We start from the raw sequence: 115,343 nt of genomic DNA, 5'->3' as shown, positions 1-115,343 counted from the left end.
ATAAAACGAATTAAGAAAATAATTATAAAAGGATTATGGCGTCTCATTACGAAGCACCTATTAGAAGACCTTTAGTTATAGGGGAAAAATCATATCACGACGTTACTGTTGATGTGGCAAGGCCTGTAGAGGGTAAAGCAAATAAATCTTGGTGGATTGTATTTTCTATCGCACTTCTAGCTTTCCTTTGGGGAGTAGGGTGTATAATTTATACAGTTTCAACAGGTATTGGAACTTGGGGTTTGAATAAAACCGTAGGTTGGGCTTGGGATATTACTAACTTCGTTTGGTGGGTTGGTATTGGTCACGCAGGAACATTAATTTCCGCGGTACTTTTACTGTTCCGTCAAAAATGGAGAATGGCAATTAACCGATCGGCTGAAGCCATGACTATTTTTGCGGTTGTGCAAGCAGGTTTGTTTCCAATTATCCACATGGGTCGTCCATGGTTGGCGTATTGGGTATTACCAATTCCAAACCAATTTGGTTCTTTATGGGTTAACTTTAACTCTCCTTTACTTTGGGATGTATTTGCAATTTCAACTTATTTATCGGTGTCATTAGTTTTCTGGTGGACTGGTTTATTACCTGATTTTGCTATGCTTCGAGATAGAGCAGTGAAACCTTTCCAAAAGAAAATTTATTCTTTAGTAAGTTTTGGTTGGTCTGGTCGTGCTAAAGATTGGCAACGTTTTGAAGAAGTATCTTTGGTACTTGCAGGTTTAGCAACGCCATTAGTACTTTCTGTACATACTATTGTATCTTTTGATTTCGCTACCTCGGTTATACCAGGATGGCACACCACCATTTTCCCTCCATACTTTGTTGCTGGTGCAGTTTTCTCTGGATTTGCAATGGTGAATACCTTGTTAATTATCATGCGTAAAGTATGTAGTTTAGAGGATTATATCACAGTTCAACATATTGAATTAATGAACATCGTTATAATGATCACGGGATCTATTGTTGGTGTTGCATATATCACCGAGTTATTTGTAGCTTGGTATTCAGGAGTAGAATATGAACAATACGCATTCTTAAACAGAGCAACCGGACCTTATTGGTGGGCTTACTTATGTATGATGAGTTTTAACGTTTTTTCACCGCAATTTATGTGGTTTAAAAAATTGCGAACAAGTATTATGTTCTCTTTCTTTATATCCATCATTGTAAACATTGGAATGTGGTTTGAGCGTTTTGTAATTATCGTAACATCTTTACACCGTGATTACTTACCATCATCTTGGACTATGTTCTCACCAACATTTGTAGATATCGGTATTTTTATTGGAACCATTGGATTCTTCTTTGTATTATTCCTTTTATATGCAAGAACATTCCCAGTAATTGCTCAAGCGGAGATTAAAACGATTTTAAAATCTTCAGGAGAACGATACAAAAATATAAGAGAACGTGGTGAAAGTCTTGCAGGAACAGGAGCAGATACTAGAACATCTGGTGTGGTTGTAAATCCAGCAGTTCTAAAAACAACTCCCACTGTAGACCATATTGAAAAAACAAATAGTCTATTATTAAATATTGGTGCATTTGATCCGACAATCCAAACGGCGGACGATCTTCAGAAAATTAATGGTATTGGACCAAAAATGGAAGATGTTTTAAATGGCATTGGTATTTATACTTTTCTACAAGTTAGTAGAATGACGAAAATAGAATATGACTTGTTAGACGAAATTACCGGTTCATTCCCAGGAAGAGCTGAACGTGATGACTGGTCTGGACAAGCTAACCAACTAATAAACGAAGCGTAGATAATGGAAACATCAAAAGTAATTCACGCTTTTTATACAGATGACGACGTTTTAATGTCGGCTGTTAAAAGAGTTAAAGCTGAAAAGTATCATATCGAGGAAGTTTTTACGCCTTTTCCGGTTCATGGACTAGATAAAGCAATGGGATTAGAACCAACACGTTTGGCTATTACATCCTTTATTTATGGTTGTATTGGTTTAGTTGTTTCAATTGTTATGATGAACTATATTATGATTGAGGACTGGCCACAAGATATTGGTGGTAAACCAAGCTTTAGTTATATAGAAAACATGCCAGCGTTTATACCAATTATGTTCGAATTAACGGTATTTTTTGCAGCTCATTTAATGGTAATAACTTTTTACTTACGTAGTAGATTATGGCCATTTAAAACAGCTGAAAACCCGGATGTAAGAACGACAGATGATCATTTCTTAATGGAAATTGCTATTCATAATAATCAATTTGAATTAGAAAATTTACTAAAAGAAACTGGTGCAGTAGAAATTAATATTGTTGAAAAAGTAGAAGCACATTAATATGAAGGCCTTAATAAAAACAGCAATTATAGCATTAGTATTAGTAACGATTGTTTCTTGTAGTAAACAAGGAAGTCGAAACTATGAATACATGCCAAATATGTATGAAGACGTTGGTTATGATACCTATTCTGAATCAAGCGCTTTTAGAAATGGTATAGAAGCTCAACTTCCAGCTGAAGGATCAATTTCACGAGGGTATTTACCTTTTGATATAGATGATAGTTTAGACGGATATAACGAAGCGAAAGCAAACTTGACAAATCCTTTGGATTCTCTGCAATTTGATGGCATGAGAGGAAAAGAATTATATAACATTTACTGTGCTATTTGTCATGGACCAAAAGGTGATGGGCAAGGAAATTTAGTAAAGCGCGAAAAAATTCTTGGTATTCCTAGTTATTCGGATGTTGGAAGAGCAATTACTTCCGGAAGTACTTATCATACTATTTATTATGGTAAAAATGCTATGGGTTCTTATGCAAACCAATTGAACGAAGAAGAGCGTTGGCAAGTAGTAGCTTATGTTATGGAGCTGAAAGCTGATTTAGAAAAATAAGATAGATAAAGATTATATATAGATATGTACACATTCTCGAATAGATTAAAGACATTCTCTATTGCACTGATTATAATTGGAGCATTAGGTGTTGTTTATGGTTTTATGACATCTCATAAATCTTTTGAAGACGTTGAAACCATGCTTGCTACTGAAGCATCACACGGTGGTGGACACGGAGAAGAAGCATCACATGATGTTGCAACAACACATGATATGACGGCTGAAAATGCGGCTCTTACTGAAACAGGAGAAGCGCATGTAGATGAACATAAAGAACATGTAGAGCATGTACAACACCAATTGGCTAATAGACCTTGGTCCGCCATTTATGTTGCTGCATTTTTCTTTTTCATGATAGCATTAGGTGTTTTAGCATTCTATGCCATTCAGTTTGCATCACAAGCAGGTTGGTCACCAGTTCTATTTAGAGTTATGGAAGGTATTACAGCTTATGTATTACCAGGTGGTTTAATTGTTTTGGGTATTGCTGTAGCTTCAGGTACTATTGGTCATTATAACTTATTTGTATGGATGGATCCAGAAGTTGTTGCCAATGATAAATTAATTCAAAATAAAGAAAGCTACTTAAACTTACCTTGGTTTATTATAAGAGGTTTAATTTTTATTGCAGGATGGAGTTTATATAGACATTTCGCTCGTAAATTCTCAATAGCACAAGATAACGCAGATATTAACGATAATCGTAACTTTAAGAAATCATTTAGAATTGCAGCTGCTTTTCTAGTATTTTACATCTATACCGAGTCTATTATGTCTTGGGATTGGATTATGAGTGTAGATCCACACTGGTTTAGTACATTATTTGGATGGTACGTATTTTCAAGTATGTTTGTAAGTGGTATTACCGTAATTGCATTAATCTCAGTTTACTTAAAGTCAAGAGGATTCTTAACATTTGTTAATGATAGTCATATTCACGATTTAGCTAAGTTTATGTTTGGTATGAGTATTTTCTGGGCTTATTTGTGGTTTTCACAATTCATGCTTATTTGGTACTCAAACATACCGGAAGAGGTAACTTACTTCGTAACACGTTTTCAAGATTATCAATTACCATTTTTAGGTATGGTAGTTTTAAACTTTGTATTCCCGTTTTTACTTTTAATGAATAGTGATTATAAACGACTGCCTTGGTTTATCATTATGGCAGGTTTAGTTGTACTAGGAGGACATTATATTGATGTGTTTGTTATGATTATGCCTGCAACAGTAGGAGATAGATGGTTTATTGGAATCCCTGAAATTGGCGCTATATTATTGTTTGCTGGTCTGTTTATCATGGTGGTATTTACATCATTAACAAAAGCACCATTATTAGCCAAAGGAAATCCGTTTATTAAAGAAAGTGAAGATTTCCATTATTAAAAATTAATTAAAGTAGAGAAGAGACAATGACAGCTTTTTTAACAATTATAATAGTTCTTTTTGTTGCTATTGCCATTTGGCAAATGGTGAAAATATTTGATCTAGCACAAGTAGGTGTTTCAGATGACCAGGTAGCAAATGATAAAGACAACAAGATAAATGCATATTTAATGTTAGGTTTTTTAATCTTCATTTATGTACTAACCATCTTATGTTTTGTATTATGGGGTGATTTACCTTTGATGTCCAATGCGGCATCAGAACATGGTTCTGAAGTAGATAATTTAATGATGATCTCTATGATCGTTATTTTCGTAGTTCAGACTATTACGCAATTCTTATTACATTTCTTTGCCTACAAATATCGTGGTGAAAAAGGTAAAAAAGCATTGTACTATGCAGATAATAATACCCTGGAAGCAATTTGGACAATAATTCCAGTAATCGTTTTATCAGGTTTAATAATTTATGGTTTATTCACATGGACAAGCATTATGAATGTCAGTGAAGATGATGATCCATTAATAGTAGAATTATATGCGCAACAATTCAACTGGAAGGTACGCTACGGTGGAAATGATAATACATTAGGGAAAGCCAACGTACGTTTAATAGATATAGACAAAGCTAACATTTTAGGTGTTGATGAAGCAGATCCTAATGCGCAAGATGATATTATTGTAACAGAGTTACATTTACCAGTAGGAAAACCGGTTTTAATTAAAATGCGTTCACAAGACGTATTACATTCCGCTTACATGCCTCACTTTAGAGCGCAAATGAACTGTGTTCCAGGGATGATAACCCAGTTTGGATTTACGCCAGTTATCACCACAGCTGATATGAGATTGACACCTGAAATAATTGAAAAGGTGGATAATATTAACAATATCCGTGAGGAGAAAAGTATAGAGCTAGCAGCCAAAGGTGAAGCGGCACTTGATCCCTATGAATTTGATTTTCTTGTATTGTGTAATAAAATTTGTGGAAAATCTCATTACAACATGCAAATGAAGATCATAGTTGAAACTCAAGAGGAGTATGATGCTTGGATTGCGGAACAAAAAGAATTTAAAGATTCTTTAATTAAGTAAATAAAAACGGTTTTTAAAAAAAGTATATAGAAGATTATGTCAACACACGCAGATATTCACGCTCACGACGACGATCACGGACATCATCCTAAGGAAACATTCATGACTAAATACATATTTAGTCAAGACCATAAAATGATTGCTAAGCAATACCTTATTACAGGTACGCTTATGGGAATTATAGGTGTTTTAATGTCTATCATGTTCCGTATTCAAATTGCTTGGCCAGAAGAACCGAATATATTATTTGAAGCTCTATTAGGAAAATGGGCTCCAGGTGGTGTTATGGATGCTGATATTTATTTAGCATTAGTAACAATCCATGGTACTATCATGGTATTCTTTGTTTTAACAGCTGGTTTAAGTGGTACGTTTAGCAACCTTTTAATTCCATTGCAAATTGGTGCACGAGATATGGCATCAGGATTTTTAAACATGGTATCTTATTGGTTATTCTTCCTATCTAGTATTTTAATGGTATGTTCTTTATTCGTAGAGGCAGGACCTGCAGCAGCTGGTTGGACAATCTATCCGCCATTATCAGCCTTACCAATGGCTCAAGGTGGTTCAGGATTGGGTATGACTATTTGGTTAGTTTCTATGGCTATCTTCATTGCATCCTCATTGTTAGGGTCTTTAAATTACGTGGTTACAGTTATTAACTTACGTACTAAAGGTATGTCTATGACGCGTTTGCCATTAACAATTTGGGCCTTCTTTGTAACGGCTATTATTGGTTTGGTTTCGTTTCCGGTGCTATTATCAGCAGCTTTATTATTAATAATGGATAGAAGTTTTGGAACATCATTCTTCTTATCGGATATTTTTATTCAAGGTGAAGTATTACACTATCAAGGTGGTTCACCGGTATTATTCGAACATTTATTTTGGTTCCTTGGTCACCCTGAGGTTTATATTGTAATTCTGCCTGCTATGGGATTAGTATCCGAAATTATGGCTACCAACTCGCGTAAACCTATTTTTGGTTACCGAGCCATGATTGCTTCTATTTTGGCTATTGCATTCTTATCTACAATTGTTTGGGGTCACCATATGTTTGTATCTGGAATGAATCCATTTTTAGGATCAGTATTTACATTTACAACGCTATTAATTGCAATTCCTTCGGCTGTAAAAGCCTTTAACTGGATAACAACCCTTTGGCGCGGTAATATTCAAATGAATCCGGCTATGTTGTTTTCTATAGGTTTCGTTTCTACCTTTATTACAGGTGGTTTAACAGGAATTATTTTAGGAGATAGTGCTTTAGATATTAACGTACATGATACGTACTTCGTAATTGCGCATTTCCACCTAGTAATGGGTATATCTGCTCTTTATGGTATGTTTGCTGGTATTTATCACTGGTATCCAAAAATGTTTGGACGCATGTTAAATAAGAAAATGGGTTATATTCATTTCTGGATAACCGCAATTAGTGCTTATGGGGTGTTTTTCCCAATGCACTTTATTGGAATGGCAGGTTTACCAAGACGTTATTATTCTAACTCAAGTTTCCCATTATTTGATGATTTAGCAAACGTGAATGTTGTTATAACCATCTTTGCTATAATTGGTGGTGCCGTACAAATTATATATTTATACAACTTCTTTGCTAGTATGTTTTATGGTAAGAAAGCTGTTCAAAACCCTTGGAGATCGACTACTTTAGAGTGGACAACTCCAGTTGAACATTTACATGGGAACTGGCCAGGTGCTATTCCTCATGTATACCGCTGGTCTTATGATTATAGTAAACCAGGTCATGATACGGATTTTGTACCACAAAACGTTCCGTTAAAAGAAGGTGAAGAAGAGTTACATCACTAAACAAATCCCTTTGCAAAAATGGATCTTATAAAAGACATTCAAAAGACTAAAGCCTTTCTGTTAAAAGAAAGGCTTTTTTATTAATCCATTTATGCACAACAAAAGCATACTTAAAAGAGATTTAAAAGACTAAAGCCTTTCCATTAAATTGGAGAGGCTTTTTGTTATATTTGTTTAAGCTATTTAATGCAATCTTATAGTTACGTAAAATATTCGAATTTGCTTTTAAATCGAATTAAATAAAAGGATTCCCAATTTCATGGGAAGTAAACATGAACGAAAACCTAGATCCGACAAACGAAAATTTCACGCCAGAAGAAGTTGACGTTGAAAAAAAGTTAAGACCCTTATCCTTTGATGATTTTACAGGTCAAGATCAGGTGTTGGAAAATCTTAAAATATTTGTACAGGCTGCTAATGGTCGCGAAGAAGCATTAGATCATACCTTGTTTCATGGACCTCCAGGTTTAGGTAAAACCACCTTGGCACATATTTTAGCTAGTGAATTGGGTGTAAGTATTAAAGTCACGTCTGGTCCTGTTTTAGATAAACCAGGAGATTTAGCTGGACTGCTTACAAATCTAGATGAGCGTGACGTGCTTTTTATTGATGAAATTCATAGATTAAGTCCTATTGTGGAGGAGTATTTGTACTCCGCCATGGAAGACTATAAAATAGATATCATGATTGAGTCGGGACCAAATGCCAGAACCGTTCAGATAAATCTAAATCCATTCACCCTAATTGGTGCAACAACACGTTCTGGATTACTAACAGCACCTATGCGTGCACGTTTTGGAATCCAAAGCCGACTGCAGTATTATAACACCGAATTATTAACCACCATTGTACAACGAAGTGGGACTATTTTAAATGTACCAATTTCTATGGAGGCAGCAGTGGAAATAGCTGGTAGAAGTAGAGGAACACCACGTATTGCCAATGCGTTATTGCGTCGGGTTCGCGATTTTGCACAAATAAAAGGCAATGGAAGCATTGATATTAAAATAGCCCGTTTTGCATTAGAAGCTTTAAATGTGGATGCACACGGTCTTGATGAAATGGACAATAAGATTTTAACCACTATTATTGATAAATTTAAAGGTGGCCCAGTTGGAATTACAACCTTGGCAACAGCTGTAAGTGAAAGTGCCGAAACGATTGAAGAAGTGTATGAACCATTTTTAATTCAGCAAGGTTTTATCATGCGAACGCCACGCGGTCGTGAAGTTACGGAACAAGCTTATAAACATTTAGGTCGTGTTAAAGGTCCAACTCATGGAGGCTTATTTTAACTGATTGCATTGAGGTATGTTATAATTAATATGAAATATCTAATATCCCAAATTTGAAAACTCAAAACACCATACCGTCCGTTCCTTTAATTAAATTTTTGAAGCATACTTTAGAGATTCTTAAAAACCCCTTACCGTTTCATCATAAAAATTTTGAAGAGAAAGGCGATGTGTTCAAATTAAAAATAGGCTTTAAAAATAGTGTGGTTTTTAGTCGGGATGCCGCTTTTGCTGAATATGTACTTCAAACCAATCAGAAGAATTATAAGAAATCTAAAATTCAAACGGTAGATTTAGTCAAATATGTGGGTCGCGGTTTATTAACAGCTGAAGGTGAACATTGGAAAAAACAGCGAAAATTGATTCAACCCGCTTTTCATAAAAAACAATTAGAAAATCTTTTAGACAGTATAAAAGATGCCATTGTTTCAGAATATAAAAAAATCACACCTGAAAAGACTATTGATATATTCCCCATTCTAAACGATTTGGCTTTTCAAACCGTGGTAAAATCTCTTTTCAGTAGTGCTGCCAATCAAGATGATATTAACAGACTGCAACATATTACCGAAACAGCTCAAAAAATGCTGGTTAAAGAGTTACGCCAACCCTATTTAGGTTGGTGGTTCAAATATGGCGGAGAAATAGGTAAAACCTTGGAGTTAACTCAAGAAGCCCGTCAGATTTTAATACGGATTGTAAATGAACGTCGCGCCTCCCTAATTAAAGAAAACGATTTATTGGATATGCTTTTAGATGCCAAATACGATGATGGTTCATTTATGGAAGAAGAGCAATTAATAGATGAAATTTTAATTCTTTTTACAGCTGGACATGAAACCACCTCCAATGCGCTCACATTTACCGCACAATTATTGGCTTTAAATCCGGAATGGCAGGAGAAAATTTATAATGAGCGTCTCGTAATCCAAAAGGAAACTACCAATTTAATGGATTTGGTTTCTAAATCTAAAATCTGTCAGCAAGTTATAGAAGAAAGCATGCGACTATTTCCACCCGTTTATTTCATAGATCGGGTGAACATTGAACCGGACACTTTCAATAATTTAGATTATGAAGCGGGCTCCAATCTATTGTTTTCGGTTTATGAAATGCATCGTCATGAAAAATTATGGGAAAAACCTAATAACTTTATGCCCGAACGTTTTAATGAAGGTAGCCGAAAATTCTCATCCCAATATTTTCCTTTTGGCGCTGGCCCACGAAAATGCATCGGGAATAATTTTGCTATGTTTGAAATGATAATAGCCATTTCCGAATTAGTGTCAATTTATAAAGTTTCACCTAATTTTCAGGAAATAGATATTACACCGCTTATAACTTTAAAGCCTAAAAATGCTTTTTTAACGTTTCAGAAACGTAGCTAATGATCGACAATAGATCAAAATATACGGCAATGATTAAAACAGAAGCCAAACGACTCGGTTTTTTATCTTGTGGTATTAGTAAAGCGCAATTTTTAGAAGAAGAAGCGCCAAGGTTGGAGAATTGGCTAAACAAGAATATGAATGGTGAAATGTCCTACATGGAAAACCATTTTGATAAACGCCTAGATCCTACAAAATTAGTAGAAGGCTCTAAAAGTGTGGTTTCCTTGTTATTGAATTATTATCCATCTGAATTTCAAAATGATGATACCTATAAAATATCAAAATATGCCTATGGCACCGATTATCACTTCATAATAAAAGATAAATTAAAATCTTTATTGCATTTTATTCAAGAGGAAATTGGCGAAGTAGATGGCCGTGCTTTTGTAGATTCGGCACCCGTTTTAGATAAAGCTTGGGCCGCCAAATCAGGATTAGGATGGGTAGGCAAACACACCTTGCTATTAACCCAAAAATCCGGTTCGTTTCATTTTATTGCTGAACTCATCATCGATTTAGAATTAGAGTATGATTCTATTACAACCGATCATTGTGGTTCCTGTACCAAATGCATTGACGCTTGCCCTACACAAGCTATTACAGAACCTTATGTGGTAGATGGCAGCAAATGTATTTCCTATTTCACCATTGAATTAAAAGAAAATATTCCCACAGAATTTAAAGGCCAATTTAACGATTGGATGTTTGGTTGTGATATTTGCCAAGATGTGTGTCCTTGGAACCGTTTTTCAAAAGCGCATAGCGAACCGCTTTTTAATCCGCATCCTGAATTATTGGAAATGTCTAAGCAGGATTGGGAAGAGATAACCGAAGAAACCTTTCAAAAAGTATTTAAAAAGTCGGCTTTAAAACGTACAAAATTCACCGGATTAACCCGCAACATTGATTTTTTAAAATCCTAATGGCTTTATAAGTCTAAGTGCTTTTTTCTGTCATTTTGTATTCGAAAAATGTATATTTGTTAGTCGATAAAACAGAAATATATGAGCAAAGAAAGCAGAAGAAGAGAGGCATTAGTATATCACGCGAAACCTACACCTGGAAAAATAAAAGTCGTACCCACTAAAAAATACGCGAGTCAGCGCGATTTATCATTAGCCTATTCTCCTGGTGTTGCTGAACCTTGCCTTGAAATTGCCAAGGATGTTGACAACGTTTATAAGTATACAGCCAAAGGAAATTTAGTTGCCGTTATTACCAACGGGACGGCCGTTTTAGGACTTGGAAATATTGGACCTGAAGCCTCTAAACCGGTAATGGAAGGAAAAGGTTTGCTTTTCAAAATATTTGCAGATATTGATGTGTTTGATATTGAAGTGGATACGGAAGATGTGGAAGTTTTTATCCAAACCGTAAAAATGATTGCACCAACTTTTGGAGGAATTAATCTAGAAGATATTAAAGCACCTGAAGCTTTTGAAATAGAACGCCGACTGAAAGCTGAATTAGATATTCCGGTAATGCATGATGATCAGCATGGAACGGCTATTATCTCTGCAGCCGCTTTATTAAATGCTTTAGAATTAGCGGGTAAAAATATTGAAGATGCGCAGATTGTAATAAGTGGTGCCGGTGCCGCAGCAATTTCCTGTTCACGTTTGTACCAAGCTCTTGGTGCCACGCGTAAGAATATGGTTATGCTGGATAGTAAAGGCGTAATTCGTCAAGATCGGGACAGTTTAACACCTGAAAAAGCAGAATTTGCCACGCATAGAAAAATTGATACTATAGAAGAAGCCATGACAAATGCCGATGTATTTATCGGCTTATCAACTTCTAATATAGTTTCGCCAGGGATGTTATTAACTATGGCAGATAACCCTATAGTTTTCGCCATGGCCAACCCAGACCCGGAAATTGAATACGATTTAGCGGTTGCCACCCGAAAGGACCTTATTATGGCAACTGGCCGAAGTGATCATCCTAATCAAGTGAATAATGTTTTAGGTTTCCCATTTATTTTTAGAGGTGCTTTAGATGTGCGTGCCACGAAAATTAATGAAGAAATGAAAATGGCGGCTGTAAAAGCCTTGGCTAATTTAGCTAAAGAACCTGTTCCAGAGCAGGTAAACATTGCTTATGGTGAAACCCGTTTAACATTTGGTCGTGAATATATTATTCCAAAACCTTTTGATCCAAGATTAATTTCGCAAATACCACCAGCGGTTGCTAAAGCGGCCATTGAAAGTGGTGTGGCAAAACATCCTATTACTGATTGGGTAAAATATGAAAACGAACTTTTAGAACGTTCGGGCTCTGATAATAAAATAGTGCGTTTACTTTTAAACCGCGCCAAGTTAAGTCCAAAACGTGTTGTTTACGCTGAAGCCGATCATTTAGATGTTTTAAAAGCGGCTCAAATTGCACACGATGAAGGTATTGCTATGCCTATTTTATTAGGAAGACGTTCCGTTATTGAAAAACTGAAAGCAGAAATTGGATTTGATGCTGATGTGCCAATTATTGATCCAAAATCTGATGAAGAGGAACCGCGTTTAAAAGCCTATGCTGAAGTTTATTGGAAGCAACGTAAACGTAAAGGTGTAACCTTATATTCTGCAGAAAAAATGATGCGGGAGCGTAATTATTTTGCAGCTATGATGGTAAATGAAGGTGATGCAGATGCTTTAATTTCTGGATTTTCACGTAGTTATCCGTCTGTAGTAAAACCTATGTTAGAATTAATTGGTTTAGCGCCAGGATCAACTCGGATTGCTACAACCAATATCTTGATGACGCAGCGTGGTCCGTTATTTTTAAGTGATACGGCTATCAATATCAATCCATCAGCTGCCGATTTAACGAAAATCGCCCAAATGACGGCCGGTGTTGTAAAAATGTTTGGGATGGAACCGGTGATGGCTATGATTTCCTATTCAAACTTTGGTTCATCAAAAAACCAAACGGCTATTAAAGTGAGAGAAGCAGTTGCGTATTTACATCAAAGACATCCAGATTTATTGGTTGATGGTGAATTACAGGCCGATTTCGCATTAAATAGTGAGATGCTTCAAGATACGTTCCCGTTTTCAAAATTAGCGGGTAAGAAAGTAAATACCTTAATTTTTCCGAATTTAGAATCAGGAAATATAACTTATAAACTCTTGAAAGAATTAAATCAATCAGACTCCATTGGACCTATTATGATGGGTATGAGAAAACCGGTTCATATATTACAATTGGAAGCAAGTGTAGATGAAATTGTGAATATGACCGCTATTGCTGTCATTGATGCGCAACAAAAGGAAAAATTGGCTGAACTTTAAAAAGGGGATTCGGTTGATAAACACCTTTGTTTTGAAAATAATTTTATTACATTTGAGAGTTAATATAATGTTAATTCATGATTACACATATTCAAGGAAGACTTGTTGAAAAAAAGCCAACAGATGTTGTTATAGACTGCAACGGTGTTGGCTATTTTTTGAATATTTCCCTACATACATATTCGCAAATTCCAGACCAAGAAAATCTTAAATTGTACACCCATCTTCAAATTAAGGAAGATTCGCATACCTTGTTTGGATTTTCAACATTGGCCGAGCGTGAAATTTTTCGCATGTTATTGTCTGTAAGTGGCATTGGCGCCAGTACTGCACGCACCATGTTGTCTTCATTAACGCCCGTTCAAATACGTGAGGGCATTGCTTTGGGTGATGTGCCCTTAATTCAATCCGTGAAAGGTATTGGAGCAAAAACCGCTCAACGCGTTATTTTAGATTTAAAGGATAAAATCCTGAAAGTCTATGATATAGATGAAAATTCTACAGCACAAAGCAATACAAATAAAGATGAAGCGTTATCTGCTTTAGAAGTTTTGGGCTTCGTTAAAAAGCAGGCGGAGCGTGTGATAGACAAGTTTTTAAGTCAAGAGCCACAAGCAGATGTTGAGACCATTATTAAGCAAGCGTTAAAAAATTTATAATAGATTTTGAATACAACCAACCCTAATTTATTTAAATCCCTAAAAAACTTTGTACTTGTTTTCGGTGCTTTGCTATTTTCAGGATTAGCCTGGTCCCAAACGGAGCCAACAGCTCAAGATTCTACGCAAACCGGATTTAATTTTGGCAATATGCAAATGCCAAATCCAGCTAGTATTGAATCAAAATATAAATATGATCCCATCACGGATCGTTATATTTACACGGAAACGGTAGGTGAATTTAATATTAATTATCCCATAATTTTAACACCTGAAGAATATCAAGATTTAATTGTTAAGCAGAATTTACAGTCTTATTATAAACAAAAAATAGATGCTTTTGATGGTAAAAAGGAAGGAAGTGAAGAAGAACAAAAAAACTTATTACCTGAATTTTATGTGAATTCTGGTTTTTTTGAAACCATTTTTGGTAGTGATACTATAGAAGTTATTCCTCAAGGATCTGTTGAAATAGATTTAGGTGTTTTATTCACCAAACAAGATAATCCGGCGTTTTCACCTCGAAATAGAAGTAGTTTTACCTTTGACTTTGATCAGCGTATAAGTTTAAGTTTACTCGGTAAAGTAGGAACGCGTTTACAAGTTACTGCCAATTATGATACCGAATCCACTTTCGATTTTCAAAATTTAATTAAATTAGAATACACGCCAACTGAAGATGATATCATTCAGAAAATTGAAGTTGGTAACGTGAGTATGCCTTTAAATAGTTCGTTAATTACGGGCGCACAAAGTTTATTTGGTGTTAAAACACAATTACAATTTGGGAAAACCACCATTACGGGTGTATTTTCGGAACAAAAATCAGATAGAAGGACCGTTGTTGCCCAAGGTGGCGGTACGGTAGAAGAGTTTGATTTTTTTGCTAGAGATTATGATGAAAATCGCCACTTTTTTCTTTCACATTATTTTAGAGGAAAATACGATCAAGCTTTAGCAAATTATCCTTTTATTAATTCCAACGTTCAAATTACACGTATTGAAGTTTGGGTAACAAATAGAACCAACCGTACAGAAAACGTTAGAAATATTGTGGCACTTCAGGATTTAGGGGAATCCAATCCGAATCCAGCAGCTAATGATATATTATTAAATCCAATTCCACCGGGATTCTTAAATGCGGGTCCAAATGCATATCCAGATAACAAAAACAACGATTATGATCCAATGTCCATTGGGTCTGGTTCTGTTTTAAACAATAACATTCGGGATATTGCAACGGCACAGCAAGGTTTTGGAAGTCTATCTTCTGTTGTTAATGAAGGTTCTGATTATGCCAAATTAGAAAATGCACGTAAATTAACCGAAGGTCAAGAATATATTGTAGACACACAATTGGGTTATATTTCCTTAAACCAACGTTTAAATAATGACGAAGTAGTAGCCGTTGCCTTTCAATATACTGTAGGTGGAAAAGTGTATCAAGTTGGTGAATTCGCCAATGGTGGTATAGATCCAACAGGTGTTGATAATACAGGAACTATTACAACCGTAACCAACAATACTTTAATTTTAAAGTTATTGAAAAGTCCGATTACCAATGTGCAACAGCCTATTTGGGACTTAATGATGAAAAACATCTATGATACAGGCGCGTACCAATTGAGTCAAGATGATTTTAAACTAAATATTTTTTATAACGAAGCGTCACCTGTCAATTTTATTACACCAGTTTCTGGAACGCCATTTCCAGATTTTGAAGGTAATCCAATTCAAGAAACAACCTTATTGCGTTTATTCAATTTTGACAGATTAAATTTTAATAACGATCCACAAACCAACGGTGACGGATTTTTCGATTTTGTTCCAGGCATCACGGTCTTACCTCAAAATGGTAAAATTGTCTTTACGAAAGTGGAACCTTTTGGTGAGTATTTATTCAAAACCTTATCATTAGCAAATTCTGAAGATTATAGCAATACCGTAACTTATAACGCCAACCAAGCGAAATATGTTTATGATGTATTGTACAAAGAAACCAAATCGGCCGCTTTAGAAGAGGCTGATAAAAATAAATTCAAAATTAAAGGGCGTTATAAATCTGAAGGTGGTGATGGTATTCCAATTGGTGCGTTCAATGTACCTCGTGGATCAGTTACCGTTACAGCAGGTGGACGTACTTTGGTAGAGGGCATCGATTATACGGTGAATTACCAAGCTGGAACGGTTCAAATTTTAGATGAGGCTTTAAAAGCATCTAATACACCAATTCAAGTTTCAACAGAAAACAATGCGGTTTTTGGTCAACAAACGAAGCGTTTTACGGGTGTAAATGTTGAACACAAATTCAGTGAGAATTTTGTAATTGGTGGAACATGGCTTCATTTAAATGAACGACCAATCACTCAAAAAGCAAATTATAGTCAAGAGCCCATAAATAACCATATTTTCGGATTTAATGGAAACTATTCTACAGAAGTTCCATTTTTAACGCGTTTAGTAAATAAGCTTCCAAATATTGATACGGATGTTATGTCCAATCTGTCGGTTCGTGGAGAGTTTGCTTATTTAGCGCCAGGTTCACCGAAAGGAACAGATTTCCAAGGCGAAGCAACATCTTATGTGGATGATTTTGAAGGTTCGCAGAATAACATTGATTTAAAATCGCCACAATCTTGGTTTTTATCAAGTAGACCACGCGGTCTTAATAGTAATAATGACGACAGAAATGGTATTGAGCAAGGTTACGATCGTGCTTTATTAAACTGGTATACTATTGATCCTATTTTTTACAGCAATGGAAGTCCGGGTGGCATAACTGATGACGATATTTCTAGTTTATATACCAGCCGTGTTTTCATTAATGAATTGTTCCCGAATCAAGATATTGCACAAGGTCAAAGTACCGTTTTATATACGTTGGATTTAGCTTATTACCCAGAAGAACGCGGACCTTATAACTTCCAAACAAGTAATGTTAATATTTCTGATAATGAGTTAACCAATCCTACAAGAAGCTGGGCGGGTATAACGCGTGGATTAACATCAACAGACTTTGAACAAGCCAACGTGGAATATATTGAATTCTGGCTGCAAGATCCTTTTCAAGAAAATCAAACAAATCCAGGTGGAAAACTGGTGTTTAATTTAGGTAATATTTCTGAAGATGTTGTAAAAGACGGTCGTAAACTGTATGAAAACGGTTTACCAATTGACGGAAATGTTATTGGTGTTTTACCCCAATCTCCTTCTTGGAATACGGTTTATCCACAAAATCAATCGCTTATTTATGCCTTTGATACAACAGGACAAGAACGTACCAATCAAGATGTGGGTTATGATGGTTTAAATGATGCAGATGAACGCCTTGTGTTTCCAGATTATGGAATATTAGAAGATCCATCCAATGATAATTACACCTATTTTTTAAATGCAGATGGCGATATTTTTCAACGCTACAAACGCTATAACGGTGTAGAAGGCAACTCGCCAGACACTTTTTCTGATACCAATCGGGGTTCTACATCTCAACCAGATGTGGAAGATGTAAACCGCGATAATACCATGAATACTATTGATAGTTATTATGAGTATGAATTGGATATTAAACCGGGCGATTTAAATATTAACAACCCTTATATAGTTGATATTAAAGAAAATCAAATTAGAAGTTTACCAAACGGACAAACAGTTACTCCAAAATGGTATCAATTTAGAATTCCGGTTGATGATGTAAATAAAGCCGCTATTGGTGGAATTTCAGATTTACGTTCTGTGCGTTTTGCTAGAATGTATTTAAAAGGATTTACCGAACAAACAATTATGCGTTTTGGTACTTTAGATTTGGTACGTAGTGAATGGAGACGTTATTCTAAAACATTGGATACCGATCAAGGTGATCCAGCTTTGGATGGTACGCAATTTTCAGTAGGTGTTATTAGTACGTTGAAAAATGATGGTAGCTATCAGTCGCCTCCAGGTGTTGATCCAGAAGAACTTTATAATAATAATACCGTTATCAGACAAAATGAACAATCATTATTATTAGATGTTTGCGGTTTAGAAAATGAAGATGGGCGTGCCGTTTTCAAAAATATTAATGTGGATATGCGTCAATACAACCGTTTACGTATGTATATGCACGCGGAAGAAGGTGATCAACCAGGCTTAAATGACGACGATTTATTTGGTTTTATTAGAATGGGTAATGATTTAACCCAAAACTATTACGAAATAATGATTCCGCTTAAAGTAACGCAAGGACTTTCTAGAGAGGCACTTTGGCCAGAAGCAAACCAAGTTAATTTACCATTAGAATTATTACAGCAAATTAAAGCGAAAGCTATTGCAGACGGGAATATTACAAGTGTTAACCCAACTTATTACGATGTTATTCGTGAACAATTAGTTGGGAATTCAGTGAATGAATACAGTCCACTTCCAACAGGTTTAAGTGATGCCGATGAATACCATCGTATTGCCATTATTGGAAACCCTAACTTTGGTGATATTCGTACCTTAATGGTTGGTGTTAAAAACAGAGCCACCACGGATAAATGTGCTGTTATTTGGTTAAATGAACTACGCCTATCTGATATGGATAGTGAAGGTGGTTGGGCAGCTGTTTTAAGCATGGATTCCAATATTGCGGATTTTGCTAGTGTTAGCGCCACCGGAAGACAAAGCACTTCGGGCTTCGGTAGTATTGAACAAGGTCCAGAAGAACGTAGCCGTGAAGACGTGCAACAATATGATGTTGTTACCAATATAAATGTGGGGCAATTGCTTCCTGAAAAATGGGGTATTCAAATTCCATTTAATTATGGTGTTGGTGAAGAAAAAATTACGCCGCGTTATGATGAGTTTTATCGTGATATTGAATTGCAGACGCAATTAGATAATAATGTAAATCAGGATTCCATTCTTAATGTGAACCAGAATTTTACCAAGCGAAAAAGTATCAACTTTATTGGTGTTCGTAAAATTAGAACTGGTGAAGAGAAGCCGCGTTTTTATGATGTAGAAAATTTCACATTAAATTATTCATATAATAAGGTAGAACATCGCGATTTTGAAATTGAAAGTGCTGTTGATAAAAACTTACGGACAGGTGTAAACTACGCTTATAATTTTGCGCCTTTAAATGTGGAGCCTTTTAAAAAGAACGATTCACTTTTTACAGGTGAATACTGGAAATTATTAAAGGATTTTAATTTTAATCCGCTTCCAGCAAGTTTTACTGTAAACTCCAATGTAAACAGACAATTTAACAAGCAGAAGTTTAGAGAAATAGATTTAGGCGGCAGTAATATTGGATTGCAAGAATTGTATAGACGTAATTATACCTTCGATTTTGGTTACACCGTAAACTATAATTTAACCAAGTCGCTATCTTTAAATTTTACAGCGTCTAACGTTAATATTGTTCGGAATTATTTCAAAAATAATATCGTTAACAGTGAACAAGATCCAAGCCTAGATGTTTGGGATGGTTTCTTTGATTTTGGCGATCCCAATACGCAATACCAGCAATTAGGTATTAATTATGAAATCCCCATTAATAAAATCCCAGCTTTATCTTTTGTAGATGCAACCTATTCTTATAGCGGCGAATTTCAGTGGCAAAAAGGATCGGATTTATTTGGAGATTTAGAAGTTGACGGCATTACATACGATTTAGGAAACACGATTTCAAATGCTAATCAGCATAATATAAATACCACTCTAAACATGAGTAAGTTTTATAATTATGTGGGTTTAAAAAAGAAAGCGATTCGCAGAGGAGGATCTGCCCCAGGTCGTGATGATGTGAAGAGATCACCAACACCTCCAGGTCAAGAAAGTCTTTCCAAAGCCAATCAGGTTGCTGAATCTAAAACCCCTGCTTCTAATGCAAGCAAAAGTAGTGCGGGAACCAGGCTGTTAAATACGGGAATAGATGTAGTTACGGCGGTTAAACGTATTCAATTAAATTACTCGGAAACCAACGGCACCTATTTACCAGGATATTTACAGTCGCCAGGATTTATTGGAACCATGAAACCAACGGCTGGTTTTACGTTTGGAAGTCAAAATGACGTACGAGACATGGCCGCAAGACGCGGTTGGTTAACGTTATATCCAGATTTTAATGATCAGTACCGTGTTAATAAAACACGCCAATTTGATTATTCAGCAAACGTAGAACCGTTTAAAGACTTAAAAATTGATATTGTAGGTAACCGTATTTATTCTGAAAATTATACAGAAAATTACCGCGTAAATGATTTAGGACGCGAATATGAATATGAGTCTTTAACACCTAATTCCTTTGGAAACTTTAATATTTCTACCATGCTTATTAAAACAGCATTTAGTAGTAGTGACGAAATTCAATCGCAACCTTTTAATGAATTTAGAACAAACCGATTAAAAGTAGCGAATAGATTGGCTCAAGAATTTTATGGAAATGCTTCTTATCCTGTAGATGCAGAAGGGTATCCTGTAGGTTTTGGTAAAAATAGCCAGTCCGTGTTATTGCCTTCATTCTTATCGGCATACTCCGGTCAAAACGCTGAAAAAGTTTCTTTGAGTGCTTTTCGTGATGTGCCCATTCCAAACTGGGATATTAAGTATACCGGTTTAATGAATTTGAAATGGTTTAAGAGCAAGTTTAAGCGTTTCTCTGTGGTTCATGGGTACCGTTCAAACTATACCATCAACCAATTCCGATCTAATTTAGATTACGATGAAAATAATCCAACAGTTGTAGATCAGAGTGGAAACTTCAAAAATGAAAATATTTATAGTAATATCAACTTAAGCGAAATGTTTAGTCCGCTTTTCCGAATTGATTTTGAAATGAAAAATTCAGTCAAGATTTTAGCGGAAATGAAGAAGGATCGATTACTTTCATTGAGTTTTGACAACAATTTAATGACGGAAATTCAAGGAAACGAATATATTATTGGTTTGGGTTACCGTATAAAAGATGTGCGTATCAAATCTAAATTAGCAGGACCGAAGAAACGTATTGTAAGTGATTTGAATATGAAAGCCGATATTTCGGTACGTGATAATAAAACAATTATTCGTTATTTAGATTTGCAAAACAACCAAGTAACATCAGGTCAGACTATTTGGTCGCTTAAGTTTTCTACGGATTATGCGTTTAGTAAAAACTTAACAGGTATCTTCTATTTTGATTATGCCTTTTCAGAATACGCTATTTCAACAGCATTTCCACAAACAACCATTCGTTCAGGAATCACACTCCGATATACTTTTGGTAATTAAGGATTATTAGTTTGAAAGTATAAAGCGAATAAATACATTTGTAAAAAATATAAAATCATGAATATTCCAGCTGAATTAAAGTATACAAAAGACCATGAATGGGTTAAATTAGAAGGTGACGTAGCCACAGTAGGTATTACCGACTTCGCACAAAGCGAGTTAGGCGATATTGTCTATGTTGAAGTAGAAACTGTAGATGACACGTTAGATGCTGATGAGGTATTTGGATCTGTGGAAGCTGTAAAAACAGTTTCAGATTTATTTTTACCAATATCTGGCGAAATCATAGAGTTTAACGAAGCATTAGAAGATGCTCCAGAAACTGTAAATTCAGATCCTTACGGCGCTGGATGGATGATTAAAATTAAATGCGCAAATACTTCAGATGTTGACGGTCTAATGACGGCTGATGAGTATAAAGAACTTGTAGGTGCTTAAAAGAAATACCTTATTAATATCTATTGTTTATACGCTCTCGTTATTGACGGTAAGTTTAATTAAACTAGATTTTAGTAAGATTGATAGCTTGGCACCATCATTTGGAGATAAAATTTTTCATTTTGGTGCTTATAGCGTGTTAACGTTGGTTTGGTATTTTACCATGAATATCCAATTTAACTATTCAAAAATGAAAGCATTATCGATAGTAGTTGTATCATGCATCACGTTTGGTATAATTATTGAAGTCCTACAAAAAGAATTAACTTACACGCGTTTTTTTGATTTTTATGATATTGTAGCAAATATAGGAGGGGTCCTTCTAGCAGCAGCTATTGTGTTACTCATTAAAAAAAAGTGACGTTAAATAGTATTAATCGCTTGTATAATTACCAATTTATTGGTTATTTTAGCGAGCAGTAACAAATTTAAAACTATGGAACCTAAAAAAAATCCTAAAGCAAATGTTGGCAGAAACAGTTCGTTGTTTTTTGCTATTGGTTTAGCACTGATGTTGTTTTTAACAAACTTTGCTATTAACTATAAAACCTATGATAAAGAACTGATTGATATTGGAACTTTAGATATGGGAGATGAATTAGTTGAAGAAGTTCCAATTACGGAAACTATTGCTCAACCACCACCACCACCACCACCACCTGCAGCACCAGAAGTTATTGAGGTTATAGAAGATGACGATGAGGTTGAAGAAACCGTAATCGAATCTACTGAAACAAGTCAAGAAGAAGAAATTGTTGAGATTGAAGAGGTTGAAGTAGAAGAAGTAGAGGAAGTTGAAGAAGTTCCTTTCGCAGTTATTGAAAACGTTCCGGTTTTTCCAGGATGTGAAAGTGGTAACAACGAAGCTAAAAAAGCCTGTATGAACAAAAAGATGAATGAATTCATCGCTAATAAGTTCAACACAGATTTAGCACAAGAATTAGGATTGTCTGGAGTTCAACAAATTCGTGTATTCTTTAAAATTGATAAAAACGGTGATATTATAGATGTTCAAGCAAGAGCACCACACCCAAGTTTAGAGAAAGAAGCGAAGCGTGTTATTGGTTTACTTCCAAAAATGAAACCAGGAAAACAACGTGGTAAAGCGGTAAGAGTACCTTATTACTTACCTATAAAGTTCCAAGTTCAAGACTAAAAAACGATCGTTTTTTATATAACATTAAAATCCCGTTACTATTTCAGTAGCGGGATTTCTTTTTTTGTATCCATAAGTTTATTCTTTTGGCATAAATCCCTGATAGACTCGTTATGATATCGGCATTTTTATATGCACATTATTAAAAAAATAGTATCTTTCAACTCAAATAAAACCGTCATTAATGAGCCAAAAGAACTTCTTCACCATTCTGTTTCTTTTACTTCAATTGCATATATATTCGCAAAATAAATTTTATGAAAAACCACCCGTTTTTCCTGAATGTGAATCTGTAGATGAAAATGATGTTCAAGCCTGCTTTGACAATCAAGTTTTTAATTTAGTATTCAATAATTTCAAGGTGCCTGATGTTGTTTCAGAAAAAAACTACAAAGGTGAAGTTGTAATCTTGTTTGAAGTGGATACGGAAGGTGCTTTTAGGGTTATTTATGTGGACGCACTTTATGCGGAATTAAAAGATGAAGCTTCTCGTGTTTTTAATGAATTCCCAAAAATAAAGCCTGGAACCTATAATGGGAATCCCACATTTAAACAATACTCCTTCGCTTTAAAAATTCCATTAGTTCAGCAAGCCATAAAAACGAAAGATTTATCTAAAGATGAAGAATTAGCCGAGTTAGAAAATGGCGCTAAAACCGAATATGATAGCATTGCTGCAAAGTTGAAACCGTATTCTAATAAAGAATACAGCAGTCAATTAAATATACCATTTACGCATGACTATTATTCAAAATTTGATAGAAGTATCAATCTAGTAGGAACCAATAGTCACACAAGTTCTAAACCTTTAATGTATGAAGACGTTTCAAAATATTACAGTTTTGAAGCCGAGAAAGAAGCTTTAGCTACAACCAAATCAACATTAGCAGGCCGGAAACTTTGGAACGAACGTTTGGTGCGTATTGAAGGTGAAGATTATTGGTTTGCAATAGATCCTATTTTCGATTTTCAAGTTGGAAAAGATACGGAAGCGGAATTTAGTTCAACCTTCAACAATACTCGTGGTATAAGCATTCAAGGTGGTTTAGGAAAAACGCTTAGTTTCTATACATCGGTTTTTGAAAGTCAAGGTCGTTTTGCGGAATATTATAATCAATATGCGGAATCTATCAAGGCTAGAGACGAAGTTGCTGTAATTCCAGGTCGCGGAATTGCAAAGCGTTTTAAAGAAGATGCTTATGATTATCCGGTTGCTGAAGCTTATTTATCTTATACACCCGTAAAATTCTTCAACATACAATTCGGACAAGGTAAAAATTTTATAGGTGACGGTTATCGTTCGCTCTTAACAAGTGATGTAGCAAGTCCGGCTCCATTTTTAAAATTGAATACCACATTTTGGAAAATTAAATATACCAATACTTGGATGTGGCTCCGCGATACGCGTCGTGAAGCAGCAGATCCTGAAGGTGCTTATTTAAGTAAATATATGGCTACGCATTTTTTAAGCTGGAATGCCACAAAACGCTTAAATATCGGTCTTTTTGAATCCGTAATTTGGGCCAAAACAGATAATCGAGGTTTTGATGTCAGTTATTTAAATCCTATTATCTTTTATCGTGCAATTGAATTTGAAACGGGGCAGAATGCTGGAAACGCTGTTTTAGGTTTATCTGGGAAATATAAGCTGAATGATAACATGAATCTGTACGGACAATTTATTTTAGATGAATTTTCGCTTGCAGATATGACAGGCGGCAATAAAAGTTGGAAGAATAAATATGGCTACCAAATAGGCTTCAAATACTATGAAGCTTTTAAAGTAAAAAACTTAATGTTGCAGGCGGAATATAACCGCGTGCGTCCATATACCTATTCTCATAACACCATTGTTTTGAATTATGGACATAATAATCAAAGCATGGCGCATTTATGGGGTTCTAATTTTAGTGAGTTTATTCTTATAGGTCGCTATCATTACAACCGTTGGTTTGGAAATGCCAAAGTGGTAATGGGAGAGCGTGGTTTCGATTTTAATGATGGTGTAGATAATTTCAGTTATGGAGGTGATATTTACCGAAATTATAACGAAAGACCTTATGATACTGGCGTAACTGTTGGACAAGGAAATAGAACTACCACGTTTTTCGCTAATTTACAAGCAGGTTATCTAATAAATCCAGCAACAAATTTAAAGCTTTTTGCTGATATTACGTTTAGAGATTTCAACCCAGATACGGTAAATGCCACTACTTTTAAAAGCAATACGGTTTGGTTTAATTTAGGAATCCGAACGGATTTATTTAATTGGTATTTTGATTTGTAAAATTAACTTTTCAAGGTATCTTTGCATTCGCAATAAACGCGTAAAAAGCAACCCATTACTTTGAGTAAGCAAGCCACTTTACCGGTTACATATACTGTAATTTCTGATTTTAAGGAGATAACGAAAATGCGCTTATCTTTAAGTGTTGTTTTTTCTTCAATGGCAGGTTATCTGCTGGGTGCTGAAACCGTAGATTTTACTATCTTATTTTTATTGGCCTTAGGAGGCTACTTTATGGTCGGGGCTTCAAATGCATTCAACCAAATCATTGAAAAAGATTTAGACGCCTTAATGGATCGAACTAAAAACAGACCAGTAGCCGCTGGCCGTATGTCTGTTAATGTTGCTTTTGCCATTGCGTGTCTCTTTACTGTTTTAGGTCTTGGGATTTTATATGTTATTAATCCGCAGACGGCCATGTTTGGCGCCATCTCCATTTTCTTATATACCTGTGTTTATACCCCTTTAAAAACCAAAACACCCTTATCGGTTTTTGTGGGAGCTATTCCCGGCGCTATTCCATTTATGTTAGGTTGGGTAGCGGCTACTAATAATTTTGGTATTGAACCAGGTAGTTTATTTGCCATTCAATTTTTCTGGCAATTCCCACACTTCTGGGCAATCGGCTGGTTTTTATTTGACGACTATAAAAAAGGAGGCTTTTTCATGTTGCCAACAGGAAAACAGGATAGAGGTACAGCAACTCAAATTATTGCTTATTCAGTTTGGACTTTATTAGTGTCCATCGTACCTGCATTTGGATTTACTGGAAGACTGCAATTGTCTATTGTGGCGGCAATTATTGTGTTTCTATTAGGATTAGGCATGTTGTATTATGCTATTCAACTTTATAAAAAAATGAGTGTGCAGGCTGCAAAACAATTAATGATAGCCAGCGTGTTTTATATTTCATTATTACAAATAGTCTACGTAGTGGATAAATTTATTAGATAACCATGGATTTAACCCAAGGAACTTTAGAAGATAAAAAAGGCAGAGCAAAAAAAATGATGCTTTGGTTCGGTATATTATCATTAATTATGTCATTTGCCGGATGGACGAGTGCATTTGTTGTTAGTAGCACACGTCCAGATTGGGCATCAGACTTTCAATTGCCACAGGCCTTTATTATAAGTACGGTTGTAATTATAATCAGTAGTATAACCATGTGGCTTGCCAAACGCAGTATGGCGCAAAGCAACAGAAAAATGACAACTATTTATTTGTTAACCACCTTTGGATTGGGAATTGTATTTATATACAACCAATTTATGGGATTTCAGCAAATCATTGAATTAGGTTATAATTTTACGGGACCTACCAGTAATGTTACCATGAGTTATATCTATTTAATAGCTTTGGTGCATATTTTACACGTGGCTGTGGGGCTAATTTGCCTATTGGTCGTAATTTATAATCATTTTAAACAGAAGTATACATCGAGTCAAATGTTAGGTTTAGAATTAGCCGCAACATACTGGCATTTTGTAGATTTACTTTGGGTATATCTCTTTTTATTCTTATATTTTGTGGGTTAAATAAATCCCATGAATACCGGAACAAAAACGCGTAATTTTTAATATATGCTTAATGTGTCCAAAATTTTGGAGCGTATATTTCTTTAAAAAGATAAATTGATTATTTTTGTGCAACTTTTATTAATTAAACCTGACATATGAGTACTACAGTTGTAAAAACTGAAACAGAAGGTAAAACCTGGGGAGGCGGTAACGAACCTCTAAAAGCAAGTTACGGTAAAATGATGATGTGGTTTTTTATCGTGTCGGATGCCTTAACGTTTTCAGGATTTTTAGCAGCCTACGGATTTTCTAGATTTAAATTTAGTAATTCATGGCCAATTGCCGATGAGGTTTTCACCCACGTGCCTTTCTTGCATGGGCAAGAATTACCTATGATTTATGTAGCGTTTATGACGTTTATCTTAATCATGTCATCTGTAACTATGGTATTAGCCGTGGATGCAGGTCACCATATGAATAAGGCCAAAGTAACCATCTATATGTTCCTAACCATTATTGGTGGACTTGTTTTCGTAAGCTCTCAAGCTTGGGAATGGGTGACTTTTATTAAAGGTGATTATGGAGCTGTTGGAACTCACGGTGGAAATATTATGCAATTTGTAGGTCCAGATGGCAAACGTGTTGCTTTAGAAGACTTTGCTATAGCAGATCCTTATAACGTTCGTGAAAGACATGAAAGTAAGAAAGGACTTTGGTTTACAAGTGAAAAGTCTTTGCCAAGTTTCACCATAGACGAAGTTGTTGCTGGTTTTATAGCAAATCCAGACATATTAGTTAAAACAACGTATTCCGATGAAAATGGACAGAAAATTATTTTGTCTAGAAATGAATCGTTAACAGAATTAAAAACAAAGGGTAAAAATGTCGTTGAGGGCGCTAACCTAATTCAAAATGAATATGGTTCTCCTTTATTTGGTGACTTCTTTTTCTTTATTACTGGATTCCACGGATTTCACGTATCTATAGGAATCTTGTTAAACATTATTGTTTTCTTTAACGTTATTCTAGGAACCTATGAGCGTAGAGGAAGTTATGAAATGGTGGAGAAAGTTGGTCTTTATTGGCACTTTGTAGATTTAGTTTGGGTATTTGTATTCACATTCTTCTACCTTGTTTAATTATAGATAAAACAGTAAAAATGGCAGACACACATAAATTAGCAATATTTAGAGGATTAGTCAAGTTTAAGTCTAACACTCAAAAAATTTGGGGAGTATTAATTTTACTGACCTTGATTACAGCAGTAGAAGTCGTTTTAGGTATTTTTAAACCTGAAATGTTAATGGGTCAAGTTTTAGGGATGAGTCTTCTAAACTGGATATTTATTCTTCTAACCATAGCAAAAGCCTATTACATTACTTGGGATTTTATGCACATGCGTGATGAAACAGCTGCGTTTAGACGTATGGCAGTTTGGACTGGCGTGTTCTTAATTTCTTACTTACTATTTATACTACTTCAAGAAGGTGGTTATATAGGAAAGGTATTTGCAAATGGATTTGTAAAACAGGATTTTTAATACAGTTAAATGTTCTATAAAAGGCGGTTTTTAAACCGCCTTTTTTTATTTTTGCACTATGAGAGCAAAGCAGATCAAAAAGTATGTTATACTCGGAGTTTTATTTTTACTGCCAGTTATGTTTGTTCTGGTTTTATCACTTTCTAAAGATCATTATAATCCTTTAGATATCATTAATGAAAACGTGGTGGAGCTACCTCAAAATGAACACAACATCATGCTTCAAGATCATATTACAGTTTTAGCATTCTTCGGAAATAAGCCTATTGATATGGCCATAGCCGCTTCTAATTTAAAAGAACTTGTTTATGATAAGTTTAAAGGCTTTAAAAAATTTCAAATTGTAGCATTAATTCCAAATGGTGCAGAGGCAGAAGCCGAGATTTTATTCAAAGAAATAGCACGCTACGAAGATCTTCGCTTCTGGCATTTTGTAAGTGTTGATGAAACTGCCATTAAAAACACCTTCAATAGCCTTAAAGCAAACTTCAGTTTATCTGATAATTTAGCATCAGATAATGTTTTTATTATAGATACGGAACGAAATCAACGTGGGCGTACAGACGACCGTTCAGATAACGAGAAAGGTAGCAATAAACCTGTTTATGAATTAAACGCTTACAACTGCATTCAAGTAGCCGTAATTAAGAATAAAATGAGTTCTGAAGATTTACGCGTGTTATTTACAGAATACCGACAAAAACGCAAAGGTAATTTCGATTCAGAAACCCGCCGCGCTAACGAATTAAAACCTTCAAGTAATGAGCAATAAAAGTAACTATTCATACATTGGTATCGCCTTTGTAATTCTCGTATTCGGTATTTGGTTTGTACCGCGAATTGTAGATCGTTTTACACAAGGTGATACCGTAAGAAACGATAACCGGAGTGAACAGATTACTAAATCAGATTATTCAAAAAAAGAAAAATCAGATTTAATGTTTATTAATATTAACGGTGTTCCTAAAAAAGTACCGCCTTTTAGTTTTACCAATCAAGACGGTAAAACCATAACCGATAAGGATTATTTAGGTAAAGTATATTTGGTTGAATTCTTTTTTACAACCTGCCCAAGTATTTGCCCACGCATGAACGCTAACCTAGTTCAAATTCAAAATAAATTTGAAGGCATAGAAGATTTTGGTGTAGCATCCTTTACTATCATGCCAGAAACAGATACGCAAGAAGTTCTGAAAGCTTATGCGGAGAAATATGGCATTACCAACCCGAATTGGAATTTATTAAGAGGTGAACAAGATGCTGTTTTTGAATTAGCCAATATTGGATTCAATATTTTTGTGGGTGATGAAGAAACGGATGAAGCAGGTTTTGAACATTCAGGGAATTTCGCATTAATTGATAAAGACGGTTTTATTCGTTCTAGACAAGATGATTTTGGAAACCCTAAAATTTTCTACTCTGGTATTATTAGTGAAGTTGAAAAAGTGGACGAAGATGGCCAAAAAGAAGAAATAAGCATGCTTAAAGAAGACATTGCTAAATTATTAAAGGAATAAATGGAGTCAAATTTGCAAGCGGAGCAGAAATATAATAAATGGATAATTATCTTATCTGTTGTTATTCCAATTGTGGTTGCTGTTTTATTTGGTGTAAAGATTCCTAATGTGGAACCTTTAACCTTTTTACCGCCAATTTATGCCACAACGAATGCTATAACTGCATTAGTTTTAGTCCTTGGTTTTTGGGCTATTACAAATGGGAAACGTAAATTACACGAAAAGCTAATGAAATTAGCCATTATGCTTTCCATAGCTTTTTTAGCCATGTATGTTGCCTACCACATGACAAGTGATTCCACTAAATACGGAGGTGAAGGCCCAATAAAGTATGTATATTACATTATCTTATTGTTACATATTGTTTTATCAATTGTAGTCATTCCATTTGTTTTAATAACCTATGTTCGGGCCATTACTAATAATATTGAACGTCATAAGAAAATAGCGCGCATTACGTTTCCATTATGGTTATTTGTGGCTGTTTCTGGGGTGGTTGTTTTTATTATGATTTCGCCCTATTATACATGATAGGTTGTATTTTTGTTACGACTAATTTGAATAGATTATGATTTATAGTTTTAAAATCTAAACATGAAAAAAGCACTTATTTTATCGGTTATATTAATGCTGTTTTTTGTTATTCCAGCTGAAGCGCAATGTGCAATGTGTCGTGCGGTTTTGGAATCTGAAGAAGGTCAAGCGCAAGCAGAAGGTATTAATGATGGTATTGTTTATCTTATGGCTGTTCCGTATATTTTAGTTGGCGGAATTGGTTTTGCCATTTACAGAAGCTTCAAAACGAAAAAGAACTAAAGTTTTTCGTTTTTTAAACGTCAGGATTTCTCTTTATCACTTTACTATATTATTTTTTTATAATCTGTTAGAGCTGGGTATTTTATCATTTTCCTCAAAATAACCATTTAAATGCCACTTATTTATATATATTTTAACAAATCATAAAAATTGATGCGTTAAAATATATCTACATTTGTTGTAACATTTTTGAATTTTATGAGTCTTACTTGTAGAATAGAAATTAAACTAACCAAAGTAGATTATGTTAACCATCAACAAACTGCACAAATCCTATCCTATAGGCGATTCAAGTTTACATGTTTTAAAAGGCATCGATCTTTCTGTTAAAGAAGGTGAAATGGTCGCAATTATGGGATCATCAGGTTCAGGGAAATCTACCTTACTAAATATTATTGGAATGCTAGATGAAGCCGATGAAGGTGAATATATTCTAGATGGTGTTCCGATAAAAAATCTTACCGAGAAAAAAGCAGCGATTTATAGAAACAAGTTTTTAGGATTTATTTTTCAATCCTTTAATTTGATAAATTATAAAAATGCCGTTGAAAATGTGGCATTGCCTTTATACTATCAAGGTATGAAACGTGCAGAACGTTTGGAGTTGGCCATGTTTCATTTAGAAAAAGTAGGTTTAACTAATTGGGCAAAACATTTACCAAATGAACTTTCTGGTGGACAAAAACAGCGTGTGGCCATTGCTCGTGCTTTAGCTGCCAACCCAAAATTACTACTTGCTGATGAGCCTACTGGCGCGTTAGATACCACAACCTCCTATGAAATTATGGCTTTCATTCAGCAATTGAATGATGAAGGAAAAACAATTTTAATGGTAACACACGAAGAGGATATTGCCAACATGTGCAAGCGTATTGTGCGTTTAAAAGATGGTGTTATTATAGAAGATGTTTTTGTAGAACAAGTAAGAGCTGAACACTATGTTTGATTTAGATCTATGGCGCGAAATATTTCAAAGTATCAATAAAAACCGAACGCGGAGTTTGCTTTCAGGCTTTACGGTTGCTTTTGCTATTTTGTTATTCGCTATTCTTTTCGGTTTGGCAAATGGTTTACAAAACACGTTTTCGAAAGCCTTTAATGACGATGCCAATAACGCCATTTTGATTTATTCGGGGATGACTTCTAAAGCCAGCAAAGGGCTTCAAGCTGGGCGCCGAATTCAATTCAAAAATGAAGATTATAGTTACCTTAAAGATGAATTTAACGATAAAGTTCAATACATAACGTCACGCGTTTATAGAAACGTAACGGCAACCTTTCGGAATGAGAAAAGTAGTTATACCGTTGTTGCTGTGCACCCGGATCATCAATATTTAGAAAAAACCATGATGGATCAAGGTCGCTACATCAATGAAATGGATGTAAGTGAACATACCAAAGTAATTGTTATTGGTAGATTGGTTGAAGAAGATCTATTTAAAAGAACCACATCTTTAGGGAAATATATTAATCTAGACGGCATCGCATATAAAGTGGTGGGTGTGTTTTCTGACGATGGTGGTGATAATGAAGAACGATATATTTATATGCCTATTTCTACAGCGCAGCGCTTATATGGAAATAATGATTATGTAGATCAAATAAACTTAACCTATAACCCTAGTTTAAGCTACGATCAGGCTATAGCTTTTGGTAGAACATTAACCACGAAAATGAAGGATCGTTTTGATGTTGCGGAAACAGATCAACGCGCCATTCGTGTTCAAAACATGGCAGAAGGTACCAAGCAAATAGAACAAATGACGGGTGCTTTAGGATTTATCATTCTTGTTATTGGCTTCGGAACTTTAATAGCAGGTGTTGTTGGTATTAGCAACATTATGATTTTTATTGTAAAAGAACGTACCAAAGAAATTGGTATCCGTAAAGCTTTGGGTGCCACGCCAAGATCCATAGTTTCTATAATTTTAATAGAATCTATTTTAATTACAGCCATTGCTGGATATATTGGTTTATTGATAGGAGTAGCCGTATTAAAATTGGCAGCACCTACTTTAGAAACGTATTTTATTACAGATCCAAGTGTGCAACCTTCGTTAATAATTGCCGCAACCGTAACACTTGTGCTTGCAGGTGGAATCGCGGGTTATTTACCAGCTAAAAAAGCATCACAAATTAAACCCATTGTAGCACTAAGAGACGACTAATATGTTTAAATTTTTAACAGCAAGAGATACTTGGCAAGAGGTTTTTGATAGTCTTAGTAAAAATAAACTACGATCTATCTTAACTATGGTCGGCGTATGGTGGGGAATTTTATTACTCATCGGTTTATTAGGCTCGGCCAAAGGGATAGAGAATGCCTTTAACCGTTTGTTTGGCGATTTTGCTACAAACAGTGTATTTGTTTGGGCTCAAAGCACAAGTATGCCTTTCAAAGGCTTTCAGGAGGGGAAAATGGTGCAACTAACCTTATCTGATGCTAAAAAAGTAGAGGAAAATGTAGAAGGAATTGAATTTGTAGTGCCAAGAAGTCAAAGCCAAGCTTTATTAGTTCGTAATTTTTTATCAGGAAGTTTCAGTATTAATGGCGATTATCCATTGCTAGACCAAGTTCAAAAGAAAAAATTAATTCATGGTCGTTTCATCAATCAAAGTGATATTGACGGAAATAGAAAAATGATTGTTATTTCCGAGAATGTCTATAAACAACTTTTTGATAAAGACGAAGAAGCCATTGGCGCTTTGGTTCAAATGAACAGCATGAACTTTAAAGTAATTGGTGTTTTTGAAGATGGCAATATGAATATGGGTCCAACATCCGATGTACATATCCCATTTACTACCTTTCAGCAAATTTATAATCGCGGTGAAAATATCAGTTGGATGATGATAACCGGTAAACCGGAATTTGACATCAAACAAATTGAAGAAGACGCCAAGCTTATTTTAAGGAATTTAAACCAAGTACATCCTGAAGATAAACGCGCTTTTGGTAGTTTCAATTTAGGTAAGGAATTTGCGAAAATCACAGGTTTCCTGGTCGGTATGCAATTTCTAACCTGGTTTGTAGGTATCGCCACACTTATTGCGGGTGTTTTTGCTATTGGTAATATTTTGCTAATAACCGTAAAAGAACGAACCAAAGAAATTGGCGTGCGCCGTGCACTAGGCGCCACACCATACGAGATTAAGCGTCAAATTTTAGTGGAAGCGGTGTTTTTAACCTTGCTTGCTGGATTCTTCGGAATTATTAGTGGCGGTTGGATTCTCATAGCATTGGATGCTTTTTTTGGGCAAGGTCCAGATGCAGCCATAGTAAACGCATCTGTTTCCATTACAGTTGTATTTATTGCACTTTTAATACTCGTGGTATTAGGAACTTTAATAGGCCTTATTCCAGCATTTAAAGCGACAAGTATCAAACCAATTGAAGCTTTAAGAGAGGAATAAAATAAAAATTTAGATATAAAAACCAATTGACCAATTAAAAATAATAAACACAATCAAATGAATAAAGCAGTAAAAATCATCATTGGCATCGTAGTCTTAGTACTATTTGTTTGGGTAATTAAATACTTTAAAGACTCCAACTCCAAAGCTATTGAGGAATTTAAAACAGAAACACCATTTTTCACATCAATCAAAACAAAAGTGGTGGCTACCGGGAAACTTAATCCTGAAGAAGAAATTGAATTAAAACCTCAAATTTCAGGAATTGTTGATGAAATTGTAGTTTTAGAAGGTGACATTGTTAAGAAAGGCGATTTAATTGCAAAAATTCGCGTGGTACCTAATGAACAAAGTTTAGTGAGTGCTAGAAGTCGTATTAATTCAGCACAATTATCTTATGATAACTCCAAAACTTTATACGACAGAAATAAATCACTGTTCGAAAAGGGCGTTATTTCTAAACAAGATTTTGAAAATAGTGAATTGTCTTTAAACCAATCTAACGAGTCTTTACGTCAATCGCAAAACGATTTTCAAATTATCAAACAAGGATCTTTGTCTGGTGGAAGTTCGGCAAACACCAATATTACAGCACAAATTTCTGGTACTGTTTTAGAAATTCCAATTCGTGAAGGTGATCAAGTTATTGAAAGTAACAATTTCAACGCAGGAACAACAATTGCTACAATTGCTGATATGAGCAAAATGATTTTTGAAGGAAAAGTTGATGAGTCGGAAGTTGGGAAATTAGAAGAAGGTAAGGATATCATCGTTGTTTTAGGAGCTATGAATCAACAGCAGTTTCCTTCTAAATTAACATTTGTAGCACCAAAAGGAATTGAAGAGAATGGAGCCGTTCAGTTTACCATTAAAGCAGATGTTCAAATTGAGCAATCTACAAAAATTAGAGCCGGTTATAGCGCCAATGCTGAAATTGAAATGGAAAGCAAAGACAGTGTTATGGTAATTAAAGAAGCCTTATTACAGTTTAACCGTTTTACGGAGAAGCCTTTTGTAGAAGTACAAAAAGCAGATGGTACTTTTGAAGAAAAGTATGTGGAACTAGGGATCTCTGACGGAATAAATGTAGAAATTAAGGATGGTGTAAGCGAAACCGATAAAATTAAAGTTTGGAACAAAGCAAAAGAAGATAACAATGATGAAAATTAATAAAATACTAACCCTTACATTTTTTACGGTTGGACTTTCTGCTAGTGTTTTTGCCCAAGACAAAGTTTGGACGCTTCAAGAGGCTGTAGATTATGCTTTACAGAATAACATTCGCGTTAAGCAAAGTGAATTGGATACCCAAATAGCCGATGAGAATTTAGTAACCGCCAAAGGTAACTTCTTGCCTAATGTTAGCGGTAATGCTTCTCAAAACTGGAATTTTGGATCTTTTATTAGTAACGATGGTAATCGGGTTTCTAGAGATTCTAGAGGTAATAGTTTTGGTTTAAATACCGATGTTACTTTATTTAATGGGTTTCGTAATACCAGTGTTTATAAACAAGCGCAACTAGGAATAGAATCTAGTCAATTACAATTAGCAATTTTAAAAGATGATATTTCTTTGAATGTGGTCAACCAGTATTTGAATATACTTTTGAATAAAGAAAATTTTAAAGTTGCTCAAGAACAAATTTTGATTTCAGAAAAACAAGTGAATCAACTATCAGAATTAGTAAATTCTGGCGTAAGACCTCGAGCTGATTTGTATGAAGTTCAAGCCCAATTAGCCAGTGACCAAGAACGCTTAATTAATGCTGAAAACGCCGTGGATTTAGCGATATTAAGCTTGGCGCAACTTTTACAAATTTCTAAAGATGGTTTTGATGTTCAAGCTATGGAATTAACATTGCCAACAGTACTTGTTGAGAAAAAAAGCCCTGATGAGATTTATGACTTTGCTGTTCAAAATAGACCAGAAATAAAACAAGCGGAATTAAATATTGAAAATGCGCAATTAGATGTGAAAATTGCAAAAAGTGCTTTTTATCCAACTTTAAGTTTTGGTGCTAGTGCAGGAACGTCTTACCAGCATTTTCAGGGTCAAGAAGATTTAAGGTTGATAATCCCAGATCCATTAAATCCAGCTAGTTCCTATTTAGCTCCAAACGGTTTTGGACAGCAATTTGAGGATAATTTAGGTTACAATGTTGGTTTTAGACTTAATGTTCCAATTTTCAATGGCTTTCAAACTAAAGCAAACGTAAACAGAGCTATCATTAACAGCAAGCGTATTGAATACTCTATGGATCAGGAGAAACAAGATCTTCGCACCAATATAGAAAAAGCTTTTGCTGATGCTAAAGCGGCATTAAAACAATATGAAGCTTCTGAAACGTCATTGAATGCGCAAGATGAGTCTTTCAACAATGCACAAGAAAGTTACAATTTAGGTGTTATGAATGCTTTTGAATTTGAACAAGTGAGAAATCGCTTGGTTAATGCGCAAGCCAATTCAATTAATGCCAAATATAATTTCGTATTTAAAACCAAAGTATTAGATTTCTACCTTGGAATCCCTTTAACAGAATAAAACTGTGGCAATCATATTAAGTATAGAAACAGCAACAACAAATTGTTCGGTCTCTCTTTCCAAGGAAGGAGAGACTTTTGCTTTAAAAGAAGATTATAACACTAATTACTCGCACGCAGAACGCTTGCATGTTTTTATTGATGAAATTTTAAAAGAAAGCAAAACCGATAAATCAGAAATAACAGCCGTAGCCGTCAGTAAAGGCCCGGGGTCTTATACGGGGTTACGTATAGGTGTTTCGGCCGCAAAAGGGCTTTGTTACGCTTTAAATGTGCCGTTAATTAGTGTTTCTACTCTAGAAGCCTTGGCGCATCAAGTAGAAATTGATCAAGGCTTTATAATTCCTATGTTGGATGCCAGACGTATGGAAGTTTACGCTGAAGTTTTTAATTCAAAACACCAATCCTTACGCTCCGTAAAAGCAGAGGTTTTAGATGAAACATCTTACGCCGATTATCTGAATATGGATATGGTGTATTTTGTGGGCAATGGTGTTGAAAAAACCAAATCCCTTATCTGTCATAAACACGCGAATTTTGTAGAAAACAGATTGCCATCCGCACAAGAAATGGGTGCATTGGCGTATCAGAAATACAAAAAAAGCGACACCGAAGATGTCGCTTATTTTGAGCCTTACTATTTAAAAGATTTTGTGGCCTTAAAGCCTAAACCTAAATTATAATTATCCTTTCTTTTGAATTTCAACTTGATGTGGATAAGGAATATCAATACCAGCAGCGTCTAAAGCTTCTTTAGTTTGCTCTATAACATCGAATTTTACGGCCCAATAATCTTCTTTCTTCACCCAGGCACGTGTAAAGAAGTTAATAGAACTTGAGGCCAATTCTGAAACGTTGATGGCAATTGCTGGATCTTTTAAAACTAAAGGATGTGCACTTACAACGCCGTAAATAACCTCCTTGGTTTTCTTAATATCAGAATCATAGCCTACGCCAAAAGTAAAGTCTACACGACGGGTATCTTCGGTGCTATAATTAATAATATTTCCATTTGACAATGCACCATTTGGAATAATAACTTCTTTATTATCGGTAGTATTAAGTTTGGTTGTAAAAATTTCAATTTCTTTTACGGTTCCACTTACACCTTGAGCTTCAATAAAATCGCCAATTTTAATGGGCTTGAAAATCATGATTAGAATACCTCCAGCAAAATTACCTAAAGAACCTTGTAGCGCTAAACCAATGGCTAAACCAGCAGCTGCAATAATAGCAGCAAATTGTGTAGTAGGAACGCCTAAAGTTCCTAATAAAGTTATGACTAATAAGATTTTTAGAATAGCACTTAATAAATTTAAAAGAAACTTTTTAAGACTTTCTTCATAACCACTCTTGTCCATTAAGTTCCTGGCACCTTTAATAATTTTTTTTATTATCCATGAGCCAACAATCCAGATGAGAATCGCGGCAATGACTTTTAAACCATAAGTGGTGGCAAATGCGATAGCTTGATCAGTCCAGTTTTCTAAATTCTTATCCATATTTTTTAATTCGAAATTTTAGTTAAGGAGCAAATTTAAGGTTTATCTAACAGTTTTGAAAATTATAGAAATGCTAAATAATTTAAAACAGGATTATTATATCTTTAAAAATTTATTTTATACTCATAAAGCATGTCATGTTATTTGGTGTAAAAAATAAAAAAAACGCCCTAAAAAGAGCGTTTCAATTGTATCAATTGAACTTTGAAGTTAGTTTACTTCAAAAGTTATTTTTAAATTAACTCTAAATTCTGTTACATTTTCACCATTAACAATGGCGCTTTGTTCTTTCACATAAACCGAACGAATATTCTTAACGGTTTTGGATGCTTCTTTAACTGCTTTTCTGGTGGCATCTTCCCAGCTTGTTTCTGAATTTGATAATACTTCTATAACTTTTAAAATGGCCATAATGTTGTTTTTATTTGTTCAGCTCAAGTTACAGAAAATTTTTTAAATATAATAATTATCCGTTAATAGCTTCAACCGTTTCCACACGACCTTTAAGCATTTCTTTTAACATGGTTTCAATACCATTCTTTAAAGTAATAGTTGAAGATGGACAACCACTACAAGCGCCTTGCAAAATAACTTTTACGGTTTTAGTTTCAGGATCGTAAGATTCAAATTGAATATTTCCACCGTCGCTGGCAACAGCTGGTTTCACATATTCTTCTAAAATATGAATAATCTCTTTTGAAGTTTCATCAAGAGATCCTTGGTTTGCAACCATTGTCTCTGCCGTTTTCTTTTGCGCTACCTGTAAATTAGCATGAACCACTTCTTTCCCACTTTCAATAAAAGTTCTTATAAATTCCCGAACGTCATTGGTTATCGCGTCCCATTCGGCCATATCATATTTGGTTACAGAAACATAATTATCTTCAATAAAAACACTTTTCACAAAGGGAAGGTGAAATAACTCGGCTGCTAATGGTGATGATTTAGCTTCGTCAATAGTTGTAAATTCATAAGTAGCATCAACTAATTTCTTATTAGCAACAAACTTAATTACGGCCGGGTTTGGCGTACTTTCGGCATAAACCGTTGCCGGTACTTTTTTTACAGATGTTGTATCTGTAATAACGACGGCTCCCGAATTCAAATAGTCTTTAATTTGTTCAGCTACTTCATCTTGAACATCAGCCCATTCCACAATATCAAAGCGTTCAATAGCCACAAAATTACTAGAAATGTAAACTTTCTTAACAAAAGGTAAATAAAATAATTGCTGTGCCAGGGGTGAATTTTTGGCGTCATCAATATTATTAAATTCGTAGCTTTGATGGTTGGTTATAAACTGATTAAGTTCAAATTTAATAATACTTTTGTTGGATGTTTCTTGTGTGGAAACTGTATATAGAGTCATGATGATTATATTTTTTGCAAAAATACTAAAAGAAAACTATAGATATCCATATATTTGGGTTTTAATGGTCATCTAAACAGGTTCATTATCTTTTGAAATTCGTGAAAATTGATAAGGTTTAACTTTTGAAGGTGAGTGATAAAAAGTAATTTTTATATATTTGGATTCGGTTTTATAATTTTATCTTAAAATCCGAGTTTATATAAGGATTAAGATGATGTATTATTTTACCAATCTACCTTGAAAAAAACACTATGATAATGAAAAGGTTATTTTTAATAGCAGTTATTGCCTTTTGTACACAGTTTGTAAAAGCTCAAGAGGGACTTCCAATTTACACGGATTACCTAACCGATAATTACTATTTGATTCATCCATCTATGGCTGGAGTTGCTAACTGTGCTAAAATCCGAATGACGGGTAGACAGCAATGGTTTGGTCATGAAAATGCGCCAAAACTACTTACAGTAAGTGCAAACGGCAGAATAGGTGAATCTAATTCAGGTATTGGTGCCATATTTTATACGGATAAAAACGGATTTCATTCTCAAAACGGCGCGTATTTAACCTATGCTTACCAGTTAATGTTTTCTAGAAACGAAGTAGATTTAAACATGTTATCTTTTGGTATTAGCGCAGGTGCTATTCAATATAAATTAGATGAAACTTCTTTTTTAAACCAATTGCCAGATCGTATTATTTCAGGTATAGAGCAAAGTTCTACCAATTTTAATATTGATTTCGGATTTTCATATTTCTTATATAATTTCTATGCCCATGCAACGGTAAAGAACATTTTGAATAATGAAGGTATAAACAACGATATTCAAGTTACTAGTAATTTAAGACGTTATTTATTCTCTACGGGTATTGTTTTAGGCCAATTTGGTAGCGAGTGGAGTTATGAGCCTTCTATTATGTTTCAATATAAAGATGCAACCAAAGAATCGTCTATAGATATTAATGCGAAAGTTTACAAAGAAATGACATTTGGAAAACTTTGGGGTGGTTTATCTTACCGTCGTAGTTTAGATGGCGCTGAATATTTAGATAACGGAAGTGTTAGCAACCAGAAACTACAATACATTTCGCCTTTAGTAGGTGTTAATTTTAAAGAATTTATGGTGGCTTACACCTATTCATACCAATCCAATTCTGTAGTATTTAATAATGGTGGTTTTCACCAAATTACTTTAGGGTATAACTTTAATTGTAGAAAAGAGCGTTACCACTGTAATTGTCCTGCGGTTAACTAACCTAGAAATAGCAAAATTTATAAAAACTCGGAATAACCTTCCGAGTTTTTTTGTGCTATTTTTTTTATTTCTCATTAAACTAATAATGTGCGAAATGATTCTTTCAATTAGGGAACAAGGTTTATGAGTTTGTAAACAGCGCCTTTAGCGATAGAATCTCACCTAAATTCATAAAAGCGCATTTTATTTTACCGCATAAAGTGCGTAAGTTTATACGAGCAAATATTTACAATGAAGCTAAAAGCGTCTTATTTCTTATTTCTGTTTCTGGGTTTAATCTCATGCACAGTTTTTTCACAAGAAACACCATCCAATAGGCAAGCATCCATTTTTACAGTTCGTGGTTCTGTTTATGATGCCGAATTAAAACAACCCATTCCTCAAGTGAATATCGAGGTAAATGGTGGCGCGTATACAACGACCAATAACGCTGGCGAGTTTCGTATTCAAGTTAAAAAAGGGGATGAATTAGTAGTAAAACACAAAGATTTTGAAACTATTTATTATACCATTAAAGATAATGAACGGCTAAAAATTGAAGTGCGTGCTGAAACAAAATCTTCAAATTCACCGCAATTAAATAAAGGATTATCATTTAATGCCGCCATAGATTCTTCGGAATACTATTTAAAAACGGATATTAAAAAAAGCCTTCAATTTATTACAGAAGCACTTTCAAAAAGTAGTTCTAAAACTGAGAATGCAGAAGTGTACGAAATGCTGGGTGATGTTTATGTATTTTGGAAACAATATGATTTAGCCGAAAGCAATTACAACATGAGTTTGCAGAATATAAAAGCTATTTCGGTTCAAATTAAATTAGCAAAAGCCTATTGGTACAACAAGAATTATCAAGAAAGCCTGGCCGTTTATAAAAGTATTTCCCAGAAGGAATTAAGCAATTGGCAACAGGTTATTTTACAAGAAGGACTTGGTGATACCTATTATAGCATTCAAAACTATCCACTTGCATTGAAAGCTTATAATTCAGGTTTAAATAAGGCAAAAACCTTTAAAATTTCTTCTAAAATAACCGATTTAAATTCTAAAATCGCCCAGGTTTACAGTGAAACTGGTGCTGAAGATGAAGCTGAAGGTTATTTCAATAATGCGTTAAGATTGGCATCCCAAGAAACAGAATCGCGAGCGGTTGAAGAAAAAGTTAAAGTAGCCGATTTTAAAAATAAAAATCAAAATTTTTCAGATGAAATTGAACTGCGTAAACAAGCTATTCAAGATATTCAAGATATTCAAAGTATAGAAGAGGATTCGGCAATGGGCATGGAAAGTGCTTTAACGGTTCAAAAACAAAACTATAAAATTGGAAATGCTTACTACCTACAAAAAGATTATGGAAGCGCTAAAGCCTATCTTGAAAAAAGTATAAATGAAGCTAGCGCCAAAAACGATTTAGTAGTTGCCAAAGATGCCAAACGTAAATTATCCGAGGTTTACAGCAGTTCTGGAGAATATAATAAAGCGCTTGAAACTTATAAAGAATATACTGAATTAGTTGAAGCATTATATATAAAAAAGGAGCAAGAAATAATTCAAGCGGCTCGATTTAGTAAGGAAATTGCTGAAAAGCAAAATCGAATAACTAGTTTGGAATCCGATAGGCAATTATCTGAAAGTAAATACTTGCTATCGGCCGAACGCAATAAGCGTCAACTACTCATTATTTACTCCTTAATTGGTGGATTATTATTGCTATTGGTTACGGCTTATTTTATGTATAAATATATAAAACAACAGCGTTTAGCCAATAATCTGCTCGCCTTAAAATCTTTGCGCAGTCAGATGAATCCGCATTTTATTTTTAATGCCTTAAATTCCGTGAATAGTTTTATAGCGTCCAATGATGAACGAACCGCTAATCGGTATTTATCAGATTTTTCTCAACTTATGCGATCCGTTTTGGAAAATAGTGAAGCTGATTTTATTCCATTGGAAAAAGAGATTGCCTTGCTAGAATTGTATACCAAGTTAGAGCATTTTCGTTTTCAGGATAAATTCGATTATGAGATTACAGTATCAGAAGAGGTGACGGTTTCCGATTTTCAAATTCCGCCCATGTTATTACAACCTTATATAGAAAATGCGGTTTGGCACGGCTTGCGCTATAAAACGACTAAAGGATTTTTGGCTATTAATATGTCGAAAAAGAATGAAGCGGAAATAGTTATTACGATTACCGATGATGGAATTGGGCGTGAACGATCCAAAGTTTTAAAAACGGAGAATCAAAAAAAGCATAACTCGCAAGGCATGAGTAATATTAAAAAAAGGGTGTCTATTTTAAATGATATGTATCAGGATAAAGTAGATGTGAGTATTTCGGATTTTCAAGATTTGGAAGACTCTGGAACGCGTGTTGTTGTTACTTTGAAGAAGGATTAATCTAGAAAAAAATTACTAATTTATAAAAATAGATTCCTGCCTGCGCAGGAATGAAGCGTATGAAATTAAAAGCCATCATAGTAGAAGACGAAAAAACAAGTCGGGATATTTTAAAAAATTACGTGACTAAATATTGCCCAAATATCGACATTTTGGGAGAAGCTGAAAACGTTGAAGAAGCCTTGGTTTTAATTCGGAATAACGACTTGGATTTGGTGTTTTTAGATGTGGAAATGCCTTATGGAAATGCCTTCGATTTACTGGAAAAAGTAGGCGATATTAATTTTGAAACGATATTCGTTACCGCCTATAATCAATATGCTATGGAAGCCTTGAATGCGCATGCATCTTATTACCTCATGAAACCCATATCTATTGATGAACTTATTAAAGCGGTAGATTATGTTACTGAAATAAAACAGAAGGAAGCAGCGCTTCAAGATCAAGTTTTAGTGCCTAAAATAAATGTGGTGGCGGGCAAAATAACCATTCCGCAGCAAGATGGTTTTGAAGTTATCAATACCGCTGATATTTTATATTGTAAAGCCGATGATAATTATACTGAAATATATTTAACCACAGAGAAAAAGAAATTAGTCAGCAAAACTTTAAAATACTTTGAAGATATTTTGGCAGACAGTCATTTTTCCAGAGTCCATAAATCCTATTTAGTAAATGTCAATGAAATTGTGAAATATGTAAAAGGCAAGGGTGGAAGCGTGGTTTTAAGTAACGGGAAACAAGTAAGTGTTTCGGCTTCTAGAAAAGCGGATTTGTTGGCTTTTTTTAAGTAACAAATTCCGTGCGCCTGCCTACCAGCAGGCAGGAAAGCGGGAAATCGAAGATTCAGCGAAGCTAATCTCAAACTATGAAGTCGAAACATTTATTAAAGAACTGTTCATATTGCATTTCAAACGAAGTGAGAAATTTTATAATCTATAACGTTCCAGACCTCACAGGTTTTGAAAAACCTGTGAGGTCTTTCAAAATAATCGTAAATTAGCTAAACATAAAACGAATTAGTTAGTACAACTTCAAAAAGCAATAAAATCATGCCCATAATAAAATCAATAAACGGAAAAGCACCACAAATACCAGAAGATTGCTATATAGCAGAAAACGCTACTATTGTTGGAGACGTAATTATGGGTTCCACCTGTAGTGTTTGGTTTAATGCCGTTATTAGAGGTGATGTGCATTTTATAAAAATGGGTAATAAGGTAAATTTTCAGGATGGTGCCGTGATTCATGCTACTTATTTAAAATCGCCAACCACAATCGGTAATAACGTATCCATTGGTCATAATGCTATTGTGCATGGTTGCACGATTCACGATAACGTTTTAATAGGAATGGGCAGTATTGTTATGGACGATTGCGTGGTGGAAAGTAATAGTATAATAGCCGCAGGCGCTGTGCTAACAAAAAATACGCATGTAGAATCTGGTAGTGTTTATGCTGGTGTTCCAGCTAAAAAAGTAAAAGATATTAGCGAAGAACTCATTTCGGGCGAAATACATAGAATAGCAGAAAACTATGTGAAATATTCGAGTTGGTTTAAAGATTAGGTTTTTATTGACCTTATAATTTCTGAAAAGTGTAAACTTTAGTTTTAGCCGTACTATTTTTAATTTTTATGCCATATTGGGATAAACTTTTAGCGATTGTAGTTTCTGAAGTCAAATCTAATTCAAAATCATAATAATTTGTGTTCACATAATCATATTGATAATATTCCTTTGTTTTTTTATTCAGCATAGCAACTAATTCTTTGAAAGTGTACCTGTAAAAAACAGTTTTATTTTTGTCTAAATATAATTCAGATGTTGTTTTTACTTTCGTTTTCGGAAGTAAGCTTTTATTTTCTATTGTTATTTTCTTAATAGGAATTATTCCATAATCGGAAATTCTTTTATAACCAGTATAGCTTAAAATATCTTTTTCTAATTTAGATAGAGCTTCTGGATTAAGATTCGTGTTTTTATATAGAACATCGTATGTTTTTATAGTGTCTTTTGGGTTGATGTTTATTTGGTTGTATTTATAGCCAAGACTTAACATAATATCTTTCAAATTAACAGCGCTTAAAAGTGATAATTTAGATATTCGTGGTGCGCTCTTAATTTGATAATTATATTTTGATGATTCTTGAATATCTAAATAATAATCAATACTATCATTTTTAGCTAAATACGTTAGCATACTTAATTAACTTTTAGATTTGTTTTTGTAAAGTGAATTAAATATTTGTTTATCATCCTTATAAATAGTTTTCTGTTCAGTAAATAGTCTATCATTCAAAAAGTCTTCTAATACAATTTCATTAAGCTGACTAGCTGTTCCTATCCATTTTATATAACCATCTTTACCAATTAGAATTGTTAATGGAAGTCTAGTAATGCCTCTCTAGCCATCACCATAAACAATTTGAGTTTGGCTTTTGATATCAGAAACTACAATAGACTCGAAATGAACCCTTTCTAATAATTTTTTAACTTTAACCGTTTCTTCGTTGGTTATAGATACGAAATACAATTCTTTATTATCTCTAAATATATTTTGTAAATCGTTAAGATGTGGAACATTTTTTAAACATGGCGCACACCAAGTTGCCCAAAACTCCAAAACTATAAACTTATTATCAATATTTTTATCATTGGGAACATTAGCAATCCAATCCGTTATGGTAATTGGTGGTGCTTTATGATTTGTTTTAATAACTTCTTGACCGAAACTCTCAGTTGATATTAAAAGTAGAATTAAAAATAACATGTTGTTTTTTAACATCATAAAAGCTTTAATTTTTAACAGGTTAGAAGAGCTTCTTAAAAATCTAAATATGAAATCTGGTCTTTATATTTTTCTTCTAGCAATTGCGTGATAACCTCTGTACTTGCATTGGTGTGAAATTGCGACTTACCTTTAGTCATAGAGTTATTTAGTAAATCGTTCTCTTTTAAAACGAGTTCAGTTTGCTTGGCTACGGCTCGGCCTGAATCTATAATTTTAACATGAGCCGGAAGTAACTCTAAAAACTGTGGTAATAAATAGGGGTAATGGGTGCAACCTAAAACCAGATAATCAATATTGGCATCTATCATGGGTTGTAAATACAATTTTAATAAGGCCGTCATTTCAGTTGAGTCCAATTTCCCAGATTCAATAAGTTGCACGATACCTTCGCCTTCTTGTTCAATCACCCGAATTTTATCATTGTACAAATCCGTTGTTTGGTGAAATAGCTCACTAGACAAAGTACCTCTTGTGGCTAAAATGCCAATGGCTTTGGTTTTTGTATTTAAAGCTGCAGGTTTAATGGCAGGTTCAATACCTATAAAGGGAATGTCAAAGCGCTCACGTAAAACTTTAATGGCATTAGTTGTAGCCGTGTTACAAGCCACAACAATCAGTTTGCAATCTTTTGAAATAAGGTATTCTGAATTTTTAATACTTAACTCAATGATCTCTTGCTGCGTTTTAGTACCGTAGGGCGAGTTTTTACTATCCGCCAAGTAAATGGTGTTCTCATGCGGTAAACGCAGATGAAGCTCGTTCCAAATGGACGTGCCGCCAACTCCAGAATCAAATATGCCGATAGGTTTTGTACTCATATACCAAAAATAAAAAAGCCACTTGATATAAGTGGCTTTTTAAAGAATATTTTAAAAAAGATTAGATACCTAAATCTTTTTTAACATCGTCTAATAAGTTTTTACCGTCGGCCATGATTACACCACCACCTTGAGTAGAATCTAAAACATATGTGAAACCTTGAGCTCTCGCTACTTTTAAGATCGCTGTTTTAGCTTTTTCAGTAATAGGCTTTAATAAGACTACTTCTTTCTCTTGCATTTTTTGTTGTGCAGTACCACGGTATTGTTGGATGTTTTGCTCCATTGTTTGAACTTCAACCAAACGCTTTTGGTTTTCTTCATCCGTTTTTGTTGGTGCTTCTGCTTCGTATTGCTTCATTTTGTTTTGGTATTCTGTTACCATCGCTTTAATATCAGCTTCATACGTTTTACCCAGTTTTTCCATTTCAGATTGAGCTGTTGCCATTTCCGGCATGGCTTTAATTAAATCTTGGGTATTAATGTGAGCAACTTTTGATTGAGCTTGTGTAAAACTTGTTGCTCCAATAAATAAGGCCGCTGCAAATAAAAGGGTTTTGAATTGTTTCATTTTAAAAATAGTATTAATGTGTGTTATAAATTTAAATTACTAATTAATTGTCGCCTTCATCTGTGTCAGGCGTGTCTGCGTTTGTATCTGGTTTCGGATTTTCACGTTCATCACGAGCGCGTTGTCTTTCATCTAAAATCCGTTGTTTACGTTCTTCTAATTCTAATTTTCTACGGGCACGGTCATCTAATTTTTCCTGTCTGCGCTCTTCAGCCACTTCTTCAGGGGTTTTAGAGTTAACTTCTGTTGTAATCGGCGTTTCTCCTACCGTTGATTCTTCAATAGTATCATCAGCATCCTCTTCTAAATCTACATTATCTTGATTCCTATTGTTTAATTTATCCTCCCGTATTTTATTTCGAGATTCAATAATACTGTCACGACGTTTTTGTGCGGCTAATTTGCGTTCTTCACGTTCATTTAATATAACGTCTCTTCGATCATCAGCAGCCTTTTCTTTCGCTTCTAATTCTTCATTCACTTCAATTACGACATCTTCGTCTTCAGCAGCTCTCTTTTCTGATCGCGATGTTGCTTGTGTACGTTTTGCAGTTCTTGTAAGACTTCTTATTACCTGTTCACTAAAATCATAACGTTTTGCTGAATAGAGCATCACAACATCTGCCGACTTATCAAAAACAAAATCATACTTCTGTTTTTCAGCAATATCTTGAACTGCTGCAAAAATTTGATCCTGAATAGGCTGAATAAGTTGCTTTTTCTGAATCATTAAATCACCATTCGGACCAAAGCGTTTTTGCTGATAGTCTAGGATTTCTTTTTCTTCAAAAGCAATATCTTCCTCCCGCTCGGAAATAAGCTCTTTGGTTAAAAGTGCTTTTTCATTACTTAAATCTTTTCGCTTTTGCGAAATACCACCTAATTGCTGTTCAATCTCGCTTTTCCACTTTTGGACTTTTGTTTCCAATTGTGAAGTTGCTTGTTGGTATTCTGGAACATTTTCAAGTATGTATTCTGTGTCTATATAACCAATTCTTACGCCACGCTGCGCAAAACTAGAAATGCTTAACATGAATACTGTAGCCACTAAAAAAAGAACTTTTAATTTCATCTGTTTCATATTTTATAATTTATGACTTGTAAATTCTAAAACGACAGACCTTTAATAATATTCTATCTCTTTTTGAATTCATGTTTTCAAAATTAGGAATTTTAATTTGAAATCAATTTAATTCGAGATTTAAATAATTAAAAGGTATATAGAAAATATCGTGCCAAAATTAAAATTGTTGACCAATAATAAAGTGTGGTTCCCATCCATTTGCTTTAGTTTGACCTGGAAGCGAATCAAATCCGTAACCAAAATCAATACCTAATAGACCGAAAGCAGGCATAAAAATACGCACACCAACACCACTAGATCTGTATAAGTTGAAAGGATTGTAATCTTTAAAATCATTATAAGATACACCACCTTCAACAAAACCTAAAACAAAAATTTTGGCTGTTTGACTCATACTAATAGGATAACGCAATTCCATAGAGAATTTGTTATAAATAGTACCACCATCATTACTTGTTAGGTTTTTGCTATCTACAGGTTGTAAAGATTGGTTAGGGTAACCACGAAGCGCAATGGATTCACGACCATCTAAACTATAGCTTCCTAAACCATCTCCTCCCAGGAAGAAACGCTCAAAAGGAATAACTCCTCTTGCTTGGTTATAAGCTCCTAAAAATCCAAACTCTGCACTAGATTTTACAATTAACTTGCCGAATAACTGGGTATACCAATCACCTTTCATTTTAATTTTATAAAATTCTAACCACTTATATCGTTCTTGATCAATATTACCAACTTCGCTAGCTGCTTGTTGTCTAATAATGTCACTATTATTTCCATCATTCTGGATTGCCAAAAATTCTGCACGCTCCATTAAAAGCTGATCATAGTCTACACCATTAAATGCAGAATATGGTAAGGATAGTTTTGCAGTAACACTAAAACTAGATCCACCAGTTGGAAAAACGGGATCATTATAAGTGTTGTTTCTACTTAAACCAATAGTATAGGCCAAGTTATTTGAGTAACCATCACCAAAGGTAAATAAACCTGTGTTGTAGTTTTTTAAATCATAATGTTGGAAACTTACCGCTTGAGATAATGTGAAATAATCATCTGGCACCGTTAAACGTTTAGCTAAACCAACAGATACACCAGAAATATTAAATCGTTTGTCACGATCGGCATTTCCTGTTCTTGGATCATATAAAAATTGAGCCGAGTGCGAAACGGATGTTGAGAATTGCACTGGTTTTTTACCACCTAACCATGGCTCCGTAAAAGAGAAACTATAGGTTTGATAAAAACGACTAGCTTGTAAACGCAAGGCTAATTTTTGACCATCACCACGAGGAACTGGCTTATAAGAATCTAAATTAAAGATATTTTTTAATGAGAAGTTATTAAATGATAAACCAAGTGTACCAATAAAACCACCACCACCATAACCACCTTGTAGTTCTACTTGGCTAGATCCGGTTTCTACAACGCCATATTCTAAATCGATAGTGCCTTCATTAGGGTTTGGATTGTTAAAGTCTGTTGCAATTTTTTCAGCATCAAAATATCCTAATTGACTTAATTCACGGATAGTACGGACTACATTAGCCTTACTATATAATTGGCCTGGTCTTGTATGTAATTCACGGTAAATAACGCGGTCATTAGTTACATCATTTCCAACTACAGTAACACTGTTAAAATAAACTGGTTTCCCTTCAGAAATTCTAATTTCCATATCAATAACATTACCTTCTGTATTTACTTCTACTGGGTTAATAGTTGAAAATAAATACCCGTTATTTTGGTATTGATTAGTAATATCAAAAGCATCTGGTTTAGTATCATCGGCAATACGTTCTTGTAAAAGTACACCATTATAGATGTCACCTTTATTAATACGTAAAATACTTCGTAACTGCTGATCTGTATAAATGGAGTTTCCTATAAAGGTTATATCACCAAATTTGTATTGTTCACCTTCTTCAACTTTAATTGTTAAGGCAATATTTTTTTCGTCAATATGCGTAATGGAATCTGAAAGTACACGCGCATCTCTATACCCATTTTCTTTAAATTTATTGATAAGGCTTACTAAATCATCTTTATAGTCTGCCTCAATATATTTAGAACGTTTGAATACACGAATAATGCTTTTCTGCTTCGTGTTTTTCATGGCTTTTCTTAATTTAGCATCAGGAATCGCTGAATTTCCAACGAAATTAATTTCGCTAACTTTTACTTTTTTGCCCTTATCAACATTCAAAACCACATTTACTGAAGGACGTCCTGTAGAGTCTTTCACTTCAATAGAATTGATGTAAACTTTCGTATTTAAAAAGCCTTCTTTTTGATATTTATTGGTCAAGTAGTTTTTAGTAGTAGTTACTAAATTCTCCGTAACCTTAACACCATTTTGAAGGTTGTTTTCTGAAATTATATCTTTTTGTTTAGACTTTTTGATACCATTAATTTTCAGCTCGTTTAATTCAGGTAAGTCAAAAAGACGAATCTCCAAATACGCAACATTACCTTCTGTTTTTAAAAGGTATATATTAATGTCTCTAAATAAATTGGATTTCCAAAGCTTTCTAATGGCTTCACTAATTTTATCACCAGGAATGACAATTTCTTCTCCTTTTCGTAATCCGGAATAAGTAACAATGGTTTGTGCACTGAAATGTGAGTCTCCAGAAACGGAAATATCACCAAGGATGTATTTCTCGCCTACTGGTGCTGATTGTAACTCTTGTGCTTGTAGTGTTAAACTGCTTACTAAAAATAAAAAAGTAAATATTAGGCTTGTATAATTTTTCAATGATGTAATATTAATGGAGTTGTTCACTTGTTTTCCCAAATCGTCGTTCTCTTTTTTGATATTCAATAATTGCTTCATACAAATGTTCCTTGGTGAAATCAGGCCAAAGTACTTTGGTAAAATAAAACTCGGCATAAGCTATTTGCCATAATAGAAAATTGCTAATACGCTGCTCACCACTTGTTCTAATAAGCAAATCTACGTCTGGTAAATTTTGCGTGTAAAGATGCTCATTTATAACCGATTCATCAATATTTTCGATAGAAATTATATTATTTTTAACTTTAAGACTTATTTGTTTAATGGTATTTATCAACTCCTCTCGAGATCCGTAACTCAAGGCTAGCGTTAAACACATGCGTTTATTGTCTTTTGTTTTTTCTATAACTTCTAGTAATTCTTTGTGTGCTTTTTTAGGAAGCGACTCTAAACAACCTATAGCTTGTAAACGAATATCGTTTTCTTGAAGTGTTTTAATTTCCTTCTTTAAAGAGGAAACCAAAAGCTTCATAAGCGTTTGTACTTCTAGTTTTGGACGATTCCAATTTTCAGTAGAAAAGGCGTAAAGCGTTAAGTTTTCAACACCTAATTGGGCAGAAGATTCTACGGTTTCACGGACAGATTTTGTGCCGTTTTCATGACCAATACTGCGTAAAAGCCCTTTTTGTTTCGCCCAACGCCCGTTACCATCCATAATAATGGCAATATGCTTGGGTAAATAATCGGTATTTATGGTATCTATTAAGTTCACGTTGTTTTAAAATACGCAGAAACATGGTTTCTTGCCGAATGTGTAAGTTAAGGTAATGCCTGTAAACATATACCAATCTTTATTATTTGTATTGCCAAAACCTGATGGCGCACTATTGTCGTAATCTGGAACACTGCCATCCAATTCATCTGAAAAGGTATAACGTGCGCCTATTTCTGCGGCAATAATAAAATTGCCTAAAACATTGGTTTTAAACCCTAAAACCATCGGTATTCCATACGCGTAACTAGACGTTTTTTCATCGCGTATTTGTCCGTTACTCAAAATATGAAAATTGTCATGATAGCCAACTGAAATTCCCGAATATAAATACGGTGTTGCTTTTATTCGGCCATCATGTAAATCCCAGTCGAAAAATGTAAATTCTAATCCGGCTGAAGCTTCAATTAATTGATTTTCAAAACTATAATCGCGCTCTTGGCGTCTTGGGTCATCTGATTCCGAATCATTTCCTTCTAAATGGGTATATAATAAGGAAAACCTGAAGGCATGACGCGGACTTCGATTCCATTTGTAAATACCGCCAAATGCGGGCTGATTAGGAGCAACATACTTTGAACTACCTACGTCACCAATAAAATTACTGCCACCTAAAAACACGCCCAACTCGTGGGTTTGCGACTGACAGAAGTGACTGCTTAAAATTAGTACTAGTACGGTGGTTAAATACCTCATAAATGTTCAAAAGTTTGCAAATATAATAAACTAAGATTAGCCTATAACAATTTGATTCAAAATGTATTTGAATTAAACTGATTTTAGATAAATTTATTGCCTAATTGCGTTTGTCTTCGCCCCAAAGTAGTTTTTTTCTCAAGGTATCCAAAAAGCTTTCCTCTAACAGTTCAATCATTTTTATAGTGAAAGGCGCTTTTTTAATGGTTATAACGGTATCGTTGGATAATGTAGTAATTCTAGAGTCTAGAGAGACCAGGAAATTGTCTTCACGTCCGTTAACTTTCAATTCGATAGTTGTAGAATCTGTAATAACTAAAGGTCGAGCACTTAAATTATGCGGTGCAATAGGTGTTATTACAAAGCTATTAGTGTCGGGTGTAATTACGGGGCCACCGCAGCTTAAGGAATATCCTGTGGAACCTGTTGGTGTGGACACGATAAGACCGTCACTCCAATAAGATGTTAGGTATTCATTATTTAAGCGCGTTTCCACCGTAATCATAGAGGTGGTGTTTTTTCGGCTTATGGCAATTTCGTTTAACGCAAAGTTGTATACTTCAAAAGCATCTACTTTTGGTTGGGTTTCAATAGTTAATAAATGCCGTTCCGATATTTTATATGCTTTACTAAAAATAGCATCCATGGCCGGAATAATTAATTCATTTTGAATGGTTGCTAAAAACCCTAGTCTGCCTGTATTCACGCCAATTACGGGAACATCCAAGTCGTGAACATAGGTTATGGCGCGTAAAATGGTGCCGTCGCCACCAATGCTAATTAATAAATCGAAAGTGGAATCTAATGTCTCTGCTATTTGTGTGAAATTAAATTCAGAAGGTTTCTCTTCTTGAATTTTCTCATTAAATTCAGCTATTAAAAATACGGAAACATCTTTTTTATTATTTAAATAATGTAAAATAACAATGAGTGCTTCTTCCGTATTAGAATTAAAGGCTTGACCAAAAATGGCTATTTTCATCTATTATATATTTAAGTACTTATCTAGATATTCAGATCGGTCTTTTAAACTTTGAATATATGTGTCTTCTTCATGACCGGAAATGATATTGTAACTGTAACGTCTAAATGTTTGCATAATATCATTTAAGCCTGTATTTCCAATTTTTAACGTAATTTGGATTAGATCCATTTCTGATTTAGAAATAAAAGCACCTAATATCTTACCGTTATTAGATTCTACAATTTGGCTAATTTCACTAAAAGAGTAATCCACTAAACCTTTTTCAATTACTAAAATACCTCCAGCTTCAGCAAAAAAGGGTGTTTCGTTAAAAAAACCAATTACATCATTCAATTCATAATACCCTATATAGTCATTACTGCTATTTAAAATGGGCATAATGTTGGCGCTATTTTGGGCAAAAGCCTCTAAAACATCCAGCCAATTGGTGTTGTCTCTAACAAAAAAGCCTTCCAGCGCATGCGTTTGGTCGCCGATAATTTCTTGTTTTTCAAAACAGTATACATCGTTTTCAGACATGCAACCCACATAAACACCTTCAGTGTCTTTTATAGGGACATGGGAATAGGTTAACTGATTAAACAACATTTGCAAATCACCTATTTTATCAGTGTTTAACAAAGGTTTTATATCGTTAATAACAAATTCATTTAAATTCATAGCGTGTTTTTTGTTAATTGCAAATTAATTAAAAAATACTATAATAAGGGGTGTTGAGTTTGTATTTTTGTAATTCAAATTTTTAGAAAATGACAAAGTTAAGTGTAAATATAAATAAGATTGCAACCTTACGAAATTCCCGCGGTGGCGATTTGCCAAATGTTGTTCAATTTGCAAAAGATGTTCAGCGTTTTGGTGCCGAAGGTGTTACCATTCATCCAAGGCCAGACGAGCGCCATATTCGCTATCAAGATGCTTATGATCTGCAGCCAGAAGTTTACACGGAATATAATATTGAAGGCAATCCCATTGAAAAATTCATGAAGATGGTTCTGGAAATTAAACCAACACAAGTGACATTAGTTCCCGATTCTGTAGATGCTATTACTAGTAATGCGGGCTGGGATACCATTAAACATAAAGATTTTTTAGTAGATGTTATTCAGGAATTTAAAAACAATGGTATCCGAACCTCCATTTTTGTGGATCCAGATTTAAAGCAAATTGAAGGCGCTAAAGCTACAGGAACGGATAGAATTGAACTATATACAGAGGCTTTTGCGCATGAATTTGGTCTAGGAAATAAAAAAGCAATTTTGCCTTATACAGAATGTGCTGGTTTAGCTAAAAGTTTAGATTTAGGTATTAATGCTGGTCATGACTTATCATTGGATAATATCCAGTTTTTTAAAGAAAATATGCCTAACTTATTAGAAGTTTCTATTGGGCACGCCCTTATTTCAGAAAGTCTGTATTTAGGTGTGGAAAATGTGATCCAAATGTATTTGCAAAAACTTAAGTAAGCTTTAGGTAAAATATTAAAAGTAGAAATTTTAAAATAGTGGTGAAGTGGTGGAAAAAATAAAAAGTTTATATTCTAATATAATTGGTGAAGGGAAACCATTTATTATTCTTCATGGTTTTTTGGGATCTGGTGATAATTGGAAAACCTTGGGAAGTGAATTTGCCGAAAAAGGATATCAAGTCCATTTAGTAGATCAGCGTAATCACGGACGGAGTTTTCATGATGCTGCTTTTAATTACGAAATTCTTTCAGCCGATTTAAAAAACTATTGCGACAAGTATAATTTATCAGACATAGTACTTTTAGGGCATTCTATGGGCGGAAAAACCGCCATGCTGTTCGCTACCCAATTTCCAGAATTAGTTTCTAAATTGCTAATTGCTGATATTTCACCAAGATTTTATCCTATTCATCACGATGCCATTCTAGACGGCTTGAGTCAGTTGGATTTTTCAAGTCTAAAAAGTCGGGGAGAAGCGGATGAAAATTTGTCCAAGTATGTTTCAGATTTTGGAACGCGCCAGTTTTTGTTGAAGAATTTATATTGGAAAGAGAAAGGCCTATTAGCCCTGCGCATGAATTTAGAGGTTCTAGCAGATCAGGTTGAAGAAGTAGGGGAGCCACTTCCAATTTCGGCAAAATTTGAAGGCGATACCTTATTTTTGCGCGGCGATAAATCCGAGTATATTAGTAACCAGGATGAGCAAATAATTCATGCTCATTTTCCAAAAGCGAAAATTGTTACCATTTCCAATGCCGGGCATTGGTTGCATGCGGAAAACCCAGAGGAATTTTATAATGCTGTTATGGCATTTATTGCATAAAAGTTAGTCTACAATCCTTAAAATTTATCATTATGAAACTTATTTTTAAATTATTATTAACGGCGGTAGCTGTTGTATTATTGGCTAAATTATTGCCAGGAATTGAAGTGGAAAGTTATTTGACAGCCATAATTGTTGCGGTTGTTTTAGGTTTACTGAACATATTTGTAAGACCCATTTTAATCTTTTTTACGCTTCCGGCAACCATTGTAACTTTAGGGCTTTTCCTATTTGTTATTAATGCCTGCATCATCTTATTGGTTGATAATTTAATTAGCGGATTTGCGGTTTCTAGCTTCTGGACTGCATTATTATTCAGCATCCTTTTAACCATATTGCAGTCTGTTTTCTATTCCATTTTAGGTGAAGAAAAAGCATAAAAAGGCTGAAAGCTTTAACATTTCATAATAATGACAATCCGTTAGCCCTACTGAAAATCAGTACAAATAAACAGGTGAATCACAATACGTTAAAATACTTTGTTGGCTTGTAAAAAAGTATTATTTTTGCACTCCAATTTTTATGTCAAGATACAATGAATATTACAAGAGAAAATATTGATGCATTAAATGCTGTAGTAAAAGTAGACATCGCTAAAGAAGATTATAGCGACAAAGTTGAAAAAATATTAACTGATTATAGAAAAACCGCTAACATTCCTGGTTTTAGAAAAGGTCATGTACCTATGGGAATGGTTAAAAAACAATATGGTAAAGCCATTTTGGTGGATGAGGTTAACAAGTTGCTTCAAGCTGCTTTAAACAAATATTTAACTGAAGAAAAATTAGATGTTTTAGGTAATCCGTTGCCAAAAACTCAAGATAATTTAGATTGGGATGCAGATCTTTTATCATTCGAATTTGAAATAGGTTTAGCACCAGAATTCGAAGTTAATTTGTCGCCTAAAAAAGCCATCATCGATTATAATATTACCGCTGGTGATAAAATGATTAATGACCAAATTGATAATGTACAGAAACAATATGGGAAATTAATTTCTGCAGATGTGGTTTCTAAAGATTCTGAAATTACCGGTGTTTATAAAAATGAAGAACGTGAAATAGAAAACACGGTAACTCTAACACTAGATAAGTTTGAAGGAAAAGCAACAGCCAAGAAATTTATTGGCGCTAAAGTTGGTGATGTTATTACATTAAAAACAAAAGGGTTGTATATTGATGATCATGATTTAATGCTTGCATTAAAAGTGACTCATGATGATATTCATGATTTAGATATTGAAGTAACATTTACTATTACTGAAATTAATGAACGTGAGTTGGCTGAATTAAATCAAGAATTATTTGATAAATTATTTGGTGAAGGTGTTGCAAAATCTCTAGAAGACGTTAAAGGAAAAATTAAAGAAGATGCTGAAAAGCAATTCAAACAACAATCAGAACAGAAATTACTAAATGATGTAACAGAACATTTAGTTGAAAATACGAAATTTGATTTACCGGCAACATTCCTTCAGAAATGGATGCAAACAGCTGGTGAAAAAGAATTAACAGAAGCACAAGCGCATGAAGAATATGCGAAGTCCGAAAAGAGCTTACGTTACCAATTAATTGAAGGAAAATTAATTTCTGAAAACAAGATTAAAGTAAGCATGGATGATATTAAAGATCATGCCAAGCAAATGATTAAAGCTCAAATGGCTCAATTTGGCCAAATGAATCCTACTGATAAAGAATTGGAAGATATTGCGGCACGTGTATTGTCTAATCAAGATGAAGCACGTCGTATTTCTGAACAAATCATCAGTGGCAAGTTATTAACGCTTTATAAAGAAAAGGCAAATATTAAAACGAAAGATATTACTTATGAAGACTTCGTAAAAGAAGTATATGGTGATAAATAAGCGACTAATCTCAATTATTTGATCTCTATTAAGCTTCTAGGAGTGGTATCAACTTTTAAAGAATAAATCCTTATATTTAGGCGTTGAGATAACAAGTTTCAATGCCTATTTTTTTGAGTGAAAGTTTTTCAAAAAAATAAAAATACGCGCTTCTTGACCAGTGTCAGGATTCTAACCTAAAAAATTTACAATTACGATGAATTACGCAAATGAATTCGAAAAATTCGCTATAAAAGATCAAGGTATCAGTAGTACATATTATGATAAAATTATCAGCCATATGTACCCAACAAACTTAACGCCAAACATTATTGAAGAGCGCCAAATGAATATCGCTATTTTTGATGTATTCTCCCGATTAATGATGGACCGCATCATCTTTTTAGGAACAGCTATCAATGATCAAGTAGCCAATATTATCCAAGCACAATTGTTGTTTTTAGAAAGTACAGACTCTGCTAAAGACATTCAAATATATATTAATTCACCAGGTGGTGGTGTTTATGCAGGTTTAGGTATTTATGATACTATGCAGTTTATTAAACCAGATGTAGCCACAATTTGTACCGGTATGGCAGCTTCTATGGGAGCGGTTTTATTATGTGCGGGTGCCAAAGGAAAACGTAGTGGTTTAACGCATTCACGTGTTATGATTCACCAACCTTTAGGTGGTGCACAAGGTCAAGCTAGTGATATTGAAATTACAGCTCGTGAAATTTTAACCTTGAAAGAAGAGCTTTTCCAAATTATTAGTAAGCATTCGGGTCAAGATTACGACAAAGTATATAAAGATAGTGATCGTGATTACTGGATGAAGGCTGACAAAGCTAAAGAATACGGTATGATTGATGAAGTATTAGTTCGTAACTAATACCAAAGAATAGATCCTCTTATAAGTCAAATTTTTTATGGGCTTTTGAAAGGAATTATAAAATTGAAAATTATTAATTTATGGCAAAGGAAGTATTAGAATGTTCATTTTGTGGTAGGAAAAAGCCAGAAACTAGCTTATTAATTGCTGGATTGGATGCCCATATCTGCGATCGTTGTATTGAGCAAGCGCACGGTATTGTAATTGAAGAATCTAAGCAAACAGATAATAGTGACTTGTCTGCGGAATTAAAACTGCGCAAACCACAAAAGATAAAAGCATTTTTAGACGAATATATTATAGGTCAAGATAACACTAAAAAAGTGATGTCTGTGGCGGTTTATAACCATTACAAGCGTTTATTGCAAGCGCCAACAGATGATGATATTGAAATTCAAAAGAGTAATATCATTATGGTTGGCCAAACCGGAACGGGTAAAACCTTAATGGCAAAAACCATTGCTAAAATGTTAAACGTACCATTAGCTATTGTGGATGCTACGGTTTTAACAGAAGCAGGTTATGTTGGGGAAGATGTTGAAAGTATTTTAACACGTTTATTACAAGCAGCCGATTACAGTTTAGAAAAAGCTGAAAAAGGCATCGTTTTTATTGATGAAATTGATAAAATTGCGCGTAAAAGTGATAACCCGTCTATAACTCGAGATGTGTCTGGTGAAGGTGTACAACAGGCTTTATTAAAATTATTGGAAGGAACGGTTGTTAATGTGCCACCAAAAGGCGGACGTAAACATCCCGATCAAAAATTCATTGAAGTAAACACAGAGAATATATTATTTATTGCTGGTGGTGCTTTTGATGGTATTGAGAAAGTAATTTCCAAGCGTTTAAATATGCAAGCTGTTGGTTATGCTGCATCCATGTCTGATGAACGTGTTGATCATAATCATTTATTGCAGTATATTATTCCAAAGGATTTAAAAGACTTCGGATTAATTCCAGAAATTATTGGACGTTTACCTGTATTAACTTACATGGATCCGTTGGATGCTAAAACACTTCGTGCTATTTTAACGGAGCCTAAAAACGCTATTATTAAGCAGTATAAAAAACTATTTAGTATGGATGATATTGATTTTAGTATCACCGATGGTGCTTTAGACTTTATTGTTGGAAAAGCTATTGAATATAAATTGGGTGCTCGTGGATTACGTTCCCTATGTGAAGAAATCCTAACCGATGCTATGTTTGAAATGCCTGGAACTAACGCAACAGAACTGAATGTTACAAAAACCTATGCAGAAGATAAAATTAGCAAAACAACCTTGAAGAAATTAAAGGCTGTTTCGTAAAAACTTCTGATTATATAAAACAAAAAACCACGCAATTTGCGTGGTTTTTTATTTTGGTTGTTTTGGATTATAATTAATAATTTGACATTAAGGGCAAATCATTTAGTGTTTAATAGCAGTTTAAATTTACTGTTTTTCTTGTAAGAAAATAAAGACAGACTCTGTTTTTAGATAAACTTACTTGTAAATTCGTTATCAGAATTAATTTTGTAATTTTTTACGGTAAACCGCATTAGCTGTTTAACTTCAAAAGCCCTTCTAGGTAGATTCTCGAGTTGGATAATCTTGGCACTTTATGTTGACCTCCTAATTTATCATTCGCCTTAAGCCAGTCGTAAAAAAGGCGTTCACGGGCAACATGGATGGTTGGTTTATTTAAAGTCATATTATTATATCGTTTAGCTTCGTAATCAGAGTTTAAAGATTTTAAAGCATTATCCAATAACTCATTAAAATAATGAATATCCTCGGGCGGTGTTTTAAATTCTATAATCCATTCATGCGCTCCTTTTTCACGGCCTTCCATAAAAATAGGTGCTGCTGTATAATCTATAATTTCAGATTTGGTTTTTTTACAAACTTTGCGCAAAGCATCTTCGGCGTTTTCAATAATTAATTCTTCACCAAAAGCATTAATATGGTGTTTTGTTCGGCCAGACACTTTTATGCGATACGGATTAATAGACGTAAACCGAATGGTGTCACCAATTTTATAGCGCCATAATCCCGCGTTGGTAGTAATGATTACTGCATAATTTTTGTGCATTTGCACCTGGCTTAAAGGAATAATTTTTTCATCTTTAGTTCCATAGGTGTCCATGGGAATAAATTCATAAAAAATACCGTAATCCAACATCAATAAAAGCTCACTGGATTTATTTCGATCTTGAATAGCAAAAAAGCCCTCAGAAGCATTATAAATTTCATAATATCTAAAATCCTTTTTCGGTAAAATATTCTTGTATTGTGCAGCGTATGGTAAAAAACTAACGCCGCCATGAAAATAGACTTCCAGATTGGGCCAAATATCGTGCAGGTTATCCTTTCCTGTAGTTTCTAGTACATTATTCAATAGTACTAACATCCAAGACGGCACACCGGCTAAACTGGTCACGTTTTCTTGAATGGTTTCATCTACGATGGCCTGCATTTTTTCTTCCCAATTATTCATCAAGGAAACTTTGTTGCTAGGTGTACTGCTATATTCTGCCCAAAACGGCATATTGTCTATTAAAATGGCCGATAAATCGCCAAAAACAGTACCATTCTCTTTATATAATTCCTTACTACCGCCTAATCGTAAACTCTTGCCGGTAAACAATTGGGAGTTTTCATTATTGTTTAAATACAAACAGAGTAAATCTTTACTGGCGGCATAATGGCAATGTTCTAACGAATCTTGACTTACCGGAATAAACTTACTTTTAGCATTGGTTGTTCCGCTAGATTTGGCAAACCATTTAATAGGTTGTGGCCAGAAAATATTGCTTTCACCTAACCGTGAGCGTTCAATCATGTCCTGATAATCTTCATATGAAGAAATAGGAACACGGTCTGCAAAAGTTCGGTAATTTTTTATGGAATCGAAACTGTAATTTTTTCCAAATTCGGTATCCTTCGCCTTATATAATAACTGCATTAATAGCTCTTCTTGAACTTCATTAGGATATTTTAAAAACAAATCAATTTGGTGAAAACGCTTTTTTAAAAACCAAGAAGCAATAGAATTTACAATGGGAATTGGCATATTTGCAGTATATTTAATGAACTAAAATAATACTTTTTTTTATGACCTACCAAGGTGTTTTAACAAAAATGACAACCGAGTTTACGGAGCCTATTCAATACTACCTCATTTTTGCAAGCGACTTCATACATATGAATCAGTTGTTAGATAAAAACATTCAATTAGAGTTTGTTGGCTATCAGTGTTTAAGTTGTGGTTTGAACAAGCCAATTTACAGACAAGGTTTCTGTAAAAGTTGCTTTTTTGAAGTACCGCAGGCAGCCGATTGGATTATAAAACCAGAATTAAGTAAAGCGCATTTGGATGAAGAAGTGCGGGATTTGGAGTATGAAAAGCGCGTTCAGCTGCAACCGCACATTGTTTATCTTGCAAATTCCAGCAATGTCAAGGTTGGTGTTACTAGAAAAAGTCAAGTGCCAACCCGTTGGATAGATCAAGGCGCTCATGAAGCTATTGAAATTGTTGAGGTGCCGAATCGGTATTTAGCCGGTATTACGGAAGTTGCCTTAAAAAACTATGTTGGTGATAAAACTAATTGGCGCAACATGCTAAAAAATGATATCCAAGATGAAGATTTGGTAGTTTGGCGCGAAAAATTAAAACACTATATTCCTGAAGAAGCGCAAGCCTATTATTTGGCCAATAATACAGAAACCAATATTATATTTCCGGTGCATCACTATCCTGAAAAACCGAAAAGTTTAAATATGGTAAAGTCTGAAAAGTATTCTGGCAAGTTGGTAGGATTGAAAGGTCAGTATCTGATTTTTGAAGATGATACCGTTTTTAATATTCGCTCCAACGAAGGACTTGTGGTTAAACTTTCTATCGCATAAAAAAAAGCACGCATAAAAAAATGCGTGCTTTTTAATATATTTTAAAAAGACAATTAAATATCTTCTTGATCTCTTAAATTCTGGATATAAGCAGCCTTTGAGAATAAACGTCTTTTCTTCACTGAAGGTTTAGTGAAGTATTGCTTCTCTCTTAAAGTCTGCATTACTTTTACGTTTCTATGCTTACGTTTGTAACGCTTTAAAGCACGTTCTATATTTTCTCCTTCTTTAATTTCAATTCGTAACATATTTTCTTTCTTAATTTTAATGGGTGCTAAGGTAATCCTTTTTATGTTATTTGTATAAGGATTTCGGAGTTTTAATGGAAAACCCTGTTTTTTGTTAGCACAGATTAGTTAATACTGTCTTTTTTCGTTTTGTTCTTGTCTTTATTCTTCTTAATAAATCCACCCAGAATATTTTTAATAGCATCTTCAGCCGTTGGTGGCGTTACTTTCGTTGAGTCGGTTTTAACACCTGTCGTGTCTTTTGGTGTACTTCCAGGACTTGGATTATTTCCTGAAATCATGCCGCCAATTAAATCTTTAACCGCATTTGTACCTTGGTTAATTAATTTTTGCTTTTCTATTTCAATAAGTTGCTTCGTTAAATTAGAAATGCTAGATGATAAGTCTGTTGAAATATTAGGGTTATCAAAACTTCCTTTTACATTGGCTGTAATAGGAATGCTAATTTTGTTGACTTCCGAATCATTAATTTTTCCAATTAAACGGTTAATGTCGCTTCCTAAATATTTGGCTGGCACATTAAAAGCAATATTGTAATCCATAGATTGATCAAAACCATGGCTTCCGCCAATAGCTATATCAATATCTTTATAAGCTATATGAAATGGTTGAATATTAACCTTGCCATCGTTAAAAGTTAGAATCGTTTTTAAATCATCTAAATTTAATTTATCCAAATCAATAAAACTTAATTTGCTGTCTAGAGCATTTAAAAGTGGACTGTTTTCAATTTTAGTTTTGGTTGTTAATAATTCCGCAAGTGCATTACCAGAAACCGTACTTAATATAGGTGAAAAGGAATTATCCAAACTACCGTTTAGAGCAATTTCCGTATTCAGTTTTCCTTCAAAAATTTTAGCAATTGGCGCCAATGCTTTTAATAAATCCAAGGTGTTGAAGGATTCTGTAATGTCAAAAGAATTCGCGTTTAATTTCAAGTTAAAATGTGGAACATCTTTTTGAGTATTAATATCACCCGATACGGCTAAAGTTCCTTTGAATAAATTAGTTGTCAAGTTATTTAAAGTGGCCGTTTGGTCTTTAATAGCTAGATTTCCTTTGGTATTTTTAAGTGTCAAGTTATCGTAAATAACTGTTTTGGCATCGGCATTAATAGTACAATCTAAAAATGCTGGAATTTTTAAAGGTGTACTTGTTCCTGTTTTCTTGGCATTGGCAACATCCTCATCAGAATCGGGAACCATAAAATCACTAACATTAAACGTATTTGAGTTTACATTAAAGTGTCCTTGCAGTTTTTTATCGCTTAATAAAAAGCCTAATAAATTAGTAATGGTTCCGTTTGCATTAATATCACTTTGACCCGATTTGGCTTCAAATCTATTCAAGGCAACTGTTCCTGTTTGAAAGGTTAAATCGGCATTAGAAATATTAATAGGATTCAGCATGTCTTCAGAAGCGTAAACAAAATCACTCACCTGAACGCTACCCGTACTTTTTATGCGTTCGTAGGCATTCGTTTCAATAGCTTTCATATCAAAAGCTGTGTTTATTTTAGCTTTTAAAATTCCGCTTAAGTCAGTATCTAATTCAATTGGGTAAGCTTTGCTGATATTTGCTAAATTTAAAATACCATCAATATAAGCTTCAACCGTCATATTCTTGGTTAGATTCCCTAGTTTGGCTGTAGCCTGAAATTGGTCATTATCTATTTTAAAATTTAATTTACTAATATCTACATAGGTATCCTCGGCTTTTCCAGTCGTGTTTTTAATACTAGTGTTGATGTTGATGTTATCTACACGTTTTGGTAAATCTGGATATTTAAAGGAAGCATTGTTGGAAACAATATTAATATCCATTTGCGGAATAGTTTCTTCGGAAATCAAACCATTTATACGACCCGAGATTTTAAAATCGCCGCTCGTTTCTACCTTTTCAATGTCTTTTGAATAGGTTTTAGGGATAACTGCTAGAAATTCTTTGAAATCAGAACCTGGATTTTCAAAAGTAATATCTATTTCTTGACCAGTTTCTAAGAGCTGAAAATAGCCTTGAAACTCTAAAGGCAAATCATTAATGAATGCTTTATTTTTCTTAAAAGAATATTTGTTATTAGGTAAATCTAGCCCAATAATGGCATCTAATTTTAAGATGTTATTACTTAAATATTCGGTGCTATCCATTTTTAATGTAACACGCGCAAAGGTTTCAGTATCCAATTCAGAAACATTTTCAGAAAACTTTCCTTTTCCAGAATGGTTAAGTTCTGTAATGAAAAATATAATATCAGAACTTTCATCTATATACGTTAGCGCGCTGTCATCAATACTATAATCTTGAACATCCAAGGAAAAACTATTGGTGCTTTCTGAATCCTGATTTTCAGATTCTTTCGCGATATCATAATTGGTTTCACCATGCTTATTCGTTTTCAAAACGATTAAGGCTTGATTTATCTTAAATTTATTAATAATAACCGGCCCTTCACTTGGCTTTTTAAAGAGCTCTTTTATAGACATAGTTAAAGAAATGGACTTAACCGAAGCTAATTTCTCGTCTTTAAAGGGCGCGAAATTAGTGATCTCTAAATCGCTTACATCTACTTGAGCTTGCGGGAAACTGCGAATAAAACTTAAATTAATATCGCTAAATTCTACATGCGCATTGACATTATTATTAATCGTGTTTTTTACTATATCTTTAATTTTTCCTTGGAAAATGAAAGGAATGGAAACCAATAAAATAACGATTATTAGTAAAGTGATTCCAATAATTTTGAAAACTTTTTTCATACTACTTTTTAAGTGATAGGTTGTTAGGATATACGCATAATCTAGGTGAAAGGTTGTTGAAAACCAAAAGTTTAATAAAATTTTAGTACTTCATAAAGGGTGCTAATTTCCGAGACTACAGTTTAAAATAATTTCTGCACAAATATACATCCAAATATAAAAATGAAGTATATTAAGTACGTGTCTTTTTAGCTTATCCATTTTTTTGAATAAAAAGGCTTAAAAATTCTAAACTATTAAATTTTCTTTTAGTTATTTTGGCATCCGTTATGACCCAATCAAACACCGTTTACATATCACTAGGATCTAATCAAGGCGATCGCATAAAGCATTTGCAAGACGCTGTCGATTTTATTTACAAGCGCATAGGCAAGGTGCAAATGATTGCTAAAGTCTACAATACGCCTGCTTTAGGCTTTGATGGTGCCGATTTTCTAAACACCTGTTTAATTGTGAAAACGGATTATCCAGTTGAAACCGTTTTATACGATTTACTCCGAATTGAAACTGAAATGGGTCGGGTACGTTCTGAAAGCGGCACTTATGAATCGCGCAAAATAGATTTAGATATTTTGCTTTATGATGATTTAGTAATTCACACCAAAACCTTAACGGTACCGCATCCGCAAATGGCAAAAAGGCGATTTGTTTTGCAACCTTTATCTGAAATTGCTTTAAAAATTAAACATCCAACTTTATACAAAACGATTCCGGAATTGCTCGAAATTTGTGAAGATGCCAGTGTTGTGGAACCTATAAATGTTTGGTTGAAAAATCCGAGTAAGCAATATAACCTATCCAATTACAATTATATAGCTATTGAAGGTAATATTGGCGCCGGCAAAACGAGTTTAGCAACCATGATTTCCAACGATTTTAACGCCAAACTTATATTAGAGCGCTTTGCGGATAATGCATTTTTACCCAAGTTTTATGAAGATGCCAAACGCTATGCATTTACGTTAGAAATGAGCTTCTTGGCAGATAGATATCAACAAATTAGTGATGATTTATCACAGTTGGATTTATTTAAAGATTTTATAGTTAGTGATTATGATATTTATAAATCTCTTATTTTTTCAAAAATCACCTTACCAGAAGACGAGTTCAATTTGTACAGACGCTTGTTTCACTTAATGTATAAAGATATTGCAAAGCCGGAATTGTATATTTATTTATACCAAAACACGCAACGTTTGCAAGAGAATATTAAAAAGCGTGGCCGTGATTATGAGCAAAATATTGAAGATGACTATTTAGATAAAATTAATGCGGGCTATCTTAATTTTCTTAAAAATCAGGAGGAACTTAAGGTGAAGATTATTGATATTTCCAATCGGGACTTTGTGAATAGTAGGGAAGATTATTTGTGGGTTTTAAATGAAATTGCGCAATAATTTCTTTCTTTATTTTTGTGAAATATATATTTTTACTTTAATAATTTTTTAATTTCTTCTGTAAACAATTCGGCACCTTTATCGGATAAATGGCCTCTGTCTTTCCAGTTATCTAGATTTTTATTTTCTTTTAAAAAATCGGTGAAATCGTAATATTCCAAATTCTTGTCTTTCAAAATCTGCTTTAATTTCAAATTATCATCTTTACAGCCATCAATTAGTCTAGGCGATGTAAAAAGAATGAGTGTTTTATTGCGGGTTTTACAGAATATTTTGATTTCGTCTAAATAGGAGTTATAAATGGTATTTAAAGTGTACTGACTTTCACAATCCTTACTTTTTTCTCCTTTGTTCAGAATATTTTCAAAAATCTCCCGCTGATTATCACTTACATAAATAGGATCGTATCCAGAATAGGTTTTATAATCATAATTGGGTTGCAAATAATTTTTCACAATGCCCAAGACTGCATTATTATAACCAATACTCCAGTAAAAACGTTGTAAGATATTATTTTGTCCTAATTTATCAATCTCGTTTTTTATGGTGGTATTACGGTTGTATTTGGGTGATAAAGCTGTAATGTCATCCCCTATATAATCTGTATCAAATGCATATTCAGGGTCAATATGCAGCAATACTGTTTGTTTTTTTTTGTCTGGCAATAATTTAATTAGCGTGGCCGAATACGCTAATTTTCGCCCGTCCATGCCCATATTAAAACTGTTTTCTGATATTTTAATGGGATTAATATTGTGATTCGCTCTAGAACTTCCAAAAACAATAAAATCTAAACTATCTTTTATTTCTAAATAATGATTGACTTTCCCAATACTTTGACCTGTATAAACCTGATCGCTAATTTTATTGAAAAGAAAGAATACCAATTTATCTGATACAAATGAAATCAGCAGTATTAATAGGAAACTTTTGATAATATGTTTTAGAATTGGTGGATTCATAGCTTTAAAATTGAAAATAAATAAAATTATTTGAGGTCGAATAAAATAGGTTGATTAGGACTATTATTACAGAAGCTAATACCGCAACTTTTAAGATGCTAAATCTGGCAGCTAAATTTTCTAAATCAATTTTTTTTCTGAATAAAAAGAAATCGAATCCAATGCCTAGCGATAAAACTAAGGCAGAGGTAATAATTAAATTAATATCTCCAATAAAAGGAGCTGAAAAGTTAAATTGACATATTTTTTTAATAGCTAGCATGGCCGAATTTAGATCCTGCGCTCTAAAAAATATCCAAGAAAATAAAACAACACCAAAAGTAATGGGATAGCCTAAAAAACTAAACTTCTTCCACAAATAAGAAGTTTGGTATGTTTTTATAAATTTCTCAATACTTAAAATCAACCCATGTATGCCGCCCCAAATAACAAAATTCCATGAGCTTCCATGCCATAATCCGCCCAGAAGCATGGTTAACATTAAATTTCGATACGTTATTTTTATGCCTTTTCTATTGCCACCTAACGAGATGTATAAATAATCTCGTAACCAAAAAGATAAAGACATGTGCCATTTCCGCCAAAACTCGGTCAGCGATATTGAAAAATAAGGGAGATTGAAGTTTTGGTTAAACTTAAAGCCCATTAATTTGGCTGTACCAATAGCAATATCGGAATAACCCGCAAAATCAAAATAAATTTGAAAAGCATAGAGAAATGTTGCTACTACAATGGTGGTCGAATTATAAATGCCCACATCGCTATAAACAGTATCCACATATGCTCCAATAGTATCTGCAATTACTATTTTTCGAAAAAGGCCTACTAATATTTGAATGAGACCTTCGTTAAACCATTCCTTTTTTAAAATTCGCTTCTTTTCAATTTGTGGTAATAAATTGGAAGCTCTTTCAATAGGACCCGCTACCAATTGCGGAAAAAATGCAATGTAAGTGAAGAATGAAACCATATTTTTGGTTGGTTCAAACTGCTTCCTGTAAATATCAATAGTATAACTTAAGGTTTGAAAGGTATAAAAACTGATGCCTACAGGTAAAATAATATTCAATGTTAAATCATTGGGTTGCCAGCCAAAACCCGTCATCATTGTTGAAAATGAATCGGCAAAAAAGTTATAATATTTAAAAAAACCTAAAAGACCTAAATTGGCAATTAAACTTATTAATAGCCAGTTTTTACTTTGTCTTTCCGTTTTGGCATGAAATATTTTAGATCCAGCCGTATAATCAATAAAAGAACTAACAATGATTAAAGACAGAAACCGCCAATCCCACCAAGCATAAAAAATGTAACTCGATACTAATAATAAAATATTCTGTTTTTGTAAATCATTATTTAATAGCCAATAAATAATAAAAACGATGGGAAAGAAAACAAGAAATTCGAAGGAATTAAATAGCATCTCTAAAAATAGATTTAAAGTTTAGTCTTGATACAATGACCTTATTTCTATAGAAAAATAAACTATAAAACAAGCCATCTATTTATGTGCTATTAATCAAATGGTTAACCAAGTTAATATTTTTTTATTTATAAACAAATTAAATTTTCAACTTGCAAAATGCAATGCTTATGCATAATTACGATTAAGAATTTTTTAAGTATTCTTGGAAGATTTTGAGTTTTTAAGTTTTATTTTAGAAAACACATCCCAAATTACCACACCACAACTCACCGAAATATTCAACGAATGTTTGGTTCCATATTGGGGGATTTCTAAAACCATATCGCTGGCATTTACAACAGCTTGTGCTACGCCTTTTACTTCGTTTCCAAAAACCAAGGCGTATTTGGTATTTAATTCTGGACTAAAATCATTGAGCATCGTGGCATTTTCAGCTTGTTCAATAGCACAGATTTTCACGTTTTCAGCCTGCAGTTTTGAAACAACATCTAACGTGTTTTCAGCATATTCCCAAGCTACTGTATCGGTGCTTCCTAACGCTGTTTTATGAATATCTTTATGGGGTGGTTGTGCTGTTATACCACATAAATAGATCTTTTCAATTAAAAACGCATCTGATGTTCTGAAAACCGAACCAATATTATTTAAACTCCGAATATTATCCAAAATAATGATAATAGGTGTTTTTTTGGATTCCTTAAACTCATCGACACTCAAGCGGTCTAACTCGCTGTTTTTTAATTTTCGCATGGTGATTTTTTGTGATAATTGTAAATAACTTATGGCAAGTGCCCATTAAAAACCTTAAATAAATAAGTACTTTAGCAATTTTAGATAGCAAACAAAAGTAACAATTAAAAATTAGTTAAACCTTGGCGAAAATAGTAAAAAAGGAAACACCGTTAATGAAACAGTATAATGCTATCAAGGCGAAATATCCTGATGCTTTGCTACTGTTTCGTGTGGGCGACTTTTATGAAACTTTTGGCGCAGATGCCATAAAAACGGCTGGTATTCTTGGTATTATTTTAACCAAGCGAGGTGCAGGTAGCGAAAGCGAAATTGAATTAGCTGGTTTTCCGCATCACTCTTTAAACACTTATTTGCCAAAGTTGGTTAAAGCAGGCGAGCGGGTTGCTATTTGTGATCAGTTAGAAGATCCAAAACAAACCAAAAACATCGTAAAGCGCGGTGTCACAGAATTAGTCACGCCTGGTGTGGCATTAAATGATGAGGTGCTGAAATCCAAATCCAACAATTTTTTATGTTCGGTTTATTTCGGTAAAGTGCATATAGGAATTTCATTTTTAGATATTTCAACTGGCGAATTTTTAACATCTCAAGGAAATGCCGAGTATATAGATAAATTACTTCAAAATTTTAGTCCAAGTGAAGTGCTCGTTTCAAAACAAAAGCGCTTGCATTTTAATGAAACTTTTGGTCCCGATTTCCATACCTTTTATTTAGAAGATTGGGTGTATCAAACTGATTATGCCCATGAAACTTTAATAAAACATTTTGATACGAAAACGCTGAAAGGCTTTGGAATTGAAGATTTAAATGAAGGCATTATCGCATCGGGTGCTATTTTGCATTATTTGGATGAAACGCGACATAATAAACTGCAACACATAACGGCTATTAGCAGAATTGCTGAAAACGAATATGTGTGGATGGATAAATTTACCATAAGAAATTTAGAGCTTTACCATTCAACAAACAATAATGCCGTGACGCTTTTGCAAGTAATTGATAAAACCATTTCCCCAATGGGCGGCCGATTGCTAAAACGTTGGTTGGCCTTACCGTTAAAAGATGTGGCTAAAATTAAGCAGCGTCATGAAGTCGTTGATTTTTTGAGTAAGAATAAACCGACTCTTCATAAAATTCAAAGTCATATTAAGCAAATTGGCGATTTAGAACGTTTAATTTCTAAAATCGCTACTAGTAAAGTAAATCCGCGAGAGGTTATTCAGCTTAAAAATTCATTAGAAGCTATTGTGCCCATTAAAGAAATCGCGTCTGCATGTAATAATGATGCTTTAAAAGTAATTGGTGATACGCTTCAAAGTTGTGAGGGACTTCGAAATAAAATAAAAGAAACTTTAATTGAAGATGCCCCCGTCAATGTTTTAAAGGGCTTTACTATAGCAAAAGGCTTTTCGGAAGAATTGGATGAGCTTCGTGGTTTATCTTCAACAGGAAAGGGCTATTTGGATACCATGCTGAAACGTGAAAGCGAGCGCACAGGAATCACCTCACTAAAAATAGCGTCCAATAACGTCTTCGGCTATTATATTGAAGTGCGAAACACCCATAAAGATAAAGTGCCGGCAGAATGGATTCGGAAGCAGACATTAGTAAATGCTGAACGCTACATTACGGAAGAACTTAAAGAATACGAATCTAAAATATTAGGTGCGGAAGAACGTATTTTAGCTATTGAGCAACAATTGTTTGCCGATTTAATCCAGTGGATGACTCAATATATCAAACCTGTTCAGCAAAACGCTTTCTTAATTGGGCAGTTGGATTGTTTATGTGGTTTTGCACAATTGGCCATGGATAATAATTACGTGTATCCGGATATAAATGATTCTTTCGATTTAGAAATTAAAGATGGTCGTCATCCCGTAATAGAAAAGCAGTTGCCCCCAAGTGAGGTTTATATTGCTAATGATGTGTTTTTGGATCGGGATACGCAGCAAATGATTATGATTACTGGGCCTAACATGTCTGGTAAATCGGCTATTTTAAGGCAAACAGCTTTAATTGTGTTATTAGCACAAACGGGAAGTTTTGTGCCAGCCAAATCTGCCAGAATTGGATTAGTCGATAAAATATTTACACGTGTTGGAGCCAGTGATAATATTTCTATGGGAGAATCCACCTTTATGGTTGAAATGAATGAAACGGCATCCATTCTAAATAACCTCTCTGAACGCAGTTTGGTGCTTCTAGATGAAATTGGTCGTGGCACCAGTACTTATGATGGTATTTCCATTGCATGGGCTATTAGTGAGTATTTGCATGAACACCCAGCGAAAGCGAAAACCTTATTTGCTACGCACTATCACGAATTGAATGAAATGACCGAAACCTTTGATCGCATTAAAAACTTCAATGTTTCGGTAAAAGAGTTAAAAGATAATGTGTTGTTTTTACGAAAACTAGTTTCAGGAGGTAGTGAACATAGTTTTGGTATTCACGTAGCAAAAATGGCAGGTATGCCACAACAAGTATTAAATCGCGCAAATACCATTTTAAAGAAGCTTGAAAAATCACATTCTAGTGAAGAATTGACCGATAAAGTCAAATCTTTGAAAGATGACGACATACAATTAAGTTTTTTCAAATTAGATGACCCCTTATTAGAAAGTATTAAGGAAGAAATTTTACATATTGATATTGATACACTTACGCCCATAGAAGCACTTATGAAACTCAACGAAATTAAGAGAATGTTGGTTAAGGAAAAGCAAGCTTAAAATAAAACGAATAATTTTTCAAAAAAGGCTTTGCTATTCATATAAATATTTTAAATTTGCAACCGCAATAGCAATATTGCACGTTCATATAAAAATTGCGAAAGTAGCTCAGGGGTAGAGCATCACCTTGCCAAGGTGGAGGTCGCGGGTTCAAATCCCGTCTTTCGCTCTGAAAACTTTTTTTAAAATAAATTCCAATGCTGAAGTGGTGGAATTGGTAGACACGTTGGACTTAAAATCCAATGTCCATTAGGACGTACGGGTTCAAGTCCCGTCTTCAGTACAATAGCGAAACCCTTTATTTATAAAGGGTTTTCTTGTTTTTTAGCGTTTTTTTACCATGAAAGAAAAAACGTTTATTATCAAATCGGTACATACAGCGGTACATACAAAGTTTACTATCGTTATGAGCAAACCAAACTACTCTATTCCTAAAATTTACATTCCAAAGGATCTAAACGGCAAACCTACTGCGGCACCTGGTAAGCAATGGCACATATATTATTATTTCCGTAATCCTAATACAGATAAAATGCAAAAGTTCATGCATAAGGAAAATATAAACCTGTATAAAACTGTAAAAGAGCGTAAAGAATATGGTACGCAGCTTTGCAACTCGTACCATGAATTGCTAAAATTTGGATTTGATCCGTTTACTAGAAACGGTTTACCCTTGCATGATTTTGAAGATGAAAAAACATTTTCTGTAATTGAAGCCATAGACAACGTAATTAAGCAGCAATTAACAAGCTGGAAAAAAAGCACGGCAACTAATATGGTTTTTAGAATGAAAGGCTTTAAAGATTGGTGTAAAGAGGTTAGAATTGATAAAACAGATATAACCGAAATAAACAAAAAACATATTATTGCCTATCTCAAAACTTTGAACCATTTAAGCAATACAAGTATTGACAATTACAGGCGGGCCATTTCTGCCGTTTTTGGCGTAATGAGTGGGGAAGGTGTAATACCTGTAAATATTGCGAAGGAAATACCTAAAATAAAAAGTAAGCCGCAAAAGAATATTCCATTTACATCAAAAGATATTGAAAATATTAAAAAATGGTTTAGCGTTAATGATCCGTTAATGCTGGATTTTATAAAGTTTGTTTTTTATGGGTTTTTACGTCCTATTGAAGTGGTGCGTTTAGAAATTCAATTTATGGATCTGGAAAACAATATTTACCGGGTTGAAACCAAACGCGACAAATTTAAAACTAAAACTCTCGAGCCACAATTAAAGGAAATTATTACAAGATTACAGAAAACTTCCAACGCAAAAAACGGCTATATTTTTACCGATAAAAATGTTATTTCCGAATGGCATTTTGACGAAAAACAACGATACGACCATTTTAATAGACGTTTTAGAAAAGTAAAAACCGCTTTAGGTTTTGGCAAATTACACGGAATGCATAGTTTAAGACATAGTGCCGTGCTGGATCAATACAACTACTTTAAAAAGGAAAAATTTAATGAGGTTGAAATCATACAAAAAATGCTGCCAATTACAGGCCATAAAACAGAAGATAGTTTAAGGGCCTACCTACGTGATATTGATAGTAACTTACCAAAAGGCTACGCCCGGAATTTTAGTATTGATTTGTAAAAAGAAAAAAGCCGCTTATAAAAAACGGCTTTCAACTAACTAACTTAAAAACAATAAAATGACTACTGTTGCTTTAAATATCTAAATAAATTTCAGCGGGCAAAGGTTTAATTTCTTCATCTTCCGGGGTTACTAACTTTTTATCGTGAATATAAAATTTAGCACCTGGTATGGTTTCGTATCTGTTTTTTTCAGCATAAACAAAGTTTTCAGTATAGTTTTCGCCTTTTTCAACTTTTAAAATTATATCCCCATCAAAACCACTTTTACTTCCACCTCGAGTGGAACCGCTTGTTGTTTCTTGGAAAATAGTCCAAAGAATTTTACCGTTAATAGCCTTTCTAAATTGGGTGTCAAAATTTATGTTTCCATAGTGTTCTAATAGTTTTTGCCAACTGTCTGTAAAAAAAGCATCAAACTGACTTACAAGGCTCATAAATTCCTCAAAAGTTGCGGGCAAATCACTAAACGGATAAAACTTATTTAAGTTATTTGGCTTAATATATTGATCTTCTTTATCTTGAAATAAAGCACTTTCCGCGTGTTCTTCCAATGATGCAAATCCAACATTTAGGCCGTGATCTATAAACATATCAACCGCCTGGAATGCAACACGAGTTTTCATACTTCCCTTTGGACCGCTAATGTTAATGGCTAAACTTTCTTTATTTTTCTTTTCAAGTTTTCCTAAAAATTGGGCTAAATCACCTTGAAAATTAAAATATTCAAAATCAATAGCATTTTTACGTCTTTCAGTAGCACTTGTTACGCCTTTAATTTTTGTTCTACTAGAGTTTGAAGGTTCAGCCGAATTTGTGACCTCTTTAAACACGCCTTCGGCTGGTTGTTCCTTCGTTGCTTCCGCTTCTAATTTAAGTGTTGGCAAATTGCTTAACTCGTCTGTTATGTTAATGGTTTGACTGTAACCTAGCGCGGCTTTCTGTTTGGCTTTTCGTTTTGTTGTTGTGGCTCCAAATAAAGCCGCCTGGTTACTACCTGCATTAATATAGGTGGATTTGTTTTTAAACAAAACCGTTAATTCCTTTTGTAACGCATTAATTTTTTTATTATAATCTAGTATTTTTTCATCTGCAAATTTTTTCATTTGAAAATAATCCTCATGGTTAGGATCTACATAGTCTTTGCTTCCAGGATTAGAAAATCTGTTTTTAATAAAATCAATACTTTCTTGATTTTTCTTAATTTTATCCTGTAAATCTGAAACCTCTGTATTGTAAACTTTTTCCCCGTTGCTCTCGTATTTAAAACGCTTAATATTAAGCGGCTTGGTAGCATCAAAAAACATATTTGATAAGATACTAATAACCTTTTGAGTAAATGCAACCTTATTAGCTATTCGCTTGCTGGCTGTTTTGTCTGTAAGGAAATCAAAAAGTTCATTTTCGTGAGCATCTGTAAGCTTATTGCTTATTTTTCTGGTTTGTCCGATCCAATCGGCTATTTTTTCCATTTCTCGCGTGTCTGCAACACTTGTACTGCTATCAAATTGAATTAAGGCTTGTAACGTTTTGCCCTTGGGATTCAAATAAGACAAGTTTAAAACATAACTTTTGTTTTTGCCTTCAATAGCTGCTTTGGTTTCTAGTTCTGCTTTGCTCTTGCCTTGTAATCTGTATTTGCGGTAAATTTCTGCACGTTCATACGGTTTTTCCAAACTACGGTTTGCATTGCTTTCTTCTTTAGCATAACGGATGGCATCAGCTTCTTTCGGGTAATCCTGGTTTGCTATTTTTACAGGTGCATCTTTTATTTTTAACTTTTTTAAAGCTGCAAAACGGTGATGGCCCGCTAGTAAATAATATTTATTATCGGTTGGATCTAGCCAAATAATAAGAGGATCTAAATTCGTTTCATTAAAATTTTCAACAATATTATTTACAATCGTTTCATTTAATTTTTTACGGTTTTGAAACCGCTTTTCATCTGTATTAATTTTAGATAATGGCAGGGTTTTTATTGTGGTGTTTTGTTTCATTTTAGGCTTTTCACCTATTCTAATTTTGGAATTATTAACGCTTTTTTCAATAGCTTTTAATTCTTCTTTAGAGTACTTTTTACCACTAGCTTTTTTACCGCTTTTTAATAATAGTTCACCTTCTCTTATGCCGTTTTTTAGTCTTTGTATTTGTGCTGGATCTTTAACTATTTTAACCTTTTGCGTGTCTTTTATAGCCAATTCTAAATTCAACAAACTTAAAAAACCATCAATAACCGATTTTACTTCTTTATCCTCATTATAAAGACCTGTATTAATAGCTTGCTTAATATCGTTATGGTAACTACGGAATTTTGTAGGAACTTTTGAAGCTGGTAATCCATTATAATTTTTAATAGTGAATAGCATATTATTTAAAGTTTACAGGCGTTAATAAATTGAAAAATGAAACGCGATCACTCAAAGAATTAAAACTCATGCTTGATCTAGCATTATAATCTACTTTTCCATCTGTGGCAATTTTATACAAAAATGATTTTGGCTGGTCCGGAACAGAAATATCTATAAACGATAAAAAGACATCTAATAAATATGGTGAGTGTTTAATTTCAATATCCGTATAATTGCTAATTTGTGATTTTGATACACCACGCAAAGCAACAATTTGTAAATTTGATATTTTTTGCAATTCAGCATTTAAAGCTTTTAATTGAAAAGCAGTAAACGGATGGTCGGATTTTAATTGTTTTGTTTTCATGGTTTTATTTATTAGTTAGCTGCGTATTTTTCTTTTAAAATTTCAATAGCTGTGTTGACTTCATTTTTTACATCGTTCATATTTCTGGAACCACCAAAATACAAACGTGTGTCAGCTTGTTTAAGATTAGAATTTGGCACATAATCTTTTTCAATAGTATTAGAAACAAATCTTAAACTATTTACAGGAGATCCTAAACCCTCGCTTATAATTTCATTATTACGATCACACCCCATTATATTTAACTTAAAACCTGCATAGCGGTAAAAACGAGGATCACCACATACATAAGCAGCTGCATTAATATCTAATGGCTGGTTAAAGCGTTTTGCTGGCACAAAGTGGAAGTAGGTTGTTTTTTTATTTTCAATAACCTTTAAGGCTGTAATTTTAACCCGAAACCCTTTTTTAATTAGGTTCTGAGCTGTTGTAATAGCAGCCATTGAATTATAAATTATTTTTTCCACTTGTAAATCACTAGAAAAAGCATTTAGTACCATTATTTCTACTGATCTATCCTGTTTGTCTTGCTTTTCAAAATCAATTAAAGAGTTTCTAACAGATGAAACCACAACCGGGGTGCCGTTTTCCCTTCTTTTAATTTCTTGCTTTACGGCTTCGCCTGTTGGCTTATAAATTAATTTGTTTTTTATTGTTTCAACTAAATTAGCATCAACCTTTTCATTATTTGAAACTTTAAAATATTCATAAATATACGTCATAGCCATACTAGCTAAATCAAAACTAAACATACCAAACCGATCATTGATTTTCATTTTTGGTTTTTCCATGCTTGAAAATAAATCTTCTTTTATTTCAGCGTTTAAATTATTTATCGTTTCATTTAATAAATTGGGTTTTTGAAATTGAGTGTAACCTTCTGATAACTTTTCTACTTCTGTTTCTGGACCATAAAAATTATTTAAAATCTGCCATTCTAAACTTGAATTACTAAAAAAATCCTTCGCTATTTTATAGTTTTCGTTTAACTTAAATTCACTTCTTTTTGGTGGCGTTGAAAATAAATTATGAGCATCCAAATGACTTAAATAATCATCATAAAACACATTTTTCCCTACATTAAATTGCCCGCCTGGCTGCCCTTCTGTTGATGGCTTTGGCTCTGGGTTTGTATTGTCTGGTAAAAAATTAAAAGGCATTTTAAAATGGGTTTTTGTCTATGTTTAAATCTCTATATTGATATTTATCAAAATGCTTGCCGTAATTTATTTCCCGCTTAACTTCAACCTGTTGCACTTCTGTAAACGTCCAAATAAAGCTATCTATAACATCTTTATAGGTTTTTCTATCTTCCATTTTTTCGCCTTGCTTAATAGCTTCTTTTTCGGCTAAATACACGCGTAAACTTGTTTCCATTAAACGAATAGAAACTTGCGCTTCCCATTTGTTTACTTCTATTAAAGTACGAATTTTGTCGGCAATGGCCCAAAGGAATAAATAGCCTGGTAAAATTACTTTTTTCTCAAAGTCCGGGTTTTTTTCAATTTCATAAACAGATCCCGTAAAACGATCCAATAGAGATAAATCTTGCTTGTTATTTGCACCATAAGCTGTGCTTTCTGTGTTTGGATAAACGTTCCCGGTTGCTATAACGGCAAAACCTTGTTTCTTTTTAAACCGATCACCTCTAGTATTTACTATGTAGGCTCTTTCTGAATTTTCTGGAAGATTAGTTTTCGCCAAAGCTTCGTTTAAAATACCTGCCGTATTAGGATCAAGTTTCGGTAATTCATCTAATATTAATAATTTACCATCGCGCCACGCCTTAATTAATTTTCCTTCCTGGTAGCCTTCAATAGTTTGCCCGCCATTAATTTCAATAGGTGACGTAAATTGATTACAATTTATGGTTTCCACTTCTAAACCTGTAACGCTTGCTACTTTTTCAGCTAAAAATGTTTTTCCTGTTCCCGCACCACCAATTAGCATTACATTATTTCCTAAAACAATATCATCAATAATACGCAATAAGTTAGGTGTATCATTTTTAAACGTTTTGGTATTATTCCACTTTGGAATATGAATTTTAACGTTTTGGGTTTCGTTAATGACTTTTAAAAGATCCGCACATAAATCGTCAAAACAAACTTTTCTATTTTTTAGAATATTTTTTACTATTGCTTCTACCTGTTCTGGTGAAGCTTGCCCTTTTTGGCCTGCTGCTATTTGCTCTAATAATTGCTTTATTAACGCTTCCGGGTTTTGTTCGTCTTTTGGCGTTGGATTTGGCGTATTTGGCTTTTTTTCTGTGCGTTTTTTTAACAAGTTTTCATTGATTATTAAAATTTTAGAGTTTTCGTCTATGATTTTATATATGTGATATTGCCCATCAAAAGAAACAATTTCATCAATAATATATTTAACTTTATTATCGTGAAAATAACTAACCAAATCACCTACTTTAAATTTAGGTTTTGGTTCTGTATTTTTTTTAGTTGGTTTTTTTGTTGTCGCTTTTGGCTTGTTTTTTTTTAACCAATTTTTAACCATACCATCTAACTCTTTGGCATCTGGATCATCTGTTTCAAAATTATCTGACAATACTTTAATAGTATCGTAAGCATCTGAAATATCGGTATCGGTTGCTAGTAATTTTTTTTCGTCTGCTGTTAGTTTTGATGTATAGTACATGATTATTTTAATTTAAGTTTGATCTTTAATTTTAACGCTTTGGCTCTTGCTTTTGCTTTTTCCTTATCGTTGTTTTTTGGCTCTGGTTTTGGTTCTGGTGAAGGGCTAGAAACCTTTTTTATATTGTTTTCGTCAAAATCCTTGATTATATAATCAACTGCTTTTTGGGCCTGCTGTGTTGCGAAAATGAAGAAGTCGGGGTTTTCTTCTGTTAAATCAACTAAATCTTGGTACCATTGTTTTAAATAGGCAGCTTGGTTAATATGGGTTACTTCTAAAATACCGCACAAACCACATAGATAACTTGCGCCTAATTCAGCTATAAGTTCTTCAAATGCTCGTGATGCATCTTTTTCCTTTCCTTCGTATTTTTCTTTTCTGTTTAAACGATCTTGGTGTAAAGTAGAATGTATCAACTCATGGAACATAGTTGAATAGTATTCCTCTGGTGTATCAAATTCCTCAATATTTGGAATATCCAATATATCTGTAAGGGTGTTGTATTTAGCTTCTTTTGGGTTGTGCTTGATCTTTGGTTTATCTACGAAGCTTGAAATAATAGCTTCGGCAATATCAATACGTTCAGCTGTTGTATTTAATTTAGGTTCTGGAACTTCATACTCTATTCCTTCCGTGTCTGCAATATTAAAAACACGGTAATATTTTAAATATCCTTTAGACCAATATTCGTTTTTATCTAGCTTTAAAAATAAAATTTCTTTGTCAGTTAGCTGAATACCTTTATAGTTAGATTGTGTGATTTTAAACGTTTTTTTACCACGACGTTTAACCTCATAACCTCTTACCTTTGAGAGTAAGGCGTTTTCTTTGTCTGTACTTTCTGAAAAATCTTTTAAGGACTTAACAAAATTATAATATACCAATGGAACGGTTTTAGATCCCTTTTTAATGTTGCCGCCTAAATCCTTAATTTGTTTACCTGTTAAATAATAAGGTGTTGGCATAATAGATCCTAAAAGAACATTTAGAATAATGCTGTTTGTTCCCGAATATGGTTTTTTTGAAACAAAATTTTGTGCTGGTATGCTTGCTTTATTTGCCCAACTTTGTTTCCATGCTGGTAATGGTTCGCCTGTATTAATTTTATCTAAAATCAATTCGTTAACCATTTGTTCAACATCTTTAGCGGCTGCCCCTAGACCGATATTGTAATCTTCATCATCTAATATATCTAAATCATTATCTGATAAAATTTCGTGTCCGTTAGCTAAATAACCACCACCTAATCCACATTTTGTAATTGCAGGATAAGCTAAACCTTGTAAATTAAACTTTTCTTTTAAGCTTAAAATTTTAGATTTCAATTTTTCTTTTTTAGTGCTTTTTTTAACCTTTTCAACACGTATTAAATTGCCTTCATTATCATACATGAAACCTGGCTTTAAACGTCCGCAGTTGTCTAAACCTTCTTTTGCTAAACCGCTATGCCTTGGCGCGCCTAATCCGGGTTTACTATCTTTTTTTGTTATAAGCGCAATTGCACCACCGATTAAAAGTGAGATCATAAGTTTAGTTTTTTAAATAATGTAGTTTTTTCCTAAAATGGTAACGTGAGCCTTGGTTATAAGGGTTGTATTTGTGCCTTGACTAACAAAGCTGTAAAGTGTACTGCCTAAATTTTCTGTGGGTACAATTACCTGTATATTGCTTAATAACATTTCGCCAAAGGCATTTATAACTATGTTATTTACTTGTTTGTAAGCATCGGCAACCTTAATGCCTTTAGCTGTAAAAACTTCAATTTTATGTAGCTGTATGGCGGTGCCTGTATTTAGTGAAAATTCTTCGGGCGTTGGGTTTTGTAATAGCAAATCTAGATCTATAAGGATGTGATCTGATTTTAATTTAAAGCTGTTGATCCTGGAAACCTTAAATTTTAAATTTTGAATAATAGCAGAAATTTGGCTAGCCTTGTTTTTTGCAAACAAAGTGCCAAATACTAAAATGCCGCCTATGCCTATGGCTATGGTTTTAAATTTCATTGTGTGGTAATTATTATGGTGACTGCAAAATACTACTTTTTTCGCTTATCTATTACAAATGTCTGGGTTTTTCCGCAGCTATCTTTAATTATTACGGTTGCTTGTTTTTTTCCGAAAAGCCGGGTTTTAATGCCTAAAAATTTCCATTGCCTGCGTTCCCAATAGCTAATAACATCACTTGCATTTTTAAATTGCCTATCTGTTATGTCTAAACTTAATGTATCATTTTTAAATATGATGAAACCCTTTACAATTAAACATTCTGTACTATCTATTACAGGTATTTTTATATTTCGTTGGCTTTTTATGGCTTCTAAAACAGGCGATAAATCTACGGTCCGCTTTGTGGTATCTGTATATTTTAAAGTTTGGGTTATAATTTGCTCAATCCTGTTTATTTTTATTTTATTGGCTTCTAAAAACTGTTGCAAATCTTGCCGGGAATACTGTAAATATTCTTCAATTTCTTTTTTGGTGTAAACCTGTTTGGCGTATTTAAGACTATCTTGTTTACGGATCTGGATTAGGTTATCTGTTTGCCGGGCATTTTCTTTTTTTTGATAGCTATAATCCTGGTAAAAATAAATAGCTAAACCAATACCAACCATTATTAAAACGGTTTTTAGGTTGTTTAATGTTAAGAGTGATAGCATAAGGCAGATTTTTAACGCCAACAATTACATTGCTGGCGTATGGTTTTACTCTTGGTTGCTTGTTAGCATATTTACTACCATTGCAATTGCCGCTAGTACTATGGCACCAATCATAATTACTTGGCTAGATAAGCCAAACAACTCGGCATTTTCTGTTAGTGTATTCCATAAGGCCGTAATTATAGCTATAATGGTTACTACTGTGGTTTTTGCGTGCTTTTTTACGGCTGCTTTCATGTTAAACATAGTGTTGTGGTGTTATTATGGTTTATAAAAAAATTATTAATGGTTTTTCGGTGGTATTCATATAGCCAACGTGTACCCATTTTACGGTATCGGCAAAGTTTTCTAGGGTGTTTAACTTTAATAATTTACCGTCTTTTATTAGCTGAATTATAAACTTGTATAATTCTTCTATTTTGCCGTTTACGGGTTCCAAATCAAAAGTGTTGCCGTTTTTATGAGTTGAATAAAATGAGCCATCTGGATCATTAGGCGGTCTTAACCCGCGAGAATCTAAACCCAAATTAAGCCTATTGCAATAAATACCCGAATTATGGATTTTACGCCATTCATCGTTAATAGTTTGCATATCTCTTAAACATTGTTCGTCCAACCTTCGCCATGTGTTTTTTACGCCAATGGCTTTTATTATTTGCGGGTGGGCCAACTCGCTTAATTCGTAATTTTTAGGCTTGTACATGGTTTTAGTTTTGCGTTAGTTGTTCCTGTTTAAAGTAATCTAGATTTTTTTCAATTTTAATAATTAAACTATCAATAGCTATGTTGTGATCTGGCAGTTCTGAACTGTAATAAAGTTCACCCTTTGGAAGTTGTGGTGCTACATACTTATTTTTGGGTTCTAAAACTACCCAGGCACAGCCTATGGCAATACAAAAATATATTACGCTTTTCATTTCTTTTGAATTTCTTGTTGATATATAAAATCTGTTTTTAAAAATACTTCTTCAAATTTTTTACGATACACTTCGTTTTGTTCATAATAAATCCTATTTTTTTCCTTGTTGCACTCATTAATTTTGATTTGAAAATCGCGATTGAGATTATCAATTCTAGCAACATAAGTACTATCATTTCTTTTCCTGTCATATTTGAGGGCTTGTAATTCTTTTTTAAAATCGGCTCTGTCAAAGTAGGCAACAGATAAAATACCCAAAAGGAGTACGGCTATTTGGTTGGTTTTGGTTTGTTTTAAAAACCAGTTTCCAAATTCTTTAAGTTGTTCTATCATTGTTTTAAAAATCCCTCAATTTTTAGTTTATTTTAGCAAATCTTCTGGTTTTACGCGGTTTTGTTTTGGTAGCTTAAATTGGCTAATAGCACGCAGGTTTACAATTGCTTTTTGTATTTCTGTTAGATTATTAAAATCTTTTTGCGTTTGCTCTATTTGCCGCGGCTCTCTCATGTTTATACGCTTGTTGCCGTTACAACGCCTGCATTATCTACCGTTAATTTAAAAACGGTATTATCTGGACTGCGTAATTTTTGAAACTCTATGGAACTATTAGGCATACCCACATTTCCTGCCCAATCACATTTTGGACTTTCTTCGGTTATGTTTGGCACGTACAAAGCATCGGTTTCATTACTTACGCCTGCTCGTGTAACAATCATGTTTTGAAGCTGGAAGGTTTTTGGGTTTGAAAAGTTAGCAGCTTCAAAATCTGCTATTTTCCACCCTGTTGGAATGTCAATATTTGCATCTGTGTAAAACCGGCTTTTAAAATCTAATCCTGCGCCTTTTTTAAAGAGTGTTCCTGTTGTGCCTGTAAGATTGCGCACAATTACTTCTTTGGTACGGAAACCACCTAACCATGTTCCTGTAAGCGTTAAACCATCTGCACAACTAAACATACCTATATTAGTCCATAAGCCTTGACGAAAACCTTTCATTTCGCCTAAACTGGCGCAATCTTCAAAGTTTACTTTTATAAACTCCAAGGCATTAAAGCCTGTGGCATCTGTAAGGTTGAAAATTCCGCTTTGTGGGGTGCTTAATTTTAAGCTATCAATTTGCATACCACCAGAACCACCAACAGGACTGCTAAAAATACTTTCGCCTGCTACGTCTTTTATTATTTTACTGGCTTCCAGACCGTAACCGTTTAGGGTTAGGTTTCCGCCTGCTGGAACTTCTATAAATTCACCTGCTAAAAGTGTTATTGTGCCATCAACTATATAGGTTGTGTTGGTGTCTAAAGTGCGATTAATTAATTCATATCTACTTCTTACTACCAGCTCATTTTTTTTGTCCTTAAACGTGTTGTTATGTTGTATAGCGGTAATATTTTTACCGAAACTTTTTATATTGGTGGTTAGAACCCCGTAAACATCAACAATTGATCCTATTGCAGCGCCTTCAATTATGCTTTCTTGGTTTGGGTTGTTGGAAGTTAAACTATTAACGCCTTTAAACACAACAGGTAGTAACGTAGTGCCTTCTGAAACATACATTAAACTATTTTCAAACTCAATATTTGAATTTTCAATATAACAGCTACCTAATGTGTTATTTAAAGCACCTACTTTTCCTGTAAAGTTTTTAAATTTATAATTAAATGACCTGCCTGCCTGTCCGTTATACGCTATATACTTATTATATGAACTTATGCTCCCTGTAACGGTAATATCTGAATTACTACATCTGTATGTTATAACAATGTCTAATGAATTATCAATGACTGTTTTATTAAAATCTATTATAAATGAAGTAGAAGCAACACCATAACTAGAAAATTCTACTACTCCAAACCCACTAATTTTATTGATTTTTATTTTGTTATAACCACCCCCGCCACTAGCGAACGATGCACCACCTACAACATTTATTTCATTTATTTCAATATCTTTTGAAAAGCTTAAAATCGTGCCAAGTTGTTTGTAAAATCCGCGAGGCATTTGCTGAATATTTAAAATTTTATTTACCTTAATTAACCCTACAAATGAAGCTATTGCAGATATAGAATTTAGATTAAAAGTATTGCATTCTATTTTTGAGAGTTCATCTGCTTGAAATACAGCATGGTCAGGATGATTAGCCGAACCGCTCAATTCGATTTTATTTGCAATAATATTTAGTTTATTACTGCCAACGTGGTTTTTAACCCCGTGAAATAAAAGATTAGAAAATGGAGTATCGATTGAAAAAAAGCCAGAAACTGTGAGGTGATATACCGGGCTGTTAGTTATTGTTGGATTCATGCTAAAATCAAAAACGCCACCATTATCAGTTTTTAAAAAATAATTATTGCCAGATATTGGCGCATTCATTATTCGCGTAACGTTATTATCAATATAATAGTAAATCCAATTACCTACTAACCCCACTCTAGCAGCATACGCACCAAAATCTGTTTTAAAAGGCTTTCCACGGTTTTCAATTACAGCCGTATCATCATTACCGTTTACGGTGTCAATAAAAATAGTGTTCCCTATAATAGCGTCTGTTGCGCCAATATCATCTACAAACTCGCTTAATTTTCTTGGTAGTAATTCTGTGAATGGTACAAACTCTTTTTTTAGGGTTATTTCCGTTCCTGTTGTGCCATATTCTCCACCTAAACCAATAAATAAATATTGTACTAAATCGCCATTGTTTAAGGTGTTAACTACACGATAGCCATCTTCTTGGTCTTGTACTGGGTTTTCAGCGTCTATAAATGTATGGGCATCAAAGGCGGTGTGTATTTCGGTTGCGCCTATTTCGCCTAAATCTATAATTTGGGTGTCGGCAAGTTGTGTAAGGTCTGTGGCTTCTATGCCTATTTGCCCTGTTTCTTCAATTTGGTTTAATGTAAGTGGTGGGTTTCCTGTGCCGTAACTTCCTTTACCTACATTATTTAATTGATATACGAATACTTTGGCGTTTAATAGTCCGCTTGATGGTGATAGACTAACTTGTACAAACTTAAATAGCGGTTCTTCAATTTCAGAAACACCAAAAGCTGGTCCGTTATTAATTTTAGTTAATGCTGAAATACTATTAAAAGGAATAGCGGCCGTATAATATAAGGTTTTGTTTATATTATCTTGCTCTATGGTAGCCCCGCCACCACCGTTATTTTTTGGTTTTATGCTTATTCCCATAACTTTAATTTTTTACCACCGTAATAGGCTGCTGCTGCAAATACAACAACGCCAAAAAGGCTAATGGTTTTATTGGTTTGTACTAAATGAATTAGGTTTGCTGGTATGCGGCTTAACATAACCGTTTCAACTTCCTGTTTTGTAATTTTACCATCTTTGTTAATATCAAAAATGGGGTTGCTAGTGGCTATTACGCCTGGTGGTATGCGGCTGGTTTGCAATACATAATTACCTGCTTTACCTATGGCAATGGGGAAAAAGGTTGCAAAATATAGATCTATATAACTTTTAATTTTTGTTTTATAAGGGTTGTAATATTGCTTTACGTAATCTAGTTGCTGTACGCCACTCATGCGGCTTAATGCGCTTACGGTAGTACCTAAACTTTGGGCCGTATTTGGCATAAACTGAATTAACCCGGTTGCACCTGTAATATGGTTTTCTATGCTTGGGGAAAATGTGCCTGCGCTTTCAAAATTAATTACAGCCATTAACCAATTAGGATCTATGTTTAAATAGCTGCTTACCTCTTTTATTTTTGCAATGAAAGCGGTGCGTATGTTGCTTGGTACTTTGTCTTGGTATATTAACATGGTTTGGGGTTTTATTCGTCCATTGTGGTTACGCTATATAAAGCAAATGCGCCAATTATGGCACCAATGATATATAAACCTGCACGGCTCTTTTTAGGCGTGTTTGTTATTACAACTTCATCTAGTTGGTTGGCACCTTCTACCATGTAAACGGTTTGTTGCACGCTGTTTACTAGCATGGTTTCCGTTTCATAAGTTTGGTGCGAAAAAACAAGCGTGTCCGTAATTAATGCGTTTAACTGAAAGTTACCGTTTGCATCTGTGGCGGTTCCTGTGGTGGGCCTGCCTTGTACAAATATATTAACATTGCTTACAGGTTTTCCCGTGGCAATATCTATAACTTTACTAATAACACTTACAATAGGAATTGAAGTGTTTATGGGTGCTGGTATGCGGTTTGAATACATATTATAACGATTTTATAAAGTTGGTATTTATAAAGCCATGCCCGCGACTTAATGCCGGGCCAACATAAAAAGGAATATCAATAATAGCATAAGTATCTGTGGTAAAACCATCTGCTATAATGGCTATAACTTTACCTAATTGATCGTCTTTTTTGGCGGTTAACCTTATATCATCTTTACGCTCCCAATAGGTGCCACGGTCCACAACTGAAAATAACGTGGTATTGTTTTTTTTAGCTAAAACCGTTGTGCCAATTAACGCTTGTAGTGCGTTTGGCTGCTGTGGGTTTACTTCTGGAAATTCTGACGGGTTGTCTATGCTTGGAGCATCTGAATTGCCTTCATTTTTTTTTACCAAATAATACATACCTAGTAAAGAAGCTGCTAAAGATGTTACGCCAATTATAGTACTGATATTTTTTTTCATAAGTAGTTTTTTAAAAGACGGATCCCGCTTGTGTTACTATGGATTTCACTTGTTTGTAAACGTCATAATCTAAAATTGAATTTAATTCTGCTTTTAACCACCAAATTAAATCTTGTTTTTCTGAAACATTACCACCAAACCAATTGGCAGGCGGTGAACCATCAAAAATAACGGCATAGTTTTTTTGCCCAAATTCATTGAAAATAAGTTTAAAATCTTCTGGGTTTATTTTCTTAAAAATTTGATAAATAGTGCCTTCGTCTGTGGCTGATCCAAATGCATTGTGATTAAATGCCGTTAGCAATTGTGCGGCATAGTTTCGGGCCTGCTCGGTGCCAATAGAAAGTTTGGTTTGATCTATTTTATAACCAAAATTGATAGTGTTATCTACATCACCATCACCATTAAAAAAATTATTAATAGCTTTTACAGATCTGTAACCTAAATAAATAGCTAGAATACCACCAACAATATAAAGCGTTTGCTTTGGGTTGTCTGCTACGGATTTCCCTACTTTTTTCGCGCTGTTTGATGCTGTTGAAACTGCTTTTTTAGCAACGGTTTTTACTTTGTTTGTGGTTGTTTCCATTATTTTACGCCTGTCATTAATTTTATCATAGTCCAATTTGAACTAAATTTTTTCCGTGCGCCTTCATTGTCGGCTAACATTCCTAAACGGTCTAATTCCTGCGTTGGCAGTTTGTTTAAAATGTTTAATGCTTTGGCTCTAACATCTAGATCCATGGCGTTTTGCCCGGTAACGTTTATTGTTTTCATAATTATACAGTTGGTGAAGGGTTAATAAATTGATTAAAGGAACCCATTAAGCTAGGGTTGCTTTGTAGGGCTGTAAATAGGTTGTAATAGTTTAAAACCATATCATCTGATAATTGGGCTGAAATGATAAATTTTATTAGTTGCGCCTGTTTTTCTGTTAAACCTGCAAACGGATCTACAACGGCACCGCCTAAACTTGCTTGTGGGTTTTTAGATTCTAAAATCCCTTTTAAAAGTTCTGGAAACTTATCTGCAAATGCTACGGCTGCTGGTGTGTGCATTAAATTTTCAAAAGAAGATTTTGCACCGCTTGTAATTTTATCTTTTTCAAGTTCTAACCTATCATTTGCTAATGTGCATTTGCTGGTAGCTTCATCTAGTTTTACTTGAAGTGCGCTCTTATCGGTCCGTAAGGTTAAAACTTCGGCTTCCAAACGGTTTTTTTCGGCTTCAATTAATTCTAACCTGGTAGATTTACGTTCATAATCCATTAACTGTGCAAAACCTAATGAAATACTTTGCCCACCTGCTAAACCTACGTTTGAAAGTGTTGCTTGTGGTTGTGGTGCTGTCATATTATAGTTTTGTGGTTGTGGAAAAGCTGGCGTTTCCTGTGGTTTTTGCGCTTGCTGTTGTGGTTGCTGCTGTGATGCATTTAAAATGCAGGTAACATCTGGAATTTCCGATTTTAAATAACGGTTTCCTTTTTTCTTATAAAACTGAATACGAACGCCTGGCATTCCTTCGGCTTTTAAATGCTGTAAGAAACCTAAAACAGATCCATGTTTTTTTTCAATATCTTCAAACTGCCAAACATTTTGACTCTCATATTTCCCGGCATAACCTTTACTAATTTTTTGATTAGTTGCAGAATTATGAAAAAAGAAAACGTGTTTATCCTTTAGGTTGGTTATTTGATTGGTTAATTGATCGAGTGGACTTTCCATTTTGTTAAGAGGGTTTTTTATTATGGATTGTTGGCGTGTAGTACGCCATAACTTACTACAAGATCATTAACTTGGCTGCCGTTATTTTCAAACTTAAAATTGATTTTAGTGTTTGAAATGGCAAAAGGAAGATTAACCCACTCCATAATCCCGCCCGCTTCAATTTTGATACCTTCAACGTAAACAGTTGATGTACCCGCGTTGTAAAATGATGGTGAATAATAGTTTTGAAATTCAAACATATCATTTTCAGAAAAATGTAATATTAACATTGTTCCCGTTTTTTGAAAGTTGAATAACGCAGTAAAAAACTTGGTTATTTCGGCTAAAAATCCTTTTAAATCCATTGCTAATGCTTGTTATTATTAATAATTTTCTTCGGTGGTGTCTATTACAAAAACAACTTGAAATGCGGAATCATTGCCCAATTTTTTAAGGGCTGTAAATTCCACGAAAACGGTTCTGCCTGCAATAAAATTAACAGGTCTTAAACCTTCATAACCATTATCCGGGTGCTTGTAATTATGCACATGAACAGGCTCTTCTTCGTAACCTTTATTTCCCGATTTAAAACCAACGGAAATAAGGTTATTGTTTATGTTTTCAGTTCCATCTGTGTAAACTAGGACCCCTATCACACGACCTTCCCGAAGTGAAGCTTTTACACTTACAAAATCTGTGGAGTTTAGCATGACTGCGTTTACAACATCATGCACTATATTTTTTTTATTCATTTTAATAGGTTTTTTAATAAAAAAAAGCCAATGAGATTATAACTGCATTGGCTTTTTTTAAAGTTATTACTCGTTTTTTGAGTTGTATTTTATTTAAACCTATGCACTAGCTTTTAAGGCAGTTTGCGCACCGAATAACCCAACTTCTACAAAGTGATTACCTGTACCTAAAGCGGCACCTTCTGGCAATTCAATGTTTAAATCAAATTTTTGTCCTTCACGAATTAAGGCCCAAACCATTAACTTAAATCTGTCACCATCTACCGAACTTGGAGAAGAATTTTTACCAGAAATTAAAGACATGATTGGAATATTAATAGGTGTACGGTTTCCTTGAATTAAAACTAATTCTGCATTACGTAAAGCTAATGGCACGTCAGACGTTATATAACTTACTGCTGCTGCATCCGTTACCGTAGCATCTGTTGCGTACTTGAATGAAATACTTTCAATAATAAGATTACGGTAATCGTCAAGCTTGTTACCTGCGATGTTTGTAAGTCCTACTACTTCTTCTGTTTTACCATCAATTAACTTGATCGTATTACCACCTGCGGTAACTTGTTTACGGATATACACGGCTGCATCTTGTGCGCTAATGTTTCCTTTTGCTAATTCGTCTTGCGTTCCTAATGGTAACAAAGCTGTTACGAACGTTAAAAATTGGATAATTGCTGTTAATTTCATCTTTTTACTTGATTAAAGGTTTTTACTTTTTTTTACTTTTTAAAAATTATTTTACTTGGTGTAATTGCTTTTAAGCTAATAGGCTCATTGGCGTAATTACTGGTCTTGGTTGCTCAAAATTTGGGTTTCCTAAACTAGACATTCCGTATAGTTCTTTGTTTCTGTTTTGAAGCGGCATAGCTAAAGCTTGCTTTACTTGCACTTCTGATAATGCCAAAGCATCTGCTACAAAAGAATTTGCCGTTGCTGATGCTGGCAATACTTTTACTAAATTTTCTCGTGAAACTTTAACGCCTTGATGGATTGCCATACCTGCAAATGCGCCTTTGGCACCTTCTGCAACGGCTCCAGATCCGTTAATTGTTAACATTCCTAATACACCAACCCCTAAAACTGCTAAACGTGCATAGGTTGGGTTGTCAAGAGGAATGATAGATGCTACTGCATCACTCACCATTGCGCCAACTGTTGCGCCTGCAAGCATACTTGCAGTGTTAGCGGCTCCTTTTTTTGTGGGTTTTTTAAAATTCATTTTTGTTGTGGGTATTAATAATTAATTGACTAATTTTTTTATAATTAGATAACCTGTTAGCAGGCCTAAACCTGTTTTAATCCAATTTGTTTTTTTATCTGCTTTTATTACAACAATATCATTACCGGGTGTGGCTGGTGTGTTTGTAGTAATATTGGTGTCTGTAATAATAGTATCGGTTTGGTTGTTTAAAGCTGGTGCGCTTTTAACTACGTATTTTGTAGCTGCTGCCATTACTTCTTTTCCTTGCCATGCTAGTTTTAAAGTTTCTACGGTTGCCGTTTGGCTGGCTGTAAACGTTTCTAAAACTGTTTTATATTGGGTTGCATTTTTTTCTAAATGCTGTAAAATTGATTTTTCAATAGCAATTACCGATTGCGTTAAAACATCAGCTTTATGTTGTACAAATGTTGCGCTTGATGATCCCTCTCCATGTGTTCTAATAGTTTGAGCATAAGCCTTAATAGTTGCCAACTTTTTAAGGATATTATTAGCTGTATTAATAACGGCATCGTTAATAGTTCCGTTTTGGTTTAAAACCGTATCAATAGCATTAATTAACCTTTGTGCTGTTGGCGTAAATTGGCTATCTAGCCATAAATCCATTAACCTTCCATCATTGCCCTGTAAGGGGTGTGTAATATCATTTTGAGAAAGTGGCGGGGTTGGAACCATGCCTACTTTTCTTGCTGCGGCTTCACGACTTGTACAACTGTTTATTAATTGTTGTGCTCCTTCGCCAACTAATGCGCCAATTGGACCACCTATTAAACCGCCAACTATCATACCTACTCTTGGTCGTACATGATCTCGCCAAACATTACCTGCAAAACTTCCTTGTCCTTCTGCTGGCGTGTTATTTGGGTTTGAACCACTATAACCATCTACACGATTTGTATTTAAAGCTGGTATATTCATTATTTTTTAGCTTTAGGTTTTTTGCTATCCATGTATAATTTACCTGCAATAGCTGCAATTGTTAAACCTGCTAATACTTTACCTACACCTGCTGTTTGGGTTTTTGGTGGTGTATAACCGCCATTTCCTGTGTCGGTTCCTGTATTTCCGTTACCGCCATTTGGGTTAATGCCCGTACCTGGATAACTAGGTGATGGGAAAACCGTTCCTTGGTCTGATCCTGGTGTACTTGGATTAGTTGGAATAATAACCGGGGTGCTTACTGCTGGTGCTGTAAGTTTATAAGTGGTATATTTAAAATTCCATGAATTTTGCTGAATCCAATTATTAATATTTTGATCTGGTGTACTTGCTATAACGCCTGTTTGAAGCGGATCTAAACGGTAGCCAGAACTGCGTAAAGCTGTAAAGGCTTTTTGCATAAAATCAATAAGTAATTCTTTTTCAAGGGTGTAACCTTCACGGGTGCAATTGGCTAAATTCTTTTGCATACTGCTTGTGTTTGCCGCGCCAATTTCAATTATAACATTATTTAAAAATGCGTTAAAGCTTGCTTGTGTTGGTCTTGTAGTAAGTAAGGTTGCGTTACCTTGCATTTTCATTTTTGCAACGTCTTTGGCCTGCGTTGGGTTATAACTTGCGCCCCAACATGAAAAATTGAAACCGTTACTAAAAACACTTCCAAAGGTTGAATTAAACCATCCTTGATTTTCAATATTGCTTAAATAGTCAGTTAATGCACCTTCGGCAAATTGCCCTACTGCATTACTAACTTCACCCGCACCTAAACCGTGTGCCGGGAAAATAACATCTTCATCATTGCCAAAGTTGGCATAACCTAAACCGTTTGCAGGATCTGTACAGCCACAACCTAAAGGCTGTTTTGCTGCAAATCCTAGTCCGTAATGTGGTAAGCCTACTTTGCTCATAATTTTATCTTTTGCTTGTAAAAATGGTAACTCTATATTGGTATGTATGGTTGCATCTATTATGAAGTAACCATTTTTTAAACTTTTACTTTTTTGATCTTCCGGGATAACCACGTAAACGTGTGAAAAGCTTTCGGGTGCGTAACCTGGTTGCTTTGTTTTCCGTAAAAAGTGGACTATTCCTAAATTGCTTAAAATGCACGAAACTAAAACTGAATAACTTTTGCAATCAATGCCGTTTTTTCGGTCTAGCCAACTGCAATACGGTGATCTAATTTGTTGATCGTTGCCATCTAGTTTATACTGAAAGTGATCGTGTGCAAAATTGTAAACCTTGTTTATGGTTTGGTAAAGTGGTAGGTTTGAAAATTCAGCTAATGCTAATTCTTTTACCTGGTGTTTGTACTTTTCAACCCATTCTGCCATAATTGAAATACTTAAATCTGTATTTCCATTACCTAAAAAGGTACTGCCGCAACTACTACCAAAATATTTGTTGTAATTGTTTCCGGGTTTAATTATGCGCTTTAAAAAACTTTCGTCCATATTTTAAAAGAACTTTTTTTTAGATAAGCAACCGCTTTTAAACGGTTGCTCTCCCTAAATTCCTAACCAATTATTAAATAATTCTTACCATTGAATAATTAATGGTTGTAAAGATGTGGCGTAATTGAATTAAGGGGTAAGGATTGTAAACGATTAGTAAGGAAACGGCAGGAAAACGGTTTAAAATGAAGAAATACAGAGGAAAACAAACAAATACGCAGGATAAAACGGTTTGCGTTTTGGGTATTTTTGTTTACTTTTGATGTTACCATAATGATTTACCACCATGACAAAGCAAACTATTAGCAGGGCTGAACAATTAGAAAAATTTATAAATAGGGGCGCGCGAAAAGCAGAACTTTATAATTTTTATAAGCCGCATTCGGATAGAAAAATAAGAATTGAAATTATTGATCTGTTACTTGAAGAAGGTTTTACTTTAAAAAAAGCAAAAAACGAACGTACTTTAAGAGGTAGCCAAGTTGAAAAACTAGAAAACCGTTTAGGCTAAATTTTAGCTTAAACGGTTTTGTAAAATTTTGTGGCATATTAAAACGATGCCATAACAGCCAATATAACTAATGCAGAAAAAGCACTATTCATATTTTGGTGTTAATAATCTAAATTACCCGTTAAGCAGTAACCGCTTCCGTTTGGCATACCTGTTTTTTCGCTCCAAATCATTATAAGTTGTATTTTACCTTCTATTTTTAGTTGCTTAAGAAGCACGGTTAATATATCTAGAGGTATTTTAGTAGATCTAGCTATGTATTTTTTGTACTTACCATAACCTTTTTCTAACTTCTGTAAGTCATTAATTATAGCTTGTTTCATTTCATCAATGGCAGCAGAAAAACACGTAGTAACATCTTTTATATCACATTGGTTTTCTGTAATTATTTCTTTATTATTTTCCATTTTTTAAATTATTTTTACAGGATTGGCAAATATCTTCCATTTCAGTACAGTTTGGATCTTGACAATTTGTTAGTTTTTCTAAAAACAATTTTAGGGCTTTACAAATTGGGCAGTATTTTTTATGGAATCTCATTTTCAAATCTTTCTTTTCTAATTGCTTTTACTTTTGCTATTTCAACTATACATGAAATACATTTTGTTTTGCAATGTGAATTTTGTTCGCCATTACTTACTTTTTTACAATAAACATATAAACTCATGTTGTAATAAATTAAGAGTTTAAATTATATTGATACCGTTTAACTGTTTGTTCTGTGCTATCTAATAAAGCAATTGGTAATTCTTTTTTATACCATTTTAAAAAATCTATTAAAACTTCTTGTTGGCTATTAGATAATTTTGGAGTTAGCTTTTTATATTCGTCAATTGGTACAATAGCGTAAACACCTGCTTTAATAATCATTTCTTCCTTTATTTCAAAAGTCATTGTATTGTCTTGAAGATCTCCGCTTACTAATTCTGCAATGTATGTTTTCATATTAATTTTGGTTTAAATAATATTAAAAAAGAGGGCGTTAATTCGCGAAAATTCTGAACCGTTATTATTAGTTCATGCCCTCTTTATTTGGTTGTTTTCTTATTTTCCGTGAAAATCAATTTTAAGGCGGTTTCTTAATTTAAAGGTGTACTTATCTAAACCACCATTTAAAGCCTTGTAAAAGTGTGTTTCTGCCATTTCTTCGCCTACTAACTTCCTGTATTTGCTTGCGCTAAATAACATGGTGCCGCTTTTGTTTAATTTGGCGGTTTCTTGTATGCGTATTACAAAGTTTTTATTGATCTTGGCGTTTGTTGGGTTGTGGCTTTTTTGTGCTGGCATAACTATTGGTTTATTAGGTTATTTATTAAGGCTGCAAGGTTATGGACTACTATACTATTGCCTGCTTGTTTATAAATTTGGGTGTCACTACATACCATTTTAAAACTATCTGGAAAACCCATAAGCCGTAAACATTCTCGAGGGGTTAAACGTCTTATTTTGTAATTGGTTTGTTTTACAAATTGATCTGTATTACCACCGCTTCCTGTTGCTGTGTGTATAGTGTTGGCTTGCCTTAAAGGATTTCTTTTTACTACTTTGCCTTTACTATCTCTGGTGTAACCTAAAATAATTGGCTCTATTGCCAAATTATCCTTATCAAGTGTTGATAGTGTGTTACTTTTTCCGTTTTTGTTTACTTCTAGAGTTTGAGTATAAGTATCACCTTTTGGGTGGCTCATAAATTCGGCATTAACTTTTTCGCCATCAATACCCCGATTAGCCAATTCCGACAACTTTAAAAGCTTATCCTTTAATTTAGTTTCCATTTTTATAAATAAATATTTTTAATAATTGCAGCTAGGTTGGTGAATCCATGTAATTAGTTTCCGGGCTAAATTTTTATTGTAATCGTTTTGGCATTCGGTTTCATAATGTGTTAAGGCTTCAATTAGTATTAAAGCTTCATGCTCTTTTAATAAAATGGAAAATGAAGCTTGCTTATAAGCCCGTTGTTTACGGTCATGGAATGCTAGGCCTAAATGTTTGGCAATAGATCTATCTTTACGATCCTGGCTTTTTTTCATAGTTTTAACGAAAACCGTTTTTATATTATAATACTTTTGGCAAGCATCAAACAAAACCTCTATTTGGTTTAACTCTAATTTGGTAAGTTTTATCATGGCTATATAGGGTATTCGTTAATTAGCGTTTTATTTTGGTTATCATAAAATTGCACGTTTCTAGTGGCTCCTATGTATTGGCTTTTTGAAAATCTGCGGAGCATGGCGGTTTCAATGCTTTTTACAGAATGATGATCCTTGGTAAGGATGCTAAACCATACCGGGTTACAAAATTGCCCGGTATTAGGGTTTACAAACTTTAAGTGATCGTAACCGTTTTTTAAATTCATTACCATTTTAAAACGGCTACACGTACTGCAAAAAACACTTTTTGAAATGCCGCATTTACAGCGTTTTGACATAATCCTGCATTTTTTGAATATCTTTTGAGGATTTCAATTTTTTAACTCTATCATATATTAAATGTGCTTTTTGTGGATTTTCAGCTGCTACTTGTACGCCAGAAAAATTATAAATTTTAATATTCGGACGTTTCTTTTTTAAATCTTTTGATATGGAGGAAAGATTATTAAGATTCTGCTTTATTATAAGTTGAGGATCTGTTTTTATCTGGTATTCAATAACTAATCTAAAAATCCATCTAAAAAATTTGTGTTGTCTTAATCTGCTTTGGTAAATAAATACAATAATTAATGCGGTCCAAAAAATGGCGTAACTGTAAACGGCATAGTCTAATAAATTGTGTGCTTTTGTCATGGTGTGGGTTGTGGTTTTATTATGGTTTATGTATTAAAATCTAATTCCAAAAGTGGCGGCTAAATTATATTGCCAATACTCTTTTACGTTTTTTTCTTGATATTTACCATCTGTACGGTAGTTATAAGAATTGGCTAGGCCTAAATAAAAATTTGTGTTTGGTATGTTGAAGTTTAAACCAGCTTCTATGCCCACGGTAGGGCTTGGGCTTGGTCTAAAAATATTACCTGCTTGTGCGCCAATAAAAATACGAAAGTCCTGGAAACGTGTACGGAAGTTTATACCTACTTTGCCAATTAGATGTGTGTAGGTTTCACCGTTTAGGTTAGGAAATATAAATACTTCGGCACCTGTGTAAAAGGTTGTCATTTGGTATTCTATTCCAAAACCTACATTAACGCCATCTTTATAGGCTCCGGGTTCGGTTATTATTTGGGCTGCAAATTTATTTTCTAGATCCTGTGCAAAACTGTTTATTGAAAACAGTATCGTTGCTACTATTATTAATTTTTTCATGTGGTAATTGTTTGTGGTAAAATTATTATGGTTAAAAAAAAATGGTTTTTTTATTAAGCCTGCAAGTGGTATTTACAGGCTTTTAGTTTAGCGTTTTCTAAACACATACATTTTATCTGTATGATGATTAGAGAGTAATTTTGTTGGTACGCCTAATTTTTCAGATGCCATGCCTTTGGCTTTAGCTTCATCATTGCCTACAAAGTTTTTTACATACTTTGCTTCGGTGGGCTGTTTTTTTGTGGTTTTGGTACTCATTTTATTATGGTTTTAAATGTAATCACGCTTTACCGGGTGATTATTGCGGTGTGTTTATATTACTATTCTTTTAAGAATATATTTTGTTTTTCTGTTAGTTCTTTAAGTTCTGTAAATCTTTTTATTCCAAGGTTTCGCACTTTACTCCATGGTATTTTTTCCATAACAATAAAATCATCATCGATATTGTTACATAAAGAGGTTAATATACTTAAAAGTTGCACTGATAATAAGTGTTTATTTTCAATAAACCAATTTCTTAAATCTGTTCGATTTTCTCGTGGTTTTTGTAAATTTACAAGCAACTTTTGGCAAAGTTCATCTTTTTCGTATTCTGTTAAGCTTAATATAAATTGATCTAAATTCATTTTAATTATCTTTATTTTCAGAGGTTGTTTTTTCAGTTATAATAACTTCCAGATCCAAATGGTTTAAAAACTCGTTGGCGTATTCTATTTTATTTTCAACGGTTCGTAACTTGCTGGCTAAATTTTTATACGGAACGCCTATTTTATTGGCAAACTCTTGTTTATCAACATAAAGCAACTTAATTTTTTGGTCTATTAAACTCATGTTTTTATTTCTTATTTAACAAATATCGTTATTTATTTAAGATAACCAAAAATAATCTTTAATTTTTTACGATTATTCGATTAAGTGTGATTTTTTAAAGACAAACTACTCTTTTAATTTCGTCATTATTAAAATTTCAATTTCACCAACCTTAAATATAATTTTGTTGTCTTTTTTATCGAAATTATATAATAATTCAATTTCTTCCACTTTTAAAATTAATGCCGCTTGAATAACTCTATAAATAAATTTTGGTTGAACAATATTAGAAAATATATTAATATCTGGACCGTTTAAAGTAATATTAGCAAAAGAAGTTTCTTTAGTTATTTTGCCTTTTCCATCGCACTTTAAGCATTCTGAATCGTTTCCGCAGCAATCGCATTCCGATGAACCGCTGCCATGACATTTATAGCAATCTTCAATCAGATTATTAAAAATAGCTTCGCAATTAAATATCTTTAACATTAAAATTTGAACGTTATAAGTAAATTTTTCGGTTAGTTTATCTAAAGGGTAAATACTTTCAGCATTTGGAAAGTTTAGGTTTCTGGAATAATCTAAATTTGATAAGCTTTTAGAAAATCTTATAGCTGAATACGCATCAGTAGCATAAACGAGGTTTCCAATTATTCCCGGCATACATAATACAGGTCTTAATTTATCATTAGAAGTAAACATATTGGCTATAAAATCGTACTTGTTTGGTGTTAATTTTTTCATGGTATAAATTGGTTTTAAGTATTAATTAAGTTTCTCATAATAAGCAATAGTTTCTGGAACCATGTTTATAATTTCTTCCGGGAATCCGCTTGTATCTAAATAATTAAACAGATCTGCAAGCGTAATTTTATTGGCTAGTACTTGACGTACTTTGGTGCGCATACGTTTAACCTTGTTTTGGTAAACGGTTCTACGTTTAGCTTCGGAAGTTGCTTTTTTCTTTTCTTGTGGTGCAATATTGTTTTTTGCTAAATGACTGGTCCACCATTGTTGGGTAAACATCCATCCACCTTCGTAACTGTTTTTTCTGTTGGTGTTAAAATACTCGGAAGGATAAAGAATATTGAAATTTTTATTTCGGTTAAACCATAAAATTGTTTGTTTTATTCTGAAATCGTACTCGTCTAAACGTTGTAATACGGTTGTTTTGTCAAATTCTAGGCCGTTAAAGGTTACAAACCAATTAGCATCAATAATTTTGAGGGCATTTACCCAGGATCCAATGTGGAAATCACTTTTTTGCCACAATTTAGATAGGCGTTTTAATACGTCTTGTATAATAAGCTGGCGAAATTCGTTTTTATTAAGTAACCCGTAATGCGCTTCATGGTACAGCAAATCTTTTGTTAAAGGTTCATAGTGCGTAAAACGCTGCGTGTGCAACATTCGCGCAAACTGCAAGGGATCTAGTATAATTTCTTTTAAACCAACGGAAACTTGCTGCGCATGGCGTATATGTGGCTTTAAATTTTCCGCGGCCCCTGGTGAATCTTTTTCAAGGTTATTATTTTGCTGGTGTTCTTGTACTTTTAAATTAAAAGATGTGAGCGATAGCGAACTCCTTTTTGATGCCGATGTATCGGCTTTCATTTTAATTTCATTTAAAAATGTTCTAGTAGTATGGTTATTATCAGCGCACTTTGTTCTCGGCTCTGAAATAAAAAGTTGATTTTCAGCGTTTTGAGTTTTTGAAGATTTTTCGGGATTATGGTCTGAAATAGCTAAAATTTCAGAATTTATAAAGTAATAAACAGGCTTATTTGCGTTTACAAAAACGTAATCGGTTAAAATTCCAGCTTCCCGGAACCGCTTAATGTGGCGTTGAAATGTTTTTTTATGGGCATCATTTAAAATTAGGCTCTCTTTTTGGGCGTTGGCTAGTCTGTTGCTGTCTAATACAACCATTTCTAGCGGCCTTGCGGCTTTTCCTGTGGCTTGAAGTCTTAATGTGTTGTTACGTTTTATTTGTGCGCTGTAAAACCCTAAAATTGCCTTAAAAAATAGTTTGCTTTGCCATTTTACAGTTTGGTATTCTCTTTTTTTGTAAACCGGGCAGGCGTGTTTCTTGTTTTCGTATTCTACAAAATCATTATAATCAACAACAAACAACGGATTGTTTTGTTTAGAAAATAGTTTGTTTGCAAATTTGGCGTGTTTCTTATCTACCTTTTTGGCATCCATCATGGCATCTACCAATTTATTATAATCTTTTACGTCCTGGTTACGATCCTGTAAACTGTTGTTATAATTTTGCACAAAGTTTTCGTAATTATCCATAGACTTTTTAAAGTCTTGTGAAGAAATAAACGGGTATTTGAATATTTTTTTACCGGGCTTTGTGGCTTTCGGTTTTTCGGCCTGCATCTGGTTTGATGCATTTTGAAACATATTTAAAATACTGTTATGTATCGGTTGTTGTGGTATCATGTATTATGGTTTTACTCGGTTGTTGCTTGAATAGGCTTTTTTCTGAATATGCGGCCTACTGAAATATCTTCGGTAACGTTAAAATCAAAAACATCTAGTTTTGGGTTATAATGAACTAAATTTTTAATACTAACTTTTAATTTACGGCCTAGTAACAGGCGTAAGCAATCCCTTATGTTAAACTTAATTTCAATATCTGTGTAAACTGTTTCCTTTGGCATGGCTGTTAGTTTTTTATAATTAGTAATTCAGTATCTAAATTTTCCATTAATGCCGTAATTAGTGCCTGTTGCTCTTTAGATCTGTATGCAAACTTGTTAGCATCTTCGGTTTGCGCTGTTTTGTAGCGTGCTTTCCAATAGGTCGTTAATTCGCTTATGGTTTCTGGGCGGTTTTGTTGGTAACTCTCCAGATCGTCTATATGCTTGGCTATTTCCTGTTTACTTGGTCTTACAGGTTTTTTAATGTCTTGGGCGTTTTCTATCATCATTTAGTTAGTGCTTAAAATGGTAAGATGTTCTGAAACTATTTCTATTTTATCTGCTGTTGGGTATTCTTTTTCAATTTGCGCAAAACTTGATCCTACTAGGTAGCGAACAACTTTTATTTTGCTTTTTGTGGACCAACTTACTTTAAACAGTTTGGGTAGCTGTTTTTGAGGGGTTTTTTCATCTTGAAAATTAAGATCATTTTGATCTAAAAATTCAATTACTTCATCTAGTACTTTTTCGCTTAAATTTGAGTTTTTAACGAGAAAATCGTTTAAAGTCTTAAACTGTATTAAATCGTTAACAAGGTAAAAACCTGCTTCTTTAAGTTGTTTTTGTGCTTTTTCTGAAAAAGGTATATTATCAAGTGGGTTGGTTATTTTTATTAGGTATGAAACATCCATGTTCCTTATAGCTTCTTCTTTTTTAGCACGAATTGCGTTAATTGATAAATCCTCTATTTCAGTTTCTAGCTCTTGACGTGTAATTTCAATTTGGTTTAGCATGGCCTGTTTTCCAGCTTCAATAATATCTTTTGTAAAAACATTAGAGTTTACTGTAATACGGTTAATTTGGAGTTGCTTTATATCTTGTTTTAAAGCATGAGTTACTTTTTTAAGAACATTAAATTTTGGATAAATTTTATCTGTATTACTCATGGCTTATTTATTTAATTGGTTAAAGGTTTTTGTTTTAGATATTTCGGCAGCAAAAACACAAACAGAAACAACAATTAAAACAACGGTAATGGCGGCAAATACAATTAGGAAGTTGTAATACATGGCTTAACGAGTTTTAAGGATTATGGTTGTTTGCTTAAAATCTTCATGGTGAAACTTGTGTAATTTATAGTGGTCCACAATGCTATTTGAAGGATCTATGGAATGCGTTAAAAGTTTTTCTAGTAGCTTAATACCGGGAATGGTAAACGTTTTTGTATAATTAAAAACTAGGGTGTGCATATTGGTTTCTTTACCGTAATGCATGGTAATACTTGGGTTTTGTTTTCTAACAAAAAATAGTAAGTTATGCAATGCTTCTGGAACGCGGTTAAGATTTGGGAAACCGTTTAGGTGCGTTGAGTTGTTTGCTTTTCGGGGTTTAATTGGTGTGGTAATCATGTTTATTATGGTTTTAAAAATTAGTTTAAAAGAAAAAGCCGCCCCTGTCGATAATTAATGTGCCAACATTAGATTTGCGAAGTATGGGGCGGTCTTTTTAATGAAATGGTTTATCATTTCGCTGGTGCTTTATGCTTTAATCTGTGTTTTTGCAGCAAAGCGGCAGGCGTTGGAGCCTGCATTCTTTTGCTGCTGCTATTAACACTTACTAGAGCATTATTTTTTGGTGCAAAGTACTTTTTAACAAGCTTCTGGTCTGTGGCAGACAAGCTGTTAAAAAGTTCTATTACTGTATTAGCAGATATTGCACTCATTTTATTATCTTTGTTAACGCAAAACGGTGTGGTAATCGTTTTGCAAAATCACTTCACGACAAAGGCAAAACCTTTGAAACTGTTGTGGTAATTTATTATGGTGAGCGCGGATGTGGTAATCTGCGCTCTTTTTTTTACGCTATTTTGGAAAATTAACTAATAAAAATTAACCTTATAAACATTGATTAAACTGCTGGTTAACGGTTTAATTTTGGTGGTGTTTATTTTATGGTAAATTCTTTTGGCACATTAATTGATTTTCTAAAACAATAAATAATTATATTGTTATACAAATGTATTCAATTAATCATATATAAAAAATTAAAATTTGCCGTGAGAATCAAAAAATCATATTCTTTGCCCTTAAAGCTTTGTGAATAAGGCTATTATATTAACTATACCTTATATTTATGAAAAACCTCTTTACTATAAATTTAAACTATATCAAACGTATTAACGCGCTAGATAATAATGATTTAGTTAAGATTATAGGACTAACGTCCTCGACTGTTTCCAACTTGCTTAATGATAAAAGCACGCCAAATGCAGAAACACTATTGAAAATTTCAGACGAGTTTAAGTATAGTGTTGATGATCTTTTGAAAGTTGATTTAAGTAAGAGAAAAGGTATTTATAATATTAACCAACCCTTAGGCCAGGTTCAGGAAGAAATAATATATCCTTTAGGTTATACGCCAAAAACTGGAAGATTGTTTAAAACCGCTACGCCCATTGAGAATGCTATAAATTCATATATAGAAACGCAGGTAGATCTAAAAACAAAAAAACTAGCTGAGCGGTTATTAGAAATAGAAAAATTAATCAATACTAAATAAATTCTACATGAAACATTACTTTACACTTATTGCCATTTTATTTATTACTTTAGGCTTTGCCCAAACCACGCAAGAGGAATACAATTATTTAACTTTAGGTTATGCGGACCAATTAGAAAAAGGTTTGGATATGAAGCAAGGTTACAATTTGCGCTTTGTATCAAAATCAAGTATTAAATTTCAAGGTGATAGTTACCGGGAAATAGAAGTTTATGCACTTCATAAAACCGCTGGGGATTTTCAAGGCCTGCTTTTAAAATTTTATAGGTCTAACAATAAATCTGCTATGTATTTTTGTGTTCCTACAACCAATGCGGGTGCGGAACTATGGAATGATTTTAATTCTAAAATTTATAACGATTTTAAGGAGCATAAAACATTTACCTTTAATACAATTATTAATTTCAGCTATATTATTTTACAAATGTATGAATCCAATTTGTAGAACATTTTGCAGTACATATAAAAATTAAAAACGCTAATTATTAAAATTTTAAATAGCTAAAAAACAACGGTTTATATAAAAAGTTTCGCTGGTACCAAAACTTAAAATCCAATGTCCATTAGGACGTACGGGTTCAAGTCCCGTCTTCAGTACAGATGAAAAGTCGAAACGAAAGTTTCGACTTTTTTGATTTAAAAATATGCCTGAAAGCGCGCTTTCAGGCATATTTTTAAATCAAAAAAGCAATCCAATCTTTAGGATTGACTTTTCTAAAGATGTTGAAATGGGACGCGACGCAGTCACGTCCATAGAGAAACAATTTTTTGTAGAATTTAAAAAGCCCTCACAGGTTTTAAAAACCTGTGAGAGCTGTAAAACTTGTAATATTTCTAATCGAAATATTACAAGTTTTCTTAACAGAAGAAGTTTTAATTACATAACAACTTCAGAAAGTCCGCGCTCATAGAATTCCAAGCGTTGTTTTTCTGGCACTAAATCGCCTCCAGTTGCCCAAACAATGTGTGTAGCATCGGCCATGTTGAGTTTATTTTTAAGTGCATAATCTGTTTTTAAAACTAGTTGAGGCCCAATAAGTCCTGCTGTAGCGGAAGGCTCCAGAAACTCATTTTCAGTATCCATTAGTTTTGCTAATAGCGCAAATAGTTCTTGATCAGCTATAGTGTAAACACCACTAATAATATGCGAGCTCATAGATGTTGCAAAATTAGAAGGGCGCCCAACGGCTAAACCATCGGCTTCTGTTTTATTATCAATTCCTAAATCTTTTACGCTGATTTTACTGTTTTCACCCGTAATAAGTCCAGTTAAAACGGCTGGCGAGTGCGTAGGTTCTACAAAAAAACAATGTACATGATCACCATAAATTTGTTTTAGGCCAAATGCCGTTCCTCCTGGTGAGCCGCCTACACCACAAGGGGAGTATGCAAATAAGGGATGTTGCGCATCCACTAATATGTTAGCTTCTTCCAATTGTTTAGCAATTCGTAAAGCACCTACGGAATATCCTAAAAATAAATCATTAGAATTCTCATCATCCACAAAATAAGCCATGGGATCTGCTTCCGTTTGTTGGCGGCCCGCTAAAATGGCTTCACTAAAATCACCTGAAAACTCAACGACTTTAACACCTTTTTCACGCAGCAAATCTTTTTTCCAAGGTTTGGCATCAGCAGAAACATAAACCGTTACCTCAAAGCCTAACTTTGCACTAATGATACCAATACTCAATCCGAGATTTCCTGTAGAGCCAACACCAATTTTATATTGACTAAAAAATTGTTTAAACTCGGGTGAAGCGAATGCTCGGTAATCTGAATTTTTTAAAATTCCCGCTTGTAGCGCTAATTTTTCAGCATGATGCAGAACTTCATAGAATCCACCACGTGCTTTTATGGAACCCGAGATGGGAAGTTTATTATCACATTTCAAGAAAAGTCGACCGTCTATTTTAGGAGCTTGCTCATTTAAAAGCTCTTTCATTTTAGGAATTTCTTTTAATGGCGACTCCAAAATCCCTTGTGTTTTCTGGGTTTCGGGAAAAGCTTCCATAAAAAAAGGTGCAAAGCGGTCCCAGAGCGCTTCCGCTGCTACCATATCTTCCTTGTTTATAAGGAATTTAGGCATGTCTGCCATAGATTTCCGATTTGGATTTTCCCAAATAACAGGTTTCAAGGCTATAATATCCTTTAAAATAGGATCCTTTTTAATAAAATCAGCTATGTTTTTATCTGTGTACATACCTTTCAATTTTAAAACCTAATTATATCAGATTAGGATTTGCTAACCACGTCTTCTACGCGTTTTGCAGAGTCCAATTTATTAAGACTTAAGCGTACGGTGCTGGTTTTGGTGGCCATTAAATCATGAGGTACACCGCCTTCAAGAGCAATTAAATCACCTTTTTTAAGATGATGAATTTTTCCATTCACGCCAAAATCGATAGCGCCTTCAAAAATTTCAACCACAATAGGGAAAGGCGTTTTATGTTCTTTCATAACATGCCCTTCTTTAAAGGCGATTCGAATCTCTTTTCCTGTTTCTGTTTCCATTAAAACTTGAATGGTTGGTCTCGAATCATTATATTCTAATTGGTCTACTAATGATGCTACTTTCATAATATAAATTTTAATTATTCGTTTCTTATTTAGAATGATTCAAAATTAGGGAATATTTATATCATTTCCATAGAAATGGGCATAAATTTTGAACTTGCCGATTTCATAAAAATTAATTATTAGAACTTTAATGGTGAGTTTTTTTTATTTCTAATCTAAAAAGGTTTAATTTATAGTTCTCCCAATTTATTTGGAATGCTTATATTGGAAGAACAGATTTCAATTCATGAAAAAACCGCTTTATTTTGTCCTTGTTATATTGGTGCTAATCGGCTTAACACTTATTAGCATGATACGTTTAGACGTATCGGTTGAAGAATTAAAGCCGCAATACGCTAATGAATATTCCAAGTTCATGAGAATGGATGGAATGGATGTGCATTTTCGGGATGAAGGTGAGGGAATACCATTGATTCTTATTCATGGAATTTCATCTTCATTACACACTTGGGATGGTTGGGCGGAAGAGCTTCAGGGCAATTTTCGTATTATCCGTTTAGATTTGCCAGGCTTTGGATTAACGGGACCGAATGCCAATCAGGACTATTCAGTGGAAAACTATGTGGCCTTTATTAAGTCGTTTTTAGACAGATTGGAAATAGATTCCTGTTATATGGCTGGAAGTTCATTGGGAGGCTATATTACTTGGAATGTTGCGGAAGCACATCCAGATTTGGTCAAGAAAATGATTTTGTTAGATGCGGCAGGTTATCCCTTTTCTTCGGAAACGACTCCAACGATTTTTAAAGTCGCTCAATTCCCCATGGCGCCGTTTTTAAATAAATTAACACCGCGATTTGTTTTGGCTGAAAGCGTAAACGATGTATATGGCGATGATACTAAAGTAACAGATGCCGTAATTGATAGATACTATAATCTGAATCTGCGTGAAGGCAATAGAGATGCATTTTTAGATGTGGTAAACAATCTTCAATTTGTACAATTTCAAAAATTGAAAACCATTAAAACGCCTACTTTAATTATGTGGGGAGAAAAGGATATTTGGGTGGCGCCTGAATCGGCAAACCGATTTAAAGCAGATTTATCCAATTCAGAATTAATAATGTATTCCGGAGTCGGACATATTCCTATGGAAGAAATTCCTGAACAAACGGCGGCTGATGCTTTGGATTTCCTTTTAAAGGATTTAGCTAATGTAGCAGCCGATTTCAACTAAAGTCAATTTCAGTCCACATCTTCATAAAACCGCAACTTATTATTCAGCGATTTCACGTTTTCTTGTAATTGCTCCACGCGATTTAATAAACTCGTAATAGCGTGGATTCCTTCAATATTTATATCTAATTCGTAATGAAAACGAATCAATTTTTCAATAGATTGAATTTCGGTAACATAAATGCAAGGTGTTTCAGTTTCGGTTGAAATTTCTATTAATTCAAATTCGCTTAATGATATGATAAACGACTCCGGAATGTCATAATGCTGACAAAATTCTGTTATGGTAATGACGTTTTTTGTGTTCATGGTTATCGTAATTTTGATAATTCAGTGAATAATTCCTTTTCTTTCTCGGTAAGATTCGTTGGCATTTTTATATCATAAGTAATGAATAAATCTCCAAACGTATCGGCCTTTTTATAAACGGGAAAACCTTTGCCTTTTAGTTTTAAACGGGCGCCATTTTGGGTTTCAGGCTTGACGGTGAGTTTTACTTTGCCATCAAAGGTGTTCACAGTAATATCACCACCCAAAAGCGCGGTGTATAGATCTAAATCTACAGTGGCGTATAAATTAGCTTTATCTCTTTTAAAAGGGGTATTGTTGTTAATGGTAAACGTAATAAACAAATCACCTTTCGGGCCATTATTGGCGCCTGGTCCGCCGTGACCTGTAATTTTTATAACTTGTCCATTTTCAACACCGGCCGGAATGGTCATGCGTATATTCTTACCGTTTACAGTTAAGGTGCGTTTATGACTGGTATAAACATCCTTTAAATCTAGTTGTAATTCAGCATTAAAATCCTGACCTCTAAATCTGGCTTGGCTTCTAGAACTTCGAGAACCACCACCAAACATAGATTCGAAAAAATCGGAGAAACCACCTTGATCAAACTGGCTTGAACCCTGTTGCTGGTAATTTCTATTCTGACCTTGTTGTTGTCTGGCTTGATTATACGCATCGGCATCTTTCCAGTCTTTACCATGTGCATCGTATTTTTTACGATTTTCCGGATGACTCAATACTTCATTGGCTTCGTTTATTTCCTTAAATTTTTGCTCGGCGGTTTTATCATTCGGATTCAAATCTGGATGGTATTTCCGCGCCATTTTACGATATGCTTTTTTAATAGCTTGTTCTGTAGCATCCTTTGGAATACCTAAAACTTTGTAGTAATCTATAAAAGCCATTGCTTCTTATTTTTTTTGAGAGTTGATTAAAATGCACTTCCTTATTTTTATGCTTTGTGCAACGTGATGCAGGTTATTTCCGGACGCATACCCAATCTGCCAGGGAATCCCAGCCAACCTAAACCACGATTAACATATAAATACTGATTGTTTTCGTGGTATAAACCCGCCCAATGTTTATACTTGTATTTTATAGGGCTCCATTCTTTTTTTCCAAAGCTAATGCCAGCTTGCATACCATGTGTATGACCGGAAAGGGTTAGCGCAATATCCGTTTTATTTATGACTTCTTGCGTCCAATGTGATGGATCATGAGAAAGTAATATTTTAAATGGAATATCCTGTATTTCGCTCATGGCTTTCTGCAAATTGCCATATTGCTTAAACGGTGGATTTCCCCAATTTTCAACACCAACTATAGCTATTTTCTGATTGTTAATATCAATCGTTTCTGAAGCATTTAAAAGCAAATTAAAATTATTGTCTTTGAAAAAATCCGTAATACCATTAAAGTTTTTTTGCTTGGCTTCTTCGGTTTCCCAAAGGCTATAATCGCCATAATCATGATTTCCTAAAACAGCATACATCCCTTTTTTAGCTGAAAGATGTCGGAAGGATTTTTTCCAACCGCGTAATTCCGACGCATAGTTATTTACAATATCGCCTGTGAAAAAAATCAAATCTGGATTTAAATCCTTTATTTTATTAAAGGCGCGATCTAAAACATGAAATCGGTGGTTGAAACTTCCCAAATGCAAATCGGAAATTTGAACAATTTTTAAACCATCAAAAGCGTCTGGTAAATGCGAAAATTTAATACTATGCTCATGTACTTTGAAGTTATATTTCGCTTTAAAAATCCCGTAAGCAATAACAAAAAACGGTAAAAAGCCCGCAAATAAACCTAATAGGGGAATAATTAAAAGCGATTCTTTATCGGTAATAGCATAATTAGTAACATACATAATACTAATAGCGATAATGAAAATAATTTTAGGAATAAATGAGGAAATCGTCAATCCGTAAAGCGAACTTATTAAAAGTTGTTTTCGTCGTGGCGTTATGGCGTCTAATCTTAATTTCAGAATAATAATAGCTGTTATTAATCCACCCGTAAAAAACCAAAATAGGATATCAATGCTATGTTTTAGCAGGTTTGAATGGAGCAAATTTGTTATAGATTGCAACCAATAGAAAGCCGCCAAATCCACTATAAATATGGCGAAACACAGCATTAAAATGGTTAAAAAAGAATAACTTTTCATGAAATTAGTTTGATGATTTTAAAGGACTTGAAATTGTAAGAAATTTAAATTTAGGATACAAGAAATATATTTTATTAGCGTTGACGCAGTAACCAAATATAGATATTTCATAAAAATAAAGTTACTATTTTTAAAATGAATGCCACTTTCTATTCTATAAAACTTTGTTAATGTGATAAATATCATAGTTTAGCAATACTATAATACCTAAATTTAGAATAGTTAAAAAAGTGATATTATGAGACAAATTTTAATTCCAACCGATTTTTCTGAAAATGCCAAAAATGCCATTAGCTATGCTTCGGAGTTGTTTAAGTACGAACGAAGCGTTTTTCATTTTCTACATACTTATGAAGATACGGTTTATGAAAACTCTGAATTAACACGAGAAACCTTACAGGAGATTGAAAAGTCCATTCAAGCTGATGTGGAAGCTAAATTGAATGAAACCTTGGCTATGGTTAAGAAACTATCACCTAATCCAAGACATGAATATCACATCACTGCCGTAAATAATTCATTAGTAGATGAAGCCGATAGACAGGTTGAAACTCATAATATAGATTTAATAGTCATGGGAACGCGTGGTGAAACCAACGATCCAACAGTGGTTTTTGGCAGTCATACGCTTCAAGTTTTAAAGTATGTTCCTTGTCCCGTTTTGGTTGTTCCAGAAAATTATGTCTATACGCAGCCTAAACATATATTATTTCCAACAAATTTATTAATACCTTATAAGCGCAGAGAGCTTAAATTATTGTGTGAAATAGCCGCGCCATACCGGGCAGATATCGATTTGTTATATGTTTCTAAAAGTGATAAATTGTCGTTGCGCCAAGAAGATAATTTGGCATTTTTAAAAGAAGTTGTTTGCAGAAATGAAATTGATCTTATAACAGAATCGCATCACGATATTACGTCTGCCATCAAAGAATATATTGCTAAACATGATTCTGATATGTTAGTTATGGTAAATACCAGACAGTCATTCTTTGAAACCATGCTGATGCAATCGGCTGTAGCTAAAATGACGTTACAAGTGCACATTCCTTTTTTAGTTATGCAAAACTTGAACCGATATTAATTTTAGAAGATCCCATAACCATTTAAAACTAGTCCGATGAAAAATATTTTACTACCCACTGATTTCTCTGGTAATTCCCTTCACGCTATAGATCACGCATTACAGCTTTTTGCAGATGAAACTTGTACCTTTTATTTATTGAATACCTATACGCCGGTGATTTATAATATGGATTATATGCAAACCAGAGCGGCACAATTTGATTTAATGGAAACGGTAAAATTAGCGTCTGTAGAGCGTTTAACAGAGCTTGTTCTTAAATTAAAAGCAAAATTTAATAATGACAATCATACTCTAGAAACCATATCGTCTTTTAGTACCCTTACGCAGGAAATTAAAAATGTGGTAGACAAAAAAAATATTGATTATGTGGTTATGGGAACTCAAGGTGCTACGGGTGCTAAAGAGGTTCTTTTTGGTTCAAATGCTGTTCATGTATTTAAAAATGCTACTTGTCCTGTTTTAGCCATTCCCAAATCAGCGGTTTTTTCTAAACCAGAATATGTGTTGTTTCCAACAGATTTTGGAATAGATTATCAGGATAAAAATCTGATGCCATTTCTAAATATCGTAAATAAAAATAGTGCTCGGGTTCATGTTTTACATGTATCTTTTGGCGATGATTTAACTGAAAAACAAATAGCAAATCGCGCCACATTAAAAAATTATTTAAGGACTATCAAACATGATTTTTATGATTTACGGAATGAAGGCGTATCGCTAGCTATTGTAGATTTTCAAAAGAATTATCCGGTAGATATGTTGGTGATGATTAATAATAAGCATTCCTTCTTTGAAAATCTCTTTTTTAAATCACGTATAGATCAAATAGGCTTTCATATTGATATTCCGTTTTTAGTAATTCCTTCATGCCAATAAAAAATTTATAATTAAATTGAGTAGCTTTTTAAATATGCATTTTAGGTTGTGTTGCAAATAGTGTGTACCAATAGATGTGTTTTTTTTTGAAATAATAAATACAAAATCAACTATACAAGCAATATTTATTTATAGTACCGCCTTACGTTTATTGTAATTTAAGGCTTCAATAATTAATCTTTATAAAAAATAAATTAGATGAAAAATATTTTATTACCAACAGATTTCTCCGATAATTCAATTCACGCTATTAATCACGCTTTGAAGATGTTTTCAAAAGACAGCTGCCATTTTTATTTACTTCATAGTTATGAATCCATACTAGAAAATATGGCGCAAATGCAAATCAGTGCCGCGGAAATTGGCGTGGAGGAAACAGCTAAAAAGGCTTCTAAGGAGAGATTACAAGAGATATTGCATAAAGTAACAACGTTATATAAAAATTCAAAACATACGTTTGAAATTATTTCCGGATCTGGTGAATTAACTAAAGAAATAAAAAAATTAGTAGATCAAAAACAAATAGATTATGTGGTTATGGGAACCAAAGGTACCACGGGATCTAAAGAAGTGCTTTATGGCTCCAACACGGTTGATGTTTTTAAAAAGGCTACATGTCCTGTTTTGGTGATTCCTAAAAAGGCGGAATACAAAACAGTTAAAGATATTTTATTTGCCACAGATTATGGAATCGATTTTCAGGCTAAAAGCTTAAAGCCGTTGCAAGCAATAGCAAAAGAACAAGGTGCAAAAGTTCATATTTTACATGTTTCTTTAAGCAATGGGTTAACGGCTAAACAACAAACAAATCGCTTAAAACTAAACGAATATCTAGAAAACAGCAATCACGATTTCCATGATGTTAGTAATGACGATGTTCAGCCTGCTATTGTTGAGTTTCAAGAGCAGCATCCCGTAGATATGTTGGTCATGATAAATAATAAACATTCATTCTTTGAAAATCTCTTTTTTGCCTCTAGAATTAATAAAATAGGGTTTCATATCGGTATTCCATTTTTAGTAATACCATCTTACTTGTAGACAGATGTGATTTTTTTTTTTTTGGAATTTCATGAAAATTTTAATAGTCGAAAAAGATTAATGGGTATGGATGTTATAAAATCGTCGGGTGAATACGTTTCATTTTCTTTAGAAAAATTAAGAAGTTCTTTAAATAGATCCGGAGCTAGTAAAGAGATTGTCAGTCGTATTTTGAATACGGTTCGAGATGAGTTATATCAGGGCATTTCAACCAAAGAAATTTATAACAGAGCTTATGCCTTATTGAAAAAGGAAAAGCGTGGCTATGCTTCAAAATACAAACTAAAAAAAGCCATTTATGAATTGGGTCCAACGGGTTTTCCTTTTGAAAAATATATAGCGGCTCTTTTAAAATATTCTGGTTATAAAACGGAAGTGGGGCAAATTATGCAGGGCGATTGTGTAGCTCATGAAGTTGATGTCGTGGCGTATAAAAAGGGATTTACCACTATTGCTGAATGTAAATTTCACAGTGAAGAAGGACGAAACTGTAATGTTAAAGTGCCACTTTATATTGCGTCTCGATTTGAAGATATAAAACGTCTTTGGGATTCTAAATCTCATGAAAATGTTTTAACCGCCGGTTGGGTTGTTACCAATACACGTTTTACAAAGGATGCACTCCAATTTGGAAATTGTATTGGTTTGTACTTGTTAAGTTGGGATTATCCTTTAAACGACGGACTCAAAGACCGAATTGATAGGCTTGGTTTATATCCAGTAACGGTTTCAACTTTATTAACCAAACGCGAAAAACAATTTTTATTAACCCGAGATGTGGTGCTATGTCGCGATTTAATTGATGATGCTTTTTATTTGGATCATTTAGGAATTTCACAAATTCGAAAGGAAAAAATATTAAACGAAATTAAACTAATTTGCATTCATGACTAATCCATTAAATCCAGTAAAAATCACATTTTTAGGTGCATCTCAAGTTGTAACCGGTTCAAAATATTTTATTGAAACAACCGAAGTTAATATTTTATTAGACTGCGGAATGTTCCAAGGTCTAAAAGAGTTGCGGGAACTAAATTGGCAAGATTTACCTATTAATGTTCCTTCCATAGATATTGTTTTATTAACTCATGGCCACTTGGATCATGTGGGTTATTTACCACGTTTAATGAGACAAGGTTTCACTGGTAAAATTATTGGAACAGCACCAACACTCGCTATCGCCGAAATTATTTTAAAAGATAGCGCAAAAATTCACGAAGAGGAAGCTGAAAAAGCTAATAAAGAAAACTATACCAAACACAAACCAGCATTGCCATTTTATACCATTCGGGATGCCGAGAAAACCATTGGCCTGTTTGAAGCCAAAGATTCTGGAAAATGGGAAAGCTTAACGGACGCTTGTAAATACCGCTTTCAATATAATGGGCATATTTTAGGCGCTACATTTATAGAACTAGACATTTTTGAAAAGCGATTTGTGTTTTCAGGTGATATTGGTCGTCAGGAAGATTATTTATTAGACGCTCCTAATAGACCAGAATGGGCCGATTATTTATTTATAGAAAGTACCTACGGTAATAAATTACACCCTAAAGAAGATGTAGAAGCCATTTTATCTGAATTGGTAAAGGAAACCATACATAATAAAGGAGCGCTTATTATTCCAAGTTTTGCTGTAGAGCGCTTGCAAACACTCATGTACATACTTTATAAACTATATAAAGAGAACCGAATTCCAAATATTCCTATCATAGTAGATAGTCCTATGGGGCAAAACGTTTTAGAGGTTTTCCGTCAGTTTCCAGATTGGCATAAACTTTCAGCTTCCGAATATGACGCCATGTGTCAACATGTAACCATTACGGAATCGTTTCGAGATACCTGGAAAGCCATAGATGATAAACGCGCTAAAGTTGTGATTGCTGGAAGTGGCATGGTAACGGGAGGGCGTGTTTTAACCTATTTGGAGCAACTTATAGATGAGGTAAAAACAACGGTTTTATTAGTGGGCTATCAAGCAGAAGGCACACGTGGTAGACTTTTATTAGACGGTGCACATGAAATTAAATTCTATGGAAAATATTATCCCGTAAAAGCGCGAGTAGAACATTTAGAAAGTTTATCAGCTCATGCAGATCAAAAAGATATATTGCATTGGATGGGCGGCATAAAAAATGTTCCCGAAAACGTATTTTTAATTCACGGTGAACCTGCCGCTATGGATGCCTTTCGCGTGAAAATTCAAACAGAATTAAAATGGTCTGTTAGCATGCCGAAGTTAAACGATGTTATTACCTTGCATGTTTAAATAAAAAAGCGCTCTAGTTAGAGCGCTTTTAGTAATCAGATTTTTAAAAATCTAATTAATTATCGTCAGTAATGTCGTTAACTTTATCTTTTGTTGCATCAGCAGCGTTGTCTAAAGCATCACCTGTATCTTTAGCAGCTTTATCTAAAGCTTTCCCAGCTTCTTCCATTGCGCCTTCAGCATCATCAGCAGCTTCTTCCATAGAATCTTCCATGTCATCTGCAGCATCTTCCATTGCATCTCCAGTGTTGTCCATAGAATCTTCAATAGTTACTTCAGTTTTCTCATCTCTACAAGAAGTAAACGTTACAGCTAAGGCTAATA

General features: G+C 33.9%; 122 protein-coding genes and 2 tRNA genes (2 of these 124 cut by a window edge). 56 read left to right on the top strand and 68 right to left on the bottom strand.

Going from position 1 to position 115,343, the window contains the following annotated elements:
- The 31 genes from ES674_RS01115 to tsaB all read left to right on the top strand — a co-directional run.
- On the top strand, nt 1 holds a 1-nt sliver of the coding sequence (locus tag ES674_RS01115) for a TAT-variant-translocated molybdopterin oxidoreductase (protein WP_148402150.1). 3,230 nt of this gene lie to the left of the window's left edge; a 1-nt sliver of its 3,231-nt coding sequence is all that appears in the window; the start codon falls outside the window, past its left edge; the stop codon is cut by the window's left edge — 1 of its three bases falls inside, at nt 1.
- A 34-nt stretch (nt 2-35) separates the two neighbouring features.
- On the top strand, nt 36-1,772 hold the full coding sequence (gene nrfD, locus ES674_RS01110; protein ID WP_148402149.1) for an NrfD/PsrC family molybdoenzyme membrane anchor subunit: 1,737 nt from the start codon (nt 36-38) through the stop codon (nt 1,770-1,772).
- Between the two features lie 3 nt (nt 1,773-1,775).
- Nucleotides 1,776-2,312 carry a DUF3341 domain-containing protein gene (locus ES674_RS01105; protein WP_148402148.1) on the top strand — a complete coding sequence of 179 codons (537 nt, stop codon included), beginning with the start codon at nt 1,776-1,778 and terminating at the stop codon, nt 2,310-2,312.
- 1 nt (nt 2,313) lies between these two features.
- Nucleotides 2,314-2,871, top strand: coding sequence for a c-type cytochrome (locus tag ES674_RS01100; protein WP_170233937.1), 558 nt, complete (start codon nt 2,314-2,316; stop codon nt 2,869-2,871).
- A gap of 24 nt (nt 2,872-2,895) precedes the next feature.
- Nucleotides 2,896-4,260 carry a quinol:cytochrome C oxidoreductase gene (locus tag ES674_RS01095; protein WP_148402147.1) on the top strand — a complete coding sequence of 455 codons (1,365 nt, stop codon included), beginning with the start codon at nt 2,896-2,898 and terminating at the stop codon, nt 4,258-4,260.
- Between the two features lie 26 nt (nt 4,261-4,286).
- Nucleotides 4,287-5,354, top strand: a complete 1,068-nt coding sequence (locus ES674_RS01090; protein WP_148402146.1) for a cytochrome c oxidase subunit II — start codon at nt 4,287-4,289, stop codon at nt 5,352-5,354.
- Between the two features lie 36 nt (nt 5,355-5,390).
- Nucleotides 5,391-7,184, top strand: a complete 1,794-nt coding sequence (locus ES674_RS01085; protein WP_148402145.1) for a cytochrome c oxidase subunit I — start codon at nt 5,391-5,393, stop codon at nt 7,182-7,184.
- Nucleotides 7,185-7,456: 272 nt separating this feature from the next.
- Nucleotides 7,457-8,479: a Holliday junction branch migration DNA helicase RuvB gene (gene ruvB / locus ES674_RS01080; RefSeq protein WP_148402144.1), complete on the top strand. Its 1,023-nt coding sequence runs from the start codon at nt 7,457-7,459 to the stop codon at nt 8,477-8,479.
- 53 nt (nt 8,480-8,532) lie between these two features.
- A complete protein-coding gene (locus ES674_RS01075; RefSeq protein WP_148402143.1) occupies nt 8,533-9,867 on the top strand; it encodes a cytochrome P450 in 1,335 nt (444 codons plus the stop codon).
- Nucleotides 9,867-10,793, top strand: a complete 927-nt coding sequence (gene queG / locus ES674_RS01070) for a tRNA epoxyqueuosine(34) reductase QueG (RefSeq protein WP_148402142.1) — start codon at nt 9,867-9,869, stop codon at nt 10,791-10,793. The genes ES674_RS01075 and queG overlap by 1 nt, the downstream gene beginning before the upstream one ends.
- Before the next feature lie 81 nt (nt 10,794-10,874).
- Entirely contained in the window at nt 10,875-13,157 is a 2,283-nt protein-coding gene (locus ES674_RS01065) for an NADP-dependent malic enzyme (RefSeq protein ID WP_148402141.1), read from the top strand.
- 77 nt (nt 13,158-13,234) lie between these two features.
- Entirely contained in the window at nt 13,235-13,816 is a 582-nt protein-coding gene (ruvA, locus tag ES674_RS01060; protein WP_148402140.1) for a Holliday junction branch migration protein RuvA, read from the top strand.
- 6 nt (nt 13,817-13,822) lie between these two features.
- Nucleotides 13,823-21,052 carry a T9SS outer membrane translocon Sov/SprA gene (gene sov / locus ES674_RS01055; RefSeq protein ID WP_148402139.1) on the top strand — a complete coding sequence of 2,410 codons (7,230 nt, stop codon included), beginning with the start codon at nt 13,823-13,825 and terminating at the stop codon, nt 21,050-21,052.
- A gap of 57 nt (nt 21,053-21,109) precedes the next feature.
- The gene (gene gcvH, locus ES674_RS01050; protein WP_148402138.1) at nt 21,110-21,490 is read left to right on the top strand and encodes a glycine cleavage system protein GcvH; all 381 of its coding nucleotides are present in this window, start codon (nt 21,110-21,112) and stop codon (nt 21,488-21,490) included.
- Nucleotides 21,483-21,851, top strand: coding sequence for a VanZ family protein (locus tag ES674_RS01045; protein WP_148402137.1), 369 nt, complete (start codon nt 21,483-21,485; stop codon nt 21,849-21,851). Before gcvH ends, ES674_RS01045 begins: the two co-directional genes overlap by 8 nt.
- 75 nt (nt 21,852-21,926) lie before the next feature.
- The gene (locus ES674_RS01040) at nt 21,927-22,646 is read left to right on the top strand and encodes an energy transducer TonB (RefSeq protein ID WP_148402136.1); all 720 of its coding nucleotides are present in this window, start codon (nt 21,927-21,929) and stop codon (nt 22,644-22,646) included.
- 184 nt (nt 22,647-22,830) lie between these two features.
- Nucleotides 22,831-24,933, top strand: a complete 2,103-nt coding sequence (locus tag ES674_RS01035; protein WP_148402135.1) for a capsule assembly Wzi family protein — start codon at nt 22,831-22,833, stop codon at nt 24,931-24,933.
- Between the two features lie 60 nt (nt 24,934-24,993).
- The gene (gene cyoE, locus ES674_RS01030) at nt 24,994-25,887 is read left to right on the top strand and encodes a heme o synthase (RefSeq protein WP_148402134.1); all 894 of its coding nucleotides are present in this window, start codon (nt 24,994-24,996) and stop codon (nt 25,885-25,887) included.
- Nucleotides 25,888-25,889: 2 nt separating this feature from the next.
- Nucleotides 25,890-26,471: a cytochrome c oxidase subunit 3 gene (locus ES674_RS01025; protein ID WP_148402133.1), complete on the top strand. Its 582-nt coding sequence runs from the start codon at nt 25,890-25,892 to the stop codon at nt 26,469-26,471.
- A gap of 137 nt (nt 26,472-26,608) precedes the next feature.
- Nucleotides 26,609-27,592: a cytochrome c oxidase subunit 3 gene (locus tag ES674_RS01020; protein WP_148402132.1), complete on the top strand. Its 984-nt coding sequence runs from the start codon at nt 26,609-26,611 to the stop codon at nt 27,590-27,592.
- A gap of 20 nt (nt 27,593-27,612) precedes the next feature.
- Nucleotides 27,613-27,993: a cytochrome C oxidase subunit IV family protein gene (locus tag ES674_RS01015; protein WP_148402131.1), complete on the top strand. Its 381-nt coding sequence runs from the start codon at nt 27,613-27,615 to the stop codon at nt 27,991-27,993.
- Nucleotides 27,994-28,051: 58 nt separating this feature from the next.
- Nucleotides 28,052-28,765, top strand: coding sequence for a hypothetical protein (locus ES674_RS01010; protein WP_148402130.1), 714 nt, complete (start codon nt 28,052-28,054; stop codon nt 28,763-28,765).
- Nucleotides 28,755-29,510: an SCO family protein gene (locus ES674_RS01005; RefSeq protein ID WP_148402129.1), complete on the top strand. Its 756-nt coding sequence runs from the start codon at nt 28,755-28,757 to the stop codon at nt 29,508-29,510. The genes ES674_RS01010 and ES674_RS01005 overlap by 11 nt, the downstream gene beginning before the upstream one ends.
- The gene (locus tag ES674_RS01000) at nt 29,511-30,041 is read left to right on the top strand and encodes a DUF420 domain-containing protein (RefSeq protein ID WP_148402128.1); all 531 of its coding nucleotides are present in this window, start codon (nt 29,511-29,513) and stop codon (nt 30,039-30,041) included.
- Nucleotides 30,042-30,104: 63 nt separating this feature from the next.
- Nucleotides 30,105-30,326, top strand: a complete 222-nt coding sequence (locus ES674_RS00995) for a hypothetical protein (RefSeq protein WP_148402127.1) — start codon at nt 30,105-30,107, stop codon at nt 30,324-30,326.
- A gap of 244 nt (nt 30,327-30,570) precedes the next feature.
- The gene (locus ES674_RS00990) at nt 30,571-31,272 is read left to right on the top strand and encodes an ABC transporter ATP-binding protein (RefSeq protein WP_148402126.1); all 702 of its coding nucleotides are present in this window, start codon (nt 30,571-30,573) and stop codon (nt 31,270-31,272) included.
- Nucleotides 31,265-32,494, top strand: a complete 1,230-nt coding sequence (locus ES674_RS00985) for an ABC transporter permease (protein WP_148402125.1) — start codon at nt 31,265-31,267, stop codon at nt 32,492-32,494. The genes ES674_RS00990 and ES674_RS00985 overlap by 8 nt, the downstream gene beginning before the upstream one ends.
- Before the next feature lies 1 nt (nt 32,495).
- Nucleotides 32,496-33,740, top strand: coding sequence for an ABC transporter permease (locus tag ES674_RS00980; RefSeq protein WP_148402124.1), 1,245 nt, complete (start codon nt 32,496-32,498; stop codon nt 33,738-33,740).
- A gap of 57 nt (nt 33,741-33,797) precedes the next feature.
- A complete protein-coding gene (locus ES674_RS00975; RefSeq protein WP_148402123.1) occupies nt 33,798-34,910 on the top strand; it encodes an efflux RND transporter periplasmic adaptor subunit in 1,113 nt (370 codons plus the stop codon).
- Entirely contained in the window at nt 34,897-36,282 is a 1,386-nt protein-coding gene (locus ES674_RS00970) for a TolC family protein (protein WP_148402122.1), read from the top strand. Before ES674_RS00975 ends, ES674_RS00970 begins: the two co-directional genes overlap by 14 nt.
- A 4-nt stretch (nt 36,283-36,286) precedes the next feature.
- Nucleotides 36,287-36,964: a tRNA (adenosine(37)-N6)-threonylcarbamoyltransferase complex dimerization subunit type 1 TsaB gene (tsaB, locus tag ES674_RS00965; RefSeq protein WP_148402121.1), complete on the top strand. Its 678-nt coding sequence runs from the start codon at nt 36,287-36,289 to the stop codon at nt 36,962-36,964.
- Here the strand turns inward: tsaB and ES674_RS00960 are convergent, their stop codons facing one another.
- The 3 genes from ES674_RS00960 to ES674_RS00950 form a co-directional block, all read right to left on the bottom strand.
- Nucleotides 36,965-37,783: a mechanosensitive ion channel family protein gene (locus ES674_RS00960; protein ID WP_148402120.1), complete on the bottom strand. Its 819-nt coding sequence runs from the start codon at nt 37,781-37,783 to the stop codon at nt 36,965-36,967.
- Nucleotides 37,784-37,993: 210 nt separating this feature from the next.
- Complete coding sequence (locus tag ES674_RS00955; protein WP_148402119.1) at nt 37,994-38,194, bottom strand: dodecin family protein; 201 nt, start codon at nt 38,192-38,194, stop codon at nt 37,994-37,996.
- Nucleotides 38,195-38,249: 55 nt separating this feature from the next.
- Nucleotides 38,250-39,152 carry a NifU family protein gene (locus tag ES674_RS00950; protein WP_148402118.1) on the bottom strand — a complete coding sequence of 301 codons (903 nt, stop codon included), beginning with the start codon at nt 39,150-39,152 and terminating at the stop codon, nt 38,250-38,252.
- Nucleotides 39,153-39,406: 254 nt separating this feature from the next.
- Between ES674_RS00950 and ES674_RS00945 the strand changes: the two genes are divergently transcribed.
- The 4 genes from ES674_RS00945 (at nt 39,407) to ES674_RS00930 (ending at nt 44,376) form a co-directional block, all read left to right on the top strand.
- Nucleotides 39,407-40,408: a PorP/SprF family type IX secretion system membrane protein gene (locus ES674_RS00945; RefSeq protein WP_148402117.1), complete on the top strand. Its 1,002-nt coding sequence runs from the start codon at nt 39,407-39,409 to the stop codon at nt 40,406-40,408.
- A 231-nt stretch (nt 40,409-40,639) separates the two neighbouring features.
- Nucleotides 40,640-42,808 (top strand): histidine kinase, encoded by a 2,169-nt coding sequence (locus ES674_RS00940; protein WP_148402116.1) that lies wholly within the window; start codon nt 40,640-40,642, stop codon nt 42,806-42,808.
- Between the two features lie 59 nt (nt 42,809-42,867).
- The gene (locus ES674_RS00935) at nt 42,868-43,602 is read left to right on the top strand and encodes a LytR/AlgR family response regulator transcription factor (protein ID WP_148402115.1); all 735 of its coding nucleotides are present in this window, start codon (nt 42,868-42,870) and stop codon (nt 43,600-43,602) included.
- A gap of 258 nt (nt 43,603-43,860) precedes the next feature.
- On the top strand, nt 43,861-44,376 hold the full coding sequence (locus ES674_RS00930) for a gamma carbonic anhydrase family protein (RefSeq protein WP_148402114.1): 516 nt from the start codon (nt 43,861-43,863) through the stop codon (nt 44,374-44,376).
- Between the two features lie 13 nt (nt 44,377-44,389).
- Here ES674_RS00930 and ES674_RS00925 read toward each other — a convergent pair whose 3' ends face one another.
- The 10 genes from ES674_RS00925 to ES674_RS00880 all read right to left on the bottom strand — a co-directional run bounded on the left by ES674_RS00925 (nt 44,390) and on the right by ES674_RS00880 (nt 53,924).
- Nucleotides 44,390-45,010, bottom strand: a complete 621-nt coding sequence (locus tag ES674_RS00925; protein WP_148402113.1) for a hypothetical protein — start codon at nt 45,008-45,010, stop codon at nt 44,390-44,392.
- A 204-nt stretch (nt 45,011-45,214) separates the two neighbouring features.
- Nucleotides 45,215-45,598, bottom strand: coding sequence for a TlpA family protein disulfide reductase (locus ES674_RS00920; RefSeq protein ID WP_148402112.1), 384 nt, complete (start codon nt 45,596-45,598; stop codon nt 45,215-45,217).
- Between the two features lie 35 nt (nt 45,599-45,633).
- Nucleotides 45,634-46,419, bottom strand: a complete 786-nt coding sequence (gene murI, locus ES674_RS00915) for a glutamate racemase (RefSeq protein ID WP_148402111.1) — start codon at nt 46,417-46,419, stop codon at nt 45,634-45,636.
- Between the two features lie 61 nt (nt 46,420-46,480).
- Nucleotides 46,481-46,990, bottom strand: a complete 510-nt coding sequence (locus ES674_RS00910; protein WP_148402110.1) for an OmpH family outer membrane protein — start codon at nt 46,988-46,990, stop codon at nt 46,481-46,483.
- Between the two features lie 43 nt (nt 46,991-47,033).
- Nucleotides 47,034-48,062, bottom strand: a complete 1,029-nt coding sequence (locus ES674_RS00905) for an OmpH family outer membrane protein (protein ID WP_170233986.1) — start codon at nt 48,060-48,062, stop codon at nt 47,034-47,036.
- A 169-nt stretch (nt 48,063-48,231) separates the two neighbouring features.
- Nucleotides 48,232-50,910: a BamA/OMP85 family outer membrane protein gene (locus ES674_RS00900; RefSeq protein ID WP_148402108.1), complete on the bottom strand. Its 2,679-nt coding sequence runs from the start codon at nt 50,908-50,910 to the stop codon at nt 48,232-48,234.
- Complete coding sequence (locus ES674_RS00895; RefSeq protein WP_394348496.1) at nt 50,843-51,526, bottom strand: isoprenyl transferase; 684 nt, start codon at nt 51,524-51,526, stop codon at nt 50,843-50,845. Before ES674_RS00895 ends, ES674_RS00900 begins: the two co-directional genes overlap by 68 nt.
- A gap of 63 nt (nt 51,527-51,589) precedes the next feature.
- Complete coding sequence (gene porG, locus ES674_RS00890) at nt 51,590-52,279, bottom strand: type IX secretion system protein PorG (RefSeq protein WP_148402106.1); 690 nt, start codon at nt 52,277-52,279, stop codon at nt 51,590-51,592.
- A 100-nt stretch (nt 52,280-52,379) separates the two neighbouring features.
- The gene (locus tag ES674_RS00885; RefSeq protein ID WP_148402105.1) at nt 52,380-53,261 is read right to left on the bottom strand and encodes an NAD kinase; all 882 of its coding nucleotides are present in this window, start codon (nt 53,259-53,261) and stop codon (nt 52,380-52,382) included.
- Between the two features lie 3 nt (nt 53,262-53,264).
- Entirely contained in the window at nt 53,265-53,924 is a 660-nt protein-coding gene (locus ES674_RS00880; protein WP_148402104.1) for a CBS domain-containing protein, read from the bottom strand.
- A gap of 89 nt (nt 53,925-54,013) precedes the next feature.
- Here ES674_RS00880 and ES674_RS00875 point away from each other — a divergent pair, with 89 nt between their 5' ends.
- The 6 genes from ES674_RS00875 (at nt 54,014) to clpX (ending at nt 59,601) form a co-directional block, all read left to right on the top strand.
- Nucleotides 54,014-54,727 (top strand): pyridoxine 5'-phosphate synthase, encoded by a 714-nt coding sequence (locus ES674_RS00875; RefSeq protein WP_148402103.1) that lies wholly within the window; start codon nt 54,014-54,016, stop codon nt 54,725-54,727.
- Between the two features lie 58 nt (nt 54,728-54,785).
- The gene (locus ES674_RS00870; protein ID WP_170233985.1) at nt 54,786-55,553 is read left to right on the top strand and encodes an alpha/beta fold hydrolase; all 768 of its coding nucleotides are present in this window, start codon (nt 54,786-54,788) and stop codon (nt 55,551-55,553) included.
- A 32-nt stretch (nt 55,554-55,585) separates the two neighbouring features.
- Complete coding sequence (locus ES674_RS00865; RefSeq protein WP_148402101.1) at nt 55,586-55,933, top strand: phage holin family protein; 348 nt, start codon at nt 55,586-55,588, stop codon at nt 55,931-55,933.
- A 155-nt stretch (nt 55,934-56,088) separates the two neighbouring features.
- A complete protein-coding gene (tig, locus tag ES674_RS00860; RefSeq protein ID WP_148402100.1) occupies nt 56,089-57,417 on the top strand; it encodes a trigger factor in 1,329 nt (442 codons plus the stop codon).
- 196 nt (nt 57,418-57,613) lie between these two features.
- Entirely contained in the window at nt 57,614-58,288 is a 675-nt protein-coding gene (gene clpP, locus ES674_RS00855; RefSeq protein WP_148402099.1) for an ATP-dependent Clp endopeptidase proteolytic subunit ClpP, read from the top strand.
- Nucleotides 58,289-58,368: 80 nt separating this feature from the next.
- The gene (clpX, locus tag ES674_RS00850) at nt 58,369-59,601 is read left to right on the top strand and encodes an ATP-dependent Clp protease ATP-binding subunit ClpX (RefSeq protein WP_148402098.1); all 1,233 of its coding nucleotides are present in this window, start codon (nt 58,369-58,371) and stop codon (nt 59,599-59,601) included.
- A 232-nt stretch (nt 59,602-59,833) separates the two neighbouring features.
- On the opposite strand, the gene ES674_RS00845 is transcribed toward clpX, so the two are convergent.
- Entirely contained in the window at nt 59,834-61,348 is a 1,515-nt protein-coding gene (locus ES674_RS00845) for a GH3 auxin-responsive promoter family protein (protein ID WP_148402097.1), read from the bottom strand.
- 41 nt (nt 61,349-61,389) lie between these two features.
- Between ES674_RS00845 and ES674_RS00840 the strand changes: the two genes are divergently transcribed.
- Nucleotides 61,390-62,184, top strand: coding sequence for a DUF2797 domain-containing protein (locus tag ES674_RS00840; protein ID WP_148402096.1), 795 nt, complete (start codon nt 61,390-61,392; stop codon nt 62,182-62,184).
- Nucleotides 62,185-62,237: 53 nt separating this feature from the next.
- Here ES674_RS00840 and rpsU read toward each other — a convergent pair whose 3' ends face one another.
- Complete coding sequence (rpsU, locus tag ES674_RS00835; protein ID WP_148402095.1) at nt 62,238-62,432, bottom strand: 30S ribosomal protein S21; 195 nt, start codon at nt 62,430-62,432, stop codon at nt 62,238-62,240.
- Between the two features lie 104 nt (nt 62,433-62,536).
- Nucleotides 62,537-65,188 (bottom strand): AsmA family protein, encoded by a 2,652-nt coding sequence (locus ES674_RS00830; protein WP_148402094.1) that lies wholly within the window; start codon nt 65,186-65,188, stop codon nt 62,537-62,539.
- 269 nt (nt 65,189-65,457) lie between these two features.
- On the opposite strand from ES674_RS00830, the gene folK reads away from it, so the two are divergent.
- Nucleotides 65,458-66,585 (top strand): 2-amino-4-hydroxy-6-hydroxymethyldihydropteridine diphosphokinase, encoded by a 1,128-nt coding sequence (folK, locus tag ES674_RS00825; protein ID WP_148402093.1) that lies wholly within the window; start codon nt 65,458-65,460, stop codon nt 66,583-66,585.
- 32 nt (nt 66,586-66,617) lie between these two features.
- Here the strand turns inward: folK and ES674_RS00820 are convergent, their stop codons facing one another.
- The 3 genes from ES674_RS00820 to ES674_RS00810 form a co-directional block, all read right to left on the bottom strand.
- Nucleotides 66,618-67,547, bottom strand: a complete 930-nt coding sequence (locus ES674_RS00820; protein WP_148402092.1) for a DNA topoisomerase VI subunit B family protein — start codon at nt 67,545-67,547, stop codon at nt 66,618-66,620.
- 4 nt (nt 67,548-67,551) lie between these two features.
- The gene (locus tag ES674_RS00815; protein WP_148402091.1) at nt 67,552-68,970 is read right to left on the bottom strand and encodes an MBOAT family O-acyltransferase; all 1,419 of its coding nucleotides are present in this window, start codon (nt 68,968-68,970) and stop codon (nt 67,552-67,554) included.
- Between the two features lie 195 nt (nt 68,971-69,165).
- Nucleotides 69,166-69,723, bottom strand: coding sequence for an RNA methyltransferase (locus tag ES674_RS00810; protein WP_148402090.1), 558 nt, complete (start codon nt 69,721-69,723; stop codon nt 69,166-69,168).
- Between the two features lie 122 nt (nt 69,724-69,845).
- Here ES674_RS00810 and mutS point away from each other — a divergent pair, with 122 nt between their 5' ends.
- The 4 genes from mutS (at nt 69,846) to ES674_RS00790 (ending at nt 74,070) form a co-directional block, all read left to right on the top strand.
- Nucleotides 69,846-72,461, top strand: a complete 2,616-nt coding sequence (gene mutS / locus ES674_RS00805) for a DNA mismatch repair protein MutS (protein WP_148402089.1) — start codon at nt 69,846-69,848, stop codon at nt 72,459-72,461.
- A 97-nt stretch (nt 72,462-72,558) separates the two neighbouring features.
- A tRNA-Gly gene (locus ES674_RS00800) sits at nt 72,559-72,630 on the top strand.
- Between the two features lie 30 nt (nt 72,631-72,660).
- Nucleotides 72,661-72,744, top strand: a tRNA-Leu gene (locus ES674_RS00795).
- A 57-nt stretch (nt 72,745-72,801) separates the two neighbouring features.
- Nucleotides 72,802-74,070, top strand: a complete 1,269-nt coding sequence (locus ES674_RS00790; protein WP_148402088.1) for a tyrosine-type recombinase/integrase — start codon at nt 72,802-72,804, stop codon at nt 74,068-74,070.
- Nucleotides 74,071-74,143: 73 nt separating this feature from the next.
- Here the strand turns inward: ES674_RS00790 and ES674_RS00785 are convergent, their stop codons facing one another.
- The 25 genes from ES674_RS00785 to ES674_RS00670 form a co-directional block, all read right to left on the bottom strand.
- Nucleotides 74,144-76,435, bottom strand: coding sequence for a ParB/RepB/Spo0J family partition protein (locus ES674_RS00785; protein ID WP_148402087.1), 2,292 nt, complete (start codon nt 76,433-76,435; stop codon nt 74,144-74,146).
- Between the two features lies 1 nt (nt 76,436).
- Entirely contained in the window at nt 76,437-76,784 is a 348-nt protein-coding gene (locus ES674_RS00780) for a hypothetical protein (RefSeq protein WP_148402086.1), read from the bottom strand.
- Between the two features lie 11 nt (nt 76,785-76,795).
- The gene (locus ES674_RS00775) at nt 76,796-77,944 is read right to left on the bottom strand and encodes a DUF7192 family protein (protein WP_148402085.1); all 1,149 of its coding nucleotides are present in this window, start codon (nt 77,942-77,944) and stop codon (nt 76,796-76,798) included.
- 1 nt (nt 77,945) lies between these two features.
- Nucleotides 77,946-79,436: an AAA family ATPase gene (locus ES674_RS00770; RefSeq protein ID WP_148402084.1), complete on the bottom strand. Its 1,491-nt coding sequence runs from the start codon at nt 79,434-79,436 to the stop codon at nt 77,946-77,948.
- A 2-nt stretch (nt 79,437-79,438) separates the two neighbouring features.
- Nucleotides 79,439-80,962, bottom strand: coding sequence for an ArdC family protein (locus ES674_RS00765; protein WP_148402083.1), 1,524 nt, complete (start codon nt 80,960-80,962; stop codon nt 79,439-79,441).
- A gap of 12 nt (nt 80,963-80,974) precedes the next feature.
- Nucleotides 80,975-81,439, bottom strand: a complete 465-nt coding sequence (locus ES674_RS00760) for a hypothetical protein (RefSeq protein WP_148402082.1) — start codon at nt 81,437-81,439, stop codon at nt 80,975-80,977.
- A 32-nt stretch (nt 81,440-81,471) separates the two neighbouring features.
- Nucleotides 81,472-82,092 carry a hypothetical protein gene (locus tag ES674_RS00755; RefSeq protein WP_148402081.1) on the bottom strand — a complete coding sequence of 207 codons (621 nt, stop codon included), beginning with the start codon at nt 82,090-82,092 and terminating at the stop codon, nt 81,472-81,474.
- 45 nt (nt 82,093-82,137) lie between these two features.
- Nucleotides 82,138-82,338 carry a hypothetical protein gene (locus tag ES674_RS00750; RefSeq protein ID WP_211359263.1) on the bottom strand — a complete coding sequence of 67 codons (201 nt, stop codon included), beginning with the start codon at nt 82,336-82,338 and terminating at the stop codon, nt 82,138-82,140.
- Between the two features lie 22 nt (nt 82,339-82,360).
- Nucleotides 82,361-82,795, bottom strand: a complete 435-nt coding sequence (locus tag ES674_RS00745) for a hypothetical protein (RefSeq protein ID WP_148402079.1) — start codon at nt 82,793-82,795, stop codon at nt 82,361-82,363.
- Nucleotides 82,796-82,799: 4 nt separating this feature from the next.
- Nucleotides 82,800-83,009 (bottom strand): hypothetical protein, encoded by a 210-nt coding sequence (locus tag ES674_RS00740; protein ID WP_148402078.1) that lies wholly within the window; start codon nt 83,007-83,009, stop codon nt 82,800-82,802.
- Nucleotides 83,006-83,344, bottom strand: coding sequence for a hypothetical protein (locus tag ES674_RS00735; protein WP_148402077.1), 339 nt, complete (start codon nt 83,342-83,344; stop codon nt 83,006-83,008). Before ES674_RS00735 ends, ES674_RS00740 begins: the two co-directional genes overlap by 4 nt.
- Before the next feature lie 27 nt (nt 83,345-83,371).
- Nucleotides 83,372-83,518, bottom strand: coding sequence for a hypothetical protein (locus ES674_RS15345; RefSeq protein WP_170233934.1), 147 nt, complete (start codon nt 83,516-83,518; stop codon nt 83,372-83,374).
- Between the two features lie 2 nt (nt 83,519-83,520).
- Nucleotides 83,521-86,199 carry a hypothetical protein gene (locus ES674_RS00730; protein ID WP_148402076.1) on the bottom strand — a complete coding sequence of 893 codons (2,679 nt, stop codon included), beginning with the start codon at nt 86,197-86,199 and terminating at the stop codon, nt 83,521-83,523.
- Entirely contained in the window at nt 86,190-86,792 is a 603-nt protein-coding gene (locus ES674_RS00725) for a transglycosylase SLT domain-containing protein (protein ID WP_148402075.1), read from the bottom strand. Before ES674_RS00725 ends, ES674_RS00730 begins: the two co-directional genes overlap by 10 nt.
- 11 nt (nt 86,793-86,803) lie before the next feature.
- Nucleotides 86,804-87,199 carry a carboxypeptidase-like regulatory domain-containing protein gene (locus tag ES674_RS00720; RefSeq protein ID WP_148402074.1) on the bottom strand — a complete coding sequence of 132 codons (396 nt, stop codon included), beginning with the start codon at nt 87,197-87,199 and terminating at the stop codon, nt 86,804-86,806.
- A 1-nt stretch (nt 87,200) separates the two neighbouring features.
- Nucleotides 87,201-87,626, bottom strand: coding sequence for a hypothetical protein (locus tag ES674_RS00715; RefSeq protein WP_148402073.1), 426 nt, complete (start codon nt 87,624-87,626; stop codon nt 87,201-87,203).
- Nucleotides 87,627-87,636: 10 nt separating this feature from the next.
- Nucleotides 87,637-88,215, bottom strand: a complete 579-nt coding sequence (locus ES674_RS00710) for a hypothetical protein (protein WP_148402072.1) — start codon at nt 88,213-88,215, stop codon at nt 87,637-87,639.
- Nucleotides 88,215-88,403, bottom strand: coding sequence for a hypothetical protein (locus ES674_RS00705; protein WP_148402071.1), 189 nt, complete (start codon nt 88,401-88,403; stop codon nt 88,215-88,217). Before ES674_RS00705 ends, ES674_RS00710 begins: the two co-directional genes overlap by 1 nt.
- A gap of 2 nt (nt 88,404-88,405) precedes the next feature.
- Entirely contained in the window at nt 88,406-89,350 is a 945-nt protein-coding gene (locus ES674_RS00700; protein ID WP_148402070.1) for a hypothetical protein, read from the bottom strand.
- A 20-nt stretch (nt 89,351-89,370) separates the two neighbouring features.
- Nucleotides 89,371-89,622, bottom strand: coding sequence for a hypothetical protein (locus tag ES674_RS00695; protein ID WP_148402069.1), 252 nt, complete (start codon nt 89,620-89,622; stop codon nt 89,371-89,373).
- 93 nt (nt 89,623-89,715) lie between these two features.
- Nucleotides 89,716-90,084 (bottom strand): hypothetical protein, encoded by a 369-nt coding sequence (locus ES674_RS00690; protein ID WP_148402068.1) that lies wholly within the window; start codon nt 90,082-90,084, stop codon nt 89,716-89,718.
- A 99-nt stretch (nt 90,085-90,183) separates the two neighbouring features.
- Nucleotides 90,184-90,771 (bottom strand): hypothetical protein, encoded by a 588-nt coding sequence (locus tag ES674_RS00685; RefSeq protein ID WP_148402067.1) that lies wholly within the window; start codon nt 90,769-90,771, stop codon nt 90,184-90,186.
- Nucleotides 90,772-90,841: 70 nt separating this feature from the next.
- The gene (locus ES674_RS00680) at nt 90,842-91,303 is read right to left on the bottom strand and encodes a hypothetical protein (protein ID WP_148402066.1); all 462 of its coding nucleotides are present in this window, start codon (nt 91,301-91,303) and stop codon (nt 90,842-90,844) included.
- Nucleotides 91,304-91,324: 21 nt separating this feature from the next.
- A complete protein-coding gene (locus ES674_RS00675) occupies nt 91,325-92,221 on the bottom strand; it encodes a hypothetical protein (protein ID WP_148402065.1) in 897 nt (298 codons plus the stop codon).
- A complete protein-coding gene (locus ES674_RS00670; RefSeq protein WP_148402064.1) occupies nt 92,221-93,696 on the bottom strand; it encodes a hypothetical protein in 1,476 nt (491 codons plus the stop codon). Before ES674_RS00670 ends, ES674_RS00675 begins: the two co-directional genes overlap by 1 nt.
- A 286-nt stretch (nt 93,697-93,982) precedes the next feature.
- On the opposite strand from ES674_RS00670, the gene ES674_RS00665 reads away from it, so the two are divergent.
- Nucleotides 93,983-94,207: a hypothetical protein gene (locus ES674_RS00665; protein WP_148402063.1), complete on the top strand. Its 225-nt coding sequence runs from the start codon at nt 93,983-93,985 to the stop codon at nt 94,205-94,207.
- A gap of 101 nt (nt 94,208-94,308) precedes the next feature.
- Here the strand turns inward: ES674_RS00665 and ES674_RS00660 are convergent, their stop codons facing one another.
- The 18 genes from ES674_RS00660 to ES674_RS00580 all read right to left on the bottom strand — a co-directional run bounded on the left by ES674_RS00660 (nt 94,309) and on the right by ES674_RS00580 (nt 102,693).
- A complete protein-coding gene (locus tag ES674_RS00660) occupies nt 94,309-94,614 on the bottom strand; it encodes a hypothetical protein (protein WP_148402062.1) in 306 nt (101 codons plus the stop codon).
- Between the two features lie 271 nt (nt 94,615-94,885).
- A complete protein-coding gene (locus ES674_RS00655) occupies nt 94,886-95,152 on the bottom strand; it encodes a hypothetical protein (protein ID WP_148402061.1) in 267 nt (88 codons plus the stop codon).
- 99 nt (nt 95,153-95,251) lie between these two features.
- The gene (locus tag ES674_RS00650; RefSeq protein ID WP_148402060.1) at nt 95,252-95,494 is read right to left on the bottom strand and encodes a hypothetical protein; all 243 of its coding nucleotides are present in this window, start codon (nt 95,492-95,494) and stop codon (nt 95,252-95,254) included.
- A gap of 2 nt (nt 95,495-95,496) precedes the next feature.
- The gene (locus tag ES674_RS00645) at nt 95,497-95,982 is read right to left on the bottom strand and encodes a DNA cytosine methyltransferase (protein WP_148402059.1); all 486 of its coding nucleotides are present in this window, start codon (nt 95,980-95,982) and stop codon (nt 95,497-95,499) included.
- An 18-nt stretch (nt 95,983-96,000) separates the two neighbouring features.
- On the bottom strand, nt 96,001-96,240 hold the full coding sequence (locus ES674_RS00640) for a hypothetical protein (protein ID WP_148402058.1): 240 nt from the start codon (nt 96,238-96,240) through the stop codon (nt 96,001-96,003).
- Between the two features lie 98 nt (nt 96,241-96,338).
- Entirely contained in the window at nt 96,339-96,566 is a 228-nt protein-coding gene (locus ES674_RS00635; protein WP_211359262.1) for a hypothetical protein, read from the bottom strand.
- A 55-nt stretch (nt 96,567-96,621) separates the two neighbouring features.
- Entirely contained in the window at nt 96,622-96,993 is a 372-nt protein-coding gene (locus tag ES674_RS00630) for a hypothetical protein (RefSeq protein ID WP_148402056.1), read from the bottom strand.
- Between the two features lie 33 nt (nt 96,994-97,026).
- Entirely contained in the window at nt 97,027-97,509 is a 483-nt protein-coding gene (locus ES674_RS00625) for a hypothetical protein (protein WP_148402055.1), read from the bottom strand.
- Between the two features lie 87 nt (nt 97,510-97,596).
- Entirely contained in the window at nt 97,597-97,767 is a 171-nt protein-coding gene (locus ES674_RS15340; RefSeq protein WP_170233933.1) for a hypothetical protein, read from the bottom strand.
- A 62-nt stretch (nt 97,768-97,829) separates the two neighbouring features.
- On the bottom strand, nt 97,830-98,135 hold the full coding sequence (locus ES674_RS00620; RefSeq protein ID WP_148402054.1) for a hypothetical protein: 306 nt from the start codon (nt 98,133-98,135) through the stop codon (nt 97,830-97,832).
- A gap of 1 nt (nt 98,136) precedes the next feature.
- A complete protein-coding gene (locus tag ES674_RS00615) occupies nt 98,137-98,340 on the bottom strand; it encodes a hypothetical protein (protein ID WP_148402053.1) in 204 nt (67 codons plus the stop codon).
- A 105-nt stretch (nt 98,341-98,445) separates the two neighbouring features.
- Nucleotides 98,446-99,063, bottom strand: coding sequence for a DnaJ-like cysteine-rich domain-containing protein (locus tag ES674_RS00610; protein ID WP_148402052.1), 618 nt, complete (start codon nt 99,061-99,063; stop codon nt 98,446-98,448).
- A 21-nt stretch (nt 99,064-99,084) separates the two neighbouring features.
- Nucleotides 99,085-100,770 carry a hypothetical protein gene (locus ES674_RS00605; protein ID WP_148402051.1) on the bottom strand — a complete coding sequence of 562 codons (1,686 nt, stop codon included), beginning with the start codon at nt 100,768-100,770 and terminating at the stop codon, nt 99,085-99,087.
- Between the two features lie 11 nt (nt 100,771-100,781).
- On the bottom strand, nt 100,782-100,991 hold the full coding sequence (locus ES674_RS00600; RefSeq protein ID WP_148402050.1) for a hypothetical protein: 210 nt from the start codon (nt 100,989-100,991) through the stop codon (nt 100,782-100,784).
- A 5-nt stretch (nt 100,992-100,996) separates the two neighbouring features.
- On the bottom strand, nt 100,997-101,260 hold the full coding sequence (locus ES674_RS00595; protein ID WP_148402049.1) for a hypothetical protein: 264 nt from the start codon (nt 101,258-101,260) through the stop codon (nt 100,997-100,999).
- On the bottom strand, nt 101,261-101,917 hold the full coding sequence (locus tag ES674_RS00590) for a hypothetical protein (RefSeq protein ID WP_148402048.1): 657 nt from the start codon (nt 101,915-101,917) through the stop codon (nt 101,261-101,263).
- Nucleotides 101,918-102,043: 126 nt separating this feature from the next.
- The gene (locus tag ES674_RS00585) at nt 102,044-102,379 is read right to left on the bottom strand and encodes a hypothetical protein (RefSeq protein ID WP_148402047.1); all 336 of its coding nucleotides are present in this window, start codon (nt 102,377-102,379) and stop codon (nt 102,044-102,046) included.
- Nucleotides 102,380-102,492: 113 nt separating this feature from the next.
- Entirely contained in the window at nt 102,493-102,693 is a 201-nt protein-coding gene (locus ES674_RS00580) for a hypothetical protein (protein WP_148402046.1), read from the bottom strand.
- A gap of 410 nt (nt 102,694-103,103) precedes the next feature.
- Between ES674_RS00580 and ES674_RS00575 the strand changes: the two genes are divergently transcribed.
- Both ES674_RS00575 and ES674_RS00570 read left to right on the top strand, forming a co-directional pair.
- Nucleotides 103,104-103,529 (top strand): helix-turn-helix domain-containing protein, encoded by a 426-nt coding sequence (locus ES674_RS00575; RefSeq protein ID WP_148402045.1) that lies wholly within the window; start codon nt 103,104-103,106, stop codon nt 103,527-103,529.
- A gap of 7 nt (nt 103,530-103,536) precedes the next feature.
- Entirely contained in the window at nt 103,537-103,974 is a 438-nt protein-coding gene (locus tag ES674_RS00570; RefSeq protein ID WP_148402044.1) for a hypothetical protein, read from the top strand.
- Nucleotides 103,975-104,406: 432 nt separating this feature from the next.
- Here ES674_RS00570 and ES674_RS00565 read toward each other — a convergent pair whose 3' ends face one another.
- Complete coding sequence (locus ES674_RS00565; RefSeq protein ID WP_148402043.1) at nt 104,407-105,732, bottom strand: D-serine ammonia-lyase; 1,326 nt, start codon at nt 105,730-105,732, stop codon at nt 104,407-104,409.
- Between the two features lie 32 nt (nt 105,733-105,764).
- Entirely contained in the window at nt 105,765-106,109 is a 345-nt protein-coding gene (locus tag ES674_RS00560) for an AraC family ligand binding domain-containing protein (RefSeq protein ID WP_148402042.1), read from the bottom strand.
- Between the two features lie 289 nt (nt 106,110-106,398).
- On the opposite strand from ES674_RS00560, the gene ES674_RS00555 reads away from it, so the two are divergent.
- Nucleotides 106,399-107,286 (top strand): alpha/beta fold hydrolase, encoded by an 888-nt coding sequence (locus ES674_RS00555; RefSeq protein ID WP_170233932.1) that lies wholly within the window; start codon nt 106,399-106,401, stop codon nt 107,284-107,286.
- An 8-nt stretch (nt 107,287-107,294) separates the two neighbouring features.
- On the opposite strand, the gene ES674_RS00550 is transcribed toward ES674_RS00555, so the two are convergent.
- The 3 genes from ES674_RS00550 to ES674_RS00540 are packed head-to-tail and all read right to left on the bottom strand — an operon-like array spanning nt 107,295 to nt 109,746.
- Entirely contained in the window at nt 107,295-107,594 is a 300-nt protein-coding gene (locus ES674_RS00550) for a chaperone modulator CbpM (RefSeq protein ID WP_148402040.1), read from the bottom strand.
- 2 nt (nt 107,595-107,596) lie between these two features.
- On the bottom strand, nt 107,597-108,481 hold the full coding sequence (locus ES674_RS00545; RefSeq protein ID WP_148402039.1) for a DnaJ C-terminal domain-containing protein: 885 nt from the start codon (nt 108,479-108,481) through the stop codon (nt 107,597-107,599).
- 47 nt (nt 108,482-108,528) lie between these two features.
- Nucleotides 108,529-109,746: a metallophosphoesterase gene (locus ES674_RS00540; RefSeq protein WP_148402038.1), complete on the bottom strand. Its 1,218-nt coding sequence runs from the start codon at nt 109,744-109,746 to the stop codon at nt 108,529-108,531.
- A gap of 238 nt (nt 109,747-109,984) precedes the next feature.
- Between ES674_RS00540 and ES674_RS00535 the strand changes: the two genes are divergently transcribed.
- The 5 genes from ES674_RS00535 to ES674_RS00515 all read left to right on the top strand — a co-directional run bounded on the left by ES674_RS00535 (nt 109,985) and on the right by ES674_RS00515 (nt 115,019).
- Nucleotides 109,985-110,830: a universal stress protein gene (locus ES674_RS00535; protein WP_148402037.1), complete on the top strand. Its 846-nt coding sequence runs from the start codon at nt 109,985-109,987 to the stop codon at nt 110,828-110,830.
- 36 nt (nt 110,831-110,866) lie between these two features.
- Nucleotides 110,867-111,709 carry a universal stress protein gene (locus ES674_RS00530; protein ID WP_148402036.1) on the top strand — a complete coding sequence of 281 codons (843 nt, stop codon included), beginning with the start codon at nt 110,867-110,869 and terminating at the stop codon, nt 111,707-111,709.
- 198 nt (nt 111,710-111,907) lie between these two features.
- Nucleotides 111,908-112,750 carry a universal stress protein gene (locus tag ES674_RS00525; protein ID WP_148402035.1) on the top strand — a complete coding sequence of 281 codons (843 nt, stop codon included), beginning with the start codon at nt 111,908-111,910 and terminating at the stop codon, nt 112,748-112,750.
- 66 nt (nt 112,751-112,816) lie between these two features.
- A complete protein-coding gene (locus ES674_RS00520; RefSeq protein ID WP_246125944.1) occupies nt 112,817-113,644 on the top strand; it encodes an ATP cone domain-containing protein in 828 nt (275 codons plus the stop codon).
- Complete coding sequence (locus tag ES674_RS00515; RefSeq protein WP_148402034.1) at nt 113,637-115,019, top strand: MBL fold metallo-hydrolase RNA specificity domain-containing protein; 1,383 nt, start codon at nt 113,637-113,639, stop codon at nt 115,017-115,019. The genes ES674_RS00520 and ES674_RS00515 overlap by 8 nt, the downstream gene beginning before the upstream one ends.
- A gap of 55 nt (nt 115,020-115,074) precedes the next feature.
- Here the strand turns inward: ES674_RS00515 and ES674_RS00510 are convergent, their stop codons facing one another.
- Nucleotides 115,075-115,343: the 3' portion of a hypothetical protein gene (locus ES674_RS00510; RefSeq protein WP_148402033.1), read on the bottom strand. Its footprint extends 31 nt past the window's final position; the window shows 269 of its 300 coding nt (coding positions 32-300); its start codon lies off the right edge, out of view — the gene reads right to left on this strand; it ends in the stop codon at nt 115,075-115,077.

Origin of the sequence: Bizionia myxarmorum, from assembly GCF_008086205.1 — a bacterium.
GTDB classification, from domain to species: Bacteria; Bacteroidota; Bacteroidia; order Flavobacteriales; family Flavobacteriaceae; genus Algorimicrobium; species Algorimicrobium myxarmorum.
This window is presented reverse-complemented; position numbering and strand designations above follow the sequence as displayed.

Bases quoted from the DNA above. Each gene is read 5' to 3' on its own strand.
- ES674_RS00600 (WP_148402050.1), bottom strand. From the start codon at position 100,991: ATGCCAAAGGAAACAGTTTACACAGATATTGAAATTAAGTTTAACATA.
- ES674_RS00675 (WP_148402065.1), bottom strand. From the start codon at position 92,221: ATGAATATACCAGCTTTAAATACAAATCGTGTAGATGGTTATAGTGGT.
- ES674_RS00745 (WP_148402079.1), bottom strand. From the start codon at position 82,795: ATGTACAAGCCTAAAAATTACGAATTAAGCGAGTTGGCCCACCCGCAA.
- ES674_RS00725 (WP_148402075.1), bottom strand. From the start codon at position 86,792: ATGTTAATATACCAAGACAAAGTACCAAGCAACATACGCACCGCTTTC.
- ES674_RS00760 (WP_148402082.1), bottom strand. From the start codon at position 81,439: ATGAAATTTAAAACCATAGCCATAGGCATAGGCGGCATTTTAGTATTT.
- ES674_RS00535 (WP_148402037.1), top strand. From the start codon at position 109,985: ATGAGACAAATTTTAATTCCAACCGATTTTTCTGAAAATGCCAAAAAT.
- ES674_RS00845 (WP_148402097.1), bottom strand. From the start codon at position 61,348: ATGCCAATTCCCATTGTAAATTCTATTGCTTCTTGGTTTTTAAAAAAG.
- ES674_RS00790 (WP_148402088.1), top strand. From the start codon at position 72,802: ATGAAAGAAAAAACGTTTATTATCAAATCGGTACATACAGCGGTACAT.
- ES674_RS00875 (WP_148402103.1), top strand. From the start codon at position 54,014: ATGACAAAGTTAAGTGTAAATATAAATAAGATTGCAACCTTACGAAAT.
- ES674_RS01005 (WP_148402129.1), top strand. From the start codon at position 28,755: ATGAGCAATAAAAGTAACTATTCATACATTGGTATCGCCTTTGTAATT.
- ES674_RS00905 (WP_170233986.1), bottom strand. From the start codon at position 48,062: ATGAAATTAAAAGTTCTTTTTTTAGTGGCTACAGTATTCATGTTAAGC.
- folK (WP_148402093.1), top strand. From the start codon at position 65,458: ATGACCCAATCAAACACCGTTTACATATCACTAGGATCTAATCAAGGC.
- ES674_RS00580 (WP_148402046.1), bottom strand. From the start codon at position 102,693: ATGAGTGCAATATCTGCTAATACAGTAATAGAACTTTTTAACAGCTTG.
- ES674_RS00630 (WP_148402056.1), bottom strand. From the start codon at position 96,993: ATGACAAAAGCACACAATTTATTAGACTATGCCGTTTACAGTTACGCC.
- ES674_RS00930 (WP_148402114.1), top strand. From the start codon at position 43,861: ATGCCCATAATAAAATCAATAAACGGAAAAGCACCACAAATACCAGAA.
- ES674_RS00540 (WP_148402038.1), bottom strand. From the start codon at position 109,746: ATGAAAAGTTATTCTTTTTTAACCATTTTAATGCTGTGTTTCGCCATA.
- ES674_RS01025 (WP_148402133.1), top strand. From the start codon at position 25,890: ATGGATTTAACCCAAGGAACTTTAGAAGATAAAAAAGGCAGAGCAAAA.
- ES674_RS00985 (WP_148402125.1), top strand. From the start codon at position 31,265: ATGTTTGATTTAGATCTATGGCGCGAAATATTTCAAAGTATCAATAAA.
- ES674_RS00750 (WP_211359263.1), bottom strand. From the start codon at position 82,338: ATGTTTAACATGAAAGCAGCCGTAAAAAAGCACGCAAAAACCACAGTA.
- ES674_RS00595 (WP_148402049.1), bottom strand. From the start codon at position 101,260: ATGATGATAGAAAACGCCCAAGACATTAAAAAACCTGTAAGACCAAGT.
- ES674_RS00565 (WP_148402043.1), bottom strand. From the start codon at position 105,732: ATGTACACAGATAAAAACATAGCTGATTTTATTAAAAAGGATCCTATT.
- ES674_RS00975 (WP_148402123.1), top strand. From the start codon at position 33,798: ATGAATAAAGCAGTAAAAATCATCATTGGCATCGTAGTCTTAGTACTA.
- ES674_RS00715 (WP_148402073.1), bottom strand. From the start codon at position 87,626: ATGAAAAAAAATATCAGTACTATAATTGGCGTAACATCTTTAGCAGCT.
- ruvA (WP_148402140.1), top strand. From the start codon at position 13,235: ATGATTACACATATTCAAGGAAGACTTGTTGAAAAAAAGCCAACAGAT.
- ES674_RS00960 (WP_148402120.1), bottom strand. From the start codon at position 37,783: ATGGATAAGAATTTAGAAAACTGGACTGATCAAGCTATCGCATTTGCC.
- clpP (WP_148402099.1), top strand. From the start codon at position 57,614: ATGAATTACGCAAATGAATTCGAAAAATTCGCTATAAAAGATCAAGGT.
- ES674_RS01010 (WP_148402130.1), top strand. From the start codon at position 28,052: ATGAGAGCAAAGCAGATCAAAAAGTATGTTATACTCGGAGTTTTATTT.
- ES674_RS00545 (WP_148402039.1), bottom strand. From the start codon at position 108,481: ATGGCTTTTATAGATTACTACAAAGTTTTAGGTATTCCAAAGGATGCT.
- murI (WP_148402111.1), bottom strand. From the start codon at position 46,419: ATGAGTACAAAACCTATCGGCATATTTGATTCTGGAGTTGGCGGCACG.
- ES674_RS00815 (WP_148402091.1), bottom strand. From the start codon at position 68,970: ATGCTATTTAATTCCTTCGAATTTCTTGTTTTCTTTCCCATCGTTTTT.
- ES674_RS00935 (WP_148402115.1), top strand. From the start codon at position 42,868: ATGAAATTAAAAGCCATCATAGTAGAAGACGAAAAAACAAGTCGGGAT.
- ES674_RS01095 (WP_148402147.1), top strand. From the start codon at position 2,896: ATGTACACATTCTCGAATAGATTAAAGACATTCTCTATTGCACTGATT.
- ES674_RS01100 (WP_170233937.1), top strand. From the start codon at position 2,314: ATGAAGGCCTTAATAAAAACAGCAATTATAGCATTAGTATTAGTAACG.
- ES674_RS00635 (WP_211359262.1), bottom strand. From the start codon at position 96,566: ATGAATTTAAAAAACGGTTACGATCACTTAAAGTTTGTAAACCCTAAT.
- ES674_RS01020 (WP_148402132.1), top strand. From the start codon at position 26,609: ATGAGTACTACAGTTGTAAAAACTGAAACAGAAGGTAAAACCTGGGGA.
- ES674_RS00980 (WP_148402124.1), top strand. From the start codon at position 32,496: ATGTTTAAATTTTTAACAGCAAGAGATACTTGGCAAGAGGTTTTTGAT.
- rpsU (WP_148402095.1), bottom strand. From the start codon at position 62,432: ATGTTACGAATTGAAATTAAAGAAGGAGAAAATATAGAACGTGCTTTA.
- ES674_RS01000 (WP_148402128.1), top strand. From the start codon at position 29,511: ATGGAGTCAAATTTGCAAGCGGAGCAGAAATATAATAAATGGATAATT.
- ES674_RS00625 (WP_148402055.1), bottom strand. From the start codon at position 97,509: ATGAAAAAATTAATAATAGTAGCAACGATACTGTTTTCAATAAACAGT.
- ES674_RS00830 (WP_148402094.1), bottom strand. From the start codon at position 65,188: ATGAAAAAAGTTTTCAAAATTATTGGAATCACTTTACTAATAATCGTT.
- ES674_RS00880 (WP_148402104.1), bottom strand. From the start codon at position 53,924: ATGAATTTAAATGAATTTGTTATTAACGATATAAAACCTTTGTTAAAC.
- ES674_RS00995 (WP_148402127.1), top strand. From the start codon at position 30,105: ATGAAAAAAGCACTTATTTTATCGGTTATATTAATGCTGTTTTTTGTT.
- ES674_RS00610 (WP_148402052.1), bottom strand. From the start codon at position 99,063: ATGAAAAAATTAACACCAAACAAGTACGATTTTATAGCCAATATGTTT.
- ES674_RS00660 (WP_148402062.1), bottom strand. From the start codon at position 94,614: ATGGAAAATAATAAAGAAATAATTACAGAAAACCAATGTGATATAAAA.
- ES674_RS00740 (WP_148402078.1), bottom strand. From the start codon at position 83,009: ATGAAAAGCGTAATATATTTTTGTATTGCCATAGGCTGTGCCTGGGTA.
- gcvH (WP_148402138.1), top strand. From the start codon at position 21,110: ATGAATATTCCAGCTGAATTAAAGTATACAAAAGACCATGAATGGGTT.
- ES674_RS00695 (WP_148402069.1), bottom strand. From the start codon at position 89,622: ATGTTAATATTACATTTTTCTGAAAATGATATGTTTGAATTTCAAAAC.
- ES674_RS00730 (WP_148402076.1), bottom strand. From the start codon at position 86,199: ATGGGAATAAGCATAAAACCAAAAAATAACGGTGGTGGCGGGGCTACC.
- ES674_RS00785 (WP_148402087.1), bottom strand. From the start codon at position 76,435: ATGCTATTCACTATTAAAAATTATAATGGATTACCAGCTTCAAAAGTT.
- queG (WP_148402142.1), top strand. From the start codon at position 9,867: ATGATCGACAATAGATCAAAATATACGGCAATGATTAAAACAGAAGCC.
- ES674_RS00945 (WP_148402117.1), top strand. From the start codon at position 39,407: ATGATAATGAAAAGGTTATTTTTAATAGCAGTTATTGCCTTTTGTACA.
- ES674_RS00670 (WP_148402064.1), bottom strand. From the start codon at position 93,696: ATGGACGAAAGTTTTTTAAAGCGCATAATTAAACCCGGAAACAATTAC.
- ES674_RS00665 (WP_148402063.1), top strand. From the start codon at position 93,983: ATGACAAAGCAAACTATTAGCAGGGCTGAACAATTAGAAAAATTTATA.
- ES674_RS00615 (WP_148402053.1), bottom strand. From the start codon at position 98,340: ATGAGTTTAATAGACCAAAAAATTAAGTTGCTTTATGTTGATAAACAA.
- ES674_RS00970 (WP_148402122.1), top strand. From the start codon at position 34,897: ATGATGAAAATTAATAAAATACTAACCCTTACATTTTTTACGGTTGGA.
- ES674_RS01040 (WP_148402136.1), top strand. From the start codon at position 21,927: ATGGAACCTAAAAAAAATCCTAAAGCAAATGTTGGCAGAAACAGTTCG.
- ES674_RS01085 (WP_148402145.1), top strand. From the start codon at position 5,391: ATGTCAACACACGCAGATATTCACGCTCACGACGACGATCACGGACAT.
- ES674_RS00570 (WP_148402044.1), top strand. From the start codon at position 103,537: ATGAAACATTACTTTACACTTATTGCCATTTTATTTATTACTTTAGGC.
- ES674_RS00705 (WP_148402071.1), bottom strand. From the start codon at position 88,403: ATGAAAACAATAAACGTTACCGGGCAAAACGCCATGGATCTAGATGTT.
- nrfD (WP_148402149.1), top strand. From the start codon at position 36: ATGGCGTCTCATTACGAAGCACCTATTAGAAGACCTTTAGTTATAGGG.
- ruvB (WP_148402144.1), top strand. From the start codon at position 7,457: ATGAACGAAAACCTAGATCCGACAAACGAAAATTTCACGCCAGAAGAA.
- tig (WP_148402100.1), top strand. From the start codon at position 56,089: ATGAATATTACAAGAGAAAATATTGATGCATTAAATGCTGTAGTAAAA.
- ES674_RS00585 (WP_148402047.1), bottom strand. From the start codon at position 102,379: ATGATTACCACACCAATTAAACCCCGAAAAGCAAACAACTCAACGCAC.
- ES674_RS01035 (WP_148402135.1), top strand. From the start codon at position 22,831: ATGAGCCAAAAGAACTTCTTCACCATTCTGTTTCTTTTACTTCAATTG.
- ES674_RS00655 (WP_148402061.1), bottom strand. From the start codon at position 95,152: ATGAAAACATACATTGCAGAATTAGTAAGCGGAGATCTTCAAGACAAT.
- ES674_RS00900 (WP_148402108.1), bottom strand. From the start codon at position 50,910: ATGAAGCAATTATTGAATATCAAAAAAGAGAACGACGATTTGGGAAAA.
- ES674_RS00820 (WP_148402092.1), bottom strand. From the start codon at position 67,547: ATGAATCCACCAATTCTAAAACATATTATCAAAAGTTTCCTATTAATA.
- ES674_RS00865 (WP_148402101.1), top strand. From the start codon at position 55,586: ATGAAACTTATTTTTAAATTATTATTAACGGCGGTAGCTGTTGTATTA.
- ES674_RS01065 (WP_148402141.1), top strand. From the start codon at position 10,875: ATGAGCAAAGAAAGCAGAAGAAGAGAGGCATTAGTATATCACGCGAAA.
- ES674_RS00525 (WP_148402035.1), top strand. From the start codon at position 111,908: ATGAAAAATATTTTATTACCAACAGATTTCTCCGATAATTCAATTCAC.
- ES674_RS00605 (WP_148402051.1), bottom strand. From the start codon at position 100,770: ATGATACCACAACAACCGATACATAACAGTATTTTAAATATGTTTCAA.
- ES674_RS00990 (WP_148402126.1), top strand. From the start codon at position 30,571: ATGTTAACCATCAACAAACTGCACAAATCCTATCCTATAGGCGATTCA.
- ES674_RS00620 (WP_148402054.1), bottom strand. From the start codon at position 98,135: ATGAATTTAGATCAATTTATATTAAGCTTAACAGAATACGAAAAAGAT.
- ES674_RS00840 (WP_148402096.1), top strand. From the start codon at position 61,390: ATGACCTACCAAGGTGTTTTAACAAAAATGACAACCGAGTTTACGGAG.
- ES674_RS01105 (WP_148402148.1), top strand. From the start codon at position 1,776: ATGGAAACATCAAAAGTAATTCACGCTTTTTATACAGATGACGACGTT.
- ES674_RS00920 (WP_148402112.1), bottom strand. From the start codon at position 45,598: ATGATGTTAAAAAACAACATGTTATTTTTAATTCTACTTTTAATATCA.
- ES674_RS00515 (WP_148402034.1), top strand. From the start codon at position 113,637: ATGACTAATCCATTAAATCCAGTAAAAATCACATTTTTAGGTGCATCT.
- ES674_RS00650 (WP_148402060.1), bottom strand. From the start codon at position 95,494: ATGCCAGCACAAAAAAGCCACAACCCAACAAACGCCAAGATCAATAAA.
- ES674_RS00590 (WP_148402048.1), bottom strand. From the start codon at position 101,917: ATGAGTAATACAGATAAAATTTATCCAAAATTTAATGTTCTTAAAAAA.
- ES674_RS00710 (WP_148402072.1), bottom strand. From the start codon at position 88,215: ATGGAAACAACCACAAACAAAGTAAAAACCGTTGCTAAAAAAGCAGTT.
- ES674_RS00955 (WP_148402119.1), bottom strand. From the start codon at position 38,194: ATGGCCATTTTAAAAGTTATAGAAGTATTATCAAATTCAGAAACAAGC.
- porG (WP_148402106.1), bottom strand. From the start codon at position 52,279: ATGAGGTATTTAACCACCGTACTAGTACTAATTTTAAGCAGTCACTTC.
- ES674_RS00575 (WP_148402045.1), top strand. From the start codon at position 103,104: ATGAAAAACCTCTTTACTATAAATTTAAACTATATCAAACGTATTAAC.
- clpX (WP_148402098.1), top strand. From the start codon at position 58,369: ATGGCAAAGGAAGTATTAGAATGTTCATTTTGTGGTAGGAAAAAGCCA.
- ES674_RS00560 (WP_148402042.1), bottom strand. From the start codon at position 106,109: ATGAAAGTAGCATCATTAGTAGACCAATTAGAATATAATGATTCGAGA.
- ES674_RS00690 (WP_148402068.1), bottom strand. From the start codon at position 90,084: ATGAATAAAAAAAATATAGTGCATGATGTTGTAAACGCAGTCATGCTA.
- ES674_RS00640 (WP_148402058.1), bottom strand. From the start codon at position 96,240: ATGAAAAAAAGCCAGGATCGTAAAGATAGATCTATTGCCAAACATTTA.
- ES674_RS00720 (WP_148402074.1), bottom strand. From the start codon at position 87,199: ATGTATTCAAACCGCATACCAGCACCCATAAACACTTCAATTCCTATT.
- ES674_RS00770 (WP_148402084.1), bottom strand. From the start codon at position 79,436: ATGTACTATACATCAAAACTAACAGCAGACGAAAAAAAATTACTAGCA.
- ES674_RS00520 (WP_246125944.1), top strand. From the start codon at position 112,817: ATGGATGTTATAAAATCGTCGGGTGAATACGTTTCATTTTCTTTAGAA.
- ES674_RS00940 (WP_148402116.1), top strand. From the start codon at position 40,640: ATGAAGCTAAAAGCGTCTTATTTCTTATTTCTGTTTCTGGGTTTAATC.
- ES674_RS00685 (WP_148402067.1), bottom strand. From the start codon at position 90,771: ATGAAATTAACAGCAATTATCCAATTTTTAACGTTCGTAACAGCTTTG.
- ES674_RS00885 (WP_148402105.1), bottom strand. From the start codon at position 53,261: ATGAAAATAGCCATTTTTGGTCAAGCCTTTAATTCTAATACGGAAGAA.
- ES674_RS15345 (WP_170233934.1), bottom strand. From the start codon at position 83,518: ATGAGAGAGCCGCGGCAAATAGAGCAAACGCAAAAAGATTTTAATAAT.
- ES674_RS01015 (WP_148402131.1), top strand. From the start codon at position 27,613: ATGGCAGACACACATAAATTAGCAATATTTAGAGGATTAGTCAAGTTT.
- ES674_RS01090 (WP_148402146.1), top strand. From the start codon at position 4,287: ATGACAGCTTTTTTAACAATTATAATAGTTCTTTTTGTTGCTATTGCC.
- ES674_RS00925 (WP_148402113.1), bottom strand. From the start codon at position 45,010: ATGCTAACGTATTTAGCTAAAAATGATAGTATTGATTATTATTTAGAT.
- ES674_RS00765 (WP_148402083.1), bottom strand. From the start codon at position 80,962: ATGATCTCACTTTTAATCGGTGGTGCAATTGCGCTTATAACAAAAAAA.
- ES674_RS00645 (WP_148402059.1), bottom strand. From the start codon at position 95,982: ATGGAAACTAAATTAAAGGATAAGCTTTTAAAGTTGTCGGAATTGGCT.
- ES674_RS00810 (WP_148402090.1), bottom strand. From the start codon at position 69,723: ATGCGAAAATTAAAAAACAGCGAGTTAGACCGCTTGAGTGTCGATGAG.
- ES674_RS00735 (WP_148402077.1), bottom strand. From the start codon at position 83,344: ATGATAGAACAACTTAAAGAATTTGGAAACTGGTTTTTAAAACAAACC.
- ES674_RS15340 (WP_170233933.1), bottom strand. From the start codon at position 97,767: ATGAGTACCAAAACCACAAAAAAACAGCCCACCGAAGCAAAGTATGTA.
- ES674_RS00910 (WP_148402110.1), bottom strand. From the start codon at position 46,990: ATGAAACAATTCAAAACCCTTTTATTTGCAGCGGCCTTATTTATTGGA.
- ES674_RS00755 (WP_148402081.1), bottom strand. From the start codon at position 82,092: ATGCTATCACTCTTAACATTAAACAACCTAAAAACCGTTTTAATAATG.
- ES674_RS00550 (WP_148402040.1), bottom strand. From the start codon at position 107,594: ATGAACACAAAAAACGTCATTACCATAACAGAATTTTGTCAGCATTAT.
- ES674_RS00680 (WP_148402066.1), bottom strand. From the start codon at position 91,303: ATGAATTTTAAAAAACCCACAAAAAAAGGAGCCGCTAACACTGCAAGT.
- ES674_RS00530 (WP_148402036.1), top strand. From the start codon at position 110,867: ATGAAAAATATTTTACTACCCACTGATTTCTCTGGTAATTCCCTTCAC.
- ES674_RS00895 (WP_394348496.1), bottom strand. From the start codon at position 51,526: ATGGATGGTAACGGGCGTTGGGCGAAACAAAAAGGGCTTTTACGCAGT.
- ES674_RS00700 (WP_148402070.1), bottom strand. From the start codon at position 89,350: ATGGAAAGTCCACTCGATCAATTAACCAATCAAATAACCAACCTAAAG.
- ES674_RS00780 (WP_148402086.1), bottom strand. From the start codon at position 76,784: ATGAAAACAAAACAATTAAAATCCGACCATCCGTTTACTGCTTTTCAA.
- ES674_RS00775 (WP_148402085.1), bottom strand. From the start codon at position 77,944: ATGCCTTTTAATTTTTTACCAGACAATACAAACCCAGAGCCAAAGCCA.
- ES674_RS00555 (WP_170233932.1), top strand. From the start codon at position 106,399: ATGATACGTTTAGACGTATCGGTTGAAGAATTAAAGCCGCAATACGCT.
- ES674_RS00950 (WP_148402118.1), bottom strand. From the start codon at position 39,152: ATGACTCTATATACAGTTTCCACACAAGAAACATCCAACAAAAGTATT.